The following is a 115,343-nucleotide window of genomic DNA, read 5'->3' as shown; positions in this document are numbered from 1 at the left end:
GCTTTTGCCGTGGAAAAAGGCGTCCACGCTGCCGGTGTCGGTCAGGTCGAGTTCGGCACGGGCGGGGGCGGTGATCTCGTAGCGGGAGGCGAGGGGGCTTTCGAGGATGTTTTTCCCGATAAAGCCGCTACCTCCGGTCAACAGGATGTTTTTCATAAGTCGTTCTTGGGGCGGGCGGTCAGGGGGAAATGTTTCCGCCTGGCGGGGCGCAGGCAATGAAAAAGCGGCTCATGTACGCGGATTGCGAGGCGGTTCATTTCTGTTCTCCAGACTTGCCCAGGGCGGGGGCTTGGGTCAAGATGAACGGCTTCACAGTGGCACCCTCCGGGGCTGCCGCCCACGCCATCGAAATACCCCCTCGGGGGACCAACACTAGCTTTTCTGATAAAAACACCTGCCCATGCGTGAACAGCCAGCCTCGTCGGGGCAGCGGGAATCGACTGCGAGATGAACAAGTACAAGCGCTATTTCAAATACATTCGGCAAAGCCTGCACCTGCTGATTATCGCGGTCGGGGCCGGGATTATCTTCGGCGCGTCCAGCGGTTTCGGGATGCCGGTCATTTTCGACAAGGTGCTGCGCAAGATATTCATGGAGCGAGCCGGTGAGCACGAGTACTCGGCCAATTACGTCATCGGGGTGGCGCTGCTGCTGCCGTTGATCTTCGGGGTGAGGGCCATCGCCGGTTATGTCAGCGGGTATTTCACGACCAAGGTCTCTCTGGAGGTCCTGAGAAACATCAAGCAGGACATTTTTTCGAAAATCCAGGACAGCCCGATCGCGTTTTTCGACAAGTACACGACGGGCGACCTGATCGTGCGGCTCAACAACGATACGAACGCCATTCAGGCCATCCTGACCTCGTTTTCCTCGGAAATCTTCCGCCAACCCTTGCAGGTGATCGGCGCGGTGTCGTTCCTGATCTACCTCTCGTTCACCAACGGCGAGATCGTCTTTCTGCTGGTCTTCATCGCGGCGGTGCCGTTCTGCATCCTGCCTGTGCAGATGATGCGCAAGAAGCTGAAGATGTACATGGCCCGCTCGCAGGGCGAATTGAGCCGTGTGGCCCAGCTTTTTAACGAGAACCTCGACGCCGCCCACGAAGTCCGGCTCTTTAACATGCAGGAGGCCCAGAAGGGGCTTTTCCGCGACCTCAACCGCTCGTTTCAGAACTTCTGCATGAAGATCGCCAAGTACGAGCTCATGCAGCAGCCGATCATGGAAATGCTTGCGGCGACCATGGTGGCGGTGACCTTTGTGTACGCCTACGAGACGAATATCGACTTCCCGACCTTCTCGGCGGTCGGCATCGCGCTGTACTTCACCATCGACCCGATCAAGCGCATCATGCGGATGTGCTCCGACCTGATCAAGGCGACCCCGATGTTCGAGCGGATCAACGAGATCCTGGAATACGAGTCAACCGTACCCGAGCCCGAAAATCCCGTCCCCATCGACCGCCTGAAGGGCGAAATCCGCTTCGAAGGCGTGAACTTCGCCTACAAGGACAAGCCGGTGCTGATGGATGCCAATATCGTTATCCCGGCCGGGACCGGCTGCGCGCTGGTCGGTGAGAGCGGCGCGGGCAAGAGCACCTTCGCCAAGCTTTCCATGCGCCTCTACGACCCGGTTTCGGGCGTGATCAAGGCCGACGGCATCCCGCTGCACGACATCGCCTCGCGCGACTACGCCGCCAATATCGGCTCGGTCCCGCAGTACCCCGTCCTCTTCAACGACACCGTTTACAATAACATCCTCATCGCCAAGCCCGACGCCACCCCGGAGGAGGTGTACGAGGCGACCCGCAGCGCCTATGCCCACGACTTCATTATGTCGCTGGAGGCCGGGTACGACACCATTGTCGGCGAGCGTGGGGACAAGCTTTCGGGCGGTCAGAAGCAGCGGATCGCGATCGCGCGAGTGTTCCTGAAAAATCCCCCCATCATCATCCTCGACGAGGCCACCAGCGCCCTCGACAGCAACAGCGAAGCCTTTATCCAGAAGGCGCTCGACAAACTGATGGACGACCGGACGGTGCTCATCATTGCGCACCGTTTCAGCACGATCAAGAACGTGCGCAAGATCATCGTGTTCGAGCAGGGGCGGATCATCGACTACGGCTCCCACGCCGAGCTAATGGAGCGCTGTCCGCACTACAAGCACCTTTACCAGAAGCAGGCCGTCGGACATCATTAGGCCCGAAAATGAAAGACGATATGGGTGTCTTTTGTTTTGCGCTTTCGTTTTGCCATATTATGTTCTGTTACGATTTTGTTACCCAGCCCCGGTAATACTTCTATGCCATCGACTAAAGACATTCTTGAGATCATCCTCATCACGTACAACCGGAGCGAAAAACTGGAGGCGACCTTCAGGCAGATTTTCGCGGAGGATAGCCCGATCCGCGACTTCGATATCAAGATCCTGAATAACCACTCGACGGACAATACCGCCCGTCTCGTCGAGCGTTACCAGGAGAGGTTTCCCAACCTCACGCACACCGTGCACAAGCGCAATATCGGGGGTAATGCCAATATCGCACGCGCCTTCGAGGTCTCGTCAAAGAAATACGTGTGGATTCTCAGTGACGATGACGAATACGACTGGACCCACTGGGACGAGATCGAGTACGGCCTGGAGCATGATTATGATGCGGTCCTGACCGAGCGGAAGATTGAGTTTCCGGCGGACAACCCCACTCCGTACATTCTCAACACGATGGCCTTCCTGCCCTCGACGATTTACAAGACCGAGATCCTGACCACAGAGGTGATGACCAGCATCTCGGCGAATATCATGTATTCGTTTCCCCATCTGGCGGTGGCCTGCGCGTTGATCAACAACAACAAACGCATTTATGTGCCCGAGCACAAGGTGGTGGAGCAGACGATTTTTTCGGGCATTTCCATCAAGTCCGACTCGCAGGACCTGCACCACCGCATCCGCAACGTGAATCTCCTGTCCGGCTACATCAACTCCTACCAGATGATCGCTGACAAGAAGCTGCGCAAGCAGTGCTGCGACGTGCTATGCCTGGGGAAGCCGTTCTGTTTCTCGATGAAGGCTTTTCTCAGTTCGGACGGCTACTACAGCTATAACCTCTGCGACGTTTTCCTCGGGCTGAGCCCCTCTCAGCGGCTCGTTTTGCTGCGGTTGCTCGCCTGCAAAACGATGGAGAACCTCGTCTCGTTCCGGAACGACGGAGACCGCAAGGTGCTCCGGATACTGAGGTGGAAAATCCCGTTGTGGCGGCGTTCCGGTTATCGCCGGCGCGAATTACAAGTAGAGTTGGGCGAGTCGTGCAAAGAAGCCGTCCGTCTCGCAGATTCGTCAAATCTGTCCGGACAAAAGGAAGTGTCGTCCTGAGGATTCTTGTGGTTGAGGGCTGAGCCGTACACCGTTTTGCCATGCCGGAACTGGCCGAAGTCGAATTTTACCGCAAGCAGTGGAACCCCGGTCTGGGCGAATCCGTCCGCGAGGTACGGCTGCATCCGCAGGCGCGGATTTTCCGCGAGTGCGATACCGGCGCGCTGGATAAGGCGCTGCGGGGCGCGGTGCTCGAGCGCTCATGGGCGCACGGCAAGCAGATGCTCTTTGGCTTCGGCGGCGGGGGCTGGCTCGGGGTACACCTCGGGATGACGGGCAAGCTGTTTTCCTCGCCGGTTCCCTATGTGCCCGACAGGCACGACCACCTCGTGCTGGTGCAGGCCGGACGGGTGCTGGTGTTTAACGACCCGCGCCTCTTCGGGCGGGTGCGATTCGAGACCGGGGCGGAACCACCGCCGTGGTGGCGGGAACTCCCGCCGCAGGTACTTTCGGAGGACTTTACGCTGTCGCTGATGCGGGCCTTTCTCCAGCGCCGCAAGCGTTCGCCGCTCAAGGCGGTGCTGCTCATGCAGGAGTGCTTCCCCGGCATCGGCAACTGGATGGCGGACGAAATCCTTTGGCGCGCCGCGCTGCATCCGGCCACCCCGGCCGGATCGCTCGACGCGCGGACGCAGAGCCGCCTTTACCGGACGGTGCGCGAAGTTTGCGCGGACGCGATGGAAGTCATCGGGACCGATTGGGGCGACCCGCCGCCGGACTGGCTTTTCCCGCACCGGTGGGAGGACGGCGGCACTTGCCCGAAAACCGGCCAGCCGCTCGTGCGCGAAACCATCGGAGGCCGCACGACCTGTTACAGCCCCGCCCGGCAGGTACTGCCGCCCGCTCCGCCCGCCTGATGCGGCCTTTATTCGGCGAAGAAGATGCCCTTCGGCAAGGAAGGTCAGACCACGCGGACAAAATGAGGATTGTTATCCCTCCGTGTTGAAGTCGGGTCGTTCTCCCCTGTAGTACTCGACACGATGGGGAATGAAATACAGGACAATTCTGACCTGATCCCGGCGGATACCGTATTTCTCTTCGAAATCGTCTTCATTGGCGGCGATTTCAGATTCATTCACGTTGAAGGTAATGGGGCTTGCCTCGAGAGTGGTGGCACTGATCAGGATGCGTTTGGTGGTTTCCTCCACTATGTAGAAGGTGCCGTCGGAAGGTGCTTGCGTGACAAAGAAATCACCCCCGCCAATCTGGTAGCTCGGGTCCGGGATTCCATCGGCGGTAAACTGGCGTTGGGTCACGCATCCGCCCAGAAGAGCGATGCAAACGAGCAGGATGGGGGGCAGCTTCATTGCTTGGTAGAGAGTGGGTTATTGTGCCTTGTGGGACACAATAATGGATGGCGGAGGGCTTTGTGATGTCAAGTGATTTGAGACAGACAAGGACTGCCTAATGAGCTTTATTTCGCGCCTCTTGGCGTGACTTCGCGGGCAACTCTGCTTCCCACACCTGTGTGTGGCTGGCAGGCCGGAACCCTCACTGGTACTGCCAGTAGCGGCGGCTCCACTTCTGGAAAAGCTTGGCGTCGGCCTCCCACTGGCGGATGAACTCGTCCACGCGGGCCTGGCTGCCGCGGGTGGAAATTTCCTTCCACCAGGCGTTCGAGCCGACGTGGATGTTGTAGAGGCGCTGCTTGCCGGAGGTGGCTTCGGCGAAGGGGTTGCCGTCGCCCCAGGCGCAGGTCAGGCGCATCATGTAAAAGCTGATCTCGGTCGGGCGGAGTTTGTCCCAGTCGGTCACGACGACGTAGCCGCCGGGTTGTTTGCCCTCGGGCATGAGCTGGATTTTCACGCCCGGGAGGTTGAGCGCGTTAAGGGCGCGGGCGACGTAGATCGGGTCTTTCTGGTAATAGTTGAGCAGGCGAAAGGGGTAGCCCTCGCCGTAGCCGTGCCGGAAGCCGCCGATCTGGCAGCCCAGCCCCGTCATGGCGTAGCCGACGGCGGCGGAAAAGTCCGGAATCGCCGGTGAGGTCGGAGTCCAGCGCAGCCCGGTGTCGGGCCAGAGCATGTCGCGCCGCCAGCCCCGCATCGGTACGACGTAGAGCGTGCCGTTCTGCTGGACTTCCGGGGAGACATCCATCCAGCCGGGGACGTTTTTGGCCATGAGGGCGAGTTCGCCAATGGTCAGGCCGTGCACGTAGGGCACGCGGAAAGAACCGACATAAGACATCAAGTCCTTGTCCAGTGGCGGACCGTCCACCTTGAGCCCGCCCAGCGGGTTCGGGCGGTCCAGCACCATGACCGGGATGCCCTGCTCGAAACACGCCTCCATCGCCAGGCGCATGGCGCTGACGTAGGTGTAGCTGCGCACGCCCACGTCCTGGAGATCAACCACGAGGATATCGATCCCGCTGAGCATGTCCGGGGAGGGCTTGCGGGTGGGGCCGTAGAGCGAGTAAGCGGGCAGGCCGGTCTCAGCATGCGTGGTGCTGGGGACGTAAACCTCGGCCTTGGCCTTGCCGTCGATCCCGTGTTCGGGGCCGTAGAGGGCGGTCAGGTTGACGTTCGGGTGGTCGTAGAGAACTTTCCAGGTCGGGATGCCCCGGCCGTTAACCCCGGCTCCGTGCGTGAGCAGGCCGACCCGCAGCCCGTTGAGAGGCGCGAAGTTCCGGGCCTCCAGCACGTCGATCCCGAGCATGACTTTCGGGGCCGCTTGCGTGCCAACGGCAGTCAGGAGGACAGAGCAGAGGAGGATGGAGAGTTTCGGGAAATACTTGGACACAGAGATCATGAGCCGGTGGAATCTTTCGGATCGGCGTTTTTTCCGGGGAGGTGGATTTTCAACTTGGCCTGACGGGCGAACTCCTCGAACTGCTGCCGGATGGCTCGTCCGCTACGCTCGTAATAGCGGGCCATGATCTGATAGACCAGGCTGATGACGAAGCCGATCAGATAGCCCATGATGGCCCCGCCGAGGATGGTGGCCTTGAGCGCGAGGGCGACGAGGGCGTGTCCACTCATGCCGGTGGACTGTACCAGCGCGGCCAGCGAGGCGCGGGGGGTGGAGGCCCCCATCAGGTCGGTGACCATTTCCTTGAGGTGCAGGGCGATGTTAGCGGAAAAGTCCCAGACCGACCCGCCGGGGATAGGCATGCCGAACAGGTACATGATCTCCAGCCCGATGAAGCAGGCGGCAGTGTAGAGTGGGACGAAGGTGACCGGATTGGTGATGAACTGCGTGGCCACCATAATCATGAGATTGCCACGGATAAGCAGGGCGACGGCAAAGGCGCAGGGTATCTGGATGCCGTAGATCGGCATCATCGAAAGAATGCAGCCGACATAAATCGCGGGCAGCACATGCTGGCGGCGAAACGACCACAGGTACGACCGCTTGCGGGCCGTCTGCGCGAACCATTTCAGGAACGGGTATCGGTGCACGGTGGCGCGGCGGGGCAGGGGGCGCATCAGGCGCTTTACCCGCCGGATGCGTTCATGCAGCTTGCGCTTGAGCTGTTCGTGCCGCTCCTCCGTTGTCATGGCAGTGATCTCCTACTTGGAGAAGATTTGGACCAGCTTGCGGGCCAGGAGTTTCTTTCCTTCTGCGATGGAGCGTTCGCGGGTGTAGCCCTCGGGGGCCATGCTGTCGGCGGTGGTTTTGGGTGGAAGCTCCAGGCGGCTTTCGACCAGGCCGGCCACGATCTTGGCGTGTTTGTGCTGGCGGGCGGCTTCGCGCAGGAGCGAGCCGGGGCCTTTGCCCTGGAGAGAACTGTGGTCGAACTTCCCCTCGCCGGTGATGATAAGGTCGGCGGCGGCGACTTTCTCCTTTAACTGGAGCCAGGACTCCACCAGGTCGAAGCCCTTGACCATGCGGGCTTCGCAGGCGGCCTGCAGGCCGAAGCCAATCCCCCCGGCGGCCCCGGCCCCCGGGGCGGACATGAGGGATTCGGACTGCTCGAAGTAGCTGCACACGCGTTTGGCCATAGTGGAGACGGTGCTTTCAAAAGCGGAATAATCATCGTAGCGCATACCCTTCTGGGGGCCGTAGGTGGCGGTCGCGCCGTGGGGGCCGAGCAGCGGGTTTTCCACGTCGCAGGCGATGTTGATGTGCGGGATGTTGGGCCAGATTTCACCGTCGAGCCGGGCCACGCGGGGCCAGTCGCGCGGGGTGGCGTGGTCGATGAGTTGGCCGTCCCGGTCCATGAGTTGCAAGCCGATGGCCTCCAGGGCTCCCAGCCCGAGGTCGTTAGTGGCGCTGCCGCCGATGCCCAGCAGGATTTCCTGAGCCCCGGCGTCGGCGGCCTCGGCGATGAGCTGGCCCGTACCGTAGGTGGAGGCGATCCAGGGGTCGCGCTTGTCGGTCGGGATGGATTGCAAGCCGCTGGCCTGGGCCATTTCGATCACGGCCAGGGTGCCCTCGGAGGGCAGGTGGAGGATTTCACGGACCCGGTGGCCGAGCCGCCCGATGTCCACGTAGCCGATTTGCGAAGTCTGCGGTGTTAGCTGCGGGCCAAGCACTGGCACGCGCTCGATTTTTCCGTAAGCCGAGCGGGTCAGTATCTCACAAAATCCTTCTCCGCCGTCGCTGAAGGGGGCGATGGTGACCTGCCAGTTCGGGTGGAGCTTGAGGATGACTTCCTGGGCGATTTGACAGGCCTCTGAGGCCGTCATACAGTCTTTGAACTTATCGAACGCGATCAGGATATGCATCTGGAGGAAAGCTGGGATTGGAGCTACCCGGCTATTGCGGGGAAGCGGGGGGCTGAGGTCAAACCGAAACGGGGTCAGTCTCTCATTCTTTATCCCCTCCGAAGAGGATATTCTCGCTTTCCTGCAGGAATTGTTCGCGGGCCTTGAGGAGTGACGCGGCCCGTCTGACGGCTTCCTCCCGCCGTGAGAGGTCGTCCTCGGCTTCCCGTAGCGCGTTCTCTTTGGCACCCAACTGGTTTTTGAGCGTTTCAATCTCCTGAAGTTCCTCCGGCGAAAGCCCCTTGGCCTGCTGGCGGCGGTCGAGGTCCTCACGCATCTGTTCCAGCTCCGCTTCAAGCTCACTCAGGCGCTGGCCTTTGGCCATGAGCGACTCCTCGCTCTCACGCAGAAACTGCTCCCGTTCCTCCATGCTGAGCTGGATTTCGGCCAGCTCGCTCTCGCGGGTCTGAAGCTCCTGGCGCAGTCGGTTGAGCGTCTCCTCGGCCTCGGGCGTCAGTTCGCCACCGGAACGGCGCTGTTGCTGCATCAGCTTGAGGGCCTGCATGCGCTCGCGCAGGGTGTCGTCCATCGTCTTGAGGGCGTCTTCACGCAGTTCGAGGTCTTGCTGCCGCTTGCGCAGAGAGTGCTGAGAAAGCTTTTGCTGTTCCAGTTCCTCTTCCCGGTGGCGGAGGCTTTTTTCCAGTTCCCCGGCCTTGCGGGCGAGGGCGGAAAGGGCGTTGTCCCGGGCCTGAATATCCTGACGCAACCGCTCAACCTCCCGGTGCAGAGCGGGATCGCCGGGACGGCTTTCGCGCTGCTCCAGGCGCTTGTGGCGGTGGCGCAGGGCGCGGTTGATGGTACGGGTGAGCGCGTCCTCGTCGTAGGGTTTTTCCACGTAGTCGAAAGCGCCCAGTCGCAGGGACTCAATGGCGTAGTTCTTGGAATCAATCGCCGTGGTCATGATGACGGTGACATCCTCGTCCAGCTCGCGCAGGGCGCGCAGCAGCTCCAGTCCGTCCATACCGGGCATTTGGATATCGGTAAAAACCACGTCAACCCCGCCCCGGCGATAGATGTCGAGAGCTTCTTTCCCCCGGAGGGCGTGCTCGACGAGGTACCCGGCATCGCCGAAAATGATGTCCAACATGTCGTGGACGCCCGGGATGTCATCAACTACGAGTACGGTCGGCCTGGCCATAGATAAGAGACTACAGGCGTAAAGACATCACCTGAGGTACTTAAGTGCAAGGCCGTTAAGCACTTGATGGCGGAACTCGGTTCAGATTCCGCGCCGCATAGGGGGATTAACCCTCCTTGAACGTGAAAGGCTCCGGAACGATTTCCCGGGCGGGATTGAGCCGGTTGGCGTGGATCTCGACTTCGATGAGCACGTCTGGCTGGTCTTCCTTGCTGGCGCGGTAGGTGATGGCGCCCAGCCAGGGGTTGCGGGTGCGGGTGAAGCCGAAGCCCTTGCTCTCCAGGTCACGGCCGAGCCGGGCGGGGTCGCCGCCCATGGGCAGCCTCAACATGAGGTGCCCATGAGCGCCCTTTTCATCGGCGAACTGGCAATCGACCTCCGGAAAGTACTTCTGCACGATGACGAGCAGTTTAGCGGCTTTTTCCAGACGGTGGCGCAAGTTGCGAGGTCGCATAATCGGTAATCCTTCCTAGCGTAATTCCTGTCCGGTGGCAGTGTCGAGGATGCGGAAGTTCTCGACATGGTAGCTGTAGTCGGACTTGAACGAAAGGCTGACATTATACGCCTGCTCGATGTCGATCAAGTGCTCTTCGTCCTCGTGGCGGAGGCGGTCGAGATTGGTCGGGTGGAGCAGGATGGTGATCTCAATGGTCTCGCCGCGCTTGTGGGTGGTATTGCGCTGGTGGCGGATGACGCTGACGAGCTTGCGCTGGATTTCCACGCTCATGGTGCGGGCACTCTTGACGATGCCCCGGCCCGAGCAGTACGGGCAGCCGGTGTAGATGCCGCTGGCATGGCTCTCGGCGTGGCGCTGGCGGGTCATTTGCATGATCCCCAGCTGGCTGATCGGCAGCACGTGGCTCTTGGCCTTGTCGGAGGCCATTTCCTTGCGCATGCGGTCAAACACGGCCTTGCGGTCGCGTTTGTTCTTCATGTCGATGAAGTCGAGGATGATCAGGCCGCCGATGTTGCGCAGGCGGATCTGGCGGGCTGCCTCGGAGGCGGCTTCGAGGTTGGCGTTGACGATGAAGTCCTTGCCGCCCTTGTCCTTGCCCTTGTGTGAGCCGGTGTTCACGTCGATGGCCACGAGGGCTTCGGTCTCGTCGATGACGATTTCGCCGCCGCTGGGCAGGGGAACGGTGCGCTGGAAAGTCTGCTCGATCTGGCGCTCGATGTTGAAGCGCTCGAAGATCGGGATGTCGTCCTTGAAGTGGACGATTTTCTTGCGCGAGCGGGGCGAGACCTCGGAGATGTTCTCAAGGATCGCGCTGTGGCGGTCTTCGCTGTCCACCAGCACGCGGTCGATGTCCTCGGTGAGAAAGTCGCGCACGGTGCGCTCGATGATGTCGGGCTCCTGATAGAGCAGGGCGGGCTTGCCGGCCTTCATGCCCTCCTCGATCTTCTGCCACTTTTTCAGGAGCATGTGGAGGTCGCGCACGAAGTAGCGGAGCTTTTTGCCCTCGCCGGCGGTGCGGATGATGATGCCCATGCCCTCGGGGATGGTGAGCTTGGCCAGGATGGCCTTGAGGCGGTCGCGCTCGGACTTGCTCTCGATCTTGCGGGAGATGCCGCACTGGCCGGAGAAGGGCATCAGCACGAGGAACCGACCCGGCAGGGCGAGGTTGGTCGTGGTGCGGGGGCCTTTGGTGCCGATCTGCGATTTGGTGATCTGGACCACGATATTGGTCCCGATCGGGTAAAGCTTGGGGATGTCCTTGAGGGTGGGCTTCTGCGAGCGACGCTTTTTCTGCTCGGCCGACTCGTTCTGGCGGACGATTTCGATCGCCTTGTCGTCGTTGGCGGCGGGGAGGATATCCCAATAGTGCAGGAACGCGTTCTTGGGCTGGCCAATATCGACGAAGGCGGCCTTCAGGCCGGGTTCCAGGTTCTGGATCTTCCCGGCGAAGACGGCGCCGACCATGCGTTTCTCGCCGGAGCGCTCGACCTCGAACTTCTCCAGCACGCCGTCAACGAGGAGGGCGACACGGGTTTCGAGAGGCTCGGCATTGATGATGAGCTCGCGGTACGGGCGTTCTTTCTGCCCGGAGAGGACGCGGACGATTTTTTGCAAAATGGGACGCTTTTTGGCGCGGGCGCTGGATTCTTTCTTTAACTGATCGCGGGGGATGGACTCGATGACCTCTTCTTTTGGGGGCGAGCGCAGTTCGTGATCAAGACTGTTTTTTTCGGTGGGTGATGAACTTTTCATTGGGCGTATGGCCTGAGGGTTGGCGGCGGCGCCCTTTGCTGAGCTGGAGTGCGGCCCGCGCGGATTCCGGTCCGGGGTTACGCAGCGGGTCTGGGGTCGTGCTTCTCATGAGAAGTCTTTGCGGAAGCGGTAAACGCTTTGGACAAAACCTTGGAGGACACAACAGCTTAAAACAAAGGAGCCACCATAACTAAGGAAGGGCAGGGGAAGGCCTGTAATCGGCATCAGGCCTATCGTCATGCCAATATTTACGAAGATGTGGACCATGAAAATAATGCTGACGCCGACGGCCAGCAACATGCCGAACCGGTCGCGCGCGATACCCGCGATGCGGATACCGTTGCACACCAGGATGGCAAAAAGGATGATGACAACCATCGAGCCGAGGAAACCGGATTCCTCGGCCAGGACGGAGAAAATGAAGTCGTTGGGCGCGACCGTCGGCGGCAGGTAGCCCAGTTTGGCCTGGGTGCCTTCGCCGAGACCTTTACCGGAAAGCCCGCCGCTGGATACGCCGATGAGCGACTGGTTCAGGTTCCAGGCCACGCCGTTGCCCTTGGGGTCCACGACCTGCGGGGCGGCAAAAGCCAGGATGCGGTTGCGCTGGTAGTCCCGGAGCGGGATGATGGAGTGGTCCTCGTAGGCCCCCTTGTCGTCCATGAACGACAACTCCTGGCTTTCCATAAACTGCTTATAACGAAACACGTCCACACTGATTACCAGGGTGGCTAGCAGAAAAACCCCAAAAACGGTCAGGAAAAACTTCTTGGAGAGATTGGAAACGTAAAGGAGAGCGAAGGCCATGGGTGGGAAGACCAACGAGGAGCCCAGATCCGGCTCCAGAAAAATCAGTAACACCGGGATAAAAAATGTAAAACCCACTTTTAGCAAGACCTTTATGGATTCTTTGAGGGTGCCGATCTCGGAGCGGGCCAGCACGCTGGCGGCCATCAGGAGGGTGCCGATCTTGGCCGTTTCGGAGGGTTGGAGCAGGAACGGCCCGAAGTCCAGCCACCGGGTCGAGCCGAACTGCGTCTTCACAAAGGGCAGCCGGAAGCCCTTCAGTGCGCGGATGTCGAGCTGCGATCCCAGCTCGATCAGCAGGGCCTGGATCGCCAGGGGCACCAGCAGCACCACGCACAGGAGGTAAAACAGGTGCGCGTTTTCGAGGAAAAATTTGTAATTGATCAGGGAGATCACCCCATAGACGCCAAGTCCCGCCACCAGCCAGACGATCTGCATCTTCCACGAACTGCCACCGCTGTAACTCTGTGCCGAGTAGATGAAGAACACCCCGATCATCCCCAGCAGCAGCAGGCACACCGGCGAAACCCAGTCGCTGCGGTGCTCGTCGCTGATCCGGACGAACCGGCGCAGCGGCAGGCGCTTGAGGATTTCGGTGAGCGTGGTCATGGGAGGCTTTTAGCAGGCCGGCGCCGCCTGACAAGGGCTGATTTACAGCATCGCCAGATGGGGCGCCCACAGGGCTGGAGGTGTTTTTCTAAAGTAGTACCGCGAAGGAAGGACTTGTGCCAGAGATTTTCTGGCTCATGCTACCCCTAACGCCAGCGGGCTGAGGGTGCGTTCCCCATTGACAGGGGCCGAAACTTCGCCTTGGATAGGGGTTTTACGAGTATAGGGGATTGAGCTGAGTTTATGTTCTCGTGGGAGATTTTTATCGCTCTGTTTGTCGGGGCACTTGTCGCTATGGCGTTCGACTGGATTGTCGCCAAACGCTGGCTCGGCGCAGTACGTGAAAAGGCTCGGGACATCGTCGAACACGCCCGCAAGGAGGCGGAGCTGAGTGCCCGCGAAATCCGTAACAACTCTCAGCTCCAGTTCGAGAAAGAGCGCGTCGAGCGTGAAACCGTGCTCCAGGAGCGCCGCCAGAAAATCCAGCGAGAGGAGGAGGAACTTCAGGAACGCCGCCGCGAGGTGGACCGCATGCGCCAGCGGCTCAGTCACAAGGAGGCCGAAATCGAGAAAATCCGCATCGAGGCCAGGGAGGAGCAGACCCGCTACGAGACGATGGCGGATAATTACCAGACCCTGCTCAAGCGTATTGCCGATATTTCCAACGAGGAAGCCCGTGAACTGCTCCGCGAGGAGGCCCGCGCCCAGTCGGCCGACGAGATCCGCCAGATCAAGCGCGAGATGATCCTCCGCAACGAGGAGGAAGCCCGCGACGAGGGCACCCGTATCCTGGTCGATGTCATGCAGCGCATGACCAGCACCCCGTCGCACGAGTTGAGCGCGACCATTGTGGACATTCCCAATGAGGAGATGAAGGGCCGCATCATCGGTCGCGAGGGTCGTAACATCAAGGCCTTCGAGCGCGCCACCGGCGTCACTCTGATGATTGACGAGACGCCCGGCTCGATCCTCGTCTCGTCTTTCGACCCGGTGCGCCGCGAAGTTGCCCGCCTGGCCCTGGAGCACCTGATCCGCGACGGGCGCATCCATCCGGTTTCCATCGAGGAGACGGTTGAGCGGGTCGAGCACGAGATGGCCGACCACGTGATCCAGCTCGGTGAGGATGCCCTGGTCAGGCTGCGTATGGGAGGCGTGCACCCGGAGATCGTCCGCCTGCTGGGCAAGCTCAACTACCGGCTTTCCAACAACCAGAACACGCTCGAACACTCCGTCGAGGTGGCTTTCCTGTGCTCGTTGCTGGCCTCTGAACTCGGGCTTGACCCGGACATTGCCAAGCGTTGCGGCCTTTTTCACGACCTTGGCAAAGCCATCGACCACGAGTACGAGGGCAGTCATGCCTCGTCGGCCTCGCGTCTGCTCCAGCGTCACGGCGAAGACCCGGTCGTGGTCAACGCGGTGGCCTGCTCCCACGACGAAGTCGATGCGACCAGCGTTTACGCCGGCCTGCTCAAGGTCGCCGATTCGCTTTCGGCCACCCGGCCCGGCGTGCGGACGGATTCGATGGACGGCTACGTCCAGCGCGTGAAAAGCCTGGAAGATATGGCCCTGTCCTTCGACGGCGTGGCGGAGGCCTACGCGGTCCAGGCCGGGCGCGAAATTCGCATCATTGTTAATCCTGACCAGGTGGACGATGTCGAAGCCCGCTCGCTGGTGCGCCGCATTCGTCAGCAGGTCGAGGACGACCTGCAATACCCCGGTTCGATCAAGATCACGCTCGTGCGCGAGCAGCGCTTCACCGAGACGGCCAAGTAGGGCCGTTGCCCAAAAATGCTCCGGCCCCGGCGATCCTTCGAGTCGCTGATCCGGCTTGGCATTTGCCGGTAAGTCGGTTATTATTACGGACCTTATGAAAAATCTCCGTACTTCATTTTTCTTTGCTCTCAGTCTTTTCGCCGCCACGGCGGCTGTCCGCGCGGACCAAAGCCTCAGCGACCTCAACGGCCTCATCAACAGCGCCAAGGGCTGGCTGCTCGACTACCAGTCGAACCCGAAAAAGGCTATACCGACCGATGTCTTTGAAAAGGCGCGGGGCATCTTTTTCTATCAGGTGGTGGGGGGCAGCTTCATCATCGGAGCGCAAGGCGGTGAGGGCTTCGCCATGATCCGCGAGGAGGGGGGCGATTGGTCCCCGCCGGTATTTTTCAATGTCGGCTCGGGCAGCTTCGGAGCCCAGATCGGCGGCGGGCAGACGACCGTGCTCATGTTTCTGATGAACGATGAGGGCCTGGACATCCTGAAGAAGGACCAGACGACCTGGAGCGGCACGGCCAAGGCGATCGGCGGCCCCAGCTCGGCCTCGGCCTCGTCCGACTGGTCGGGTGATGCGACCTCGAAGCAGAACAGCAAGTACGGCGCGGCGGACATTTTCTACTACGTGACCGCCTCCGGGCTCGAAGCCTCCGCCGCGGTCAAGGGTACCGAGTCCAACTACGACCAGGCCGCCACCGACCTGTATTACAACAAAAGCGGCCTGACCCGTGAGGCCGTCTTCGGCCACGCGGTGAAAATGCCCGAAAACGCGGGTTCGTTTGTCGCCCTGCTGAACCGCTTCGCCGCCGGTCAGTGATTGCTGTCGGGGGGATACCCCTTCCTGACCGTGCATCGTGAGCAAGACATTTAACAGGAAGGCCGGAAAGAGCGAAAAGAACGACCGAAGGTGTCCGTTCCCGCGCTTTCCGGCCTGCTCGTAATTTTGTTTGCCCGATGCGTGTTGCGCCTGTGATTGAAACAGAAAGGCTTGTCCTGCGTCCCTTTGCCCCGGTGGATGCGGCGGAGGTCGCGCGGTTGGCGGGGGCGGAGGAAGTGGCGGAAACGACCTTGAACGTCCCGTACCCCTACACGCTGGAGATGGCGCGGGACTGGATCGCGCGCCATGAGCCGGAGTTCCGCGCGGGTAACAGCCTTTGTCTGGCTCTGACCCTCAAGGCCGCCTCTGACGAGAAGAGCCAGAAGCTGCCAGAGGCGACGGAAAACGAGGTTCCGGGGGCGCATGGAAGCGCGATTATCGGGGCGATCAGCGTTGGCCGGAGGGCTGGGGGAGCCAGCGCCGAGCTGGGGTATTGGCTGGGCGTGGCGTATTGGAAACACGGATACATGACCGAGGCCGTGCGGGCTTTTCTGCCCTGCGTTTTTGAGTGCTGGACGGTGGAAAAAATCACCAGCCACCATCTCGCACGTAATCCCGCCTCGGGACGGGTGATGATAAAAGCCGGTATGACTCGGGTGGAGGCGCGCTCCGTGCCGTGGAAGTCCGGGCGAACCGAGGAGGCCGTTTTCTACGTCCTGCCCCGCGAAGTGGTTTCGATTACGGGCAAAAAGTGAGGCGGGGCAACATGCCCCGCCTTCCGTTTAACTCCCCTGTTTGGTTTTCCCCCTCGGGAGGGGGAAAGGTTCAAGGCTGGGCCGCTGGCGCCAGCGAAAGCAAGATCAGCAACAGGGTCGCTCCGAACGTGAGCAGGCCAATCAAGACCAGCTTCAGCCCTTCGCGCGGCGGCGGTTCCAGCAGGCTGGAAGAGGTTGGGCGGTCGTGGTGCATGGCTGGCGGCTGTCGGGCGGGGAGTGGAAAAGATTTACCAGGTTAAACCCGCCCCGCGCCCGTCAGTTGCAGTTGGGCGCGTCTTTCCATCTTTTTTGGCCGGCATCGTCCTGCCTGCGCAGCCATATCCCATCCCGGCAACGCCACGTACCGGGATAGTCGGACTCCTTGTTATGTCCGTCCAGGGCGGTCACGCATTGGGGTAGCCGCCTTTCTGACGGCGTAGGGGGCAGCGCCCCCTCAATGTCCTGTGCGGCCACGCACGTCCTGTGTGGCCACGCACTAATAGAAGTGCTGGCGCTTGGCGAGTTTCCAGCGGCCGAGGCGGAAGAACTTGCGACGTCGGGAGACGGGCGGGGCCGGGTCGTCAATGACGCGCTGGAGAAAGTCCAGGGCGTACGAGTCGCTATAGTACTGGTTGGGAGTGTTGTCGTTGAAGCAGGGTTCGCGCAGCATGGCTTCCCACTGGGCGTTGTCGGCGTCGATTTCGAGGATGCGCTCGATCATGGCCTCGTCGGAGGCGAACTGGCTACGGTCGAGGAAGCTTTTCGGGTTGAACTCCTCGGCCACGCGCGGGCTGCCCCAGTAGATGGGGATGCAGCGGGCCCACATGGCGTCAACCAGCTTTTCGGTGGTGTAGCCGGGCAGGGACTTGTTTTCCCAGCACAGATGAAATTTGCAGGGGGCGTTGAACTCGCGTTTGAATTCGCCGCCGCGCGGGATGACGCGCCCGATGTTGTTGCGGTAGGGGCCGCCGGAATCGACCTGGCGGTGGGCGGTCAGTTTTTCAAAGAAGTCGATCCGGGGGCCGGTACGGCGGCGGTTGCTGTTGGTGACGAGGAAGGAGCAAAAGCGGGTCTTGCTGCGCATGAGGGCGGCGATGTCCTCGTCGTCGCGGCGGACGAGGTCTTCGGCGGGCGCGGCAGATCCCCAGACGTAGAAAGGCATACGCAGGTGCCGGGCGTCATCGAGGTAGTGGCAGGTCATGGCGTAGTCCGTGCGGTCCCAGTCGGGCAGGACGGATTCGCCGGTCCAGAAGAGCTTCTTGCAGGTGTAGAGCCGGTTCATGTGCCCGCCTTCCTGGAAAATGAGCAGATCGGGCCGGTCGGAAATCTCGATCTCGTAGCGCTGGGAAAGTAGCCGCGTGAACGGGTTGTTGAGCTTGTCAACGCCGTTGAAGTCGCAGAAATCGAGTTTGAGCTTGGGCTTGGACATGGATGCTAGCTTTGAAAGGCGGGCGCGCCGCCGGTGGCGCGAGCATCTTTATGCGAGCAGCTGGAGCACTTCGGCAAGGTTTTCCTGCCAGCGGCCTTTATTAAAGCGTTGGTGGAGCGCGTCGGCGAAGCCGTCCGGTTCGGCCGGGCGCTGGTCGATGTGGCGCCAGGCGTCAATAAAGGCGTCCTGATCGCCGGTGGGACGTACGAAGCCCCGGAAGTCATCACCGAAAAGATGGGGGAGGGCACCGACAGGGTAGCAGAGCATGGGCAGGCGGGTCAGAGCGGCCTCCAGCATGGTCATCCCGAAGCTTTCGTTGACCGTGCCGGGAAACAACAGGCAATTCGCCCCGGCCATCAGCCGGGCAACATCGTCGCTGGGGCCGAGCCAGCGGCAACCGTTTCCGGCCTGGGCGACGAGCTTTTCCCAGGAGGGCGTTTCTTTGGGATCGGCGGGGCCGACGAAAAACAACCGCCAGTCACGGCGCAAATCGGGTGTTTCAATGAACTTGCGCAGCAGCCAGGGCTGGCCTTTGCCCTCGCCGATGCGGCCCACGCAGAGCGCGACGCGCTCGTTCTTCTCGACGCCCCACTCCTGGCGGACCTGCTCGCGCAAGGGCGAGTCGCGAAGCCCGAGAAAGGCTCCGGTCTCGACGCACGGGTTGAGTGGGCGCAGCGGGACGGCGAGCGGGCCTTGCGCGGTCAGGTGGGCCAGGACCGGTTCGCTGGCCAGCAGGCGGTCGGCGCGGAGCGCCCCGTGGCGGACCCACTTGCGCAGGCAGGAGTCGTCGCTGAAGCGGTATTCGCCCTGCCAGAGCCCGACGACCTTGTCCTGTTTGCGCCGCGCCCAGAGCGCGGCGGGCAGGGTGAGAAAGTCTCCGGCAACAAGCAATGCCGGGCGGGGACTCTGATTGAGTATGGCCCGCATCTTTAAAACGAATCCCGGTAAATGGCGCAGCGACAACGGGCTGCGGGGGAAGGGGAGGCGCAAATGGACGGGTGCGGTGCCGGTGGCCTCGGCGACGCGCGGGCCAAGGTGCCCGTCGCGGTCGTAAATCCAGGTCACGGGGCAGCCCTTTTCTCGGTAGGCGCGGGCGATCTGGAGCAGGGCGAGTTCGGCTCCACCCAGACCGAGGGATTTGTGGAGCAGGTAGATGCGCGGCATCGCACGGTTCTCCGGTGCGGTGGGGGCGGGGAGATTCGTCGGAGACATGGGGCGGTGTATTACGAACTTTCGTTGCGCGATAGTCAGCTCCGGGACGGGTAGCGAACGCAGTGAGCGTAGGGCAGAGCCCTCAAAGTCCCCTGTGGTCACACAGTGGCGGAGAGGGAGGGATTTGAACCCTCGGTACCCTTTTGGGGCACGCATCTTTAGCAAAGATGTGCATTCGGCCACTCTGCCACCTCTCCAACCGGAAATTTATTCGGTCAATAAAGCCGGTAAACAACCGGGTGATGCGGGGGCTGTCAATGCCTTTTCGACAACTTTGGGCATTATCCGCGGACGGTCGGGTTGATTTTCGCCCTGATTGGGGAATCGCTGGATGGCACGGTCGATTTAGCTTCTGCTCATCGACTGATAGATTCCCGGAAAGAGTCAAATGGGCTGTACTCGCTTGTTCGCCAGGATGTCTTCAAACGTCAGGTGGCGTACTTTATGAATTGCTTTGGGGGAACCTAGTTGATTCAACCATATTGGGATCTGACATGGAGTGTGCGACTACAGCGACCCCTATGACGAGCGCTTTGGAGATTTCCCGGCCTTCAATGCGTTGGCATTCGAGATGGCTGAAGACCGCACCCGGGTGCTTTGCGTCAATAAGCTTCCGTTTCTCGGCAAGCTGGATGTTCGTCCGGCCGGTTTCTGCCACCTGCAAAGCTATACGGACGCCGCCCTCTATACTGACGAATGGTATGCGCTGGATGAAGACCCTGATTTCCTCTACAATGCGGGTACGGGTGAGTTCTCCTTACCGCCATTCTCGATTAATGTTATTCCTTTGAATCCCGAATAACTTCTAACCCCATGAACCCCATCAAGACCGTTAAAGCCTCCTCATTTGCCCGGCGCGACTTCTTGAAGTCGCTTGCTGCCGGCTCAGCAGCACTGATGGCCCATCGCATCGGCTTGGCCGCCCCCTCATCACCAGCGTCCTCAGGTAAGCCCAATATCCTCGTCATTATGTCGGACGAATACAATGGCGACATCCTGAGCGCTGCCGGGAATCCGGTTGTCAAAACACCAAATCTCGATGCGCTGGCTCGAAACGGGGTGCTCTTTGAGAATGCGTACTGCAATTCCCCTCTGTGCGTGCCCAGTCGTCTTTCCTTTACCTCGGGCAAGTACATCTCCCGCACCGGGGCATGGAATAATTCTTCATGGCTACCTTCGGACGATTATCCCTCACTGCCTCGCCTGCTGGATGAGGCTGGTTACGAGACTGTGCTGTGCGGGAAGATGCACTATGACACGACTCGCCGTTACGGTTTCGAAAAAGATATCGGGCCGGGCAATGAATCCAACAAGGACGGTAAAGACCGGCGTTGTAACCCCGCGAAACTCGATGAAGTAAAACGCTACTCCAAGCGGTTTGACGAATTCCGAGTCGGCAACGAAGAGGATAATGGAGGTATGCGCTTCGACAAGCGTGTGACCAGAGCCGCTACCAGGTATCTGGAAAACCGCAAAGGTGCTGATAAGCCGTTTTTCATGCTAGTGGGGTTTCTTGCTCCCCACTATCCCTTGATCATTCCCGAACAGTATTGGAAGCCCTACGAGGGGAAGGTCCCCATGCCGGAAATACCTGAGGGGTACCTGGAGGCTCTGCCGACAAATTACCAGGTCATGCGGAATATGTTCAAGCTTGAGGGAGTGCCGGATGATCTGGTGAAAAAAGGCCGTGAATTATACTATGGTTATGTGACCTGGCATGACAAACAGGTCGGTAAAGTGCTCGATGCGTTGCGCAAGAACGATGAACTGAATAATACCGTAATCATCTACACCAGCGATCATGGCGAGAATATGGGAGAGCATGGCCTGTGGTGGAAGAATTCCGGCTACGATTCCTCTACGCGCGTTCCGTTGATTATCAGTTGGCCGGAGCGTTGGCGTGGAGACCAGCGCAGGCTTGAAGCGTGTTCGCTGGTCGATGTGGTGCAGACGATTGCCGAGCTGGCCGGAGTCGAGCCTCCCTCCGACTGGGACGGTGACAGCCTGGTGGACTGGCTCGATAATCCACAGGCCCCCTGGAAAGATATGGCAGTCAGCCAATACTACGCCCACTGTATCGCCAGCGGCATCAACATGATCCGTATGGGCAAATACAAGTACGTCTATCACAATACGGCCGATGCCGATCACCCTGCCGAGGAAGAGCTCTACGACCTGAGCACGGATCCGCAGGAACTGAATAACCTCGCCGGGCTACCCCAGTATAAACAGATCAAGGAGGACATGTTCGCTGCTTTGGTTGAGGAAGTCGGAGAAAACCCGGAAGTAACCGAGATGCGGTGCCGAGAGGAAATCGCAGTGGGCTATAATCGGAATGTCTGACCATACTATACCTTTCCAGATACGATAGATATTTATGCTGCGCGGTGATGGATACTGTGGCCGGTATAGTGTTTGCCTTTTTGGAGTGAGCCTGGTCCTGGAGTTGGGCTTATATATTAAAAATAGACATATAGTATCTGATTCTTTTTAAGTTGTAGTGATTGTTTGGTGAAAGTGTAAGTATATGAATGTACTGGAAGTTGCTTTGTTTCTCACAGCGGTGATTGGTGTCATCGCACTTGGTATTTGGATGAGTCGGGATGAGGATCTCGATGGCGACAAGGGGGCTTCAGATTATTTCCTGGCCGGGCGCGGATTGTCCTGGTGGCTGGTGGGATTTTCGCTCATTGCGGCGAACATCTCGACGGAGCAGTTCGTGGGGATGTCGGGGTCAGCAGCTGACTGGTTGGGCATGGCGATCGCCTCTTATGAATGGATGGCGGCGGTGACGCTCGTTTTAGTTGGCTTTTGGTTTTTGCCAAAATTCCTCAAAGCGGGGCTTTATACCATTCCGGAATTTTTGCAGTATCGTTTCGATGGGGTGGCGCGGTTGGCGATGGCGATCCCGGCTATCGTGACACTGGTTTTTGTCGCCACCTCTTCGGTTATTTTCTCCGGGGCGAAGTTTGTTTCGGAGTATTATAATACGGTCCCCGTGCTGAATAACCTGACGGCTATGTGCTGGCTGATTGCGTTTTTCGCGGCCGTGTATGTCTTTATTGGTGGCCTGAAGGCTTGTGCGTGGACGGATCTGGTCTGGGGTGGCGCGTTAATCCTGGGAGGAGCCATCGTGATGGTGCTCGCCTTTGAGCATTTGGCGAACAAACCGGCCGAAGAGCTTATCCAGACGAAAGTGGCTAACTCTAACGCGACAGTCGAGCAGTTGGAGGCCGCAGGGGCGTGGGAACGCTTTATGCTGCTGAATGACGGTGTCGAGGGAGAGGCTGTCGTACGCAACGGTGAAAATGGCAGTGGCGGAAAAGTACACATGGTGCGTCCGAAGGAAGACACGGACTTGCCCTGGACCGCTTTGCTGATCGGTCTGTGGATCCCGAATTTCTTCTATTGGGGCCTGAATCAATACATTGTCCAGCGGACGCTTGGCTCGAAGTCGCTCGCCGAAGGGCAGAAGGGGATCGTTTTTGCGGCATTTCTGAAGCTGTTGGTTCCATTTCTCGTGGTCATTCCGGGGGTGTTGGCGTACAATCTTTTCAGTGGTGATTTGTTCAACGCGCAAACCGGGAACTATGATTACGACAGGGCGTTCCCGGTCCTGGTACGGAACCTGGTCAAGCCGTACCCGATGATCTCGTGGTTTGTGTTGGCGGCCCTGTGCGGTGCGGTGATCAGTTCGCTGGCCTCCATGCTCAACTCGGCCTCAACTCTGGCCACGATGGATCTATATGCAAAGTTCACCAAGCAAGAAGACTCCGCCAAACTGGTTCGGGTTGGCCGCTTTTTCGTGGTTTTGTTTGTGATCCTGGCCGGGCTGGTTGCCCCGAAGCTGGATAACTTCAGCAGTATCTTCGCCTACATTCAGGAGTTTCAGGGCTTTATCTCGCCGGGGATTCTGGCGGTGTTTATCTTTGGCTTTTTCTCTCCTCGCACTCCCCGTTATTTCGGTGCCGTCGGCATTGGCTTGAACGTCGTTGCCTACGGCTCATTCAAATGGCTGATTGGCCCGTGGATGGTTGCACGTGGTTGGTGGTACGCTGACCAGATGGCCTTCCTTGACCGGATGGCGATTTGTTTCTTCATTGTGATTCTGGCTGGGCTCTTGCTCACTGTTTTCAGACCGATGAGGACGCCGATTGAGATGCCGGTTAATCACCAGATCAGCCTGGAATCCTCCAAGGGCGCTAAATTCCTCGGCGGATGCGTCATTCTTGCGACTATCGCTTTATACGTGGTCTTCTGGTAAGTAGGGGCCAACCGCCATTCTTAGGGAGAATGGCGGTTGATAGCCCGTCTTGGAGGGCTGGAGCCCGGAGTTCCTGTACCCACACTTGCCAGTGTCGCCTCAGGGATGTCCGGGAATAATCAGTCCCGCGGAAGCGTCTGCATGAAGGGGGTGCGGTCGCCGTTGCGGTGGAGAATGGCCTGCACGTTAAAGACCTCGGCCACGCGCTCCTCGGTCAGCACCTCGGCGGTGGGGCCGTCGGCGGAGACACCGCCCCCGCTGATGAGAATCGTCTCATCGGCGTAGGCCAGGGCGAGGTTGATGTCGTGGAGGATGGCGAGCACGCCGACGCCCTCGGAGGCCAGCTCACGGGCGATGCGGAGCGTGCCGTGCTGGTGGGCCAGGTCGAGCCCGGCGACGGGCTCATCCATCAGCAGGTAGCGGGATTGCTGCTCCAGTGGTTCCCAAATCTGGGCCAGCACGCGCGCCAGATGGACGCGCTGGCGTTCGCCGCCGGAGAGTTCGAGGTAGTAGCGGTGGGCAAAGTCCTGCAAGTCCACCCGGCGCAGGGCCAGGCGGCATATTTCGTGGTCGCGGGGCGTCTCGCCGCGGTGGATGTGCGGCGTGCGGCCCATCAGGACGACGTCGCGCACGGTAAAGTTAAAGGCCAGCCGCGGTTCCTGCGGGAGCACGGCTCGGGCCTGGGCAAGCTCGCGGGTGGGCCAGGCCGAGAGCGGTTTGTCCTCCAGCAACACCTGGCCCTGGTCGGGGTCGAGTTCGCCGGTGAGGATTTTCAGCAGGGTGGACTTGCCCGCGCCGTTGGTGCCCAGGAGGGCGACAAGCTTGCCGGGGGTGAGTTTGAGCGAGACTCCGCTGAGGACCGGGTGCCTGCCGTAGGAGAAACTGAGTTGCCGCGCTTCGAGCATGGTGCCGGTTCCCTAGATGGAGAGTTTGCGTTTGGCCGACAGGAGCAGGCCGAGGAAGAACGGACCGCCGATCAGCGCGGTGAGTATGCCGATCTGAAGCTCCGCCGGAGCAACGAGCGTGCGCGCACCGAGGTCGGCCAGGACCATGACCGCGCCGCCCAGGATGACCGATCCGGGCAGGAGCCAGCGGTGGTCCGGGCCGAGGCTGAGCCGGATCATGTGCGGGACGACCAGCCCGACAAAGCCGATGATCCCGCAGGCGGCCACGGTGATGCCCACCATTGCCGCCGTGACGAAGATCAGCCCGCTTTTGACACGCTGCACGGAAATGCCGAGCTGGAAGGCTTCGGCCTCGCCCAGCAGGAAGGCGTTCAGGGAGCGCCACTGGCTGAGCACCCAGATGGCCCCGAGCAGGGTCAGTCCGGAGACGAGCAGGGCGCTGTGCCAGTTGGCCCCGGCCAGGCTGCCGAGGGTCCAGAAGGTGATGGTGCGGATCTGCGTGTCGTCGGCGAAACGGGTCACGACAAAGCCGATGAGTGCCCCGGAAATGGCGTTCACAGCGATCCCGGTCAGCAGCATGGTGGCGATGTGGGTGCGCCCGCCGATGTTGGACAGCCGGTAGATGAGAAAGGTCGTGCCAACGCCTCCGGCCATGGCGCAGATGGGAAGGGCGTACTGGGTAAAGCCGGGCCAACTGGCGGCAAACAGCCCGCCAAAAAGGATGGCAATGACCCCGCCGGTGGCGGCCCCGCTGGAAACGCCGATAATGCCCGGATCAGCCAGCGGGTTTCGGAAAAGCCCCTGCATGGCCGCGCCTGCCAGTGAAATCCCCGCGCCCACGGCGAGGGCGAGCACGATGCGAGGCAGGCGCAGGTCCCAGACCACGGTGTCGGCCAGGATGCCCGGTTTTTCAGAGGAAAGCCCGAGACGGTAGGCGAGCACACTGGTGGTTTCGCTGGTGGTGAGTTCGACCGTTCCGGTGTTCAGGCTGACCAGCGAGATCGCCAGGGTACACAGGCCGATCAGCACGAGCAGAACTGTTTTAATCGAGTGGGAGCGGGCGGGATTCATCCTCGGTTGCGTGGCGGGCCGGTCGGCTTGCGGGTGCCTGCGGCCAGTAAATGCTAAAAAACTCAGTTAAGGCGTTTCGGGGGCACGGAACAAGAAAGGATTCCGCCCGAATCCCGAAAAACGCCTCATCTGCGACGGGTTACTTTTCGCCGGGGGCGATAATTTCCGACCAGCTCAGGGCGGCTTCCCCGAGGCGGGGGCCGAAGTTGAGGTTGTCCATCGGGACGGTGACCACGCGGCCGTTTTTGACGGCGGGCACCTGGCTCAGTTCGGGCAGGCCGAGCAGGAAATCGGCGTCGCCGGGACCGGCTCCGTGCCCGATGCTCGTGCCGAGCAGGATCACGTCCGGCTGGGCGGCGAGGATCGACTCCAGCGCGTAGGGCTGGTAGCGGGTCACGTCGGAGGCGGCGTTTTCCCCGCCGGCGAGCACGATCAGCTCATCGGCGCGGGTCTGGCTCCCGGCCACCATGCCGGCGCGGCTTTTGCTCGGCGGCTGCATGAAAAACAGGACGCGCGGCTTCGTTTCCCACTGCGCGGTGCGGGCGGAGACTTCCGCGAGCTGGCCCTGGATTTCCGTGATGAGGGCAGCGGCTTCGGCTTCCTTGTCCAGCTCCTTGCCGACAGTTTCCAGCGAGGCGTAAAGGGCTTCCGGGCTCTCGGGCTCGGGGCACCACACCACCGGGATGCTGACCTGCTTCATGGCCGCCTTGGCGGCGGGCGGGCCCATCGACTCGGAGGTCACGATGAGGCTCGGGTTCATGGAGAGCACTCCTTCGGGGGAAATCTGCCGGATGTAGCCGACCTTGGGCAGTTGGGCGGCCTCGGGCGGATAGGTGCTGGAAAGATCGACCGCGACGACCTCATCCCCCCGGCCCAGCGCGAAGACGATTTCGGTGGAGGCTCCTCCGATGCTGATGATGCGCGGGGCGGGCTCGTCGGCACGGAGCAGAGGAGCGGTTAGCAGGGCAGCCAGGGCGGTGGCGTGCGTAAAGAGGATCTGATAAGACTTTTTCACGGTTTTCCGATGTTGACCTGAAAGCTAAAGGCGCGTGTATTTGTGACTCAATCTCAAAGTTTACAAAAAAGATCTAATGAACACGACGATTACTGAAGCTACTTCAACGCCCGAGGAACTCAAAGCCCGCTGGGCGGAGCTGCTGGAGGCGAACCCGAAGCTGCGCATCCGTAACGCCGCCGAAGAGCTTGGCGTGAGCGAGGCCGCGCTGCTGGCCACCCAATGCGGGGAAACGGTCACGCGCCTGGCGGTGTCGGACTGGGAAGCTTTCATGCAGACATGGAAGAGCCTGGGCAAGGTCATGGTGCTGACCCGCAACGAGAATTGCGTCCATGAAAAGACCGGCGAATACGAGCAGATCCACCCGCTGATGCACGGCGGCAAGATCGGCCTGACCACGGGCAAGGACATCGACCTGCGCCTGTTCATGGGTGGCTGGAAGCATGCCTTCGCGGTTGAAGACCTCTCCATCCCCGGCGGCCACAGCCGTTCGATCCAGGTGTTTGACCCGACCGGCACGGCCATCCACAAGATTTACGTCAAGAGCGAAGCCGGGATCGAGCCCTTCCACAAGCTTGTGGAACAGCACCGCGCCGAAGACCAGTCCAAGGCTTTCGCCGCCGAAGCCCCCGAGCCCAAGCGCCCGGAAATGCCCGACGCGCAGGTGGACAAGGACGCGCTCCTGGCCGGTTGGAAAGCGCTCAAGGATACGCACGACTTCTTCCCTCTGCTGATGAAGTGCCGCACCGGCCGCGAGCAGGCGTTGCGCCTGGCCGAAGGCGTTTTCACCAAGAAAGTGAGCAACACCGCCGCCCGCAAGGTGCTCGACCTCGCCAGCGAACGCGGCACCTCGATCATGGTTTTTGTGGGCAACGACCACTGCATCCAGATCCACACCGGCCCGGTCAAGAAGGTGATGGAGTATCAGGACTGGTACAATGTCATGGACCCCGGCTTCAACCTGCACCTGAAGGAATCCGGCATTGTCTCCTGCTGGTTGGTTCGCAAGCCGACCACGGACGGCGAAGTCAACTCGCTCGAAGTCTTCGATAAGGACGGCGAGGTGATTGTGCAGTTCTTTGGCGAGCGCAAGCCCGGCAGCCCCGAGCTGGAGGACTGGCGCGAGCTTCTCAGTGCCATTGATTAAGCGAGACTCCGGGTTTTTGTTTTCCCCGGTGGTTTGAGCCGCGGTTCCGTTCTTCGGGCCGCGGCTTTTTGCTGGGCAGCAGGGCATGCAGGGCATGCCCTGCACCCTCGGTGCTTCGCACCGTGATGGGGCGCTGCCCCATCGGAGCCAGAAAGGCTCCTGCCCCGTAAGTGTACTGACCGCCCCGGTAGGGAGCGAGTGCCAGCTCATCCACGCTGGCACTCTCCCGGGAGGAGGAGGGGGTAGCGCCCTTTCCGGATCCGTAGCAAGGGGCAGAGCCTCTCAGTGCCCAGTGCGGCCCCGCACAGCACAAAAAGGCCGGTCGCGAACGACCGGCCTTCTGGTTTCTTATGAGGGATCTATGACTGTATGACTTTACTTCTGGGAAAGCTTGCGGCGCAGCAGCGCGAGTCCGAGGACACCCAGGCCAGCCAAGGCGGCGTAGGTGGAGGGCTCGGGGATGGCCTTGCCGTCAAAAGTGTCACCTTCGACAACGCTGATGGCGTATATCCCGGTATGGATCGGCGCATCAATCGTGATCGTGTAGTCGGTGACGGTGATGCCGGTCAGGTCCCACTGCAGGGCGAGCATGTCGCTGTCTCCGCCCATTTCAGAGGAGCTGCTGCCGGGGCCGCTGTATGTGTAGGTGGGAGCGAGGATCGTTCCGCCGTTATAAGTCAACGATACGGTTACGGGAGACGTCTCGCTGAAATCCATCTCAAAGATGAGGTTGTTCAGGTCAAGCGAGGGAGTCGCGCTGATTTCCAGGACGGTACCCGGGGCGCCAGGGTAGAATCCGGCGGTATAGAGCATGCCGTCTGTCCCCGCGGTGATGTAGCCGTCACCCGAAAGGCGGTTGAGGGAGGCGTTGATGTCGCTGCTGTACGGGGCGCTGGTGATGGGCGCCATCGCGCTCGGCCAAGCGGCTCCATAGGCATAGCCGGTGTAGTATGTGTCGTTGAAGACCCAAGTGCCTTGGGCTGTCGTACCGGGCAGGGTGATATTGAGCAGATCAGCGTGGGAGAACACCGGGGCCAGCAGAGCGGCGGCCAGTGCGATGCGTTGCATAGTTTTCATAGGTTCTTTATTGACTGTGGTAATGAGACTCGATAACAATAGACGCATAAAACTGAGACTGAGTTTCAAATGCAAGAGATTTTTTCAAAAAAAATGCAATTAAGAAAGCTGGCGAGCGTCGCGATTGCGCTGATGGGAGTGTCTGCGGCAGATTCTTATGCCCTGAGCGAGTTCTTCTGGCAGAATAGCTGTTGGCCGGGCTTTGAAGGGGAGCCTGACAGTGAAGTGGCGATATTTGACCGGGTGCAGCATGGCTACACCGAATGGGAAAATCCCTTTTTAACCCCTGTGCCCTCCGACGTTAATACGCCGACTCCGGCTGCCGACGGGGGGCAGAGCACGAATGAAGACGCGGTGCTGGCACAAATCGGTACGGATGCGGTCCGGGTTACCGGGCACCCGGGGATTTACAGCAATGAAGGCGTGCTGTCCTTTGTCGTGTACGACAACCCGTCCTACAATCCTGGCCAGGTTATTTTTCAGGTCAACACAGTGGGCCGTTTGCCCGCCACGGAGGCCGTGATCTACTACCGGGAAGTCGAAAACGGTGAACTGTTTGGTCCTGTGCCGTACACACACGTTGGATTCCTGATGGGCGGAGATTCCAACACCGGCGGTGGCGGACAGGGGATCATGGCCTGGGAATGGGACTTGAGCGCTTATAATGTCGCCGAGTATTACATCGCTTTCGAAGCTTCTGGCACGAGCATGAGCCTTTGGGGGGCCACGCTTGACACTTGGGTCGGTTATTCAGCCGAGTTGGCCAGTGCGCTCTTTGTTTCCACTAATACATCTTTTGGTAACCGCGGTAGTGTTGACCACCACCTCTCCGGTGAGACCTACGCCAGTCTGACCTATGAGGACGGCGACACGGTTGTGCTCGAAGCCGTGGCCGAACCTGGCTGGGCGTTCGTGCGGTGGGTGGGCAATGTGCCCGAGGCTGATGTCACCAATCCCACGCTGACCATGACGGTGGACGGCAGCATCACGGCCGAGGCGATTTTCGCCCCCATGACCTATGACGCGTGGGCGTCGGACATTATCCTGCCGGCCTTTACCGGTGGTAATCCAGTCGTCAATGGCGCGCGTGATGCCGACCCGAACCAGAACGGCCTGATCAATGTCCTGGAGTACGCCTTTGGCGGCCTGCCGGAAGAGTGGAGCAGCCCCGAAGCCCTTCCCGTGGCCGGAGTGAGCGAGGATGGCAAGCACCTGACGCTGACCTACCGCCGCCAGCCTGTCGCGACCGACCTGGAGTACACCGTCCTCGTCTCCAACGACATGACGGTGTGGAACCACAACACCGACGGCTCCGGCCAGATCTACACCACCAGTGAAATTTCCCCTACCATCAACGAAGATGGGACCCAGAACGTTATTGTTACCGATATGACCGACCTCAGCACCTTGCCGGCAGGAACCGTCCGGCAGATGCGCCTGCAAATTAGCCTCGATTAAGGAAGCAAACACAAACGAATCATGAGTAACAATACGCACTCGCGTAACCAGGCCCGCCGTGGCCTGACGCTTATCGAACTTCTGACCGCCATCGCGGTGGTCGGCGTGCTCAGCAGCATGGCCTTCGCCGTCAGTGTGAAGGTCAAGGACTACGCCGCCAAAACGAACGAATGCGCCACTGCCCGGCAGTTGGTCTCGACATTCCTGCTCTACCCGAATGACAACAACGGGACCTTCATGCGGGGCAGCGGCGAGGAGCCCAAAGGGGAGTTGAAGGGCTTCGGTGGGGCGACGATCTCTGCTGACAAAGAAGAAGCCATGCGCTGGCCCTGGAAGCTGGCCAACCTGATGACGGACGGAGCCAGCGGGCTCTTTACCTCCGAGCACCAGGACTACTACCAGTACCTGCAAAGCCGTCACGACAACTACAATCTCAGCCTGACGCCCTCGATGGCCATGAATCTCGTCTTCGTGGGCGGCAATTACCGCAGCAGCACGCTTGCCCCCGATGCGAAGACCCAGGGCCGTGGCAATCGGAAGGCGATCTATGCCTACGACTACTGTGTGACGCGCCCGGACATCGCCTACAAGCCGAGCGACATCATCGTTTTTGTCTCGGCCTTCAGCGATTACGCGGAGGGCTGGGAAGATGTCGGCTTCTACAGCGCGGTTCCCCCGATTTCCCCTGATGGTATGCGCTGGGGAAGCTATACCGAAAGCATCCCCTCCAGCATGGGGCACGTTCACCTGCGCCATAACAACGAGGCCGTGGTCGCCATGCTGGACGGAAGCGTGCGGATGATGGGCGAGGATGAGCTGCGCGACATGCGTCACTGGTCTAATCAGGCGATTATCGCCAATGACCCGAATTTTGCCGATTTTAAGCAAAACTAGGTGATACTACTAAGGTACCGGCTGAGGTCAGTGCCCTGGGTGTAATCCTGGTACGGGAGGCTAGAGTTCATTTTGCAAATGATAGTTTTTACGTTTTTAGAAAAAACTTTTTTTTAGTGGAACTTTCGCCGCACGTTCACGTCAAATCCTTCCAGAACAGCATTTTTAGCAAGGAGTTCCGGCCTATCCGGAACGTTTTGGGGTAGAAACAGATGCCGCCATCCTCGTAAGGGGATGGCGGTTATCATTGAGCTAGTAAGCAAAAAGCGCCGGACAGGGGTGTCCGGCGCTTCCTTTTTTCAAAAAATACTGTTGTGGAAAGGCTTATGCCTTTCATCCGTCTTCCGGAAATCAAGCATTTTCGAGGAAGGGCGGGCAGGACGAGGACGAAAAAAGCTGCCAGCAGGAGGCTTTAGTTCTTACCGGCTTTCCTGTTGAAAAAGAATCCGATCGGGCTTTGTCGATCAAGCCGACTGATGACTCTGCTTGAGGCGGGTGGAGGATGGCAGGGGCGTTGGGGGTTGCGGCCATAAAAAAAACGGCGCTCCGGGTGGGAGCGCCGTTGGAAAGGAAGGGAATAAACGGCCGCCAGGCGGCTGTTTCGTGCCGGACCGAGGGTTACTCGGTGGGGACTTCCGCGATGGTCTGAAGCACGCGGGAGCAGATCCGGTAGGGATCGCCCTGCGAGTTCGGACGACGGTCTTCCAGGTAGCCTTTGTAGTCGTTCTTGACGAAGCTGTGGGGGACGCGGATGGAAGCGCCACGGTCGGCCACACCCCAGGAGAACTTGTCGATCGACTGGGTTTCGTGCAGGCCGGTCAGACGCAGGTGGTTGTCCGGGCCGTAAGCGGCGATGTGCTCGTCCTTGTTCTTCTCGAAGGCGTCCATGAGCTTGAGGAAGTATTCCTTGCCGCCGACGGTGCGCAGGTACTCGGTCGAGAAGTTGCAGTGCATGCCGGAGCCGTTCCAGTCGCCCTTGAAGGGCTTGCAGTGCCATTCCACGTCGATGCAGTACTTTTCGCACAGGCGGGAGAGCAGGTAGCGGGCGACCCAGATGTCGTCAGCGCACTTCTTGGAGCCCTTGGCGAAGACCTGGAATTCCCACTGGCCCTTGGCCACTTCAGCGTTGATGCCTTCGTGGTTGATACCGGCGGCGAGGCAGAGGTCGAGGTGTTCGTCCACGATTTTACGGGCGATGTCACCGACATTCTGGTAGCCGACGCCGGTGTAGTACGGGCCCTGCGGGCTCGGGAAACCACCGTCCTTGGGCCAGCCCAGAGGGCGACCGTCGCGGAAAAGGAAGTACTCCTGCTCAAGACCGAACCATGCGTTTTCATCGTCGATGATGGTGGCGCGCATGTTGGAGGGATGCGGGGTGCCGTCCGGGAGCATGACTTCGCACATCACGATGAAGCCGTTGGGACGGCCGGCATCGGGATAGAGGGCGACCGGCTTGAGGATACAGTCGGAGCTGTGCCCTTCGGCCTGCTGCGTCGAACTTCCGTCAAAACCCCACTCAGGGCAGTCTTCAACGCTCTTGGGCGCTTCGCTGGCAATGCGAGTCTTTCCACGGAGATTCGGCACGGGCTGGTAGCCGTCGAGCCAAATGTATTCTAGCTTGTATTTTGTCATGGGTTGTTATGTGTTCGAAGCAGTTGTTGACCGGGACAGCCTTGCCGCCCCTTTCTCTGATAAGTCAGGGTCAGAATTCTTTTCAGCAGAAGCGGTGCCAGTTTGTCAATTTGGTAAAAAATTTCATGCACGATATTAAGGATACGAAGCAGGCGAGCGTCAGAATCGCATGGGATGGGAAAGTTCACAAGCGTTATCGTGGTCCGATGGCCCGCCAACGGTTCGAAAATGAGGTTCGCGTCCTGCGTTATCTGGAGGAAAAAGGCTGTGATTTTGTCCCGAAACTGCTTCACGCCGACCCGGAGGAGGGAGACGGCTACATCGTCACCACCAACTGCGGGAAAGTCGTGGACAAGATCGGTCGGGATAAGGCCGACGCTCTGTTCAAGGAACTGGAGGAGAAATACGGCGTCCGTCACGACGACGCGTTCCCCCGGAACATCACGTATAACGATTGGACGGGCCGGTTCAATGTCATTGATTTCGAATTCGCCACAATTCTGGAGACCGGCGAGGGGCTGACCCTGGGCGAAATCGAGGAAAACCGCCGCGAGACGGGCTGGGAAAACAAGCAATAAGATTGATTCATGAGCGAGAACGACGATCCCGCGCCACCAATAAAAGTCACCTGGTCCGGCATGACCCATCCGGGCCGGTTCCGCAAAAACAACGAGGACGCATTCCTGGCCCTGACCGTCGATGCAGAGGAAATGCGCCTGCTGGGCAAGGACGGCACTTCCCCGATGGAGGGCAGCGACTTTATTTTCGCGGTCAGCGACGGCATGGGCGGGGCCAATGCCGGGGAATACGCCAGCCGCATCGCCATCGACCGCATCTCGCATACGCTTCCGCGCAGTTTCTGGCTCGGGGCGATGGGAATGCGCCGCGGGGCAGGAGAGTGGCTGGAGCACCTTTTTGAGGAAATTCACACCGAGATGAGCCGTATGAGCCACTCCTACCCCGAGTGCAGCGGCATGGGGGCGACGCTGAGCCTGTGCTGGTTCGCTCCCGGGAAAATGAACTTCGCCCACATCGGCGACAGCCGTATCTACTACTGGCCCGGCGGGGGGGAGCTTCGGCAGATCAGCCACGACCACACGCACGTGGGCTGGCTGGTGCGCACCGGGCAGATTACCGAGTCGCAGGCCCGCTTCCACCCGGCCAAGAGCGGGCTGCAACAAGTGCTCGGCGGAAACGTCGGCAACATTGATCCGCAGATCGGCTCCGTCGAATACGAACCGGGCGACCGCTTTGTCCTGACCACCGACGGGATCACCGACGGGCTGTCTACACGTGGCATTCAGAGCGTGTTCGAGCGCTCGGCCAAGGACGAGCGGAGCATCTCCCGCCGCCTGATCGACGAGGCGATGTTCAACTCCGGACGCGACAACCTGACCGCGCTTGTGATCGAAATCTCCTGACCGGGGGCTTTCCCGCGAGGTTACGCGAAGGGGAGCAACGTTTTCGAGGCGTCGGCTCTGACACAAAAAAACAGGCCGACGGATAATTTCCGCCGGCCTGGTAAATGAATGGGGCTTGAGTTCCGTCCTCAGCCCTTGCGGGTGCGTTTGGTCGCCTTTCTGGTTGTCTTACGGGCGACTTTTTTCGCGGTCGTTTTTTTTACGGCTGCCTTGCGGGCGACTTTGCGGGCCGTTGCCTTCTTGGCCACACGCTTAGTGGCTTTTTTTGCGACGGTTTTCTTCGCCGCCTTGCGGGCTGTTTTCTTGGTCGCAGTCTTTTTGCTCACGGCCTTCTTGGCGGCGGTTTTATCGGTCGTCGCTTTTCTGGCGGTACGCTTGGCGGCCTTCTTGGCTACTGCCTTGCGAGCGGTCTTTTTGGCGGCCTTGCGGACGGTTTTCTTTTTCGCGCCCTGGCGACCGGGGAAGGTGAGCTCGGCTACGCCGGATTTGTCCAGCTCACCCAGGCCGTTTTTCACCATGAGGTCGTATTGCGCCTTGGTGGCGGTGGCGACGGGGAGTTTGAGACGTTTTTTGCTTCCGAGCTTGAGCGCGATGCCGGAGTCCTTGGCCGCATGCGCGGCTGAGAAGAAGCAGTCGTGGTCGCGCTTGATCATGTCCTCAGCGTCGGTCTCAAGCACGCGGCTGTTCGCGCCGGTCTGCGAGAAGACCTGGCAGAGCACCTTGAGGTCGAGGCCGAGCGCCTTGCCCAGGCCGAGACCTTCGGCCAGGCCGGCGGTGTTGATGTTCATGACCATGTTGACCAAGGCCTTGACTTCGGCGGCCTTGCCTGCCGCGCCGACATAGATGAGTTCCTTGCTCAGATCGGCGAGCAGGGGTTCGACTTTGGAAAAAATCTTCTTTTCGCCACCGATCATGAGGTAGAGCGTGCCATCGCGCGCCTGGGTGATCGACGAGGCCATGCAGCCCTCCAGCGAGTTGGCCCGGCGGCGGCGTGCGAGTGTGTGGATCTGGCGGTGAAGGTCGGGTGTGACCGTGGCGCAGTTGATAAAAATCTTTCCCGCGGCTTTTTCGAGCAGGTTGTCGCGCTTGGCGGTGAAGATCTTCCGCATGGCGGCATCGTTGGTGACGACGGTCACGATGATGTCGGCAGAGGCGGTGACTTCGCTCAGCTTCCGGGGGGCGGCGCAGCCGAGTTCGGCGGCGAGGGCCTCGGCGCCGGAGCGGTTGACATCGTAAACGGCGTTCACGGTGTAGCCGCAGTCGGCCAGTCGTCGCGCCATGTTGGCGCCCATGCGCCCGACGCCAACGAAGGCGACGGACGGTTTGGTATTACGGGTCTTTTTTCTAGGCATAATCAGGAGTACAACTATAACGCCGGAGCGCAACCGTATGGCTCACAAAAGCGGCTGTATCGGGAAAAGGGTTCAGTGGCGGTCGGTGTTTCGCCGTCGGAGAAGGAGCGTCCGGTTCAATCCGGCTGCTTCACTGTGCGGGGGCGAAGAACGGGTTGTGCACGCGCTCCTCGGCTACGGTGGTCATGGGGCCGTGGCCGGGGCAGAGGATAGTCTCCGGCGGCAGGGTGAGAATCTTTTCGTGGTTGTTGCGCAGAGCCTGCTCCCAGGCGTTGGCTGCGCCACCGGCCGAACCGGCGAAGAGCGAGTCGCCGACGATGGCGACAGTCTTTTTCAAGCCCTGGACGACAAAAGTCATGCCGCCGGGGGAGTGGCCGGAGGTATTCAGCGCAAGAATGGAAAGGGACGACAGGTTGAAGCTGGCCCCTTCCTCAATTGACTGGGCACCTTTGACCGAGGGTTCGTTGCACGAAATGTAGGTCGGCGGGTTGCCGGTTTCTTTTTGCAGGCGGGGCAGGGCCTTGATGTGATCCCCATGCGCGTGCGTGAGGAGGATCAGCTTGACGGACAGGCCGTGCTCGCGGACGGCCTCCAGAATGGGGGAGGCGTCGGCCCCGCTGTCGAAGACCACGGCGTCGCGGGATTGCGGATCGTAGGCGAGGTAGGCGTTGACGCGCATCCCTTCGTAGCCCTCGGGGTAGGGAGTCGAGAAGGCCAGCAGCCCCTCCAGTTCGACGTCGGCGGGCTGGTATTTGCCCTGCGCCAGATCGATCAGGGCGTTGGCGTTGAGGTGCAGCACGGGGGCGACGGCCCTCAGGGCGTCTTCATCGGCTTCACCATTTTTCAAAGCGTCAATACGCTCCTTGCCCAAGCCGGATTTTTCGGCTAGCTGTTCGTCCGTGAGACCAAGACCGCTTTGTGCCTTGCCAATGACGTCCTCCGAGTTGTCTTCGAGGTGTAGGCGCATGGTCACAGATCATGCAAATTCGCATAAAAAATGACAAGACTATTCCCCATTCTCGGCGTTGCGGCCGCACTTCTGGTGGCGGGCTGCGCAAGTCCCCATGTTTCCTATACGAGCATCGAGGTCCCGCCTACCGGGCCGCGCAAAATCGAACCGGCGGCGACCATGCGCTCCGCGCTGATTAATGAAGGTTCCGGTATCGCCAAGAGCACACGCTACGAGGGCGTGTATTGGACTCACAATGACAGCGGCGATCGTGCCCGGATTTTTCCCGTCACCCTGCAGGGCGAAACTGTGGCGATGGGCGACGGCCTGGGAATCCCGGTCAAGATGGCTGAGAACAAGGACTGGGAAGACATCGCTTCCGACCATAAGGGTAACCTGCTGATCGGTGATTTCGGGAACAACGCCAACCGCCGCAAGGACCTGCTCGTCTATGTCGTGCCCGAGCCCGACCCGAGCCATGCGGCACAGGCTATCGCCAAGCGCGCCATCCCTTTTCACTTCCCCGAGCAAAAGGAGTTCCCCCCGGCGGCGAGAAACTACGACGTCGAGGCGATCTTTGTGGCCAACGACACCTGGTATGTCCTGACCAAGCACCGGGCCGATGCCGACACCTGCCTGTACCGTTTTAACAGCTACCGTGAGGATATTTCCAACCCGCTGGAACTGGTGTGCAGCTTTGGCGCACGCGGAATGGTGACCGGGGCCGACTCGCTGGCAGATGGCAGTCGCGTCGCCGTGCTCGTCTATGACAATGTGTGGCTCTTTGAACCGCCCTCGGGCGATGTGAACCGGTTGACGGAGGGTAAAATCTACTGGCGCCCCTACCGGCTGGGCCAGTGTGAGGGCATCTGCTTTATCGACGCCGACACCCTGCTCGTGACGAACGAGGAGGGCTCCATGTACGTCATTCCCGTGACGGACTTGATTGAGGTTCAGTAGCGGAACCGGGGCGAACGCGCTGCCCATCTGCGGTGACAATACCTGTGGCGGGGACGATTTACCCGTTTACCGGGCGGAGCGTGAGGCTCAGCGTGTAGTTGCCCGGCGGATACACCTGTGGAGAATCAAGGGGCAGTTTTTGGAAATCAGGAACTTCCGTGTCTTTGGAGCGAATATGCTCTAGGTGGCGGGAGTTGTTTGCGTCGGGGCGAGAGACGGGTACTTATTGAGGAGGGAAGGTCTTGCTTTCGCTCACCGTCACCACGACTTTTTTGTCGTCGAGGTCAAAGGTCTTGGTCTGGCCGAGGGCGGCGGTGCCATTGAGCAGGAACTCGTCGGCTTCAAAGTAAAAGGCGTCTTTGGTGTAGCTGCTTTCTTCGAGTTTGCGGACGATGAGGTGGACGGCGTAGCTGGCCTGGCCGTTAGTGACCGTGAGTTGGCCCTTAAGCGTGTTACCGTTGATGAGCGGCCCCAGGGGCAGACCTTCTCCGACCTCTTGCCCGACTGTGGCGGCGAAATTCTCATTGGGCACGCAGGTGGCGGAAATCTGTGTCTCGCGGTCACCGTCATCGTCGAGGACGAGGACATCGATCAGGTAGCTGGTCGTGGCCGAGCCGGTGAGCGTGAAGAGAAAGAGTCCGACGATGAGCAGGCAAAGCTTTTGGGTCATGATAGCGGATGATATACCGGCTTTCGACCGTCGTCAAGCGAGGGCGACCAAGCGAATCTGTGGCATTTGGGTCAGGCCGAGGGAGATGGTTCGGAGCAAGACAAGGTGGTCAGTCGCTCACTGTCGAGGTCGTTGACTTGGTGTCCGCGCCGGGGGCGGCGCGTGGTTGAGCCCGCATGCCAGTAGCCGGGGTCCGTGGCGATGATCGGGAGCTCCGGCACGCCCAGGGCCTGGCGGTAGATCTGGCTGATCAGCATGTCGATGGCGATCTTGGCCTGAGCGGACATGTTCTGGTTGATACCAGTGACTTCTTCCGAGCCTTCGCCCCACTGGTGCAGGGTGGCGAAGCCAACGTCCTGCGGCACCCGCAGCCCGTGCTCGCGCAGGGCTGCGAGCACTTCGATCCCGGGGCTGACAACGACGTCGACACGGTAGCGTTTCACCCAGTCGGCCAGTTGGGCTCCGTCCAGGGTCTCGGGAAAGAGCATGGGCAAGTCGTCGGTCAGCCCGCGCATGGTTTTCCAGAGCAGGTAGGCGGCGGTCCAGCGGTGGTGGGTGCGCAGTTGGAGATCCGACATCATGTACAGGCCGATGCGTTTGTAGCGCAGCGCCTCCAGTTCGCTCAATGTCCGCAGCATGCCGCCGAAGTGATTGTGGCGAATGCCGTTGAGCTTGGGCTGGTGCAGCGTGTCGGCGATTTCCACGACGCAGAATTTTTCCCACAGGATTGGAAGCGTGCGCTGTTTTTGTTGATACTGGTCGGGGTGGATCATGGGGATGATGAGTCCCTCGATACCGCGGTTCCACATGGTGGCGTTGACCTTTTCCGGGGTGCTGCGCGGGTTGAAAAGCCAGAACGGCTCAAGGTTGTAGCCGTTAACGTCGGAGTGGTGCCGGAGTTCGTCGTAGAAGAACTTTTCGAGCGGGTCCCATTCGAGGGTGAGGCCGCTGCGGATGAAGCCCAGCGAGGCCCCCTTGATCTGTGGGGAGCTGATCGAGGCCATGAGCTTGGAGCGCTGCGGGTCCGGGCGGTAGCCGAGTTGTTCGGCCAGGGTCGATATCTGGTTGCGTGTGCTGGCGGAGATCTTCGGGTGACCGCGTAGCGCGAGCGAGACCGTGGCTTTGGAGAAGCCGGACTGGCGGGCGATTTCGCTGACCGTAGGGCGGGGCTGTGAACTCATCGGCAAGCCCACGTTATGCCGCTTTCCGGCCAGAGGTCAAGTGCTGGTAAACGTTTACCTCTGAAGTCATTTGTCGCGCTTGATCCGTCGGATAAAGCGGCGCATTTTAGAAGACATAGCAAGCGTTGCATCCCGTGGCTTTGCGCCCGGCCCAACCCCATTCATTCGCACACTGTGAAATTTCCCCACAAAACACTGCCCTGGCTGTTCTCGCTCGTTGGATTGGCGAGCCTGTCGGCGGCGGACCGGCCGAACGTTATCGTGCTCCTGCTCGACGACGTGGGCAAGGGCTGGATACCGCCTTATGCCGACCATCTGAGCGCGGACGATATCGAGCCGGAAATCTACGCCCGCTACGTGCAGGTGCACGGCCATCAGGGGGCGGTGGACAAGCAAAAGCACATCGAGGCCGCGCAGGCGTGCATGCCGACGCTGTCTCGCCTGGCCAGTGAGGGGACGGTATTTAACCAGGCTTACGCCACCGCCGCCTTGTGCTCGCCGAGCCGGGCCGGACTGCTCACCGGAAGCTTTCAGCAGGACTGGGGCGCCTACTGGAACAAGGATGTGGACGACTTCGGGATCCCGCCTGAGCGTACCGTGATCGCCGAGCCGCTGGCTCGGGCCGGTTACCGCACCGGCGTGGTCGGCAAGTGGCACGTGGCTCCGCACGACCCGGCTTATATTGAAAAAATCTGGGTCGAGGATCTCGGCCAGGAACTCCCGGTGGCCAGGTATTACAACGGTTTGTGGCCGGAAATTGACAAGCGTCTGCGCGACACCGCCTGGCGCTCGTCCTCGCAGCCGGGGTTTCATCCGTTGGACCGTGGGTTCGACTACTACTACGGCTACAACAGCCACGACGATGTGGACTACGGATCGGCCACGCTGTGGGAAAACCACGAACTCGTGCCGAAGCGCCCGGAGGGTGAGTTTTTGACCGATCTGTTCAACGAAAAAGCCTGCGCCTTTATCCGCGACTCGCTTCAGGCCGGTGACCCGTTTTTCCTCTACTACGCGCCGAAAACCCTTCATGGCCCGATCAGCGCGCCGCCCGGCCACTACACCGAACAATTCTCCAGCGGCAACCAGTTCACCGACGAATATGCCGGGCATCTGCTCGCGCTCGACCACGGGATCGAGATGATGCTGGCTGTGCTGGCCGAGTACGGACAGCTCGACAACACGCTGTTCATCTTCACCGCCGACAACGGATGCACGCTGTACTACGTGCCGCCCTACAACGCCCCAAACCGGGGCGGAAAAGGCACCGGCTGGAACGGCGGCCTGAACGTGCCCTTAATCGTCTGGCAGCCCGGTCTTACCACCGGCGGCGAAAGCGACGAACTGGTTAGTCTGGCCGACCTCATGCCCACCGTGTTGGACGCCGCGGGGGCGGACATCCCCGGCGATATCGACGGGCGCACCCTCTTGCCCTATCTGCGGGGGCAGGCCGCACGCGGTCCCCGCGAGTCACTGGGCTCCTCCGGCATCCACTCCTCGCGCTGGTCCTACTCCTATGAGGCCGACGGCGAGAACAACAAGCAGGACGCCACCGAGGCTCCGCTCTATGCCTGGCTGATCGACGGGGACTACCAACTCATGCTCGTCGCGCCGATCAAGCCCGGACTTTACCAGAAACTACCCGACGGCTATGCCGCCCAGACTCTGCTCTACGACATCAAGTCTGACCCGCGTCAGCTTCAGAACCTGGCCGAGGAGCACCCCGACCGGGTCCAGGCCATGAGCGCGGGCATCCACCAGTGGCTTTCCGCCCGGCAAGAACCCCTCACCAGCCAGCAAGCCGATTACGAGGCTATGCTCAAGCGCACCGGAACCGACACCCCCAAGTGAGCGTACCATGAAACTGCCCCTTTCCCCCACAAGACGCCTGAACGCCTACCGTGGCTTTTCCCTGATCGAGCTGCTCTCGGTCATCGCTGTGATCGGGCTGTTGGCGGCGATTATCGTTCCGGCTGTCAACCGCGTGCGCGACCGCGCCGCTATGGCTCACTCGGCCGGGAACCTGCGTCAGCTCGGGACAGCGGCCCTGCTCTACGCCAGCGACCACCAGGGCGATTACCCGCAAGGGGGCTGGCCCGCCAAGTGGCACGATCAGGTCTATGACTATGTGGACAACAAGACGGAGGTTTTCTCCGATGCCGCGAATCAGCACGAGTACAACAGTTGGGTGAACTTCTCCGATGGCGAGACGCTGCCCTTCGACTACGGCTACAACTCGCATGTCAACACGCTGCCGGAATGCCAGTTGGCGACCTGGCCCTACCTGACCGGCCCGGCCAACGTCTATGCCGATGTCGATAAGGAGAGCCTGCCACTGATCTACACCATCGCCCGGCAGAACAATTTCGTGTACTGGTGCTTCGACCTGGAGCCGGGCAGCGGTAACGACCAGGCATACGATCCGCGCTTCGACGGGCAGGGGCATGTTTTGTGGCTCGACGGGCATCTCACCTCGCCGACCTACGAAGAGCTGATGGCCAGTGTTGCCGCCCGGGGCGGCAGCGTGAATTTCGTCACGGGCAAACGCCAATAATCCGCGCTCACCGAGCTCACCTTCACGCCAACCCAATTTCCGGAGCAATGAAAAAAATCATACTGCCACTGACCAAGGGCGACGCGACTCCGCGTGTGCGCGAGTGCCTGAAGAAGTGTTCGCGTGACAGCGTGATCGTGCTGGAGTCGGGCGAGTACCATTTCTGGCCCGATGAGGCGTCCGAGCACTATTGCTTTATTTCGAACAACCAGCACGGGCTCAGGCGAATCGCCTTCCCGCTCTTCGACCAGCACAAGCTCACGATCGAGGGCAACGGAGCGCGACTGATCTTCCACGGGGAAATCATCCCGTTTTTCGCGGAGAACTGCGCGGATATTGTGATCCGGAATCTGGCGGTTGACTGGGTGCGGCCTTTCTATTCGCAGGGGCAGGTGGTCGCGGCGGATGCCGGTGGCGTGGATGTTCGGATCGACCGTGAGCGCTACCCGTACCGGGTCGATAACGGCAGGATTGTTTTTGTCGGGGAAGGGTGGGAGAGCCCGCTGACCGAGGGCGTGTTTGCCTTTGACGCCCAGACCCGCGCTCCGGCCTACCTGAGCGGAGATTCCCTCGGGCTCGGGTTCCCGCCTGCCATTGATGTCGAGGCGGTGGACGAGCACACGGTGCGTCTGTTGGCGTCCTTTCCGGTTTTGCCATCGTCGGGCGATTATCTCGTCTTCCGTCACTATAAACGCAACTGCCCCGCGATCGCGCTCTCGCGCAGCCAGCGGGTTCTGCTGGAGGACGTGACCCTGCACCATGCCGGGGCCATGGGCGTGATCGCGCAGTTCTGCGAGGATGTTATCCTGCGCCGATGCCGCGTGACTCCCTCGGGGCAGCGCGTGTTTTCCGTGGCTGCCGACGCCTCGCACTTCGTGAATTGCCGGGGCCGGATACGGCTGGAGGACTGCCTTTTCGAGAACCAGTTGGACGACGCGTGCAACGTCCACGGGATCAACAGCCGCATCCGGAAAGTCCTGGATGCTCGCACCGTGCTGACGGAGCGCGTGCACCACGAGCAGCACGGAGTCGAGATCGGTCTGCCCGGCGACCGCGTGGTCTTCGCGGATAACACCACCTTGCTGTCCTACGCGGACAACGAAATCGCGGCGGTCGAGGCGGTCAACGCCCGCTTCGCGCTCGTGCGCCTCTCCCGTGCCCTGCCGCTGAGCCTGGTTCCCGGCCACGTGATGGACAACACGAGCTGGACGGCGGACTTTACCGCCCGGGGATGCACGGCCCGCCGGAACCGTGCGCGGAGCTTTCTCATCTCCACGCCGGGCCGGGTGGTGCTTGAGGACAACGACATCGCTGCGCCCGGCTCCGCGATCAAGATCAGCGGCGATGCCAACTACTGGTTCGAGTCCGGCGCGGTGCGTGATGTGCTCATCCGCGGGAACCGTTTCGGCGACTGCTGCTTCGGGGCCGAGCCCTGGGGCCGCAGCGTGATCAGTATCGACCCGGAAATCGAGGAATGCCATCTGGGGCAGCCGCGCTTTCATCGCAACATCCGTATCGTGGACAACTCCTTCGCCACCTTTGACCCCTCGCTGTTGCTGGCGCGTTCGGTGGACGGGCTCACCTTCAGCGGGAACAGCATCGTCCGCACGACGACCTATCCAAGCGTCTCGCCCGATGCGCCGCCGGTACGCCTGCAAGGCTGCGACAACGTCGAGATCGCCAACAACACCCTCAATGGAACCCCGGTTGAAGTGACCGCCGACGCTTGCCTGCCCGTGGAAGCCATCCGCTCATGAACGCACTTTCCCACCATACGACAGCGGCCCGTGACCGCGTACCCATGCCGCGGAAGCTCGCCTACGGCACGGGCATGATCGGCTACGCGCTGCTGATCCAGGGCTATATGCAGTTTTACAACCCGGTCTTTAACGACACGCTCGGGCTCAGCCCGGTCATGATCGGGTGGGTGATCGCCATTACGCGCCTGTGGGATGCGGTGACGGACCCGTTTATGGGGAGCATTAGCGACAACACGCGCTCGAAGTGGGGTCGCCGCCGCCCGTGGATTGCCCTGGGGGCGGTGTTGTGCGGGCTGAGTTTCGTGCTGATCTGGTGGTTCCCGGAGGGGCGCAGTGAAAACTTTTACTTCGGGTGGCTGCTGGTGACTTCGCTCATTTTCTACGTGGCCTTTACGATCTATTCCGTGCCCTACATCGCGCTGGGGATGGAATTGTCACCAGACTACCACGAGCGCGGCAGCATCATGGCGATTCGCACCGTCTTGCAGCAAGGGGGCTTTTTCATCATCTCAAGCCTCTATTGGCTGACGAGTATGGACTGTTTCGACGACCGCGCCGAGGGCATGAAATGGAACAGCCTGTGGGTCGGCGCGTTGATCGTGGTGGTCATTCTGATCCCGGCGTTTTTCTCGCGCGAGCAGCAGACGTCCAACACGGCGGCTGCCAACGGGGTTCAGAAGAAAATCCCGCTGTGGCGCAGTATGAAAGAGACGCTTTCTTGCTGGCCTTTTCTACTGCTCTCGCTTATTACTATCGTGAGCCTGCTCGGGTTGATGATGGTCGGCTCGCTGGGCTACTACGTGACGATTTACCACATGTTCGATGGCGACAAGGGGCAGACTTCCGGCAGCCTGATGACACTTGTCAATTACACCATTCCGGTCTCGACGGTGGTGGCGGTGCCGCTGCTGCAACGCCTGTCCGTACGCCTGGGCAAGCGCAAGACAATGATCGCTGCCTTCGCGGTCGCGCTGGTGGGCACGCTGCTTAAGTGGCCCTGCTACACCCCGGTCAATCCCTACTTGTCGATCATTCCCTCCGTCCTGCTCGGGGTCGGCAGCGCGGCGGCCTATGTGTTCGTCAACGCGATGATCCCCGACGCGGTGGACGAGGACGAGCTCAGGACCGGCGAGCGCCGCGAGGGCATGTTCAGCGCGGTCTATAGCTGGATGTTCAAGATCGGCGCGGCGGTGGCCCTGCTGCTGGCCGGTTACGTGCTCTCGGGCACGGGCTTCGATGCCGCGCTGGAAGGCCCGCAGCCTGCCGATACGATTTTCTGGATGAGGGTCTGCTTCACCGGCATTCCCGCCATCGCCCTGGCCGCCACCATCGTGTTGGCCTACCTTTACCCCATAACCGAGGAAAAAGCTTATGCAATCCGCCAGCAACTGGAGGCCCGCCGGGGCGCTTCAATGGCCGACGCTTCGTAAGGCCGGTACCGGGATACTGGCGCTCGTCGCGGTGGCCGTCGGGCTGCCGCGGGCGTCCGCCGTGGATGCGGCGGAGCCTGCGCCTGCCGTTCGATCCGCCCAACCTGAGTCGCTGCCGGACTTCATCTACTGTCGGCTGGAGGCGGGGGAGAAGACAATTCGCATCCCGGCGGGCGAGTACCGCGTCGTGCCTGATAACGGCACGCACCTGCGGCTGGAGAACCTGCACGGCGTCACTCTGGACGGGACGGGTGTCACCTTTATCTGTACCGAGACGACACGCGCCATCCTGGCCGAGAACTGCACCGACCTCAAGCTCAAGGGCTTCACCATCGATTACGATCCGTTGCCCTTCACGCAGGGGACGATTGTGGAGATTTCCCCGGATAGGAAGAGCCACACGGTTGAGATTCAGGCGGGCTTCCCTCCGGCGGAGAGCGCGACGACTTTCAAGCACAGCATCTACACCCCCGAGGGTGAACTGCGCTACGGCGAATACCACAACCTGCAACTGGAAGTCCTGCCCGGCAACCGGCTGCGTATTTTTGACCTGCACCCGAACAAGGACGGGGGCGAACAGCTTGGCGACACGGTGGTCATTTCCAGCGAGCACCTGACCGGGCGCTACGACCCGCACGCGGTTCACCTCGATGGCTGTACCGGAACGGTGATCGAGGACGTCACGCTCTACGCCTCGCCGTGCTTCGGCTTTTACGAGGAGCGCAGCAGCGGGTCGGTTTACCGCCGCTGTGTGATCGACCGCAAACCGGGCCGACTGCACTCGCTCAACGCCGACGCCTTTCACAGTAAGTTCGCCCGCGTGGGACCGCAGATCCTGTCGTGCTCGGCGGGCTGGATGGGCGACGACGCGGTGAACATCTGCGGCAGCTACCACGTCGTCACCGGGGTAGAGGGAGACCGGGTGCGGGTGCTGGCCAAGCGCAGTCTCGACATCGAGGTCGGCGACACCGTGCAACTGCTCGACCGCGACGGCCGTCGTCTGCCCGAAGCGACCGTGCTTGCTATCGAGTCGGACGGCACGCGGACCGATGCTGACACGCGCGGCCTTGAGGAACTCAATATCCTGCCCCCGGTTCGCGAGCTCCTGAAAAGGTCCTACCTCATCACGCTCGATGTGGCTCCCGAGATGGCCTTCGGTGGCGTGATCGGCTCATCCAGCCGCATGGGGAATGGCTTTACCATCCGCGACTGCACCTTCGGGCACAACCGTTCGCGGGGCATTCTGGTCAAGGCCAGCGATGGGGAGATCAGCGGCAACCGGCTCACCGACAGTCGCATGCAGGCGATCAAGGTAGCCCCGGAATACATCTGGCTGGAGTCCGGATACAGCGAGGACCTGATTATCCGCGACAATATCATCGAGCGCCCCGGCGCCCAGGCGATTCTCATCGGTGCGTTCGGTCCGTGGCCGATTCACCGCGCGATCGACATTATTAACAACACCATCGTTTCCGACGTTTTCCCCTGCATCGAGATTCAGGGACTCGACGACGGCATCGTGGAGGGTAACTCCTTCCATCGGCTCGACGGATCACCCGTCGATAACCCTGTGTGGACACACTAGATCCTGTTTTTAACGCTCATTAACAAACAACAGAAATACCCATGAAAGGTCTTATCGTTACCATCTGCGCCGCGTGCGCCTGCTTCATCGCTCAGGCTGCCGAACAGCCCGGCTTGTTGCCCAACAGCTCATTTGAGAATGCGCCCGACGGGAATCGTCCAGTGGGCTGGGCTGTCTTCACCACGCCGGACAAGCTGCCGGGCGAGTTCTTCGTCAACGCCGGGACGGCGGACGCATCGGCCCGCACGGGCGAGAACGCCTTGCAGTTTTATTTCCCTGCCGGGCAGGAAGTGGTCCAGGCGGTCTGGATGTGCGACCCGAAGTACGCGGGCATGCCGGTGGAGCCGGGACTGTACCGCTGCACGTTCTGGATCAAGGTCAGCGGGGTGGAGCCGGGCTTTCACCTGTGGGTCTCGGCCGTAGGTTTCAGCGCCGATGGCAAGCGCAGCGACAAGGTCCAGCGCAGCGAGTATCTCAACGACAAAAAGCTCACCGACGGCGAGTGGATGGAGAGCACCTTTTACTTCGACATCCGCCCCGAGGACAATATCGCGACCATCGCCCCGACCATCGTTTTTAAGACTAACCCGGATGGCAAACCCCACTCGGTCTCCCCGGCCACGCGCATCCTGATCGACGACCTCGTGATCGAACGCGATCAGTCATAAGCACTGTTTCCCCCGGCTTATCTTTTCTATCCAACCCAAAAAACTCGATACCATGAAATCAACCCGACTCATCAACCGTCCGGCCTTCCTGGCTGGCCGTTCCATCGGCGCGGCCGCCCTGGCTGTGGCCTGTTTTGCCCTGGCCTCTGTTGCCTCCGCCCAGACGCTCTACATCGACTTCGGGCAAAACACTCTGCAAATGCCTTCCCCCAACGGCTCAACCTACTGGAACAACATCGACAACACGATGGCCAGTTCCGGCGGAGGTGCTTCCGTGGGGTACTCCACCGTCCTCGTGACTGATGACAACTCCAACTCGGGCATCACGCTGACCGTGACGGGCTTGTTCGCCAACGAGAACCATACGGGCACGAACAGCCCGACAACCAGTGTGGACGCGTTTAATTACACCAACCTCGGACTCGACTCGCTCTATATCTCCGGGGTCAGCGCGTCGGCTGGTTTTACGCTCACCGGTCTGGACCCGACGAAGCAGTACGTCTTCACCATGTTTGCATCACGTGATTCCGCTGGTGTGCGTACCGCCGACTATACGCTGACGGGTGCCAATACAGATACGGTCAAACTGGATGCCGCCCAGAATGCCACCAACGTGGCGACGACGGTTGCGATCACGCCGGACGGCTCGAATACGATTACCTTCGAGATGGTCCAGTCCGCCGACAATTCCGTCAACTTTGCTTACCTGGGCGGTATGCAGATCACGGTGATTCCCGAGCCCGCCACGACTGCCGGTATGCTCGGACTGAGCGTGTTGCTGATCGTGTACCTGCGCCGCCGTCACCGCCGCGCCGCGGCCTGAACTGTATAAATCAATCGAGTCGGTAACGCCGCTCCCGCAAACGACCTTGGTCGGGGCGCGGGAGCGGGGTGATTAGCCCCACGCTTATCCCTGCCACTGGTGAGGGACGGGCGCTTGGCGTGTCTTTTATTCGAGATTTTTTTTAGCATGAAAATAAACAAGATGTTCTTACGCGCACAGTTGGTTTCGCGGCTGCGTCACTCGGGATGGTGCCTGTTTGCGGGGCTGGTTGCGCTTGCCTGTAACGCCGGGGCGCAGACGCCTTATCGCAGCCCCGAACGCTGGGAAGGTTGGATCGCCAGCTACGAAAAACAGGACGCCGCGAACCCGCCGCCGAAGGGGGCTATCGTCTGTCTGGGAAGCTCCAGCATGGTCGGCTGGCATGAGCTGATCGGCTTTGACCTGGCGCCGTTGACTCTCGTCACGCGTGGCTTCGGAGGCAGCAACACGAACGACGCGCTCACTTACGCCGACCGTATCGTCCTGCCGCTGGCTCCCCGGGCGATTGTCTTCTACGAGGGCGAAAACGACATCGCCGAGGGCGTCTCCCCGCAACTGGTGGCGGAGACTTTCGACCGCTTCGTGGACAAGGTGCACGCGCAGTACCCGCAGTGCCGCTTCTACGTGCTTTCGCTCAAGCCGAGCCCGTTGCGTCAGGCACTCTGGCCCAAGATGGAGGCGACCAATGCGTTCCTTCAGGAACGCTGTGCCGCCGATCCGCTTTTGACCTATGTGGACGTATCTGCCGGGATGTTCAATGATGACGGTTCGTTGAAGGCCGACATCTTCCAGTCGGACCGTCTTCACATGAACCGCAAGGGCTATGTCGGCTGGCGAGAAACGCTTCTGCCGGTGCTCTTGGAGTCCGAGTTGGCCTACGAGTCGTCGGCGAACTGAGGGCTGCGATGTTTTGGGAGAAAGCCTGACCCATGAGCACTTCGTTCGTCCGTTTAGCCAGGATTTTGTTCGCCGCCGGAGTAGGCGCGCTTTGCCTGTCCGGGACCGTGGATGTCTTGCGCGCGGAGGAGAAGATTCTCTTTATCGGCAACAGCTACACGCTCGGCCTCGGCGGGACCGCTTCGGTGCCGGCGATCTTTGAGGCGATGGCCAAGGCGGGCGGGCAGGGGAGCCCGCTTGTGCAGATGCGGGCGGTCATGGGGCAGGATTTCAAGTACCACTACGAGAACAGCCTCGATGTCATCAGCCAGGAGCCGTGGACCCATGTCGTGCTCCAGAACTACTCTACCGAGCCGACCCATGTCGGGAATCTCAGCGAGCACTACCTCTACGGGGGATTGCTTTATGAGGCGGTCATGGCCAACCGGGCGGGCACGCGAATCCACCTCTACCAAACCTGGGCGCGGGCCTCCGAGCACGCGTTCTACGCGGACGGGAGCTTTGATTCGCCCGCGCAGATGCTGGATGAACTCAAGACGAACTATCAGGGGCTGGCGGACCGCTTGAACGTGGCGCACCCCTTCGCGCCCGCCGTAACCGTTAACCCGGTGGGCGAAGCCTGGTGGAATGCCGGAGGCAATCTGTCCGCCGGTGAACCCGGCTACATAGACTTATACTACACGGACGATTACCACGGCAATGACCGGGGCTATTACCTGTCGGCCTGTGTCCATTACGCGTGCATCTACGCGGGCAGCCCGGTCGGGCTGTTTGGCCAGCCGTCCGTGGCCGCGCTGGGACTGGACATCACGGCCGATGAGGCTTTCGCGCTCGAACAGGCCGCCTGGGATACGGTGCAGGGCCAACCGCAAGCGCCTGTGCTGACCGGCACTTTAGTACTCGGGGCCAATCAGCTCGCGCTCGTCTTCAGCAGGGAAATCGATGCGTCCGTCGTCGCGGCGAGCGAGGGCTTTCTGGTTGGTAACCGGGGGCGGCTGGTGGCTGTGACTGGCGCGCGGACGGACGTTAACGGACGCACGCTCATCCTGACGCTGGCGGAGGATCTGAGCGGGAATTTTCTGGTGGATTACTCCGGGCTGGGAACCGGCTACGGAAGCGGTCAGGTCGCGGGAAACGTGGGCGATGCCTACGACGTGTTCATCGACTTCAGCACCTACCGGACGGTCAGTGCGGGGGCCGTTACCTGGAACGGTGTGGGGATCTCCGACTCGATCCGCGACTCGGTGGGAAACGGGGAGCGGACGCCTTACCTTCTGGCCGGCGACCTCGCCGACGCCGACGGGCGGGCTACCGGAATCAGCCTGGTGATGACCGACGCGATGGGTGGCAACAACGTGAACGGCACCTCGGCGGGGACCCTTCCGGTGGAGGCGACTTCGGACTCCTTTTATGGGCAAACGGGCGATCACCTCGGCTTTTCCGATAATGGCCAGGGATGCTTTGAACTGCGCAACCTCGATCCGCAGAAACGCTACAGCTTTACCTTTTACGCCTCGCGCACCGGCGTCAGTGACAACCGGGAAACCCTTTACACTGTCGTCGGCACCACGAGCCACAGCGCCAGTCTCGACACGGCCAACAACGAGGACTCGGTCGCCTGCGTGGCAGGGATTGCCCCATCCGCCTCCGGGGTGATTACGCTCCAGGTCAGTGCCGGGAGTGCCAACACGAGCAATAAAGGTTACTACTATCTTGGAGCGGTTAAAATCTCCGTCAGCACCGCCGATGTGGCCCCGCAGGTATACCCGCCAGTCAGGATGGGCAATACCCTGATGATCGACTGGGCCGGGCCGGGCCTGCTAGAAACGGCTGATAAACTCGGCACCGTCTGGACCCGGGCTTCCGACTATTGCGCGCCGACAGTGGAGGTTTTAAGCGAGGGCGAACGGCGATTTTACCGGCTACATTTCTGAGCCGCCGTGGGGGCTTGAGCTGAGAACATGAGGCCAAAAACAATCTCGGCCCAGGCACGGCAATCGCATCCTGTCCAGTCGCAGAGGCACAGGCCCGGCATGACTATATTTCAGTCACCTTGATATTATCCCACCACATGAAAGTCCGGAATGTTCTCATCCCGATATATCCAGGGCCAAGCGGTTCTCTTTCATCCTCTGCACTTAAAATCTCAACCCCGTCTATATAGAAGCTGAGCGTCTTACCTTTTTTCTCAATCTTGCATCGATAGGTGACGCCAGCCTCGCACTTCCCATTGAATACTTCGCTCATCAGTTCAAATCCCGGACATCTTCTAAGCCGTATGCGAGCACTGGTGGAGCCGTCTTCGAGTCTTCCGTTTTCCGCCCTGTAGTCATTCAAAAAGGTAACGATATGTCCGTTGAGGTCATGGTATTTCGGGTAGGCGGCATCCTCCCTCGAGCTTCTTGTCTCGTATAGCGACAACCCGGACGGATCTGTGTAATTCAGAAAGAAGTTAATATTGTTTGCATCGATACTGGAAGAAACCACGTGCGCATCGAACTCGATACGTAGATCACCAGGCATTTCATGGCGGTACCAGACCGTAGCTACATACGGCCCCGCTTCAGGTGTTTCCGGATCGGCATCGACGTATAGCCTGCCGTCTTCGACCCACGTTTTGACACCGCCTTCTACCCACCAGTCATCCAGACCGTGGTCGAAAGACTCTTCGAGCAAGACTTTTTCCGATGGGTTTTTCGTCTCGGCGAGACATATGGTTGTCACGGCAAGAGAACTCAAAAACCACAATGAAGTGGCGACGATGTTATGCGTAGTTTGCATCGGCTAGCAGGCATTTAGAAGCGCGTTCTGGCAATGTCCGTTTGAGGGCACTCGTTTTAGTGTCGCAGGTCGTATATGCGGGCTGACTAGGGGCCGACGGTGATGTTGGCAAAGTCAGAGCTTTTCTTTTGATCCGGAGATCTTCCGGGGCGGGCAACGTTCAGGTTTATCGAGAAGAACTCCTTGGGCGAGAATTTGGGTAAACCAAGGTTGTCGCCTTCCCAGACTAGCTCCTGCTGGCCTGCGTTAAGCTTGTAGACTGAGAAGCTGGCCTTACCGGTCTCAGGAGTCAGGCGGATGACAAAACGGTACCAGGCATTGGGATCGACTTTGATTCCACCGGCCTTGGACTCGAGCCGATTGCCGTGGCCTAGCCGGACCAGAAAACCTTCTTTGGAGAGCCCGAAGGTCAACGAACTGGCGGCATCATACGTTCCGTCTTTTTGGGCCTGCAGTGTGATTGTACTGAGCGATTTTACATCGGATGGGGTGCCTGGACTGTCGTAGCGGATATCGGCGGAGATTTCATTGTTGGTCGTGGCTGAGACCGGGAGCGAGACCTTGCGGAAGGCTCGAGCGTTGATGCTGTTATCGCCGACGGCTACCAGAGATATGTAGCGAATGCCATCCTGCTCTCGAACGGTTGCGGTATTGGCGGCGGGCTGTTTAGTCTTGCCGCTTCCGAATTTTATCCACGGTCCATTGGACGAATAGAGGGAACTGCCGACTTTGTAGCTGCTGAGATTTTCCTGGTAGGAGCCGATCGCGGCGGTTGCGCAGGAGATAACGGATAGGGCTGCCAACAAAAGTTGTTTGGTTGTTTTAAGTGTCTTCATGGTTATTAGTTTTTAAATTGATTAAAGGAATGAGAAACGGATCGGTGCTTGTTTTAGCCGGTGTCCGATTAGTTAAAGAATTAAAAATATAATAATCAAGAGGTCAATTTGCCCATTGGAATCAAAACTGGACCGCTCGATTATTTATGTGAAATCGATGGAATGGCTGTTGGTGTGTTTGTAACTGATTGGTTTTTTTGTCTGGGTATTTGAAACGCATGGGTGGGGCGGTCGCTGCCAGGATTTCTGAGTGGGCGTTACGCTACAGTGCTGAGGCCGACTTGTTTCCAGCGTGTAGAGAGGTTGACTACATGGCCTGTGTCGAGGGCTTCGTCGACTCCGAAGCAGGAAACGGAGGCGCGGATGCCGTCGTCAAGTCCGGCGAGGGGAATCGTGTTTTCCAGGATAGTTTTGCTCAGGGCGGCCCCCATGATTGAGTCGCCGCCGTAGTGGCTGCCTGTGTTTTCGAGGTTGATTGTCTGGACTTCGGTCTCGTACCCGATCTTGCGGAATTCAATGATGTTGGTCACGGCATTGGCGCGAATGGTTCCGTGGGCGCCGATGATGTAGATGCGTCTTTCGTGGATGGCTGCGTTACAGTTCGTGTGGAAGCTGGCTCGTGTGCCATTCGCGTATTCGATGATCGCAACCTGATTATCTACGATGCTGGCTCCTTCGCTGAATGGATCGACTTGTGTGAGGTGGCCCCATTTGTGGTAGGCTTTTTGATTCTGGGCATTTCTGGGCAGGCTTTCGGCGAAGGCTTTGTTGGCCGGGGTGAAAAAGTCCCGGTCGCCGAAGCTGGCGACGCGGAGGGGGAGGCTGCCGGTCAGCCAGTTGGCGATGTCGATGTCGTGGCAGCATTTTTCCAGCAGGTGAGTGCCAGCCAGTGAGCGATTGCGACGCCAGTTGCCATGGATGCCCCCGCCGTGATTAAAGTCGAGCGTTTCGTTGAACTCGAAGGATAGGATGCGGCCCAGTTCGCCGCTGTCGATGATCTCCTTGATTTTCGCGTACAAGGGGGTGTAGCGCAGGACGAGGCCGAAAAAGAATGATCGATCGGGAGCTTGGGCCAGTGCCTGCTGGAGCTGTATGCAATCCTCAAGTGTCGTGGCCAGCGGCTTTTCGCAGAAGACGTGTTTGCCGCTTTGGAGGGCGGCTATGGCCTGGTTGGCGTGGTGGCAGTTGGGAGAGCCGATGAAGACCCAGTCGCACTTGCTGTGATCGAGTAGTTCCTTCTCGGTTGGGTAGGTGACGGCGTTGGGGGCGAGTGTTTTTTTTATCTCGTGGATGCTCTCCTGTGACGGATCCATGAGCGCGGTTATCTCAATCGCGTCTGGGTTCGCTTTGAAGAGATTGGTTAATACGCTTTGGCTGCGGTGGCCGCAGCCGATGACGGCTATTTTCTTCTTTGGGTTATCCATGCCGCTACTTTAATGGATTCGTTTCGGGCGTGGAATGGCATTACTGCTTCGATTCATGTCGAAACCGACGGAGGGCGCTCGTGGGGCATTGTTAGAGCTTGAAGGCGCGCGGGATTCAGCTGCTCTTGGGGTGAAAGGCCTTGGGCGGCCTGCCCCAATATCGATGAAAGGCTCGGCTGAAAGAGTAGGGGGAGTCCCATCCGCAGGCGCTGGCGACCTCGGTGACATTCATCTGGTGGCGGGTGAGCAGGCGAGCGGCGTGTTGAAGCCGTACGTTGCGCTGAAAGCGCCCAAGACTGCATCCGGCTCCTTTTTTGAAGAGGGCGCGCAGGTGGCTTTCGGATACGCCGATGTGTTCGGCTATTTGATGGGTGCTCAGGTGGCTGCTTATATTTTCGGTTATCAGGGTATGGATGCGCAGGAAGAGTTTTTCTTCCGCGCTGGAGCGACTTCGGTCCTCGGCTGGGACTTCCATGCCCTCGTCTGCCAGGGTCGTGAGCAAGATGGCCAGCTGCCAGATGAGAATGTCTGATCTCTCGGGCATGCTCAGTGCAAGCCGGAAGGCCCGGAGGAGTGTCTCTAGTTGGGATGGTAACTGCGGGGGAACTGTGCGCGCTATTCCTGTCCCGCGCAGGTTGGGGGGCAGTTTTTCGATTTCGAAGGTGATGAACAGCCACTCGAAGCCGTCTTCGGGTAGTTGCGAGTAGTAGTGCGCCTGGTAGGGAGGGACGAGTACGCATTGTCCCGGGTTAACGATGTGGGGGTTCCCTTCGACGATGATTCGGCCCTCTCCCCTGATGCTGATTATCAGGACGTAGAGGTAGTGGAAGCTGGGCTGTTTGCGCTCATTGTGGATCATCCATTGGCGGTGGCTGATGTCTCGGTGGAAGAGCAGAACATTTTCCGGTAGCGGGGTTCGGGCCCCCGGGATGCTTTTGAAGTAATCCTTCGGGGCGGGCAGTGATTTGATTGAGCGGCAGAGGGCGGGTAGTGGCTTGAACGCTTTCTTGCTCCGTGTGGCCATACTTTCTCATGACTCATATGTGCCTGCAGTTGGCAAGCTCCTTTGGTTGCCCGGTATGGTTATTCTTGTTTGGGGTTTTGTGAGCCAAGTAACTTTGTGGTGATTATTGGAGTTCTTTTGATTGGAAATGGTTTTAACAAGTGGATGATGCCTTGGTTATGCGGTTGCTGTAGATCTGTGGTAGTACGTGTAGTGCTATCAGGTTTTTATCTAAGACCCCTATCAAATGTGTCGGCCATGTTTGGGGCCTGGGTTTAAGACGGTGGTCTTCTTGAATTAATGATTTGAGGGAGAGTATTATTTGGAGATTTTGGCTTTTATGTCAGTTTATAAAAAGGATTAGGTGGTTTTTTGGGGGGGGGATTGAGCTTGAAAATAACCGGTCCAGTTTTGGGTGTTGGGGGAGCGGTCTCGACTTGAAGATGGCGATAGGGGGCGTAATGTTATTCCCGGTTTAAGACAGCTGATACTTGCCCATAGCTATTCATCGAGACAGCTAAATATAACATCATTAAAAGGATTGTGATAATTGGGAAACACAACTTCGGGATGTGAACATATGAAAATAAGTAACCATTTGAGGAGTAAATCTGATCACCCTAAAGCTATGAAAATGAAAAGAAAAACAAACATACTCACCTGCCGTTCGAAGTCGATCTTCGCCGGCCTGGCCGCCGGATGCTTGTTCGCCGGCAGTTCTCTGTTCGCTGCCAATGTGAACACCTATTGGACCGGAGGCGGCGCCGACAATGACTGGGCCAATCCCGATAACTGGGACAATGGGGCTCCGTCTGACCTTTCTGGCGATGGCAATGTCAGCCGCGCTTTCTTCAACAGTACGAGCGGCGCGGTCAATAATGTGGACATCACGGGAGCGAATGTCGGCAACTACATGAATATTGGCTTTGGTGGAGGCACGACCGTGAACCTGAACATGGCCAGTGGATCGTCGCTCTCCTTTCAGACTCCGGGGAGCCATCTGGTAGGCAGCAATTCGGGGGCGGCTTCTATCTTGAACGTTACCGGCCCGGTAAGCGGATCCGCCGATTATTCTTTCTCGGGCTTCCAGATTGGAACAAATGCGTCTGACACCGGAAGTGCGGCGAACTTTTCAGGCGCGCTCAACATCACGGACAGCGGTGCAAATACAGTCGTCGGCAGGCAGGGTAACGGCCACACCCTGACCGTTAGTGACGGTGCCATTTACAATGGCAAAGGCATGCTGCTGAGCGGAACCCAGGCCGTGACTTCCGGAGTTGGTAACGATAACAGCCTTGTGGTGACCGGTGCGGGCTCGGCGATGACGTTGAGCGGCTTGAGCGGCGAGTTTTCCACCCTCGCCCTTATCGTTGCGTCTCGCCCGACGACAGGGCTTAGTTCCTCCGTTATTCAGAGCGGAAATATCGTCACGGTATCGGATGGCGCGAGCTTGACTGTGATTGGCGATAATCCGGACGCGACGGTTTCGGTGTTGGTTGGGGCGAACCACTACCGGAGAGATAACGGCATCCTCGTGACCGGTAGCGGCTCCACGATGACGGTGTCGGGAGACGTGTACACTCAGGTCGGCTACAATAGCAGTGCCAGTGATGACAACTACCTGAAGGTGGAAAACGGCGCGACCTTTAAAACCGATGCGACGGTGGATGTGCTTGATGGTATAACGGCCACGACGGGGCGCAACTACCTGCTCATCGATAATGGCGGCACCTTCACATCGAGCAGCGTGCTGACCAATACCAACGGCCTGCTCCAACTCGCCGAAGGCGGTGTGCTCGCAGGCAAGACTCTGGCCGGGGATAGCACTGCGTTGACGGTTAACGTTGCTGGCAGCGGACGTTTTGAGGCGGCCGGGACAGGGCTGGGAAATACCGTTACTGTCAATTTTGAGGGCCAGGTTGTGGAGCGTCTAGTGGACAACGAGATCGTCTATGATACCTATACGGCGGTCTTCGCCGTCGGCCTGGACGGCGCTACCGGTCCGGCCACGGTGACGGTTGATTCCACGATCAACCTGAACGAAAACAGCATTCTCGAAATCGAGGTTTACGGCAACGGCGGCATTGATTCGATTATCCTCGGCAGCAATGCGGAGTTTAACATCGGCTCGAACGTCATGCTCTCGATCCTCATGGGGGATGCCGGCCCGATTCTGGAAGGTGACTACAATATCTTCACGGGCAACATCGCTAGCATCAGCGGTGATTTTACAGATATGCTGCTCCCCGAGTTGGACGGCGGCAAGTCCTGGGATACCTCCCGCTTTAACGCGGCTGACGGATGGGTGCTCTCGGTGGTGCCGGAGCCTTCGACCTACGCCGTTATCCTCGGTGCTGCGGTTGTTCTGCTGGCGCTTGTGCGCCGGAAACGGAAATAGTTGTCAAGGCGTGCGCGGCCTGCTGACCTGTTTGCGGCAGGCCGCGGCACCGCCGACATCACGACTCAAGTATTATGTAACCAAGGTAATTGTTGAGATGAACGTATTTAAAATCCTGACCATGCTTGTACCCGCTGCCCACAAACTATTACCGGCAGTGCAAAGTCAGGCAAGTACCCGGCGGAGCGAGCCGGTTGGCCATTTTGGCCGGGATTGGTCCGTTCGCGGGAGGGCAGGGTTTTCGCTGATTGAACTGCTGGTGGTGATCGCCGTGGTCGCGGTGCTGGCGGCACTCGTGGTTGCCGTGACGGGAAACGTCCGCCAGTCGGCCGACCAGGTAAAGAATGCAGAAAAGCTGCGCAACCTCGGGTTGGCTTCACTCGCGTATGCCAGCGATAATAACGGGCGACTGCCGTTGACAGTGATGGTCGGGACGGGAGCACGCATGACACAGGGCCCGGTGCTTTATAATACCCAGTCGATAAACGCCCTGAGTATGCTCACGAACCAATGGGATGATGCGGCAGAAGACCGGCCCGTATGGGGAATGAGTGATTACCTGGAGGGACCGGATGCGTTTTACGGGCCTTTGACGCCTAATCTGGAACGTGAAGCCAATCGCTTTCACTACTACAACGACTCGCCAATCGCCTACCTCATCAGCTACATCTACTACTCGCTTCCGGGGGGCGTTGACACGACGAACCCGCCCCGTTCCCCGCTGGCGCCCGGGCTTTCCAATGATAGTGTGAATTCGGCGGGTATCAGCACGACGCCTTTGTTTTCCGACCCGACCTCTACCTCATGGGCTGATAATCTGATGGGCGGTTTTACCGGAGATAAGATTACAGTGGTCCGAATGGACGGTAGCATTGCGAGTTTTGACAGGAGCTACATCTACTCCCTCGCAAGCAACGACAAGGTCCGGGCACTCGGAGACGTTCTGGAAGATTAACCAGTAACGTAACTTGAGGTTTTTTATTCTTTTTTTAATACTTTATCTGATTTTATGACTCTAAATCGCTTTACTCCACTGCCATTTTTCATGGTCTTTGTTTGCATGCTTGGCCTTTCGGAAAGCCATTCCGAGAGCACTACCACCACGACGCAGAATGCGGCGGGCACGGTGGTTCCTGTGATAGGCATGGCCTACACTCAGGCTGACATCGAAGAGGTTCGGAAACTGGTGCGAGAGCAGGGTGCGAACGAAGAACTCGTGGCGGATATTCTCACGGTAGCCGATGAGTGGGTTGCCCGCAGTGAGTCCGAAGTGGCGGGATTAGTACCGGGGCCGGAGGAGATCTACGCCTTCGGGGTTGCGGGAGATCCGCGTACAGATGCTCCCTGGCCGAGGTTTGCCCGCTCGGGGGACATGTGTAGCCTCGATCAGCCCGGTGCCATTCGCTCGCCCCATACCGGAGATGTGTACGGGATTCAGAAGCCCGGTGAGCTCTACTACGACGATGGGAGCGGCTGGGTACGGGAGTCGGACGGGAAAGTATTTTATTTCAAGGGTGTGTGGAACTCCTGGGTGATGGACCGTCTCCATGAGGCGGTGGACAATCTGGCCCTGGCGTACATGCTGACCGGTCAGCAAGCCTACGCCGAGCGGGCTTTGTTCATCCTCGACCAGTTGGCGAGCCTTCGTGTCCAGCAACCCAGCAATGGCAGCACGGTGGCGGATTATCCCTACGTCGGCAAAGACGGTAAAGGCTTCTTCCGCTACCTTGGAAACATCGCTAACCAGCGGGCGATCAACTCCGCCTTCGCCTTCGACTTGATCGGTAACGCGGATTTCGCCGGTACGCCGTCACCCACCGCTCCCGACCTGACGGTGCGCGAGAACATTGCCGACAACTATTTTGATTTTTACGAGTACAATTATTTCTCCGAGATGCGCTCGTTGACGAATCACGGCATCATCCTTGTGGCCAATCTGCTGGCTCAGGGAGTGCTCTTCGGTGACGAAGAACTGCTCGAGCAGGGGTTGGTCGGGTTGAACGGATTTTTCGACAACACCATCAACCGCGATGGCGATTACATGGAAAATTCCGGCAGCTATGGCCGGCTGGGGCGTGATTACGGCAGCCGTCTGATGGCACCCCTGGCGAACTACGATGCGGCGAATTATCCGGCCGAGGCCGGGATGCCGTCGCTGGAGTCCGTGGGTAACCCCGGGGACGATCCGCGCTGGTACGAGACGGCTGTACGGATGCTTTACCGGCTGCCTGTACTGGGGCGTTACCCGCAGTACGGAGACATGTCGATGGACCGAAATATTTATCTGGACGAAGATAATGTCTGGCTAAGCAAGCACCGGAACCTGTTCCTGCGCATCCTCTACGGGCAGACGACGCGACCCGAGTGGAAGCGCGAAATCGAAGTCCTCTACGCACGTCTGCCCGACGGTGAAGCCTTTACACCCAGTCTTGAGGAAATGCTTGTCTATGGCCCGAGCATCTGGAGCGAGCCACCGCCTCCGTCTGAAGGCGCCGAGACTGTTACCCTCGGGGAAGAGTCCGACCTGATGGCCGCCAAGGGGATTGCGGTGCTCCGCAGTGGCGAAAAGGAAAACGCACGCGCCTTGTTCATGCGCGGCGGGTTTAACAGTTGGCATGGTCATGATGACCAGATGACGATAGTTCCTTACGGGGACGGGATGGTGCTCTTCGGAGAGTACGGCTATCAATGGTCTGGTACGCCCGATAACCTGGGCTGGGGGACGCGCTCCGTCGCCCACAACGCCGTCATCGTGAACGAGGACCTGCCGGCCCCTTACAAGTACAAAGGCTCGTGGACGACGATTCCCGCTCCCGCAGCCAGTGTGACCGGCTTCCTCGCAGATGCCGATAGCCCGGCTCAGATGGTCGAGATGAGTAACCCTGAGCAGTATTCGCTGGCTTCGCTGACTGACTACCGGCGGGCAGCCTGGCTGATCGACGTGAACGCGAGCGATTACTATTTTGTGGACATTGTTTATGTGCTGGGAGGGAACACCCATGACTACGTCTGGAACGGCCCCTATGCGAATGCGGGGGTGGATCCCTTCCGTGTCGAGGGCGTCACTCCCGAAGCGGTCGAGGGCATATGGACGCTTGCCTCGGTGGGAAACCCGAAGCTGCGCTCAGAGTCTTGGAACCAGCCCGGCCAAAGCTGGGGCGAGCGCCTGAACGGCACTGGCGGCGGAATCGTGGAACCGCTTCCTGGCGAGAAAAAACTGCCCACGAACAAGTGGAACCCAGATCCGGGAAACGGTTATGGCATGATTTGGGATGTCAAGCTGGCATCGGCGGTTCAGGAGGACTGGACGGCGGAGTGGCCCTTACCGGATAACCGGAACCGGATGCGTGCCCACATGCTCAATTTTGACGGGATGGACGCGATGACGGCCAAGAGCCCGAGTATTAACCCGGACAACCACTTCGAGGTCATCGTTGCGCGTCGCAGCGGGCGTGGTCTGGAAAGCCGTTTCGTTAACGTCGTCGAAGTCGGAAACGATTCCTCCTGGCCCATTCGCGATATTCAGCGTCTCCCCTTTGAGGCGGACGAGGAAACGGATGCGGTGGCGTTCGAAGTCGGACTTGAGGGCGGACTGAGGGATTATCTGCTGGCCTCCCGTTTGCCCCAGAAGATGAGCACGTCGGTGGCGACAGTGGACGGCAGGCAGGCTTTTGTACGGATGGATGAGGCCGGCGAACTCGTGGCGGTGGCCATGCAGGAGGTAACCGGGCTTACTGCTGAGGGCTGGGAGATCAAGCTGGAGGCCCCAGCCATTCGCGCCCGGGTGCTGGAAGTTTCTCCCTACGAGGGCGAGTCCGTGTTGGTCCTCGATTGTCCGCTGCCGGAGGGCAATGTTCTGGAGGGGGCGCCGCTGCTGGTGGACAGTATTATCGGCGGAGATCTGGCGTATTCGAGCAACGAGTACTATGAAATCGAAGAGGTCGAGTCTTCGGCGGATGGACGGTCCACATTGCTGTTTCAGCGTCAATCACTGGTCAGCGCGTCGATGGAGATCGAGTCCGTCGATCCGGCAGCCAACAAAGTCAATCTCTTCTGGATGCACATGATGGCAGGCCGTGGAGGTGCACACGCCTACCGGGGTCACGGCGTGGTGAAGGCAGGGGATTACGCTTCGGCAGAGGAGCCTGTTCAGTCACTGGTGCGCAGGGTTTTTCGCCGCGAGGTCGAGTTGACCGAGGTCGAGGGGCTTTCCGCCGGAGACCGGATCGACATCCTGGCGGTCAAGCCCGGTGATGTTGTGAGTATTCCCGCCACATTAACGCTGGGTCGAGTGCCGGGGAAGGATGGTCTCTGGCGCCTGAAGACATCCATGCCCGGTAGTCTGACTTTCCCGACTGGCGAGGGAGCCAAGACCGTTTCTTTCGAAGCGGGCACGACCTTTTTCAATGCCACAGGTATTCAACCCAGACTCTGAACCCATTTAAAAAACTTACCATGAAAAAGACAGACAGTGTTTGTGAGATTGACGATTTATCCTCTGAAAACGGGGACATAACGGTGATTCAGGCGGTCGCCGGGAAAGGACTGGAACTGGCCCGGGGGGCCACCGTCGATATGAGCAAAAATGACGTGGAGATTGCTCCGCTTTATAGCTTTATCAGCGCCGGGACGGAGCTTCGCTCGCTGGAGGTGATTAAGGACGCCGAGCCGGGCAGCCACCCCAATGCCAAGATGGGCTACAGCCAGGCCGGGGTTGTCAAGCGTGTGGGCAAGGCGGTAAAGGGAATCGTTCCGGGTGATCGCGTCGTGGCGATTGGCGCGGGAGCCTATCACGCCACGCGCACAGTGGTAGCCCAGAATCTGGTCGTGCCTTTGCCCGTTGGGGTTTGCCCACAGGAGGCGTCGCTGGCCGCGATGTTTTGCTTTGCCCTGGAAAGCGTGTATAAATCGGATGTCAAAATCGGCGAGAACGTTGTTGTTTTCGGTGCGGGCATGATGGGGCAGATGGCGACCCGCCTCTACCAGATCGCGGGTGCACGTGTGTGCGTGATGGATTCGAATGAGTTTCGTCTGAACCTGTTGCCAGAAGGTACTGTGACCTTTCCCTTGAGCGACACGGGTTGGGATGGATTGGCAGAGTGGGCACGCCCCTATGGCGTGGAACACGCGAGCGTCTGCTTCGGCGGGGACGCGACGGAGGCGGTTGAAAAGCTCAAATCGTGCCTGGCCACCGCGCCTGACGGAGTTCCGCACGGGCGTATCGTGTTTCCGGGAGGAGCGAAGATTTCACTGTTGATGGCCTCGAACATGGGGAATGTGCAATTGCTCAGCTCGGCCAAGGCGGGCCCTGGCTATCGGGACCCGGCGTACGAGTCCGGAGTTGATTATCCCGCTGTGTATGTCCCCCATACCGTGCGCCGGAATGTCCACACCATGCTGCAACTGATGGAGAGCGGAACCCTCGACTTGTCTCGACTTGTCTCCAGGTGCGTTCCCTTTGCCGATGCGAAACTTGCCTACGAGGCGTTGAGTCAGCCGAATGCCGAACTGTTGGCAGTGCTGCTTGAGTATTGAGGATGGGTGTGAACCCGGATTCATGATGACAGGCTGAGCCGGCGGAGGCGGGGGCCTCCGTCGGACTCAGTTACCTTTACATGGGGGCTGGGCGCATGCTGTTGCGTCTCTGAAGCCTGCCGGGCTTTGCATGTCGATGCGCGAAGGATAACCCTCACAAACTTGTACATAAATGAGATTAGGAATTGTTGACCTGGACACGAGTCATCCGGCTGCGTGGCTACCGGTGGAGCGCGAACTGGGAGCGGAAATCGTCGGGCTGTGGGACGGCGGTGCCGTTCACCCGCGTGGCTATGCGGAAAATTTCGCCCGCGAGCACCGTATCGGGCGTGTTTTCAGCTCGCTCGAAGAGATGGTGCCCGCTGTCGATGCCGTTGTCATCCACGGTTGCGACTGGGACACACACCTGGCGAAAGCGAAGCCATTTATCGAGGCGGGGAAGTCCGTCCTCATCGACAAGCCGGTAGCCGGGAACCTGGCCGACCTGCGCCAGATCGGCCAGTGGGCGAAGGCGGGAGCCCGGATTTTCGGCGGGTCCTCACTGCGCTATGCTCCGGAACTGACGAAGTGGATGGCCTTGCCCGAGTCCGAGCGCGGCACCCCGCACACAGCGCTCAGCGGGTGTGCTGTGGATGAATTTAACTACGGGATTCACGCCTACACCTTTGCCTGCGCGGTCATGGGGCCGGGCCTTAGTAAGGTTCGCTGGCTGGGGGGCTCCGTGCAGGAGCGGGTGCAACTGAGCTGGAAAGATGGCCGCCTCGCATGGGTGGTTGTCGGTGAGCAGGCCGGAGGATGGATGCCGTTCTACGGGACGATTGTGACGGACCGGAGTTTTGTTCAGATGCAACCCAAAACGGACGACCTTTACCGGGCCTATCTCGAACGCGTCTGGCCGTGGCTGGCAGGTGATGCTCAGCAACCACCTTGTGCATTCGAGGAAATGATCGAGCCGGAATTGGCAGCAATCGCAGCCTTGCAGTCGCGACAGGCAGAAGGCGCTGAAGTGGCAATTGGTGAGATCGCAGAAGCTGTCTGCTATGACGGAGCTGGCTTCGCCAGGCGATACCGAGAGCAAAGATATAGTTAAAAGATAAAACGTTATTTATATGTCTAATGAAAGTGCAAAGCCCGTGCGGTTTGGCCTGATCGGGAGCGGCGGTATCGCCAAAGTACATGTGGATGCGCTGGCACGGATACCGCAGGCACAGTTGGCTGCAATTTATTCGGTGGATCCGGTGTCGGCGTGCCGTTTGCTCGACTCCGACTCGGCTGCCGCGGCGGCGAATGACGATGACGTCCTACTGTGCGATTCGGTGGAATCGTTGCTCGGGCAGGACGCTGCGGTGGATGCGGTACTCATTGCCACCCCGAGTGGGCTTCATGCCGAGGGGGCTATTCCAGCGTTGCGCGCGGGCAAACACGTGCTCTGTGAGAAACCGCTTGAGATTCAGTCGGGGCGCATACGCTCCATGATTGCCGAGGCCAGCCAGCAAAACCGGATTCTCGCCGGGTTGCTTCCGCTGCGTTGTGGGGTGGGGGCACAAGTGATCCGTCGAGCGGTTGAGCAAGGGCGGTTCGGTCGGCTTACCTTCCTGAGTGCGAGGATCAAGTGGTGGCGAGAGCCGTCCTACTACGAGGCATCCGCGTGGCGTGGCAAGTGGTCCCTGGATGGCGGCGGCGCTCTGATGAACCAGGGAATTCACGCGGTGGACCTGTTGCTTTGGCTGGGAGGGCAGGTGACTCAAGTCTCTGCTTTGTCCGGTCAGCTCGTGCATACGGGAATCGAGGTGGAAGATACGCTGGCAGCAAACCTGCGCTACGCCAGTGGCGCGCTCGGTACAATTACTGCGGCGACGAGTTGTTATCCGGGGCTGGACTTTATGTTGGAGATATCCGGGGATCGCGGGACGGCGGTTCTGGTTGATGATCGGATTCAGGATTGGCGTTTTGCGGACGAGAAGCCGGAGGACGAGGCGATCCGGGCGGGTAATCTCGGCGGGGAAATCCGGGGTGGATCCTCGGACCCGGCTGCCATTTCCTGCGAAGGACATCGGCAGCAAATTGCGGATTTCTGTGAGGCGGTGAGAGGCTCATCTAGAGACTCTATCATCGAAGGAGACGAAGCCGGGGCCGCCGTTGCCGTCGTGGAAGCTGCCTACCGCTCGGCCCGATCCGGCAAGGCGGAAAATGTGGAGGAATTATCATGAACGTTGATATGCAAGGCGGACGCTCTCAAGGTAGGGCGACCGAATACCGATTCGCTTTTGCCGGATTGAGGCACTCGCATATCTTTAGCCTCATTGAGCGCGTCAGCGCCCATCCGGCCTGCCAGATTGTGGCTGCCTGGGAAGCCGATGACACTGCCCGGGCGGCAGCTGAGCGAGTGTGCGGACTTCCATTCGAGTATTCGGATTTCGATACTCTGCTATCAGAGAGCGGCTGCAATGTGGTGGCTATCGGCGATACTTATGCCCGACGGGGAGCACTTGCGATCCGGGCTCTGAAGGCGGGCTGTCATGTGATTGCTGACAAGCCGCTATGTACCTCGCTGGAAGAGTTGGGGGAAATTAGCAGCCTGGCACGGGCGGGTGGGCTCTCCGTGGGCTGCATGCTCGACTTGACGGAGGCTCCGGCCATTCGCGGTCTGCGGGAAATCATCCGGGACGGCAAGATCGGATCGGTGCAGACCGTGACGATCCTGGCGCAGCATCCCCTGCTTTATGGGCAGCGCGCGGGCTGGTACTTCGCCGGTGATCAACACGGGGGAACGGTCAACGATATCGGTGTGCATGTGTTTGACCTGCTGCCCTGGCTGACGGGATCGGCGTGGGAGCGGATGATCAGCGTGCGTGAATGGAACGCGAAGGCCAAAGAGGCTCCGCACTTTTGCGATTGTGCGCAGATGTACGGAACGCTGGAGAACGGAGTTTCCTGTTTCGCTGACCTGTCCTATCTGGCTCCAGATCGGTGCGGATACTCACTCGCTCAATACTGGAGGCTGACGGTGCATGGGACGTCGGGTATGGCCGAGGCCAGCTACGGAGCAAAGACTCTCAGCTTGGCGACTGATTCCGACGAGGAGATACAGCGCGTCGCGCTGACGGAGATCCCGGCCTCCGGGCGTAACTACTTGCAGAACTTTCTCGATGAAATCTCGGCCAAGGACCAGACCTGTGAAGGCGCGTTGAGCACCGAGGATATTTTGAAGACCACACGCCTGGTGTTGCAGGCACAGCAAATAGCTTCTGAAAAAAATGAAGATTCGCATTCTTGAAGCGTCCGTCGAATTTATCGAGCAACCGTTCTTGCGGCCGCTACAAATAAGTTCCGGGACAATCACCCAAACGACTGAAGCCCGCGTGCGCGTACGTGTGTGCGTTGGTTCCGAAGAGGCGGAGGGACGAGGCTCAATTTACCTGAGTGACCTGTGGGCGTGGCCGGGCGGAACTGAAGCCCGTGGACAAAAGGAGCGCCGGATGCGGGAGCTCTGCGAGCATCTCGCTGCCGGCTTGTTTGATGCGTGCGGAGGGGAGCCTGAGCATCCGCTGGAGTTGGGCCTCAGATTGCACGAGAGGATATCGGCCCTCGATTTTTTTGAAGAAATGCCGCTACTGGCCAAAGCCGTTTGTGCCAGCCCCTTTGATGCCGCTATCCACGATGCGAGTGGGCAGGCGATGCGCAGGAGTGCGTTTGATTTTTACTGCGAACCTTGCGCGGTTCCGAGCGCCGACCACTGGTTTACGGAGGGAGTCTGCCAGGCCGTCCGACAGATACTCCGCCAGCCGTTAGCGGAGCTGGATGCCTGGTGGATCGTCAGTGCAAAAGACGATTTGGATGCCGTGATGCGGCAGGCTGTTGGCCGTCATGGTATCGGTTGCTTCAAAGTGAAGATATTGGGCACAGACAATGAAGCCGATGCGCTGCGTACCTCCCAGATCTATCAGGCCGCACGGCGGCAGGGTGTTGCTTCTCCCGTTCTCTCGATCGACAGTAACGAAGGTAATCCCGATGCGGACGCGGTGCTGGATTACCTGGAGCGGCTGAAGGCCACGGATGAGCACGCATACGCGGCACTTGATTATATTGAACAGCCTACGGCGCGGGACATCGTTAAGCACCCCTTTAACTGGCAAAAGGTGGGAGCGCGTAAACCGGTCTTTCTCGATGAGGGATTGACGAGCCTGGAGCTATTGCCGGTAGCCAGGGAACAAGGCTGGAGCGGATTGGCATTGAAGACCTGTAAAGGGCATAGTTTCGCCTTGGTGTCGGCAGCCTGGGCGCTGAATCATGGGATGAAGATCAGCTTACAGGATTTGACGAACCCTGGATTCTCGGCGATTCACGCCTACTTGTTTGGCGCTTATCTCCCGGTTCGCAAAGGAGTGGAGTTGAATTCACCGCAGTACACGCCGGGGGCCAATGAGCCGTGGCTACCCCGGCTGGATGGTCTGTTCTGTGTAAAAGGCGGCAAGCACCGATTAAACCCCGCCGGCTGCATCGGACTCGGTTCCACCTTGTAGCAAATGGCAAACAACAACTGGCCGACGGCATTTTTTCCTCGAAAACACACGTCGGCCAGCCGGGTTGCTTCTTGCGGGAAGCAGGTCAATTCGGGATCCAGGACTCGACGAGTGGATTGTTGCGAGCCATCCAGTCACGGGCAACATCATCGGGGTCGGTGCCCGCATCGGCGCTGTTGATCGCCTGCATCAGGTCCAGAAGCTGCTCTTCGGTCAGACTATAGTTAATGAAAAGTTGCGCCACGTCCGGGTAATCCGCGGTGAAGTTTTCGCGCGCGACGACTTTGACCGCGTCGATTGGATAGACACCTAGCGGGTCCTTGAGGACTTTGAGGTCAAAACGGGAAAACATCCAGTGCGGTTTCCAGCCAGTCACCACGATTGGTTCTTCATTGTCAATGGCCTGCTGGAGCGCGGCAGTCATGGCCGGGCCTGAGGAGGCGACTTGCTCAAGCTTCAAGTCGTAGGCATCGATCGCCTTGTTCGTACTTTTATAAATACCGGCGCCGGTCCCAATGCCAACAATCTTTCCGTCCAATTGGTCGGCAATATTGTTAAGGTCTTCGATGGAGTTAACATCCATATAGCTGGGTACGACAAGCCCGGTGACTCCGTATCCGAAGACCGGCCCCAGGTCCTCAAGGCTGTCGCCATACTTGTCCCAGTAGGACTTGTGTGTGTTGGGGAGCCAGGCGTCGATCATCACGTCCTGGCCGCTGTTGGCCAGCGCGGTATAAATCGTGCCGGGATCAGCCTGGGTCAGCTCCACATCGTAGCCGAGCTTATCCTCGATCACAGCCTTGGCGAGATGAGTCATGGCAATGCCTTCGGCCCAGTTGGGGTAGGCGATTTGGATCGTGTTACTCAAAGGAGCCCGCTGTGTGTTGGCGTCGTCTGTGGCATTGGCGCTCGTGGTTGTCTTTTCCTTGCAGCCACTCACGATGAGCGCTGCCGCTGCCAGCATGAAGGCGATGGCGGTGTTACGTCTGTTCGTTGTCATAAAATACAGAGGGTGGAATGTTAGCTCTTTTTCTTATTACCCATAGCCTGAGTGAGGCGGTCGAGATAGATCGCGAGAATAACGATGGAAAGCCCGCTCTCGAAGCCATACCCCATCTCCATCTGCTGGATGCCGCTCAAGACGGCTTCACCCAGCCCGCCAGCCCCGATCATACCGACGATGACCACCATCGACAGTGAGAGCATGATGGTCTGGTTGAGGCCTGCCATAATGGTCGGCATCGCAATCGGCAATTGGGCCTTGACCAGCATCTGCCAGTCGTTGGCGCCAAAGGCGTCCGCAGCTTCGACGACTTCCTCGGGTACTTGCCTGATGCCCAGCGTCGTAAAGCGTACCGCGGGCGGCATGGCGAAAATGAGCGTGGCAAAGGCGCCAGGGACGACCCCGAGACTGAAGAAGAATACGGCCGGAATCAAATACACGAAAGCTGGAAGCGTTTGCATAAAGTCCAGTACCGGGCGGATGACTTTTTCGGCAGATCTGCTGCGCGCGGCGAGTACACCTAGAGGAACTCCGAGGATGAGCGCAAACAGGGTTGCGGAAACGACCATGGCGAGTGTCAGCATCGTCAGGTCCCACATGCCCATTGACATGATGAGCAGAAAGCCGATCAGGCACATGACGAGCATGCCCAGGCCTGAGACCACATAGGCCAGCAAAGCGAGCAGGGCAAGGATCAGGGCCTTGGACAGCCATACCAGTCGGACCGGGTCCAGCGTCGCAAACGAGGACTGCGCCTTTTGAGTCGCTGCCCGCACCGCATCGTCAGGAAAGACATTGGCGGCGACTCGCATTTTTCCGGTGATGCGAGAGTAGGTGCGTGTATTTAAAATATCGATACACGCTTTAGGCTCATCCAGTGACGCCAGGATGCGTTGTGCGGGCTCGACATCTTTGATGAGGCTAAAGCTTTCGTAGTACTCGATGCTTTTGTCGAGGGGAGATAGTTGCTTTGCGCTCATCCCTTCCGCCTGGGCATGGGCTCTGAGCTTGCTGAGTGTTTCCAGAATGACCTGATAGTCGCCTGGTGATACGCCGCGCAGACTACGTTCGGCTACACGTGTTTGTCGGGCAAGCATGCTGCCGCGCTGGACCTGTGCTGAAAAGTCCTGAATCGCGTCGGTGGCTGGTTGAGTTGTTGCCGGAGCTGCGTTTTCTAAACTCTTCACCATTCCGGCGATGTCCTGCTGGATGGCTTCGCTTTGAGCGATTGTGAGTTGCTGATGGAGCGTGTTGAGCCGATAGGCCTCGATCCCGCCAATGCCGATGCAGGCACATATCCCCACGATGACGGCCGAGCGTGCCCGCAGCTTCTTGCGCAGGGCCAGGCCCATGAGAAGGCCAAAGAGCAGTGCTACAATAATGGACGGATAGAAAACATGCGACTCTAGCAGAAAGATATTCTCAAGGAACACGATGACGGCCTTAACCGCCGTGCTGATGGCATCGAAGAAGCCCTGCAGGTGGTGCTTGAGGAAATAAACGATGTTTTCGAAAAATTCACCTACTGGTATCTTCATGTCTCTGACTCTCCCCCGATAGCTCCGAGGATGGCGGCACGCGTCACAATCCCCTTAAAATGTTTGTTTTTCTCAATGACGGCGATGGGCAGGGACTGCGCTGAGGCATCTCCCAGCATGTCCGCGATCAGATCGTCAACATCCGCCGTGCGCATGTCTTCCTGAATGATTGCGCGCAAATTCCACTTGTCGCGGTCATCCTCCGCACTGGGAACTTTTTTGCACAAATGTATGACGTCGTCGATCTTGACGTAGCCCAGGAAGTGGCGGTCGCGGTTGACCACGACCATCGTAGATGAGCCGATCTGGCGCATGCGGCGGGCGCATTGATGCGGCCCGGCCGTGTCATAGATGACATCGGTGGGGCGCATGATGGAACTGGCCGTGAGGACCTTGGAGCGATCGACATTTTCCACAAACGCGGCGACGTAATCGTCGGCCGGATTTGATAAAATGTCCTCGGGCGTGCCGATCTGCACAACCGCTCCATCCTTCATGATTGCGATGCGCCCGCCAAGTTTGAGGGCCTCATCAAGGTCATGCGTGATAAAGACAATCGTCTTGTGCATGGAGGCCTGCAACTCCAGCAACTCGTCCTGGAGCTGAACCCGAATGAGGGGATCGAGGGCGGAGAACGCCTCGTCCATGAGCAGGATTTTCGGGTCGTTGGCCAAGGCGCGGGCCAGGCCGACGCGCTGCTGCATGCCGCCGCTGAGTTCGTCCGTCATCTGGTACTCGTAGCCCTTCAGACCGACGGTTTCGATGGCTTGAAGCGCGCTTTGGTAGCGTTCTTCACGGGGGACTTTCTGGATTTCCAGTCCGAAGGCGACATTATCGATAACGCTGCGATGCGGCAGCAACCCAAAGCGCTGGAAGACCATCCCGAGCTTCTTGCGGCGGACATGGCGCAGTCGGTCTTTCGACATGCCGACGATGTCCTCTCCATCAATTTTCACCTCACCGGAAGTAGGTTCGATCAAGCGATTCAGACAGCGAATGACGGTGGACTTGCCGCTCCCGGACAGGCCCATCACGACGAATATCTCACCCTCCTCAACGGTGAAAGACGCATTGTTGATCCCGACCGTACAGCCTGTTTTCTTTAAAATTTCCTTCTTGCCCTTACCCTCTTTGAGCATCGGCAAAGCCCGCTCGGCAGGGTGTGGGCCGAAGATTTTGTACAGGTTGTTAACCTCAATTAAACTCATGCTCTCCTTAAGTCGTACCGTGGTATGCCCGTGAAAGTCCAGAGTTTATCGGACTTTTAGGCTTTTGTGGCATTTTCTTGTGATTATAGATTAGAAATAATAACCGAAATTAATGTTAATTCTGTACTCCCACGTTTGGTTCTGGTTGGCACCAAAGTTGGTGTATGGATTGCCACCGACAAAGTAATTTCCGTCGGAGAAAGCTGTTTCGGTATAAATGTACCAGCGTCCCGCAGCCCAGGCTGCGCCTACCGTGGCGAGCGCACTGTTTTTAAAGGGCTGATTCGTGGCATCGTCGTGCCCGAACTTGATGATATTACTGTACTCGATATATGGCGTGACCGAATCCAGCCATTCGAGCTGATCGACCTCGTAAAAATAGCTCAGGCTAATGGCTGGCACAAGACCTTCGGTCGCGACACCTTCCTCGTAGGCATAGGCTCCCATCGGGATGAGTTCGTTGTCACCCAGGCCGTTTTTATCAATGCTGTAGTTGTAGTAACTGAGCTGGGCCTGAAGCGTCCAGTTCCCGAGACGATGCACGGCGAAGCCTGATAGCGCGTACATGCTGCCGTCCTCATAGCCGCCGGTGCCGTTGAGGTGCCCCAGCATGGCCGAGCCGCCGAGATCGGCCTCCAGCCCGAGATACTGCGTGTGGTAAATGCCACGCAGGTTCAGTTGCCCGTCCTTTTGGTAGCCGCGGCCATAAGCCGCCTTGACCGGGTCGTAGGAATATCGGGCGGAATCCGCGTATGCGTTGTTGGGGCCGTCGGGACCGAGCCAACTGCCTTCGCCGCAGGCATAGATACCGGCATCGAGCGACCAGTCCCCGACTTCGGTCGTGAGCTTTACGCCTGTATCCATATTGTCTGACAAACCGATGTAGTAGTGCTGGTCGAAGAACCAACTGTTGGAAATGCCATAAGGGCCGGGGCCGAATGGAATACGGTTGATGCCCGCCTGAATTTCCGTGCCGTCTTCGAAGCGGTAACCGAGCCAGAGCGTATGCATGAAGCTGTAGCCGTCATACCAGCGGTACTCCAGCTTGCCGATGAGCCAGTCCTCGTAATCGAGGTCCAGATTGATGCGGAAGGTGTCGAGTTCGAAGTTGCCTCCGTCGCTGCCACGGGAGGGCCCATTGGTGCCGACGTAGTCGCCGTAAATGTAATTCGCGCGAATGGCTCCGCCGACGGTCACCGGCCCGACTTTGAAATCATTGGGATCGAAGATGTAGAACACCTTTTCCGGGGCATCCTCCAGCGACTCCTGTACTTGCGCGGGGTTGCCCGTCTCATCCTGAAGGATGGCTGCTTCGTCAAGAGGAGCGACCGGTTTGGCATCGGCGGCTATCTGTTTTTGGGCAAGCTGCGCCTGAGCCTCCTGTAGCTGGATCTGTAGCTGGCGGATTTGCTCCTGCAATTCCTCAACGGTAGGTTCGGCCGCGAAAAGCGAATTGGCCAAGCCTACGCACGTTACCATGATAGTGAGTATGTGTCTGCGTAGATAGATCATTTGACTGTAGCGACGCTTAAGCAAAAGCGTCATTATCGGGTGGCATTGCCGGAGGTAATGCCAGAGCCCGATAGGTTTCTCGCCGTATAAACCGGCCCGGTTAGCCTGCATGGCTGAACAGCGAAAGTGGACGGCAACTTCCACACGAGGCTTAACGCGAGCCTCAGAAACTACCTATAGTGTGCGACTATGGTCAAAAGTTTAACTTATTATGTCAATGTAATTTATTATTTTTATGAATGACCCGGTCCCGATTCCCGTTGCCTGACTCGGATTAGAGGCTGCCCGGACAAGGCATTTGCGCGAGTACTCATGGGTTTTACGCAACGATTGATGCCGGTTGACAGTCGGCGGAGAATACGTAAAACTGGACCGGTTTTCACCCCTCAGCTTGCCTGCTGTTTCGATTCAGTTTGCAGGTAATGCGCAAGTGCTCGCAGTCGTGAATCTTGGCACGATGCCTGCAGTCTTTACCCCCATTTAGTTTCGTTCTGTTTACGCCATGAAAAAGCCCTCTTTGCCCGAACGATTAGCTATTGCTCTGCTGATAGAAATCGCCAGCGGGAATTACCATCCGGATACGCGTTTTCTCTCGCGCCGGGAAATCATGCACCACTGGAAGGTATCGAGTCCGACAGCGACTCAAAGTCTGTCGCTGTTGGCGGAGTGGGGGATTCTCAGTGCCTGTGGCCGTAGCGGACACTATCTGGAAAAGCATTTCATGCGTAAGGCCCTCCTGCGGATCAAGAAGTCCCATGCCGAGCCGCTACCGGGGCGACCACAGTGGGAAAATAAGGTCCGTGCTTCGATGCAGCCCGACAGCCGCTTGAGGCGTATCGCGGTCATTGTGGTGTCGGACTGTTCTGCTCCGGAAACGGATAACCCGGCTCCCGACGGTATCCCGGGGCACCTCCCGTCGGTGACCCGGGCCGTATGTGCGGGCATCTTTGAGGAAATGGAAGCGGAAGGGGCCACGGCGGATTTTTATTTCGATGATGGGCTGGATGAGACGCGTGAGCGCGTGGTACGGGACATCGAGCGTGCTCGACCGCAGGGGGTGATCGTCGTGCGCAGGCTGCTTTCGACTGCGGTCAGTCCGGTTGTTCAGCCCTTGCTCAAGGCGGGCCTTCCCGTTGTGACGGCTTTTGATGACTGCGAGCGGTTGCGTATGGTGTCGGTTAACTTTAACAATGTCGGCCTCGGTTACAGTGCCGCGCAGCACCTGATCGAAGCCGGGCATCGGCATATCGCCGTCCTCGTCCCGCCTGAAAAGGATGAGCCATACTATTTCCGCGGTCGACTGCACGGCTGCAAACTGGCTGCGCGAGAGATCGGGCAGGGGCGTGTTACGGTCACGCCACTCACGGTCTCGCTGGAAAGGCGAAAGCCTGCCAAGAGCGTGATGTCGCTGCTGGATAAACAAAATCCTGACCGGGTGACTGCTCTTTTCGCGACTACGGTCGATGGGCTCGCCGCATTGGAGCCAAGTCTGGATGCGACCGGGATTCGTGTGCCGGAGGATATGTCGGTTATCATGTGCTCCAGCAGACAGGGGCTGACTCCGGGGGGACGTCCGTTCGATATCATGAAACTGGATTTCAGGCGTATCGGCCAGCAGGCATTTCGCGCGCTGGAGCGGGTTCACGAAGGTAGCTTTGCTGAAAAAGTCTGGCTCGTGGATGCCGAGTACGAGCCCTGCGGCACTGTCGCACCCTTGCGCGGCGAGGGGCGACCTCACTCGTGACAGGACGACCGGTCAGGCCGCCATTTATTGGGCGAGCCTTCTTTCTGCTCCGAGAAAATACAGCCCTGAAAAGAGATTTTTTGTCAAACACAGCTAGCCGATGCGGTCTAGCTGTCGTTGAACGGATTGCCAGCCCAGAAGCATCATGCGCGGGACGTGAAAGGCCCCCTTGTAGGGGGTTCCTTTGACAGGAGTCGAGAGGCTGCCGTCGCGGTGGAGGTAGCCGAACCACTCGCCGTGCTGCTTGTCAGGGAAGTGATCGTAGGCCCATTCGTGGATGCGACTGTGCCAGTTGGCGTAGCGGGCCTCGCCGGTGAGTTCAGCCGCCAGGAGCGTGGCGATGATAGCTTCGTTGTGTGGCCACCAGAATTTCATGTCATGCCAGTATTCGGTGCACGGCAGGCCCTTCGCGTCGCGAAAGTAAAACAACCCCCCATGCTCGTTGTCCCAGCCGATTTCCAGCGACCAGTCGATGAGGCGGCAGCCCAGCTTGATCAGCTCGGAATCTCCCCCGCGCTGGCGGGCCTCTTCGAGGATGAACCATCCGGCCTCAATGGAGTGACCGGGGTTGACGCAGCGCCCGTCGAGGGTATCGATGAAACCGCCGTCGTCAGCGACGGTTTCGAGTACGCACTGAAACTCGGGCTTGAGGAAATCCGTACGAATTTCCTCAATACACTCGTCGATGATTTGCGTGTAGGCCGGGTCGGGGGAGTGCTTGCGCAGTTGCTGCGCGGTGGAGAGCAGAATCATGGGCATGGCAAGCCCTTTCATGGGGCGGGTCTCTGGGTCCACCTTTGGGGGGAGCAGGCCTGGCGTGCGGTGGCGATGGATGACATCGGCCAGCAGTTTCCGGGCGCGGTCCTGGTAGCGGCTTTGTCCTGACGCACGACTGTAGGCGGAAAAGGCGATAATGGCGAAGCACTCCGAGAACTGGTAGCGGCGTTTGCGCAAGGGGAGTCCGTCGCGGGTAACGGAGAAGAACATCCGCTGGTCAGTATCGAAGCAGTACCGCTCTATGAAATCGATCCCGGAGCGGGCCCACTCCAGCCATTCGGGGCGCTGTTCGACCTCCAGCCAGGCCGTGGCCAGCGTCCAGGCCATGCGTCCTTGAAACCAGACCGACTTGTCGTCCTGGAGGCGACTTCCATCGCGGTCGAAGCAGGTGAAATAGCCGCCAAATTCCGGGTCCACGGCACGAGGGAACCAAAACGGCAAGCTGTCATGGAGCAAGCCGTCTCGGTAAATTGACTTGAGCTCAATCAAGCGTGTTTTGGAAAAAGCGGAGGGGAGTTTGGTTGCCATTATAGACCTCTTTCGGTTGAAAAACAACTTAGGGCCAATGAGCCAAAACGGTTTGGACGTAAGCGCCCACAAGAAACATCAAGACCGGAGCGCGGTGGAGAAAATGCCCATTGTCGGTTTACCGTTTATCTTTGTTTTGCGAAGATACGTTTGGCAACACGGCGAAGATTTTCGGTATTGAAAACTGGACCGCTTTTAATGGGGCTCGAACTCTGTTGTTTACGGGCGGGAATGGTTGCGAGGCGATTAACCTGGAGATTACTTGCGCCATAAAGGTTGGTCTTCGGCGGATCGTTGCCTAGGTTTTGAGGTGTTTTCAATCTTTTGAGGCTTGCTGCCTTCGGCCCGGGAGCGATGCGATAGCTGCCCCGGCGGATACTTTAAACATCAGTCAGCGATGCGTGATAAATGTGAATCTCTTCGGGCCGCTTTTACGCGTCCCTCTTATCAAACCCCCGGAAAGGCTCACGGTTTGCGTAAGCTAGTGCCTGTGGGGGCTGATGCTCTTCGGTGGGAGACGACGTTGAGGCCGGCTCTTCTGGCGCAGTGGCGCGAACGACTCGGTCATCCTGCGCTCGGAAGTGCGGGCGATCTTGGCCAGGCCCGCCCGCTGGCAGAGTGTGAAACGATGGAGTTTCGTGGAGTTCTCTGGAGCCAGAAAACCGGCCCGTCGCAGGAGCAGCGCGTACTCATCCTGCACCCCCGCGAATCGAGTGAGGAAAGCACGCCATGCGCCGTGGTTCCGTACTATAATGTGGAACGTCCGGCGGGCCTCTGTGTCGATCCGCGCCGGGGGACGGCTTTGGTGCCGGATGCGGGCCTGCCGGAAGTCGCTCCGCTTGGGCTGCACCTGGTTCGCCAGGGCTTGACTGTAGCGTGCGTGGAAGCGTTTCCTTTCAATACCGTGCCGGAGCCCGACGCTGCCGAGCTGGAGGCGGACGACTTTGCCTGGTGGCGGGCGGGGGCCGCGCATTTATTGCGCGAGCATCCGGCATGGACTGGCCTTGGAAGACTGGTGAGGGATACTTCATTGGCGGTCGGGCTGTTGCTGGAGCAACCAGGTGTAGATACTTCTCGCGTGCTGGCTATGGGGCATTCGCTCGGCGGGAAGATGGCGTTTTTCACAGGAGCTCTGGACCCGAGGATTACCGCCGTGATTGGATCTGACTTTGGCTTGCCGTGGCGCAGCACGAACTGGAATGACCCTTGGTATCTGGGCCGTGCGGTACCGGAAGACGACCAGGGGGCTGCGCTCCACGAAGTTCTTGCGTTGCTGGCACCGCGGCCATTCTTTCTCGTCGCCGGGGAGACCGATGGACGCGAGAGCTGGCAATACATTCAGGCGGCGCAGGAGGTTTACTCGCTGCTGGGGGTAGGCACAGACGGACTGCCGGGCGCGATCGATCACGCCTCGGGGCATGCTCCTTCGCTGGCCGCACTGGAGGTAGCCTACGCCTGGTTGCGAGAGCACTTCCGTCTTGGATGGAAGTCGTGGCGTCGCTGAGTTGCGGCGTGCTACTCCCCAGGGTAATGTGTGGGGCTGCAGCGCTTGCCGCAGGGCCTGAAAGGCGGCCTTGGTGGATGTGTGCTCTAACGGGTTGGCGAGTCTTGCCGGGACTGTATATGGTCGATGACCTTTTGCTTCATGTAGGCGGTTGCCTCGGGGCTGTTGGCATGGCCGGTTGGCAGGTCATTGAAAATATCTTTCGGGCCGCCAAGATTGTTGTAGGCGGCGTAGACGCTGGTCGGAGGGCAGACCTTGTCGATGAAGCCGACCGTCATGGCCACGGGGATCTGGATGCGTGCCGCGAAGTTCATCATGTCGTAGTAGCGCATGGCTTCCAGGGCATCGCTGTCGGGGTGGCCCTCGGAATCTACGGGGACGGAGCGGGGCCATCCGGTGGCTCGTCCGGCGGTCATCCCGGAGTGGTCGCACATCGCCGGGACGCCTGCTACGGCGAAGCTTACCCGCGGGTCAAGTGCCGCCACGGATAGCGACTGCGCGCCTCCCTGACTAGTCCCGTAGGTGATGAGCGTGTGTCCGTCCCATTGCGGTTGTGCGGCGAGAATGTCGAGTGCGCACAGGTTGCGCAGGAACATTTTTCGGAAATAGACTTCATCGCGGTTGGGCCATGGTTTGCGACTGTAGTCTTTCAGCTCGCCCTGTTTCAGCTTGTCATAGAACTCTTTTGATTGGCCATTCGGAATGCCGTGAGCATTAACATTAACGACAATCATTCCCAGTGAAGCCCATTTTTCCACCCACGGCAAAGAGGCTCCGCCGACTCCGGCCCCGTGAAAAACGAGGATGCCCGGCAGCGTGCCCTCGGTGGCATCCTTGGGGTAGGCGAGATAGCCCGAGACGTGAATGTCGCCAGGCGCGTCCGCCTGGATGTCGAAAATCTTGAGATGCGAGTTTGACGCCGTCGTTTCCAGCGGAGTCATGCTCAGGTCGAATGGCTTCGAGCGCAGAAGGGCTATCTGGGCTTGCCAGTAGTCGTCGAAGTCATCGGGGGCGGGCAGGCTCGGCGCTATCTCAGTGGGGGAAACCGCTGCCCCGGCGACTGCTTTCAAGGGTGTGTCATTCGCGCCTGCCGGAAGGCTGACTTCGCACCGCAAGAAGCCCGGCTGCGCAAGCTGTCCTGTGACTGTCGCCTTGCCGTCCAGGAGGGTGGCTTCGCCTTCATGGAAGGGGGGCTGGCCATCGACACTGGTCCGCCAGTTTACTCTGACAGGCTCGACGCGGTTGTTTGAGGGCGGGCTTAATTCGATGATAAACATGACCGGCTCACCGACCGTGTAGATTGCGTCGGACTTATTGGTCCTGACGGAGAGCTCGCAGTTCTCGGTCGCGTGGACAAGGCCTCCTTGAGGCAAGAAGGCGAAAAATGTCAACGCGAGCATCACTGTCCGGTACCAGGGGGCGGTCAAAAAATGAATCGATGAAAGCTTGGTGTGGAGGGCGTTGTTCATGACTTGAGCTTTTGGTTGCAGGATGATTTTACGCAACGGAGTTATCGTTGGATTAAGTCTTGAATGGCGATATATAACCTACTGGTTACATTTTGGGTTGTGTCAAGAAAGTAGGTCGATGCCTTTTATTTAAAATGGATAATAGCCTGAGGTATTGTTGCCTGTATTCATGTTTTTGATTAAAATCGGTTGACATGCTATTGTATAACCATTTGGTTATTTTTAGTTCTGACGCCAGCCCGTGTCCTTGCCCCCTGTGGTCAGACGATGGCGGTGGTGTGAAAAGCTCAGTGAAAAACGAATCTTTGCCTGCCTCATGCGAATAGTATTTTTCCGAACTGTGCCGAGTTCATTAACGAAAGTGATCTGCCTGGGAGCTGGTCTGTTTTGCCTGTTTTTACTTCTGCCATTTTGTTCGACGACGATGGCGGGCGAGGGTGTCCGCACGTCGCTTTCCGGTACGGTGCTTTCTGTCGATGAGAAGGCGAAGACCTTTACCTGCAGGACTTCTTATGAGGGGAAGGCGATGAATGTGACGGTGGAAATTCCGCGTCCGAATTATATCTACTACCGTTGGGAAGGAACCGCTCAAGAGATCAGGCGGGGCGATACGGCGGAGATCGCCGGGACCATCTCGGCGGACGGCAGGACGATCGTTCCTGGTCGCGTTGGACTTTTTAAGGGCACGTACACGCGAGGGGGTGACTACCTGTCGATTGGGGATGGCGGTGCCATTCAACTGCGTGGCAAGTTGGGGTTTCGTGATGGTGTCTGGAGCGCCTATTCGGAGAATTCAATTTTTACAGTGGTCTTTCCCGATGATGTGCAGGTTTTGATCCACGATGATGTCAGTGCCAGCATCTTGAAAAAAGGTGACAAGGTTTCTTTCTCCGGGGTGCTGGATGACGGGCGTATGACGAGGGTTGCGCAACTCTATATCCGCGAAGTTAAACCTGGCTACGTTGCCGATGCCCCGATGGCGCGCGGCGGAAACCGGTTATTCGAGGGAAAGGTGCACCTTATTGACCGCGAGCTTAAGCTCTTTGTCGGCAGTGGTGAACTGGATGGAGAGACGGTGCCGATGACGGTGCGCTGGACGGGCGAGGAACCGACGGTTTATACGCTGAGTGCGGGTACAGTGGACGATCTCGAATCGGGACAGACGGTTGTCGTTCCGCGTGATAAGCTAAGCGGGGGCCTGAGTGCCATGTTCGTCCTCGCCGGATCGTCGAATGAGGATTCAGGCCTTCCCGAGTGGGCGTCTTATCCAGAGATTGTGGCAGGGGAAATTGTCGTTGAGGCGGGCGTGCCTGCGGTGAGCATCGCGGGCGTTGAGAAGCCCCGGAGTATTCCGGCCCACATGCAGGTCATGCTCACTACGAAAGCAGGACTGGGCGCGGTGAAGGTCGGCCAGACGTTTTTGGCACTTGGTGCGATCTCGGATGAGGGGCGATGGCTCCTGAACGACCCCGCGCTGATCCTATTGTTTCAATGATGACTAAACCTCTTGCTGTTATGAAGCCAACCTTTGCTTACCTGCCCCTTGTTGGAGGTCTTTTCGTTTTGACGCTGAGTGCCTGCGTGCTCGCTCCCGCTCTGCGGGCCGGGGACGCTGCTCCCGCGGCCAGTTCCCTAAGAGTCGCCGCTGCGGGGGAGCGTCCCGTTGCACCCTGCCGGGGGCTGACGTACACCCCGGAGGGGATCGAAACCGTCCGCGAAACCGCCCGCGACAGTACGCGGGGACAATTGCTGGCAGCGGAGATTTTTGAGAATGCGCAGCCGTGGCTTGCCATGAGCGACGAAGAAATCCGGGCACTGGTGCCAACCGCCGATTCGGTCCTGGCGGTCGGCTATGCCGGAGATCCGAAGACCGGACAAAGCTGGCCATCGTGGGCCCGGAGCGGGGGCATGTGCAGCCTGGATCGTCCGGGGACGGTGCGCTCCCCGTACACGGGGGATATTTACGGCGCGGCTGGACCCGGTGAAGAGTATTATGACGCGGGCGACGGTTGGGTGAGGCCATCGGACCAGAAGCGTTTTTATTTCAAGGGCGTTTGGAACAGCTGGATCATCGACCAGATGCATGACGCTGTCGATACACTGTCTTTGGCCTACATGCTCAGTGGCGATCCGGCGGTGGCTGACCGGGCCTTGTTAATCCTTGACGAGTTGGCGACATTGGTTGCTCAACGCTCCCCCGAGCAAGGGGCGATCGACGGCTTTTCCTACGGTAAGGAGAACAAGAACTTCCTGTGTTACTCGGGGAATCATGCTAACTCAAGGACGTTGAACACTGTCTTCGCGCTCGACTTGCTCGGGAACGTGAGCCGCGCGTCCCAGTCCGCCGGAGACGGTAGTGGGCGGACGGTGTTCGAGAAAATACGTGACCAGTACTTCGATGTCTACGAACTGAACTATAAGGAGACCCGTCACACGCTTTATAATCACACGACGATTCTCTACGCGAACGAATTGGCGCAGGGCGTTCTCTTCGGTAATCCCGAGATGATTCGCGAGGGGATCGATGTGCTTGTCGTCTGGCTCGAACAGACGCTCAACCGCGATGGACAGTACTATGAAAATGCCGGTGGCTACGAGCGCGTGGGGGTGAACTACGCGGCCACGCTGATGCTGCCGCTGTCGAATTACGATCCCTCCAACTACCCGGACCCGCAGCTCTACCCGAAGCCGGAGGATTACCCCTTCGCGCTCAAGTTTGGCAACGACCCGAGCTGGTACTCGGCCGCCTTCCTCATGAAGTACCGCATGATGGCCAGCGGGCGCATGATCGCCTTCGGCGACATGTGGGAAGACCGTCTCGTGCTCCCCGGCGAAGTGCGCGAGTGGGACCCCCGCCTGTGGTGTTCCTTCGCCCGGCTGTTGTATTGGCAGACGGACAACGAGGAGTGGAAGGAGCAGATTTCCGAGCGCTACTGGAGCCTGCCGGAAGAGGTGCGTAGCGAGCCGACCCTGGGCAATGTTTATGAGATGGGCATGAGCCAATGGATTGAGCCGGAGCGACCGCATGAGGAGCCGGAGATGAAGGACTCGCTCCTGCAGGATTCTTCCGACCTCTTGCCCGCCAAGATGATTGCCCTCGTGCGCAGTGGCGAAGGTGAGGACCACCGCGCGGCTTTTCTCTCCGGGAGCGTGCACTACAGCCACGGGCACGACGACCAGTTGGGCCTGATTCTCTACGCAAAGGGAATGAACCTGACCGGTATCTACGGCTACCCGGCGGCGGGCAGTCCCGCTCACCGCGGGTGGGCGATCAAGCCCGCCTCGCACTGGACGCTGGTGGTGAACGAAGATCTCCCGGCCCCGGACTATCCGGCCAAGAACGCCCCTCCGGCCAGCCTGCAAGGCTGGGTGACCAAGGACATGGGGCTGTCGGCACAATTGGTGGAAATGTCGAACCCGTATCTTTGGCAGGACCGCATTGCTCCCGATATGAGCGAGTACCGTCGCTTGCTGTGGATGGTGGATGTTTCCGACGAGGAGTTCTATTACCTGGATTTCTTCCGCGCCGAAGGTGGGCGCACCCATGATTATTTCTGGACGGGGCAGTGGCTGGACCAGGCGAGTCCGGGCGAGGGCTTTGCCGTAGATGGGATTGAGCCGGAGGAAATCCCTGGCGTATGGTCGCTGGCCGGGTTGAATCCGCGCTACCGCGATGCTGATTTCAACGTGCCCGGTCGCAGTTGGGGAGAACGTCTCGACCCTGGTAAACGTGGGACCATTCGGCCCATCGGCATTCCGGGCGAGGCCATTAACATCGACTCCGCCTGGAACCCGCCCCCGCAAAACGGCTACGGATTCATCTATGATGTCAAGGAGGATGTTACGGATGATAACTGGTCGGCGAGCTGGGACCTGATCGACGGCAGGAACACCATGCGCCTGACCTTCGTCAACAACGAGGAGCAGGAAGCCATCGTCGCGCGCAATCCTGCTGCTGAAGTGGACCGTTACCATAGCATGGTGGTGGCCCGCCGCTCGGGGGCGGAGCCGCTGAAGAGCCAGTTCGCCGCATTGGTGGAAGTCGCCGAAGACGGTCAATGGCCGGTGCTGGAGGCGGAGAGGATCGAGTTGGACCCCGCTGCGGGCATGGGCGTTCGGCTCACGCTGGACAATGGCTGTACGGACACCTTGTTGGCCGGGCAAAGCGAGCGCAGCAAGCTGGATGACGGTGAGGTTCGCCTGGTTGGGGCGCGCGGATTTGTCCGTACCGGACCGGATGGGGATGTGCGGGAAATGCTCTTGCATGAGGGAACCTTCCTTGAAGCGGGTGCTTTTCGTCTGACTTTTCCCGAGCCGAATTGGCGGGCAAAAGTGATCGAGGTGATTCCGGATGATCGCCATAATCGCGTGGTATTGGATGACTCGCTGCCCACCGGCCGTATCCTGGCGGGCCAGCCGGTTATGTTCTCAGGGGATAAGGGACGAGCCGGACCTGCCACGTTGCAGGATGTCACTTACATGATTGAGGCAGTCAGTGCTTCCCCGAAAGGAAGTGTACTCGATTTTGGCTCGCAACGGATGGTCAGCTCGACCGTGGTGGTTGACACGATTGAGGCGGATGGTGCGGTCACGAGCACCTGGCCGAACGAAATTCTCGGTGGGCGTTACCGCGATACGGGCTACTACACCGGGCGAAAAGTCGCCGCTGCTGGAGACCGCAGCCGCTCGACCGTGGTTGAATCTTACCCGAACCGGAAAAAATTCTATCCGCACGAAGGAGGGCTTTTCAAATCTGGCGAGAAGCTCGAATTTTATCTGGTACAGGACGGCGATCAGGCGCGTATTCCCCATGTGGCCACACTGAAGCAGATGGGTGAGGGCCAATGGCGACTCTCGTCTAACGCGGCTGTGGGTATCCGGATTCCGGTTGCGCAGAAGGCGGTTCTGTATGCTTCGGCGGGGGGCACCGAGAGGAAGCTGGCTGCCTCCGCGAACGGTTTTGTCGAGTGCGTTGTGCCCGTGGACTGGACGGTTGACGGAAATATGGTCCTGGACTTGCGCCCCGAATGAGTGTGACCGCATGGCTTGGACAAAAAGCCCGGCACAGGATGTCATGTGCCGGGCGGGAAGGTGTTACACTTGGGCGAGAGGTGTGACTCTTAGCGTTTGCCGGAAGTATCGGGTTTGATGAGCCCGTTAATCATCACGTTTTGGGCGAGTTGGAGCCCCTGGTTCAGGATGGAGGGACGATTAAGGTCGAGGTTAAAGGAGTGTCTGAGCGTGTGGCGGTTGGAAAAGTAGATGAAGCAGACTCCGATGAGCAGGATGAGCAGGTGGCGCGCATCCACACTTTTGTCGATCTCGCCTTGTTTGATGCCTTGCTGGATGATTTCGCCGAGCCTCTCGAGGATGGGGGCCTTGCTCAGAATGTTAGGGTGGGCGTCGATAAAACGTGCCTGGTTAAGGTTTTCCCAGAGTAGCAGGTTTACGAAATCGGGATTCTGCTGGAGGAAATCAAAGTACCGCGCAAGGATTTCCTTGATGGCCACTTTCGTGTCGGAGGCATTTTCGACGCTCTTTATCTCGCAGGCTTCGAGCTTGGCGAAGACATGTCGGAGCACCTCGACGTAGAGGCCGTCCTTGTTTTCAAAGTAGTGATATAGCATGCGCTTGTTGAAACCGGCGTGAGCGACTATTTCATCGACAGATACGCCGTCATAGCCTCGGCTTGAGAACAGCTCAATGCCGGCATTCAGCAAGGCGGTGCGGGTTCTTTCCGGATCGCGTTTGATTCTTTTCTGGGCCTTTTGTGTCATGGGTAACTCTTAGGTTACTAGGGTAAATGCTCTATTGTTGCTATTAGAACATTAATGACAGGCGTAGATTGCAGGCAAGCCGATAACTCGCCTTAAACCAATTGTTCACTGGTTGGTTCGACCTTGCGGCGTATGAGAATCCCTGAGGATGCCTCATTCTCCGCGGATAGGAGCCGTCTTGCACTCGCAAAGGGGCCCATTCCTTTGCGGACACCTGGATTGTACTTCTCTTTAGTTACAGAGGCGTTCCAGGAGTTCGATCTGTGTCATGGCCGCGCGGGGGAGGTGGAAGGGGTCTTTGACGGGCAGGGCGACAATCTCGTTGCTGGGTTTGCCCAGGCAATCCAGCCGCTGCGTCCATTCGCCATGCTGCTCGTTCGGGTAGTGGTTGAGCGTGTATTCAAAGACGCGCTGATACCATTCCAGGCACCAGTCCTGTCGGGTGTGCTCGTAGGCGGCCAAGAGTGCGACGAGCGCCTCGGTATGTGGCCACCACAGTTTGTAGTCGGCGTATGACCAGGCGATGTCTTTGTGGCCCCCGGCGTCGATGGCGAGGAAGATGCCTCCGTGCTGCTCGTCCCAGCCGGCTTCCAGGTGGCGCCGGATCGTCTGGCAGCAGAGGTCCAGACGCTCTTCGTGGTGGAAGAGCCTGCTGAGCTCCATCTGGAACCACATGTCTTCGATCACGTGACCCGGGACCACCGCGGTGCCGAGCGGGGGCGAGAGTGGCGTCTGGCTGGCAGATACGCGCTCCAGCATGAACCCGCTTTCCGGGACGTAGTAGTCGTTCCAGACTTCATCAGAAAGGGCCTGCGAGGCTTCGGCATAGTGTTGATGGCCGAGGTGGTGAGCGGCCAGCCCGAGCTTATAGGAAAACATCATGGGGATGCCGTGGACGCGGCTTCCCTCAGGGATTGGATAGGGGTAGTGCGGGATATGCTCATGAGGTTGTTCCAGGCGGAGAAGGACCCGTTCGGCGGTCCGGTGGAGCGGGGCGAGCAGGGACTCTTTACCGGTGGCCAGGTGCCACTCCGTAAGGGCATAAATGGCGAAGGCATCTACGTAAATGCTCTTGCAGCCTTCGATTTCGCGCCCATCGGCGTCAACGAGCAGCCGCCAGCCGCCGAAGTCTTCATCCCAGCCGTGGCGCAGGCTGAAGTTCCCGATATACTCGGCCAATTCCAGCCACTGGGGATCTTGGCCATGCAGGCGGTAGAGGCGGCTGAAAACCCAGACTGCGCGCCACTGGCTCCAGAGCCATTTGTCCCGGCTGATGAGCTTGCCGTCGTCGCGGATGCAGGTGTTGAGTCCACCGTCCGGGTCGATCGCGTGCTGCTTCCAGAACGGCAGAATATGTGTGTGCAGGTGCTCGCGCCAGAAGCTGAGCAGGAGCGGAAGACTGTCGGCGCTGACGGTCGGGATATTTATGCAGGGGGATGAAGATTGCATGGTATTGATGGCGGTGCCTGGTTGGCGATGTTGACTTGTGTTTTGGCGTTGAGGCCGATTCAGTGAGCCGGAACGGTGATGAGTTTTTCGAGGAACGAGGCGGCTTGTTCGATGGCGTCTATCTCAATGGATTCTGCGGCGGTGTGGGCCTCGGAAATCGAGCCGGGCCCGAACACGATGCTCGGGATACCCGCAGCGGAGTAAAAACCGGCGTTGGTAGCGTAGCGGACACGGGAAAATTTCCGGGCATTCAAATGCTCCTTCGCCAGTTGCCAGAGGGTCTCGGAAAATGCGCTGTCGGGCTGTGGGTGAAGGGCGGGGTAGTGCTGAGTCTGCTCCCAGCGGATCTCAATGCCGGGACGGCTTTGACGCGTCGAGTGTGCGGCCTGCGCCAGCAGTTCCCCGATGGCGGTTTCGGGGGCGCCAGGGGGGATGCGGAAGTCGATTTCGGCGTGCGCCGTCTGCGGCACGCGGTTCACCTGATCGCCGCCGCTGATAACACCTACGCTCATGGTGATGGGGCCGAGCGTGTCGTCGTCGGGCCTGCTGGTTGACGGGAAGCTCATGGCTTCGAGCCGACCGATAAAGTCCGCCAGCGCGCTGATCGCATTAAGCCCCAACTCGGGGTAGGCGCTGTGGGCGGCCTTGCCGGTGATTTCGACGCGGTAGCGTTCGACTCCTTTGTGCGCGTCAATGAGTTCCAGTTCGGTCGGTTCGGCCACGATGATGCCGTCGCAGCAGAAACCCTGTTCAATGAGAAAGCGCGCCCCGCGCGCCCCCAACTCTTCATCGCAGGTGGCGATAAAGGTCCAGTCTCCGTTGAGTTTGATGCCTTTGGCCTTGGCGCGGATCAGGGCCAGGAGCATCGCGGTCATGGGGCCTTTGGTATCGGCAGAGCCGCGGCCATAAAGGCGGCCCGCCTTAAGTTCAGGCTCGAAGGGTTCAATGCTCATGCCGTCGATGTCCACCGTATCGAGATGGGCCTCCAGCGCCCGCTTGGGGCCGTCGGCGCGACCCCGGAAAAGCGCTCGCAGGTTGGGGCGGCCGGGAACGACTTCGTCGATCTCGATTGAGTCGGCCCATGGCCGCAGCAGGTCTTGCAAGACCTGCGCGAGTCGTGCCTCGCCGTAAGGCGATTCCCAGTGCAGGCGCTCGCCGGGGTTTACGCTCGGGCAGGACACGAGCGTCGATAAGAGTTCGGTGATGCTGGGGATTTTATCGGACATGGGTGCTGCTTGTTATTTAGGCATGTAACTCTGGCCAGTGGGAGTCGTGGCCAGCCCACCCTGCGAGGTCTCCTTCAAGGCTCGCGGCATGCGGCGTCCGATGTCGCGCATGGCGATGACGACATCATCCAGTGGAACAAGGCAGCGGCAACCGGCCAGGGCCATGACGGCGGCTTGAATACTGTGCACGGCGAACATCCCGTTGCGGCTGACACAGGGGACCTCGACATAGCCGCCGATAGGGTCGCAAACGAGGCCGAGCGTGTTCATGAGGGCAAAGGAAGCTGCGCTTTGAGCGGTCCGGGGAGTGCCACCCCGGGCTTCCACGATGGCGGCAGCAGCCATGCAACTGGCGCTTCCGATCTCCGCCTGGCAGCCGCCCCTGGCCCCGGAGAAGCAGGCGTTGTTCGCGATGACGAGGCCGATCCCCGCCGCTGTGAACAAGGCGCTCACGGCGGTGTCTTCGTCCAGGCCCTGATCTTCGAGGTGAAGGAGGCAGGCGGGCACGACGCCGGCCGATCCGGCGGTGGGCGTGGCCACAATGCGTCCGAACTGAGCGTTGCTCTCCAGTACCGCGAATCCGTAGGCCATCGTGCGCGCGAAGTCCGCGCCCCCGAGTGGGGCGTCGCTTTCGGCGTAGGCCATCAGCCGGGCCGCGTCGCCGCCGGAAAGACGGCTGGCAGAGAGTTTGTCGATTTGGATTCCCCGGCGGATGCTGTCCTTCATCTTGCGGTAGCGCTCCCGCATGGTTTTTACGAGTTCATCCCGGCTCGAGCCGCTCTCAAAGGATTCCCGGCGCAAGACGACTTCCGCGATGCTCAGGGCTTCCTTCTCGCAGAGGATGAGCAACTCGGCGGCGGTATTGAAATCGTAACTGGAGGAATCGGTGTCCATTGTCTTGCTAGACTTTATCAATGAATCGGACGAGTTGGGTCTGCGGTGTTTGCTGAAGACTATGCTGAGTGCCTGCCGGAAGGGGGCCATCGAGCTCGACCGTCGTGAGCGCCTGCTGCCCGCGGACATGGCGGCTGGTGTGAATGGAGGCGATATTGGCCTGCGCGTTAGCCAGAGCCGTGGTGAGCGTGGCCAAGTAGCCGATCCGGTCCTGATGCCACAGGACAATGGTGGGTGAGTCCCCGTGGAGTCGTGTATCAAAGCGGTCCACCGACTGAACGCTGATGCTCCCGCCGCCGACCGATGCTCCAAGCAACAGGTGCCGTTCGCCGTTCGCGGATTCCAGGTCGATGCTGGCCCCGTTCGGGTGGAAATCTTCTCCGAGGTCTACCTCCTCGAAGGTGTAGTCCAGCCCGCGCGCGCGGGCGAGGGTGAAGCTCTCGACCAGGGTCTCGTCGTCGGGGGCCATCCCGAGCAGTCCCGCGATCAGTGCCAGCCGTGTGCCGTGTCCGTGCCCGGTGGCGGCAAACGAGCCATGCAACCCCAACGTGGCACGGGTCGGATCTGCTCCGCCCAACAGTGCGCGTGCGACCAGGCCGAGCCGTACGGCTCCGGCGGTGTGGCTGCTGGATGGACCGATCATGACGGGTCCGATGATGCCAAAAGCGGAGTTGGACATTTTTCTAGTCGCTGAGCCAGCGATGGAGGTTTTCTTTGACGAAAGCGTCGTCGGTGAGCCAGGGATAAGCCCGGCACACACGGTCAAGTTCCTCGGCCTGTCCGGGCGAGAGCTGTTCGTTCGGGTCGAGGCAATAGTTGGTTTCGAGCAGTCCCTGTCGGCGCAACACTTCGTGGATGCCACAGAGCACGCCGCGAAAGTTGTTTGCGGCGTCAAAGATGGCGGCGTTGGCGTCGGTCAGGGCGGCGTTGCGGCTCATCCACTCAGGGGAGAGTTGGCCTCGGGCGCGTTCGCGCTGAATTTCCCTGAGCATGGCAGTCGCCTTGCTGGTCCATACGCCGAATTGCCCGAGGAGCCCGCCACGGATGAAAACCTTCTGCCCGGCGAAGTCCCACGGCGTTACCAGGTCTGCGATAATATTGTCGTCGTTACCGGTGTACAGGGAGATGTCCGAGCGTCCGCTCTCGCAGACGGCACGAATCACGTCGATAGTCTGGTAGCGATTGAAGGGGGCCATCTTGATCGCTACCACGTTTTCGATCATCGCGAAACGCTTCCAGAAGGAATAAGGAAGCGGCGCGCCGCCGACGGCAGACTGAAGGTAAAAACCGATGATTGAAATGTGCTTCGAGACAGCTTCGCAGTGCGCGAGTAACTCGTCTTCCGAGGCGTGCTTCATGGCTGCCAGACTCAGCAATCCGGCGTGGTAGCCGCAGTCCGCGGCCAGCTTGGCCTCGCTGACAGCCTGCTCGGTTTGTCCGCACAGCCCGGCTATTTTGATAAAGCCGTTGCTGCTGTCTCGGGTATACGCGTCAATCTGTTCTGAGGCAAAGCGTAGCAGAGGCTCGAAAAGTCCGTACCTGGGCTCGCGGATTTCAAACTGCGTCGAGTGCACGCCGACAGCGATTCCACCGGTTCCCGATTCCAGATAGTAGCGGATGAGAGCCCGTTGGTGCTTCCGGCACCATTTACGTTCCGTGTTGAGGGCGAGGGGCAGGGCAGGGATTGCCTGCCCGGCCAGCAAGTGTCGGCGAATGTCCATGAGAGGGCGTTTAGAATTTGCCATCGCGTTTCTCAAAGCCGGTCGGCTTGTTGTAAATTTCTCCGCCTTGAAGAGCCCAGGAGGCCGTCCACTCCATCATGGTTTCGAGAGAGGTCGGCGGTTCTCCGAAAAGCTTGTGGGAGGTGCTGGCATTGTTGAGCCAGGCGACGTTGCCCTCGCTTCCTGAGAATGTAACCGGTTTGTTTAATAGTTTTCCAAAGCCGAGGGCTATGTCACGTACTGAGTGAATGCCGGACCCGGTTATATTAAGCGGCTTGGCGGATGTGTCAGCCACAGTGAAAGTCCGTAATATGTGATCAACTGCATCGCGTTGCCAGATGACATTGACCCAGCCCATGTCGAGCGAAACCGGTTCGCCGAGCAGGACCTTCTGGCAAATATCCACCAGCACCCCGTAACGAAACTCAGTGGAATAATTGAGCCGAACCAGACACACGCGACTTCCGAAGTCGCAGGCCGCGGCTGTGAATGCCTTTTCGCGGTCCAGGCACGATTGAGCGTAAATGCCGGGAGGTTCCGTCGGGTCGCTCTCGCGTGAGCCACCGCTTTCAGGAGTGACCATTGCATAGACGCATCCGGTCGAGAATACGATAATTTTAGCCCCTGGGAAGCGCTTGGATGCTTTGATCGGGAGATCTGCGTTCATGCGTTTGAGCAAGTCGGGCTGATCGCTGGTGCCGAATTTTGCCCCCGCCATGAATATGATGTTGGGTGAGTTTTCCAGTCCTGCCAGCGCGACTTCATCCTCAAGCTCACAGGGGGCCGTCTTTATGCCAGCCTGCTCGAAAACCTCGCGCCCACGTAGAGTGCGGAAGCGTGAGACGGCGGTGACTTCGATCTCCTTGCCGAGTAATTCTCCACTCCGCTTGAGCATGCGGCAGATGTGAAGGCCCATTTTTCCGCCCGCACCCAGTACGGTTACAGGGCCTTCCAGCTGTGAAAGGCTTTCGAGGAGTCCGGGGCTCGGTTCCGAAAGGAAAGCATCGGCCTCGGCCGACGTGGATGGTAGTGCATGGGTTTGGGATGATGACATAATAACCATATAGTTACTTAATGCGCGGAGTGTCAATTTTGAAAAGCAGAAAGTGAACTTTTCATCGTTGTGCTAAAGGGGAGGAGTAGTTGGCCCTTGGGGGCGTATGCGGTAGGGGATTCCTTTACAGAATCCGGCTGATTCTGTTTATGAGGAGTTGCCGGTGATTTGTTGTACTTTTTACGTGGATTGGCCGGCCTTCATGTGCGGAGGCGCGGGCAGAGTCACTCGACGAAGCGCTTGAGTGCGAACTTTCTGGTCTCTGGATCGTTGAAAAGAAAGGCAGTGATTTGCCGCTCGGGAATGAGCGCCCAGCGGGCACTGTACACGCGGCGCAGACTGCCATCTTCTTCCATTACCATTTGGACGGGGAAGCTCTTGCTGTCTTTTTCTGCGGCTTGTACCAGTCGGCTGCCGCCGCGGGGGATTTCGAACTGCTCGTCGCCGATTCTTATAAAAAAGCGTTCATTGGTTACGTTGATGACCCGGAACGAACCTTTGACGGGCGTCTGGTTTTCTTCGGGAATGGCGACCACCTTGTAGCTCCCATCGGGAGCGGGAATGAAGATCAGCAGGATCGGCTTGTCGGTCTGGGGGAGGGAGGCACTGGCGCGAGTGTCGAAATATTCGGTTCCGTCGGGGGCGGTTTTTGTCACGCCAAAGCGAGCGATGGACGGCCCCTTGTAGGGGGTGTTGTAAGTGGGGGAACCGTTCGGTATGATGACGGGTTCGCTGCCGCTGGATTGCATCATTTCCAGCTCAAAGATCGGGCCCTCCCAGGACAGGAATTTGAGTTCGCGGCGGACGTTCTCCTGCTGCTGCGCTGACGCAGGGTGCGACGCGCTGCCGAGAGAAAAAAGCAGGAAGGCGCACAGGGCGTGGTGGAACCAGCGGAAAGGTGTCATGGTGAGGGAGGGGACGCCGGGTGGCTTTGTTGCGGTTGATTTTAGAGGATTAAATGTCTGTGCTCGTGAGCCACTTGAAGGCGACGACCTTGAACCTCCGACCAAAGGCTTCCGGGCTCTGGATGGTCTGGGCGGTTAGTTCCTCCTCGGTGAGATCGCCGTCGGCGACGGGGGAGGGAGTTCGCTGGACAATTGCTTCCAGTGTGGCCGATGCCTCCACCCGGCCGGAGATCGGGTCGCGGCTGTCTCCGTAGGCGCGGATGATGAAGGTGTCAGAGCGGGCGGTCAGCACTGGCCCCAGGGCCTGGAGTAAATCACCTTGGGTCAGGAAGCCGGGCAGGCCGGCACCTTGGGGGCCATCCGGGGTATTGGCATAGAGTGAGCCATAGGTGTCCAGTGGAGCGTTACCGGATTCGGCGACCACTGACTGGTTGATGGACGTTGAGTCGATGGCAGCCTGGAGAGCTCCGGAATTTTTATGTTCCGGGAGGGCGGCCTCGCTCAGCGAGCGGTTAATGAAATCGCCCATTGAGCCGAAGGGCCCGCGGGCTTTGATCTGGGCGACGATGGCCTCGGCGAGTTCTTCGACTTGGGCTTCGCTCAGGCTGCGAAGTCCGGTGTACAGCTCGGTGTCGTCGCCGTAGGCGGTCGTCAGGCGTGAATAGAGGGCTCCGGGGATCGTCTGGGTGGACGTAACGCCGGTTTTGGGATTGTAGATGTCGATTTCCCGGTCGTGGACGCTCCACAGCAGAGCTTTCCAGGCTTCGACGGAGGTGGAGTTTACGTTGAAGGCGCCGTCAACGTAGAGCTGGCTGGCCACCGTGTTGAAGGGCAGGTCGCTTAATTCCGGAGTGGTCACGTTGAAGTTGGCGGCGGAACTGGAGATGTAGTCGGCGACAGCGGGGGAGGAGGTGGCTGCGAACTTCAGGCGGCTGTTGGGCAGGTAGCTTTCACCCCGGCGCAAGTCCTCCAGTTCGGTGTCATCCAGATCCTGGGGGATGGTAGAGAGAAAGTACCGGTCCCAGAGACCGTGGTTGAGGACGTAGGAAAGGTCGATGGCCGGGGCGTCGGTGTTGCCGCTGCCGTCGTAAGCCTCGAAGCTGTAGCTGCGCCAGGCGGTGTCGGGCTGGAGCAGCGGGGGCAGGTAGGACTGGCCGATGATGTAGTTGGGGTGAAAGGGGTAGCGGCCCATGTTGGCGTGCTGGAAGGCACCGAGAGAGATGGTTTCCTCGCGGGGGATGTCGAAGAGAATGACGTTGGTGGTGTTGTCTGAGCCGTCGATGCTCTTGCCCCAGAAGGCGCGGTATTTGCCGTTCGAGCTTTCGCCTGTCATTTCCCAGTCCGAGTTTAACACGCGCCCGTAGTTGTTGCCGTAGGTGGAGTAGGGGAGGGAGTTGGACAGGTCGGTGCCGGGAGAGGTTTCTTCGTCGCCCTCCCAATCACCCTGCGTGATGACGGCGCGGAAATTCGCGTCCATCATTCGGATGGGGTCGTCGCTCTCGGTAATCGTACGCAGGCCCTGACGCCAAGTGCCCAGCGAAGGCCTGAGCGCGGCCTGCTGGTAGTCCACGAAGAGCTCCGTGCTGGAAAGTGTGCTGCCGCTGGGCTCCAGGCCGTTGAGCATAATGCCGTGGCGTTCGAGGCTCTGGCTGGTTTCTATGGCAGGCCAGTAGCTGCTGCCGTTATCCTCGCGAATGATGATTTCGGAGACGGAGGGAACGTTACTAAAGACGATCGACACGGACAGGGAATCGGCTCCAACGACAGTGCCGTCCGGGGCCTGCTCGTAGCTGACGTAGAGGTTGTTCCGCTCGGTGGTGGTGAGCCCGAACTTGGGCCGCAGGCGTCCGGTTCCCAGGAAAAGGTCACCGTAGGTGTCCCGCCCGGAAAGGGTGTCGTCAGGGTCGTTGCCGTCCTGCAAGGCGATCGGGATGTAATCCGCGTTGAGGGGCATCCAGAAGGCTTTGTTGATGGTGGTGTCGTTGACCATGTCGAGGGCGCGCGGCCTTCTGACGTTGCCCCATCTCCAGCGGTTGCTGAAGACCGCTTCATACTCTTCGTACATGTAGCCGGAGTCGTTCAGGCTGAAGATGAGTGTCTCGCCCGGGTCGAAGGTAGTCGCGGGGATGCGGGGCTGGGTGTATGCGCTGGCGACCTGTCGGTTGCGGTAGTCCGAATCAATGGTACCGCTGCTGCTGCGCCAGTTCGGGGGCATGACCTCGGCGAGGTTGAAATTCACGGTGGGGTTCGTGCCGACCTTGATGCTGACTTCCGGGTTAATGAAACTGGTCAGGTATGCCCCGACTGATTCGATGGGGATATTGTACGGGTTGTAGAGGGCCACGATGGGGGTCAGCTTCATCCGGATCGCCTGGTAGTACTTGGTGTTGCCGTTGGGGAGGAGTTCCGGGGCGGGCGCGTTGTCGTTGATGAAGTCCATTGAGACGGACATTTGCGCGCGGGCGTCCACCAGTGTTACACTGGAGTTTTCGTGGTAGCTTTTGGCATAGGGGATGGTGCCGGCGACTTGTGGGTTGCTCTGCCCGGTTTCGGTCGTGTTGCGCATCCAGGTGCCGTCGCGCATCTGCGGGATCTCCGTGAGCTTGCCGTCTGAAATCTGCTCGGGCAGGAGGGCATAGTCGCGCAGGATGCGCATGTTCGGGAGGTGTATGTCCTCGGTAAAGCTGCTGGTGAGGAATTGGTCGAACGCGTCGTCCTGGCGAAATTGCGCAGCCCGACCGCGACTCGGGAAAAACTGGTCAAAAAGCGCGTCATGCTGAAAGATGTGGCTGAGGTCCTGCTTGAGCCGCCCCGTCGTGACATCCACAAGCAACCCCTTGCTGTGGGCCGAGATGTCGTGGAAGCGATTTTTCGGGAATGCTTTCCCTTCCACGGTGTTAAAGGCGGCTTTAAGGTTCTCCCGGTCAATCGTCCGGGAGAGGTCATCGACGTTTTCGCGTTGAGAAATAAAGGTGCTGGATGAGTCGTTGACGGTGATGATCCCGGTTCCGGGCTGCGCGGGGAGCCAGGTCGGGGCGTTGCCGGTTTTGACGGTTTCGCCGGGGAGAGGTTTCTCCAGATTGAACTTCGCCTTTACGCCCTCGTCACCGATCCACCATCCGATAGCTCCCTCGATCTGGCCGTCTCGTTTGACCGGGATCAGGCCGACGGCGATTTCCCCGTCGGGGCCTGCGCTGTTTTCCCCGACGAGCGTTTGCGTTTCCCACGAAGCGTCCACCGGATTTGCCCCGAGGATGTTCGCTGGCGCATTAATGCGGTTGCCTGTGGAGTTGCTGAGGGAGAGCAGCCAGGCTAGATGGTTGCCAGCCCCGGGTTTGACTTGTCGTCCACCGCTAGTACTGACCAATTCCTCGCTCGCTGACTCCCACACGCCCGTCCAGTAGCGTCGCCCGTCATCCAGGCTGTCTGCGCGGTCCATGATGTCCCCGGTGGCGGTCACGCGCTTGTCGGGGCCGGCGTAGAGCTGAAGCTCCCCGAGGGCGGTGTTCAGGGCCAGTATGGCATTCTGGCGAGCCTCTTCCTGTCGCGTCTTGATCTCGGTTGTCGAGGTCTCGACCATGACGAGAGAGGAGAGGGAGAGCATTAGCAGTAGAATGAAGGCCATCAGGCTGATCGATACGATCAGTGCAAAGCCCTTCCGCCTCGTCGTGTTGAGGAATGTCGTCGGCATTGTTCCGGATTATTATAGTAAGTAACCGGTTAGTCAATAACATATTTGGTTTGCCCTTACAAAGTCGTCGTCGAGTTCTCTGTCTGATAGTGCGCTCTGGAGAGTTGCTGTGTGATTTTGAACCAAACCGGCCGATGTAGTCAGTTGTTGATTCTCTTTTTGGAATTGGATTTCCTTATATAATATAACTATGAGATAAGGTGTAGGCTGTATGATGCATGAAATGGAACATGATGATGGGTAAGGGCGCGGAAAGGTGATTGGTAGCTGTTTGCCTTGCGTTTTTGTGGGGCATTATTTTCAAAAAATCCGTGAATAAATTTCTGTCCAAGCTTGACACCAGTGTGTAACTGTACGGTTATAAATGGAATGAATTCCTCGGGCCTCTACATCGAGATCGCTGTGATCGCAGTCTATATGCTCTACCTGCTTGGGATCGGTGCAGCGTTTAAGAATTTTAACCACGACATTAGCGATTTCTTCCGTGGTGGTGGTCGTGGTACCTGGTGGCTGGTCGGGGCCAGTGTCTTTATGGCCAATATCAGCGCCTACACGTTTACGGGGGCCTCGGGGGTAGCGTTCGAGGCGGGATGGAGCGTGGCGACTATCTATATAGCCAACTCCGTCGGGCTGTTTCTGGCATTTCTTTTTTTCGCGGCGTGGTTTCGGCAGTTGCGGGCGATCACGGGGCCGGAGGTCATCGAAATGCGTTTTGGGCGCACGACGCAGCAGTTGTATGCGTTCCTGATGGTGATCCTCGGAGTCGTTGGCAGTGGCCTGGTTCTTTGGGCGATGGCGATTTTTACCGCCGCGGTCTTCGGCTTCCCGATCTGGGTCATTATCCTGGTACTGGGGGCGGTCGTGATGGCGTATTCGACCAGTGGGGGAAGCTGGGCGGTGATGGCGACGGACTTTGTACAGAGCCTGATTATGGTGCCGACCACAATCATAGTAGGGGTGCTCGCGCTACTGGCGATGGGAGGTTTCACCGGAATGGGAGAGCTGGTCCGTAACGCTGGTCTGGAGTCTGATTTCAACCTGATTAATGGCACAGGCGAATTTTCGGGTGGGCAGTTTACGCTGACATGGGCGCTGGGGATTTTCATGACTCAGTCGATCCTGAGCAACTCAATGGTCTCGGGGCCGCGCTTCTTTTCGGTCAAGGACGGATGGGAGGCTCGCAAGGCGGCATTTCTGGCCTTTGTGCTAATGGCGATGGGGTGCGTTTTCTGGTTTCTTCCGCCAATGGCGGCGCGTCTGCTGTTCGAGAGCGATGTGCTCAGCGCCGGGGCCTCGCTGAACAAGCCCGCCGAAGCGGCCTACGCGGTGGCGAGCATCAAGCTGCTGCCGCTGGGCATGACCGGGGTAATCATGGTGGCGATGTTCTCGGCCACAATGAGTTCTCTGGACTCGGGTATCAACAGGAACGCAGCCATCGTGATCCGCGACATCCTCCCGATGCTGCGCAAGTCGATGGGGCTGGAGCCGATGGAGGCAGAGCGCGAACTGGTCTGGAGCCGATGGGTCTCGCTGGCGCTCGGCCTGGTCGTGATGGGGATCGCGCTGTACTACTCGCTCATGGGCAAGGCTGGGATGTTCGAGTTTATGTTGGCGCTGGCGTCGATGCTGGGGGCGCCCATGTCGGTGCCGATGCTACTGGGGATGTTCGTCAAACGCGTGCCTGCCTGGTCGGCCGTGTTTGCCGTCTTTTGCGGGTTGATGCCTTCGCTACTGGCATTTGCCTTTGGTCTGGAGTGGAGCTTTCAGCAGAAGGTGTTTATCAACGTCGGCTGTGGGACGGCGGGCTTCCTTTCCTCGATGCTGTTCTGGAAAAGCGCCAGCCAGGCGTACCGCACCAAGGTGGAGGAGTTTTTTACGAAAATGCACCTGCCGGTAGATTTCGAGAAAGAGGTGGGCAAGGCCAATGACCTGAGCCAGTTGAAAATTCTCGGCAATTTCGTGCTCGGCATCAGCAGCTTCTTCTTTCTCCTGCTGCTGGTTCCGAATCCGCTTGGCGGCCGGGTCGTCATCCTTTGTCTGGCTTCATCGGTGGCCCTGACGGGAGTGCTCATGCGCTGGGTAGGAGCCCGGCAGGCCCGTTTGTCCGCGGCGAAAGAGGCCGCTGTATCAACGATTTCCTAAACATTGAAATCCTATGGAACACATTCAAAAAGAATCACTGAGCGCGGCCTTATTGGCCGCTGCGGACTGGATGACCCGGACGCAGAATACGGATATCGAAAGCGCTGACCGGGGTCGCTTCAAGTACGCGGTTAACCTGAAAACCGGCCAGCAGTGGTCAAGCACCGGGTGGCAGACGTCCTTTGCCGTGTTCGCTCTTCTGGGGGCCTACCGGCTCGGCGGGCGGGAGAAGGACCGGGAAGCTGTCTCCCGGGCGATGGACTATCTGAAGTCTTTGCAGATACTGGATGCGCGGAAGCCCGCCTGCTTTGGTGCGATTCGAGAAGAAACCCCGCAGACGAACTGGTCCCATCCGCGCGATGCCTTGTCGGTGGCCTGGGCGTATTTGGGGTATTATCGCTTTAGCGGGATTCAGGATTACCTGGAGCGTGCTGTCCTTTACGCGGATTGGATGCTGAAGTATGCCTGCTTTGATGACTGGATCGCAGCAACGGTGCGACTCGGTGAAGGGGGTATCGCTTCGGACGAAACCACGGGCAGCTTTCAGTCGGGGGGAATCTTGTTCCTGATGGAGCTGTATGAAGCCACCAGCGACATGCGTTACTCGGATGCGGCCTACCGGATGGCGAACTACTACGTGAAGCATTTCATCGATGCGCAGGGAGAGATCACTATCATCATCGACCGGATCGGAAAAAATACTAGAGAATGGGGCAAGGACTGGCAGCAGATGCACCGCGTTAATGACGACTTCGGCGGCATTGCCCTGGTTGAAGCTTACCGCGTGCACAAGCGCGAGGAATACCTCGGGCGCGCCTCGGCCTACTTCCGGTGGCTGGAGAAGCATGTCAGCGCCGACGGATCGTTCTTTGATCCCGTGGTTGAGGTCGGCTCGGCGACAACAGCCATTTTCCTGATGGCCTATCGCGAAATAGCACCCGAGTCCGAACATCAGGCGATAGACAGCCTGGTGGATAAAAATTTCGCCTATCTGCTGAGTATACAGCAAAAGGGTATCGGCGAGAACGTTGACGGGGCTTTTCTCGGGATGGATAATCGGTGCCAGTTCGGGCACGGGGATTATGTCAATATCCGCTGCACCTCGTACGCGATGATCGCGCTGAGCCGCGCTCTGGGAAAAGCATGTTTCCCGTGCAGTTTGCTCGATATTGCTGACTTCCCGCGTTCGTAGGCTCGGGGATCTTGCGCATTTGTCATCCTGAGCGCGTTCGGGAGACACACCCTCGCCATTGGTATGGCGAGGGTGCCTTTTCCCCGGATGGCGTCCGGACGGGAAAGAGTTGTCGCCGTTGTCGTTGAATGAAGAACAGCCGGTTCGCTTTTTTGGTTTGGATCGGTCCCTTCTGACTCATAGGAAGTAGCCTCATGTTTCTTGCTTTCATTAGCGTCTGGATAAAATTCTTCCTGCTGCTGACGCCCTTTTTCGTCTTGTCTGTTTTCCTGACTTACACGGCGAACCTGACGGCTTCCGAGCGGCGCTCAATGGCTGTCCGCGTGACTCTCGCGGTGTTGGCTGTGGTCTCCGTGCTGTTGTTTTTTGGTGGCTACCTCTTTGACCTGTTTGGCATTACCTTGGATGCCTTTCGCGTGGGGGCGGGGACGCTGTTGTTTCTGAGTGGCATCGCCCTGGCACGGGAAAGTGCCCGCCCCTTGAATCAACAAAAGCCGGATATCGAGGACATGAAAACCGCTGCTGTTGTACCCCTGGCCATTCCCGTGACGGTGGGGCCGGCAACGACCGGCACACTGCTCGTGATGGGGGCGGATATGCGGGAGCATGGGCTGCATCTGCCCAGCATTGTGGGCGTCCTGCTCGCCGTCGTCGGGGTCGGGGTCTTGCTGTTTCTAAGCGCCAAGGTGGAGCGTGTCCTCGGTAAGCTGGGTATCACTATCCTGAGTCGCTTGACGGGACTGATGCTTACCGCTCTGGCCGCGCAGATATTGTTCGATGGTATCCGTGGCTTGATGGCCGTGGCAGAATAGCCAGGCGATGCCTGCTCAAAGACCGAATGGCTAAATAGTTAAATGGCTAATTGCTGTTTTCTACGTTTCTCATCCAACAATTAGCCATTTAGCGATTGTGGCTACAGTATTTCTTAAACCGCGTATTCCAACTTCTAAGGGATCATTATTGTGCTGGTTTGAGGTGGTCACTGGAGCAACTGCCTAGATTGGATGGTGATTCTGAATTGCTACACATAGTGCTACAGAAATCAGGCAGAGATGTGCAAAGTATGACAAATAATGACATAAATAGTCAAAAAAAGACAGGAGTGCAACCTGCTGTTGAACAGCGTTTTAACCGTATAGAGGGCTTACTTGAGGGGATTGCGGGAGAAATTCAACATGGTGGGCGCTGCAGGGCTCGAACCTGCGACCTACTGGGTGTAAACCAGTTGCTCTAGCCAACTGAGCTAAGCGCCCCGGGGAAAGGCCGGTATCATGGTTATGCCCTTCGAAGGTGCAAGACTTATTTGGGCCGGGCTTGGCTGGCGGATGGGCACTTAGTCTAATTCGTAAACTGCTGCGCTGGCGGCAGGGAGGGGAATGCTGCCATAGACACGGCTGCCACTGTTGGAACCCGAGGCATAGGCGAACTTCTTTTTCGGGAATGCCTTGGCCAAATCGAGGGGGTAGGGTTTGGAGGACGGGTTGATGAGGCAGATGCCATGCTCGAACAGGCGGTAGGCGATGACATCTTTATCTGCCCGGTGCAGGTTCTTGAGGATTAAAGGCGTGCTGCCGTGCCAGGTGAATTCCAGTTCAAACGGTGCGGATGGCGGGAGGTCGCTGAAGTAGAAGCTGATTTCCCCGGTGTTTGCGTTGACCGGGCTTTCAAGTAGTGAGCGGGGGAATGGGGAGAGTTCCCGGGAGGAATCGTCACTGGTTAGTTTCAGGTTGGAGAGAGAAGTCAGGGTGGCAGGAGGCTCACTCTCGGGGCCGTTTACGGTGAAGCGCAGGCGGATCATCTGCTCTGCGTACTCGGTCAGATCTATTTTCGAGAATATTTTTTTTGCGGGACCGTCGGGGATGAGTTCTTTTTGGAGGATGGGTTCGCCGGTTTCACCCGTTTCGGAGACGAGGGCGACGGTGCCTGTCGTCCCTTCCGCGCCTCGCCAGGCGAATACGAGGGAGGGCGTTTCCTGGGGCACGGCCAGGTAGAGATCGATGAAACTCCCCTGCTTTTTCGGATGAACCCGCCAGCTATAGGTGCGCAGGGTGCGGGCATTGTAAGCCGAAGTGGCGTTGTAGCTCTCATCGCCAGGGTAGAAGTATTTGGCTCCGTTTTCGGTTATCCAGCCAGTTGCGTAGGGCGTGGGGTGAAAGGGTTGTTGGCGTGGGGCGAGGGAAACGGTCAGGTAACCTTCTGCGGTCGTGTTGGCCGCGAGTGTGAGCAGCAGATCCGGGGTTTCCTGTGCGGGCAGGCTAAGGCGGAAGCTGGTCGGGCGCCCCTCGGTCCCCTCGATGGTCCACGCGTCGCCTTCACGGGTTGCGCTGACACCGGGGCCGACGGTGACAAACTCGGCGTCAAGCGGTTGGAGGGTGCCCAAGGGCTGAGCCAGATGCTCGACGGGGCCCTTCGGAAGGCCGAGCCAGTCAAACTTACTGTCTCCGGCGTGATAGAGAATTTCGTTTCTGGTCAGGGCGGCCTTGCCGTTGAGGACGATATCGTCCGCGAAGAAAACGCTCAGGGCTGAGCCAATCGAATCGGAGGGGGCAAACACACGAACCGATGTCTGCGGCCCCAGGTAGGCGAGGCTATTGAGCCATGACGAGAAATGGTGGGGATTTTTGGGGCCGTTGTTGTTATTGTTGTCGGAGAAGTAAATGCCGGTGGTGCCGCCTTCAAGTATTCCCTGGGCGGGGTGTTCGTCGAGGGTCGTCAGGACGGTGATGTTTTCTCCGCCTCGTGCCTCAAGTCCGCGGGCAATGCGTGCCAGCAAGTCTGCGGCCTTGGCCATGACAACCGGTCTGATGTCAGCTTCTCCGTCATTGTTCAAGTCAACAGCGAGGCCGTTGTTGATCGCATTGGCGACATTGGCCAGCGCATTATTGTGGTTGAGGATGACGTATTTCCAGATAATCTCTCCGGCGCGCCCGGTGATCAGTCTTTCGACACGCTGGACGGCGAAATCAACCGCTTCCTCGGAATCCGGATTTAGCAATAACAAGGGCCCGGTATTGCCGTTTCCAAAGTTGGGGACACGCATGATCCAGTCGCCATTTCTCCATTCGTAGTGTTGCGGGATGTTGCTGAAGCGCTCCACATCGACGCGGCCCAGAGCGGCGTTGACGGAGCGCACCTTCATCAGTTCGGTCCGGGCGAAGTTGGGGCTGTCGCTTTCGTTGGCGACAACGAGCAGCCAGCCCTCCGCCTCAATGCCGTCTGTGCTTTCGACGTAGAGCGGCATGTTACCGGTGGCGAAGAGGTAGTCTTCTTTCAGGCGGGTGCCTGGGGTGGTGACGATTAACTGTCCGTTAAGGCCGGCAATTTCGTCCGGGCTGACGAGGATGGCATTGAGTTGGCGGATGCCCATTCGGTCCGATCCGTATTTGAGCCAGCGTTCTCCGTAGGCGAGGGTCGCAGGAGTGATGTCTGTTTTGAATAACAGGCCGTCGGCCCAGTTCAGCCCGTTATCGAAATCACGAAAGGCGGCGTCCCCGGCATTGGGGCCGAGCACGGAAACGGTCTTGAGGGGGCCTCGCGCGTTGGCAGCGGGCGGCTGGGAGGAGGTGCCGGACGTGTTTTTTTCGCTGAGCCGGGTTTCGACGAAGGCACGGTCCTCCTCGGAAAGCCTGTCCAACGGTATCTGGAACTGCACCCCGTCGAGGGCGCGCTGAACCGTCACCGCGTAGGCGTCGGCACCGACATAGTCTGCTTCGAGCGTGCGTCCGTCGCTGGAGGTCCAAAGGCGGGCGAAGGCGGTTTGTCCCAAAAAGCAGAACGAAAAGGATGCGAGAATAAGTAACGGTCGATACATCAGCATGGTCATAGATACATGGACGGTGTGCGCAGAAGGTATACTAGACCCTTTTTTCAAGACATGGTTCCTGAACTTATGTTGGGGGCGCGGACGAAATAATAAACTGATAGTCCAGCCTTGATCGGACGGTTGGCAGGCTGGACCTGTGGCGCTTGAGTTGAAATGAGTGGTGGCCGTCCCCTGGAGCAGCACGATCTTTGCCGAAACGGTGCTTTTCCCTTTCCGCGGACGGGAAAATCCGTCTAAATCACCCGCTTCGTGGAACAGAAAAAACAGAGCAAACAGGTTATCCGGATCGGGCTGCTGGGCTTCGGTACGGTCGGTCAGGGCGTGTGGAAGCACCTTCAGGGGAACGACTCGGCGCTGGAGCGCCGGCTGGGCGTCAAGCTGGAGTTGGTGCGGGCGGCCGTCTCCGACCTGAAGAAGAAGCGCGAGGTGCGCGTCCCGGCTTCGCGTCTGACGGACGACCCCTACGCGGTGGTGGACGACCCCTCCATCGACATCGTCTGCGAACTGATCGGTGGCACCAAGCTGGCCCGCACCCTGACCCTGCGCGCGCTCAAGGCGGGCAAGATCGTGGTCTCCGCCAACAAGGCTCTCATCTGCAAACACGGGGAGGAGATTTTCAGCGCCGCCCGCCGGGCCGGGACGCATTACTTTTTCGAGGCCAGCGTGGCCGGTGGCATCCCGATTATCAAGACCCTGCGCGAGGGGCTCGTGGCCAACCGTTTTTCACTCATTTACGGAATCCTCAACGGCACTTCAAATTACATCCTTACGCGCATGGAACGTGAGGGACTGAGCTTCCCCGATATCCTCGACGATGCCCGCTCCCTTGGCTACGTCGAGGCGGACGAGTCGCTCGACCTCGATGGCTGGGACGCCGCCCACAAGGCCGTCATCCTGGCCTATCTGGCGCATGGACGTTGGGTCAAGCTGAAGGAAATGCTCGTCGAGGGCATCCGGGGGATCACCCAGTACGACATCGCTTACGCCCGTGAGCTGGGCTGCAAGATCAAGCTGCTGGCCGTCATCAGTCGTGACTTTTCAACCAACTGCCTGAGCGTGCGCCTCCACCCGGCGCTGATCTCGAAGCGCGAACTGATGGCCAGTGTGGACGAGGTCTACAACGGGGTCAGTTTGACCGGCGACGTGGTTGGCACGACGCTCCTCGTGGGGCGCGGAGCAGGGCAGGACGCTACCTCCAGCGCCGTCATCAGCGACATCGCTGACGCCGTTTATCTGCTCAAGGGCGTGCCAGCGCCGTTCATCTGCGAGGAGGACGAGGACGTTTACGCCGCGCTGGGCGCAGAGGTCGAGCTGGCCGGGCCGGAGGCGATCCGCTCGGCCTACTACCTGCGCCTGCGGGTGAAGGACCAGCCCGGCGTCCTGGCGCGGGTGACGGATGTCATCTCCCGCGAAGGGCTTTCCATCGCCACCATGACCCAGCATCAGGAGGCCGGGGAGGGCACGGCGACGCTGCTTTTCACGACCCACCAGTCCAACGAAAAAGTCGTCTCCGCCACCCTCAAGAGCCTGAAGCGGCTCGGTTCCGTGCTGGAGACGCCCTTCCTGCTGCGTATTTTCAACCCGTAAGCCCGCCGCCTGTGAAAGGGGAGATAGGATTTGTCTCCCTTCAAGGAAACCCTCAACGGAACCACCTCAGCCCCTCGCAATCGCGACCCATTTGTCTACGGTCTCGTATCCTGCCTGTGCGGGACGCAGCGAAGTTCGTTTGAGTTGGCATCAATCGTCGTTGCCCATGCCTCCGCCTTAACGGGGATATCTGTGATCCGCAGGATCACAGGTCAAGGACTGGTCCTTGCACAGGTCGAGGACTCTGACTTTGAGTTTCCGGTTGTCTTCGATGGCGCGGTTTGATGCCTTGGCTCTTCAGCCTGGAAAAATGTCTTCCGAAGAAAAGAAACGTCAGGAGAGCTTTCGCCGCGTCCGCCGCCTGAAACGCATCATGCGCCCGCTGCCACGGCGGACGAATATCCACCGCTACCCGGTGCTCAAGTGGTTCGCGAAAACGGCTCGTGCGCGTTCGTATCTGTGGTCGTTCCGGCGCAGGCAGGTGGTGCGGTCGATCTACATCGGGTGCATCCTGGCCATGCTGCCTCCGCCTACGCCGCAGACACCGCTGGCCAGCGTACTGGCGCTGATGATGCGCTCGAACCTGATGGTCGCCGCCGGGCTGACCCTGATTACGAATCCGTTCACAATTGTGCCGATCTACTACGCCGACTACAAGGTCGGGGCCTACGTTTTTGATGTTTTTGGCAAGCCCGATCTTTCCGAGGACATCACGCCCGAAATTGTGGAGCTGTACAGCGGCGACCTTGAACCCGAAGTCCAGCTCAGCATCATGCAGCGGATCTTTGACGGGTGGGTGCAGACGGCGGTCGGCGGGCTGATCCTGGGTATTCTCCTGAGCCTGATCCTCCACGCGGTCTACCTGATCTGCTTACGCTACTATGAAAAGCGGGCGAAGGGCCACTCGTTTCGGCTGCTGGGTAAGGCGCTCGAAAAGCCCGCCGACGGGCCGGAACCAGCCGACGGCGAACCCGAAGGCGATGCCACAAAAAGGCCAAATGGCTAAATGGTTAAAAATAGCTAATTGCTGTTTTCTCCGTTCTTTATCCAACAATTAACAATTGGCCATTTAACCATTTAACGATTGTGGCTATTATATTTCTGAAGATGCTCTAATTAGGAGCATAAATGCACGCCGCCGGTTCGCTTAGCGTTTCTGTTTGCGCAGAGGGGCCGGTCGCCGGGAGAATCCGGTTCCGGGGCAGCCGGTAATGACGTTCCGATCCAGTATTCATACGGTGTTGGGGGGACAAGGCGGCGCTCCCGTCTTTCACGCTTGAAGTGAGCGGGAAATTCGGCTTCCTTGACGGTTTTGTCATGGCCCTGATTGTACAGAAATACGGCGGCACGTCAGTCAAGGATGTTGACCGCATCCGCAACGTTGCCCAGCGCATCAAGAAGACGGTGGACGAAGGTCACCAGGTCGCAGTGGTGGTTTCCGCCCGCGGCGGCGTGACTAACGAGCTGGTCGCCCGAGCCAAGGAGCTTAATCCCCGTCCCGACGAGCGGGAGATGGATATGCTTCTGGCCTGTGGTGAGCAGGAAACCATCGCCCTGACCGCCATGGCGCTGCATGCGCTCGGTATCCCCGCCGTCTCACGGCTGGGCTATCAGGCCGGTTTCCGTACCGACGCCGCCCACACCCGCGCGCGCATCCGCGACATCACCGGCGGCGACATCCCCGACCGTCTGGCCGAGGGTAAGGTCGTGATCGTGGCCGGATTCCAGGGGCAGGACGAGGAGGGCGAGATCACCACGCTCGGGCGCGGGGGCAGCGACCTCTCCGCCGTGGCCCTGGCCGCCGGCCTCAAAGCCGACGTCTGCCAGATCTACACCGATGTGGAAGGGGTTTACACCGCCGACCCGCGTGTCGTCCCCAATGCCCGCAAGATCGAGGAAATCTCCTACGAGGAAATGCTCGAACTGGCCTCGATGGGCAGCAAGGTCATGCAGGCCCGCGCGGTCGAGTTTTCCCAGAAGCACAACGTCGTATTTGAAGTCCGCAGCAGTTTTAACCACAACCCCGGAACCATTGTGAAAGCCGAAGTCCCTTCCATGGAAGACGTCGTCGTCAGCGGCGTCGCTCTCGACAAGAATCAGGCGAAGATCGCCGTCAGCGACCTGCCGGACACGCCGGGAACCGCCGCCAAGGTCTTCAAGGCCCTCGGCGATGCCAACGTGCTGGTTGACATGATCGTGCAGAACATCGGCCGCGGCGGCGCCGCCAACCTCACCTTTACCGTGAGCAAGGACGATGTGCATCGCGCGGTCGAGGCGGTGGAAAAGTCGCTCACCGAAATGGGCGGGGGCACCGTAAACTACGTGGGCGACGTGGCCAAGGTCTCCGTGGTCGGCGTCGGTATGCGCAGCCACGCCGGGGTGGCCGCCACGCTCTTCAGCATCCTGGCCGACAACGGCGTCAATATCCAGATGATCTCCACCTCCGAAATCCGCATCTCGGTGGCGATCGAGCTGGAGGATGCCGTCAAGGCCTGCCAGGCGGTCCACGACGGTTTCGGTCTGGATAAATAAATTTCTTCCTTGGGGGCGGGAAGGGCGAAACCTTCCCGCCGCGACCCGAACACCTATGTCAGAGCCGGTCACCTTGTTCATCTCCCGTCGCGTCAAGGCGGGCTGCGAGGACCGGATGGAGGCATGGACGCAGGGTATTCGCGCCGCTGCGGCCGGGTTCCCCGGCTACCTGGGCAGCCAGACGCTGGAGCGTCACGGCGAGCGCCGGGACACCTTTGACGTGATCGTGCACTTCGACAGTGTCAAAGCGCTGGTCGCCTGGCAGGAGTCCGAAACCTGCCGCCAGTGGTACCGCGAACTGGAGCCGATGATTGAGGACGAGCGCATGTCCCGCCTCCAGGGTTACGAGCCGTGGTTCCCGCCGCCCGAGCGCCTGAGCTGCGCCCCCCGGCCCAACAAGTGGAAAATGTGGGTCGTGACTTTCCTGTGCGTTTACCCGCTGGTCAACCTGACGCTCTTTGCTCTGGGGCCGCTGATGGGCGGGCTTCCGGTCTGGGCGCGCCTGTTGGTGTCGGTCCCCATCGTGAGTTACCTGATGGCCTTCTTTGTCATGCCGTTCCTCAGCCGTGTTTTTGCCAACTGGCTCTATCCGCGACAGGACTGAATTTTTCCAAGAGGGAGCTCACACGGAGGCACAGAGGCACGGAGGGTTTTTTTATGGAAATCTTGGGGCGCTTCGCGCGTTGGCGGATGTTTTTGGGAAAGGTTTAAATAAAGTCGTAGCTGCCTGCTAAAAGCCCGAATGGGCGTGACGCCTAAATGGCTGCAATTTGCTCTCCGTGCCTCTGTGCCTCCGTGTGAGCAATAAAAAAAGCCGCGAGCATCGTGATGCGTCGCGGCTTTGAAAAATCAGCCGGTTAATTGTCTGCGGGTACCGTCCGTCAGGCGCGGGCGAGGGCTTGTTCGAGGTCGGCCTGGATGTCCTCGAAGTCCTCGATCCCGATACTCAGGCGGATGAAGTCGGGGGTGACCCCGGCGGAGATCAGTTCGTCCTCGCTGAGCTGGCTGTGGGTGGTGGTGGCCGGGTGGATGGCCAGGCTCTTGGCGTCGCCGATGTTGGCCAGGTGGCTGAAGAGTTTGAGGCTCTCGATGAACTTGCGGCCCGCCTCGGCCCCGCCCTTGATCCCGAAGCCCAGCAGCGCGCCAAAGCCACCCTTGAGGTACTTCTTGGCCCTTTCGTGGTCGGGGTGGTCCTTGAGGCCGGGGTAGTTGACCCAACTGACCTTGTCGTGCGCGGCCAGGAACTCGGCTACCTTGAGCGCGTTCTCGCAGTGGCGCTGCATGCGCAGGTGGACGGTTTCGACGCCGAGCAGGGTGAGCCAGCTGTTGTGCGGCGAGGGGCAGTTGCCGGTGTCGCGCAGCAGTTGCAGGCGCATCTTGAAGGCGTAGGCGACATTGGCCCCGCCCACGGGCGCGAAGGCCTTGAAGGCGTCCCAGTGGACGAGGCCGTGATAGCTGTTGTCCGGCTCGGTGAAGCCGGGGTGGCGGCCCTGGCCCCAGTCGAAGTTGCCCCCGTCCACGATCATCCCGCCGATGGCCACACCGTGGCCGCCGAGGAACTTCGTGGTGCTGTAGGCGACGACGTTGCAGCCGTGCTCGATGGGGCGGCAGATCAGCGGGGTGACGGTGTTGTCAATGATGAGCGGGATGCCCATTTCCTTGCCGATGGCGGCGACTTCATCGAAGGGGAAGACGTTCAGGCGGGGGTTGCCGAGGCTTTCCCCGAAATAGGCCTTGGTGTTGGCTTTGGTGGCCTTGCGGAAGTTCTCGGGGTCGTCCCCGTCCACGAAGCTGACCTCGATCCCGAGCTTGGGCAGGGTGTAGTGGAAAAGGTTGTAGGTGCCGCCGTAGAGCTGGGCGACCGAGACGATGTGGTCGCCGCTGCCGGCCAGGTTGAGGATGGCGTTGGTGATGGCGGCGGAGCCGCTGCTGTGGGCCAGGCCGGCGCTGCCGCCGTCGAGCGCGGCCACACGGGCTTCGAGGGCGTCGGTGGTCGGGTTGCCCAGGCGGGTGTAGATCGGGCCAAGCTCCTTCAGGCCGAAGCGGTTGGCCGCCTGGTCGGTGTCTTTAAAGACAAAACTGGTCGTCTGGTAAATGGGAAGCGCGCGCGAGCCTGTGTCGCTGTCAACCGGTTGCCCGGCGTGGACGGCACGCGTGCCGAGACCTTTCATGGGGATTGAGTTGTCGCTCATAGGGAGCCTATCCCAAATACTGCCCGGCCAAAGGCAAGCGCGATTTTGTGTCGTCGGAGGCCGGGGGCAGATGCGCGGGGCAGGGGGGCGGTAGCGCCCTGAGAATTTGAGATTGCTAAGGGTGGGGCGGTGAGACTATTGAGAAAGTGAAGTTATACCCCGTGCGTCGTCGGTATTTCGCTCCCGGCGACGCTTTGACACGCATCACGAACCCGAGCCGATCTCTCTTCCCATGTCACTGCGTTTTGCCGAAGAAATCCTGTTGCTGGCCCTGGATGACTCCAGCGGCAAGCTGCATCCCTTGCCCGACCGGGCGCTTGACCTGGCCCTTGTCGGAGCCTTGCTGATGGAGCTGGCGTTCGCGGGCAAGATCGACACCGACGAAAAGGAACTGGCCGTCCTCGACCGGGAACCGACCGGCGACGATCTGCTCGACCTGGTGCTCGGTGCCATGCCGAAGGACCGTGACCGGCTGCCCATCCAGAACGCGCTGTCGGCCGGGCTGCGCAATATCGGCGAGGTGCGCAAGAAGCTTTTTGAAGGGCTGATTGCCAAGGGGATTCTTAAACAGGAGAAATGCCGCTTCCTCTGGGTCATGCCCGAGCGGCGCTACCCGGTGATCGACGGCTCGCAGGAGGCCGAGGTCAAGTCCCGCATCCGCGAGGTGATTCTGAGCGGGGCCATCCCGGACCCCAAGGACGTGGTCATCATCTGCCTGATGAAGGCCTGCGACCTAAGCCCCTATGTCTTCACCGAACAGGAGCTGGAGAAGGCCCGCCCCCGCATCGCCGAGGTGGCCAAAATGGACTTCATCGGGCAGGCGCTCGCCCGTGCCATCCAGCATATCCAAGCCGCCATTCTGGAGACCATTGCCTACATCGGCATGTAGTTACCCCAGCGAATACTCGGCGGCATTTTAAACAGGAAGGCCGGGAAGAGCGTAAAAAGCCGTCAAGCGACGACATTTACAGTTCTTCCCGGCCTTCTGTGAGAAATCGTTATCCTATTTGCAGGCGAGGGTGCGGCTAGGATCTTTTTCGTTTGCCTGAACAGGCGCTAGAAAAGCACGCTCATATTGAGCGAGCCAAACCACTGACCGCCGCTTTCACCGTCGAACTCATTCGAGCGCCAGTTCATGGTGAAGTTGCACATGAACGGCCCGGTGGTGGCGCCAATGCCCATGCTGAAGTCACCGACCCAGTTTTTCATGCCGATGCTGGCGCTATTGGCGAACGTGTTGCCCTGGAGAAAGATATTGCGCCCCATGATGTACTGCTGGGTACCGGCGAAGCCATAGATGCTGAAATCGAGCGAATCGGCCAGGCGGGGATCGCTGTTATTGACGGGGTTGCCGTACGTGCCCGCCGGGCGGATGAGCGAAGTGCCGTAGTCGTGAGGGATGTTGTACCCGGCGCGGAACATGAACCCGGCGTTACCATAGACATAGACGTTCCCTGCGGTGAACCCGGCGTTCCCGACAAAGTCGGCCCCGAAGGTCTTGCTGATTTCGTCCGTGAGCTGGTATCTCCAGTAGCGCTGCCAGGAGAGGTTGAAGGCGAACTCGTTGGCGAGTTGATTGCTCCAGCCCATCGGTTGAGTGGTGTGCAGGATGTCGTCGTGGATGAACTTCTGGGTGGCCTCGGCCCCGGACCAGGAACCGACCACACCGAAAGACAGCTCAAAAACGTCCATGCGGTTCTCGCCCTGGACAATGAAAGAGGGAGCCAGATAAAGCCAGCCTGCCCACGGGCGATCATTGGGCTGGGGGGCGGCGATGCGGATGTTCGCCGGGGTGTACATGTTCTGGCCGAAACTGAAGCCTACCCGGTACTGGTTGTTGTCGTAATCCTCGGAAAAGGGCAGGGTGGAGACCAGAAACTGCGCCCAGTCCGGCAGCTTGGAGGAGAAATTGCCCTGAGCCCAGGCTTCGCTGTCGGTGGGGGTGTCCCAAGTGCGTACATCGGCAAGCGTCCAATTGAACTCCAGCCCGTTCGTGTACCATTTGTCGGTCCCGGCAAAGGTGTCATTCTCCCATTTGAAGGAGAAGTTGTCCATGGAAGCGGCCTTGCCATTCACGATGGTGGCTTGTTGGCCAAAAGCGGGGAGAGCGAGCAGCAGGGTTACGAAGGCAGCACACAGTTTTTTCATAGTCAGCAGTCAAAAGAAAATGCGATATTGCTAAAACCCTAGATGGCAATTACCTAGCTTGCTGGCAAATGTTTTTTGCCTCACTCAAATATCCGGGTATTTATGCTTGAAGTATCTAGTGGATCGCGAGCGAGCCACACGGATGACCAGCCTCGATATCCCGGCATCTATGTTTTATTATTCAAATATAAATTTCATTAATGGGTGGGTCTGTCAAGTAATTAAAGACCGATGGATTTGAATGATTCTGTCCAAACCTCACAACCGGCAACTGTGTCTTGAGCGGGAACGAGCAAGAGGTTTTCACTCAATGAGCTGTGTCCGTTTCCAAAAACACGCGCCTATACGTATTTCGATGTTGAATCCTGCCCGGATACCCCTATTGGTTACCCCCTTACGCTGGAGAGGTGGCAGAGTGGCCGATTGTGCCTGACTCGAAATCAGGTGTACCGCAAGGTACCGGGGGTTCGAATCCCTCCCTCTCCGCCACTTTGTTTCTTATTGCGAACTTCCGGTTCCGGTTCGCACTTTTCCAGTAAGTCCCTCATGTTGAAGGACTTTGAGAACATCCTCAAATCGACTCGATACCATGCAGTTCGCATTTTGGTAACGAAAACGTCTGGATCGTAGGAATGTTCGTCCTTTTCAGGGTCGAAACGTGTTGCCCAGAGGCGGTGTAAAGCGGGGCTCTTTTTAGGGGTTAGGAAAACGTATCATTTCTGCAGATTTTTCTTGTGGTATCACGGTATAATCATAGCATCCCAGACATGAGGCATATGCCTCACCTGTATCCCTCCCTGAAATCGACCAAATAAGCTATGAAAAACACACCGCTGCCGAGATCCACAAAACTGCTGGCTACGCTTCCCGCCTTGGTGGGAGTGGGCCAACTTCATGGTGAAATCATCTACACCGGAACCGGTCCGGGGGGCTACTTCTCAGACGGAGGTATTTGGTTTAACTTTATTAACCAAGACTTTACGGACAGCCCGAGCTCGGAATACGACTGGAGTTTTGCTATCTATGAAAAGGGCTTCCCTTACACATATGGCAATATAACAGAGGGGACTTATGAGGCCGCTGTCACGGAAAATGCGCCTTACGATCTTGACACTATACAATTTGCCGAAGGCGCACTGATTGACGATACGTCGGACTATGATGGTAACTTATCGGATTTAGGGGCGAACTGGGACACGGTTACCGGAACGCCGGGGTATGCCGGATATCGATTCGAAAGTGGCGGTGAAACTTATTATGGCTGGGCGTATTTCAGCGTCGAGCAGGTCAGTGATTTTGACTACACGCTCACTCTCTACGGCTTCGCCTATGACGACACGGGCGCTGCTATCAAAGCCGGCGACGGTACCCCTGTGCCCGAGCCCGGCGAGACCGCCGCGCTGCTTGGTCTTGCAGCCGCAGGTTCCGCCGCGGCCTTCGCGGCCCGCCGTCGCCGTAAGGCCGCCAAGTCCGCCTGAGGGGGGAGCTTTTGAGAGATTTCACTCGATGAGCCGGAGTTCTGCTCCGGCTCATGTTATTTTGCATGGCTGCCCCTGTGAAAACCGTCTTGCTCTTCTGGGAAGGGGCCGACTGGCCGCTGCTTTCTTCCGGGATAGCGGATGGTCGCCTGCCGGTGATGCAGGCATTTTCCAAACGGGGGGCGATGGGAAATGTGGTCAGTCTGCCGCCTTTTTCTCCTTCGATGCTTTACGCCAGCGCTGTGACCGGCCAGCGGGCCTGGCGCCACGGCGTATGGGGTGAGCCGGCGGTCGGCGAAAATACCCCGCTTCCCTCGTCCAAAAACGGCGCTCCGCAGACGCCGACTCTCTGGGACATTTTGAGCGCGGAAGGACGGCCGACCCTCGTGGTAGGCGGTCCGGATGGCAGCACCGCTCGGGTGGTCGAGGGCGTGTATGTCGGCAGGTCTTTTTTTCAGGGTGACCAAGCGGATGTTCAACCGGCTGGGCTGGCGGGGGAATTGCAAGGATTGCGGGTGTCTGTGGAGAGCCTTGATCCGAAAATCATGCGCTTGCTCTGCCCCCGGCTGGACGCGAGGATCGCCGCTGAAGATCCCTTGGCGAGGATTCTGGCCGGGTGTTTGGCCGACCTTTACTCCATCCACAACGTGGCTGTCAGTTTGATGGAAACGGAGCCTTGGGAACTGGCCGTTGTCTATTTCCCATTTCTGGAAAATATCCTTCGTCATTTTGCACCCTATTCGGCGGGAGAGAACTCTACAGCACCCCGTGCCGCGGTCGAACGTTACGCGGACGTGGTCGAGGGAGCCTGTCGCTTGCAGGATCTGTTGCTGGCGGATTTGTTGCATACGGTGGGGGCGGACGTGCGTACGATTCTCGTTTCAACCCGAGGCCGTCCCGTTCTCGATTCCGCCGGGGCAAACGCACACCCGCTGCGCCCGGCGGGCTTCGGACTGTTCGCCGCATCCGGACCGGGCTTGCGCGAAGGCGTGCAGCTCGGCACGCTCAGTCTGCTCGATATCGCGCCGACCGTGCTTCACAGCCTGGGGCTTCCGGCCAGCGCGGATCAGGATGGCCATGTTTTGACAGAATTGTTCGCTGGCTCAGAGCCGTCGCCATCAATTCCGTCGTGGAGTAAACGCATGAGCGGCGGCCAGGTACCTTCGGCCAGCTCTCTTCCGTCGCTGCCGCAGGACGTGCCGTATTGCTTCAACCTCGGGGTGGATTTGTATGAAGCCGGACGTCATCAGCAGGCTTTGCCATTTCTGGAGCATGCCCTTTGGCAGCATCCCGAATCAACCCGTTACGCCTTCTGGCTGGCTTGTTGCCAAGCCCGGTTGGGACTGGGCAGGTTGGCGGAGGAAACGGTTGAGGTTCTTCGTGATCATGAGCGGGACGAAGAGCCCCGGACGTGCTGGCGGCGTGCCCTGATTGCCGGCCTGATGCGACGTCACGAAGAGTTGTTGGGGCTCATCCCCATTCCGCAGCAGGCGGGTCTGTTGCCGCCCATCCTTGTCTCATCCCTCGCTCGGGCCCTGAGGGCGACGGACAGGTGGGACGAGGCTGCGGAGTTGCTCAGCGGGGAACTCATGGTGCGCCCCGCCAACGACGTCTGGCTCGGCCTGGCCCGCTGTTATCTGCACTTTCATCGCTATGAGGATGCCGAAGAGGCTTCCCGCCATGTCCTGGCCGGCAATCCCCGCCTCGGGCATGCACATCTGCTGTTGGCGCGGTCGCTTCACGGGCAGCAGCGGAGTGAGGAATGCTGGAGCGCATTGGTCGAGGCTCATCGCCTTGCGCCAGCCTGGCCGGAAGTCCGCACCGCCGTCGAACAGCTTCACCCCCGTCGTGTCGATGAACTGGTGTGGCCTGACTCCGTTGCGCCTGAGGAAGACGAGCACACATTGCGCGAGGCATCCGCCGCCCGCCTTCGGGCATCGGAGAGGGAGCGGCTAAAGCCCGAGTACATCCCGGTGATTCCGAGGCAGGGGCAGCGGGTACAAGGGATGGTTCCGGATCTTACAGAGAGAATCGAGAACCTGCTGCACGGGGAAGAGGTCATCTATCGTTCTCCCAGTCTTCACGAGTGGAAACGCCTACAGGCCATGCTTCAGGCTCCCGGGCAGCTTGAGCCCGGCTGGCGTCCGCGGGTTTGGGAGGCGACTGGCTCTCCGGGCCGATTCATCGCGGCGGCTTCGTGGAAATGTGTGGAGGGGAAGACCTCGGCTTGGCTGCTGCTTCGGTTTACTCCCCGTTATTTGGAAAAAAAACAGGCAGTGGCCCTCTTGCAGCCGCTTGTGGCCGAAATGGACGCCGCCGGGATCAAAGAGATCATTGCTACCGCTCCCGAGGCTGCTTCATGGGAAGGTGTTTTTCGGTACTATGCTGAGAGTGTCGAGCACTGGACCGATGAGGACTGGCTTGGCGATTGCGTGCACTTGCGCGAGCGGCTTCGCAGGTACGATCCAGTGGTCAAGGTGGCGACGGACAAGGGATGGCGGGTACGCCCGCTGCGTCCCGACGACTGGCAACGGGTCGAGGAATGGGGGCTGCGGGCGCAATACTTCAACCGCGGACACTTCGATGCTATGCGCCGACATTACCGCCCGGAACTTTCCGGGGTGGCGGAAAATGCCGAGGGCATAGGAGGTTTGCTGGTGGCGACTCAGCAGGCCCGTACCGCGACTTTGGAATTCATCACCGGTCATCCCGGCCATCCTGAACGCTGGCCTCTTGCCACCACACTTCTCTTACGCCGCCTGGTCGCAGTGGATCAGCCGCTCGTTCCCTTCGACCAATTCACTTTGACGACAAACCTTCATCGTGGCCGGGCCATGCACACACTCTCCCGCCGCCTCGGACTACGACGAACCCGTGAGCATCATCATTACCAAGTGTCTCTTGCATTGAGCTGAACCAACGACTGCGCACGGAGAGTATTTCGGCTTAATCCGTCGCTTGATCAGGCAACTGGTTGAGGACTTCCTTCACCCGTCGTCGGCTGACGGTGCAGCGTGGATAGTCACCACGAAGAGTGACGGCAAATTCTCCTTCGGATTGGGAGGTCGTTGTCACGTGCCCGATATTAATAATATGAGCGCGGTGAATGCGCAAGAAATCCCCTGGAGGAAGTATGCTTTCCCAGGCTTTCATCGTCTGGCGTACCATGTCGCACCCACCAGAGGCGTAGTACACCCTGCTGTAGTCGCCGTCTGCGTTGATGC

The 115,343-nt window shown here is 59.2% G+C and carries 90 protein-coding genes and 3 tRNA genes (1 of these 93 running past the window's edge); 47 read left to right on the top strand and 46 right to left on the bottom strand.

All coding sequences use genetic code 11. From position 1 onward, the window contains the following. On the bottom strand, window positions 1–156 hold the 5' end (the start) of the coding sequence (locus H5P28_RS16050) for an NAD-dependent epimerase/dehydratase family protein (RefSeq protein WP_185676711.1). The gene continues 726 nt to the left of window position 1, outside the view; the window shows 156 of its 882 coding nt (coding positions 1–156); its start codon is at window positions 154–156; the stop codon falls past the left edge of the window. Between the two features lie 291 nt (window positions 157–447). Between H5P28_RS16050 and H5P28_RS16045 the strand changes: the two genes are divergently transcribed. The 3 genes from H5P28_RS16045 to H5P28_RS16035 all read left to right on the top strand — a co-directional run bounded on the left by H5P28_RS16045 (window position 448) and on the right by H5P28_RS16035 (window position 4,223). After that, window positions 448–2,196, top strand: a complete 1,749-nt coding sequence (locus H5P28_RS16045; protein ID WP_185676710.1) for an ABC transporter ATP-binding protein — start codon at window positions 448–450, stop codon at window positions 2,194–2,196. Between the two features lie 102 nt (window positions 2,197–2,298). Next, a complete protein-coding gene (locus H5P28_RS16040; protein ID WP_185676709.1) occupies window positions 2,299–3,366 on the top strand; it encodes a glycosyltransferase family 2 protein in 1,068 nt (355 codons plus the stop codon). Between the two features lie 41 nt (window positions 3,367–3,407). Further along, window positions 3,408–4,223 (top strand): Fpg/Nei family DNA glycosylase, encoded by an 816-nt coding sequence (locus H5P28_RS16035; protein WP_185676708.1) that lies wholly within the window; start codon window positions 3,408–3,410, stop codon window positions 4,221–4,223. Window positions 4,224–4,295: 72 nt separating this feature from the next. Here H5P28_RS16035 and H5P28_RS16030 read toward each other — a convergent pair whose 3' ends face one another. From H5P28_RS16030 to H5P28_RS15995, 8 genes are all read right to left on the bottom strand, one after another. Continuing rightward, the gene (locus tag H5P28_RS16030; RefSeq protein ID WP_185676707.1) at window positions 4,296–4,673 is read right to left on the bottom strand and encodes a hypothetical protein; all 378 of its coding nucleotides are present in this window, start codon (window positions 4,671–4,673) and stop codon (window positions 4,296–4,298) included. 184 nt (window positions 4,674–4,857) lie between these two features. Then, entirely contained in the window at window positions 4,858–6,111 is a 1,254-nt protein-coding gene (locus tag H5P28_RS16025) for a DUF1343 domain-containing protein (RefSeq protein WP_185676706.1), read from the bottom strand. Then, entirely contained in the window at window positions 6,108–6,860 is a 753-nt protein-coding gene (locus H5P28_RS16020; RefSeq protein ID WP_185676705.1) for a DUF2062 domain-containing protein, read from the bottom strand. Before H5P28_RS16020 ends, H5P28_RS16025 begins: the two co-directional genes overlap by 4 nt. A 12-nt stretch (window positions 6,861–6,872) precedes the next feature. Next, complete coding sequence (locus H5P28_RS16015) at window positions 6,873–8,030, bottom strand: glycerate kinase family protein (RefSeq protein WP_185676704.1); 1,158 nt, start codon at window positions 8,028–8,030, stop codon at window positions 6,873–6,875. An 82-nt stretch (window positions 8,031–8,112) separates the two neighbouring features. After that, window positions 8,113–9,207: a response regulator gene (locus H5P28_RS16010; protein WP_185676703.1), complete on the bottom strand. Its 1,095-nt coding sequence runs from the start codon at window positions 9,205–9,207 to the stop codon at window positions 8,113–8,115. A 106-nt stretch (window positions 9,208–9,313) separates the two neighbouring features. Continuing rightward, window positions 9,314–9,661 (bottom strand): hypothetical protein, encoded by a 348-nt coding sequence (locus tag H5P28_RS16005; RefSeq protein WP_185676702.1) that lies wholly within the window; start codon window positions 9,659–9,661, stop codon window positions 9,314–9,316. Between the two features lie 15 nt (window positions 9,662–9,676). Then, a complete protein-coding gene (locus H5P28_RS16000) occupies window positions 9,677–11,416 on the bottom strand; it encodes an Rne/Rng family ribonuclease (protein WP_185676701.1) in 1,740 nt (579 codons plus the stop codon). Between the two features lie 105 nt (window positions 11,417–11,521). Further along, entirely contained in the window at window positions 11,522–12,829 is a 1,308-nt protein-coding gene (locus H5P28_RS15995; protein ID WP_185676700.1) for an FtsW/RodA/SpoVE family cell cycle protein, read from the bottom strand. 243 nt (window positions 12,830–13,072) lie between these two features. Between H5P28_RS15995 and rny the strand changes: the two genes are divergently transcribed. The 3 genes from rny (at window position 13,073) to H5P28_RS15980 (ending at window position 16,171) form a co-directional block, all read left to right on the top strand. Next, entirely contained in the window at window positions 13,073–14,602 is a 1,530-nt protein-coding gene (rny, locus tag H5P28_RS15990) for a ribonuclease Y (protein ID WP_185676699.1), read from the top strand. A 94-nt stretch (window positions 14,603–14,696) separates the two neighbouring features. Then, complete coding sequence (locus H5P28_RS15985) at window positions 14,697–15,416, top strand: lipid-binding SYLF domain-containing protein (protein ID WP_185676698.1); 720 nt, start codon at window positions 14,697–14,699, stop codon at window positions 15,414–15,416. A gap of 152 nt (window positions 15,417–15,568) precedes the next feature. Next, the gene (locus H5P28_RS15980) at window positions 15,569–16,171 is read left to right on the top strand and encodes a GNAT family N-acetyltransferase (RefSeq protein WP_185676697.1); all 603 of its coding nucleotides are present in this window, start codon (window positions 15,569–15,571) and stop codon (window positions 16,169–16,171) included. 70 nt (window positions 16,172–16,241) lie between these two features. On the opposite strand, the gene H5P28_RS15975 is transcribed toward H5P28_RS15980, so the two are convergent. From H5P28_RS15975 to H5P28_RS15960, 4 genes are all read right to left on the bottom strand, one after another. Further along, on the bottom strand, window positions 16,242–16,385 hold the full coding sequence (locus H5P28_RS15975; protein WP_185676696.1) for a hypothetical protein: 144 nt from the start codon (window positions 16,383–16,385) through the stop codon (window positions 16,242–16,244). Between the two features lie 282 nt (window positions 16,386–16,667). Next, window positions 16,668–17,600 carry a glycosyltransferase family 10 domain-containing protein gene (locus H5P28_RS15970; RefSeq protein WP_185676695.1) on the bottom strand — a complete coding sequence of 311 codons (933 nt, stop codon included), beginning with the start codon at window positions 17,598–17,600 and terminating at the stop codon, window positions 16,668–16,670. Between the two features lie 48 nt (window positions 17,601–17,648). Continuing rightward, window positions 17,649–18,812, bottom strand: coding sequence for a glycosyltransferase family 4 protein (locus tag H5P28_RS15965; protein ID WP_185676694.1), 1,164 nt, complete (start codon window positions 18,810–18,812; stop codon window positions 17,649–17,651). 106 nt (window positions 18,813–18,918) lie between these two features. Beyond that, a tRNA-Ser gene (locus tag H5P28_RS15960) sits at window positions 18,919–19,009 on the bottom strand. Between the two features lie 302 nt (window positions 19,010–19,311). On the opposite strand from H5P28_RS15960, the gene H5P28_RS15955 reads away from it, so the two are divergent. The 3 genes from H5P28_RS15955 (at window position 19,312) to H5P28_RS15945 (ending at window position 23,076) form a co-directional block, all read left to right on the top strand. Next, entirely contained in the window at window positions 19,312–19,614 is a 303-nt protein-coding gene (locus H5P28_RS15955) for a hypothetical protein (RefSeq protein ID WP_185676693.1), read from the top strand. 11 nt (window positions 19,615–19,625) lie between these two features. Beyond that, window positions 19,626–21,155: a sulfatase family protein gene (locus tag H5P28_RS15950; RefSeq protein ID WP_221773458.1), complete on the top strand. Its 1,530-nt coding sequence runs from the start codon at window positions 19,626–19,628 to the stop codon at window positions 21,153–21,155. A gap of 184 nt (window positions 21,156–21,339) precedes the next feature. Then, entirely contained in the window at window positions 21,340–23,076 is a 1,737-nt protein-coding gene (locus tag H5P28_RS15945) for a sodium:solute symporter family transporter (RefSeq protein WP_185676692.1), read from the top strand. A gap of 119 nt (window positions 23,077–23,195) precedes the next feature. Here the strand turns inward: H5P28_RS15945 and H5P28_RS15940 are convergent, their stop codons facing one another. From H5P28_RS15940 to H5P28_RS15930, 3 genes are all read right to left on the bottom strand, one after another. Next, window positions 23,196–23,981 carry a heme ABC transporter ATP-binding protein gene (locus tag H5P28_RS15940; RefSeq protein WP_185676691.1) on the bottom strand — a complete coding sequence of 262 codons (786 nt, stop codon included), beginning with the start codon at window positions 23,979–23,981 and terminating at the stop codon, window positions 23,196–23,198. Between the two features lie 12 nt (window positions 23,982–23,993). Continuing rightward, entirely contained in the window at window positions 23,994–25,052 is a 1,059-nt protein-coding gene (locus H5P28_RS15935) for a FecCD family ABC transporter permease (RefSeq protein ID WP_185676690.1), read from the bottom strand. A 139-nt stretch (window positions 25,053–25,191) separates the two neighbouring features. Beyond that, entirely contained in the window at window positions 25,192–26,067 is an 876-nt protein-coding gene (locus H5P28_RS15930; protein WP_185676689.1) for an ABC transporter substrate-binding protein, read from the bottom strand. Window positions 26,068–26,143: 76 nt separating this feature from the next. On the opposite strand from H5P28_RS15930, the gene H5P28_RS15925 reads away from it, so the two are divergent. After that, window positions 26,144–27,214 (top strand): hemin-degrading factor, encoded by a 1,071-nt coding sequence (locus H5P28_RS15925; protein WP_185676688.1) that lies wholly within the window; start codon window positions 26,144–26,146, stop codon window positions 27,212–27,214. Between the two features lie 375 nt (window positions 27,215–27,589). Here H5P28_RS15925 and H5P28_RS15920 read toward each other — a convergent pair whose 3' ends face one another. Next, window positions 27,590–28,291 carry a PEP-CTERM sorting domain-containing protein gene (locus H5P28_RS15920; RefSeq protein ID WP_221773457.1) on the bottom strand — a complete coding sequence of 234 codons (702 nt, stop codon included), beginning with the start codon at window positions 28,289–28,291 and terminating at the stop codon, window positions 27,590–27,592. 93 nt (window positions 28,292–28,384) lie between these two features. Between H5P28_RS15920 and H5P28_RS15915 the strand changes: the two genes are divergently transcribed. After that, window positions 28,385–29,749: an InlB B-repeat-containing protein gene (locus tag H5P28_RS15915; RefSeq protein WP_185676687.1), complete on the top strand. Its 1,365-nt coding sequence runs from the start codon at window positions 28,385–28,387 to the stop codon at window positions 29,747–29,749. Window positions 29,750–29,770: 21 nt separating this feature from the next. Then, a complete protein-coding gene (locus H5P28_RS15910) occupies window positions 29,771–30,643 on the top strand; it encodes a type II secretion system protein (protein ID WP_185676686.1) in 873 nt (290 codons plus the stop codon). Window positions 30,644–31,261: 618 nt separating this feature from the next. On the opposite strand, the gene H5P28_RS15905 is transcribed toward H5P28_RS15910, so the two are convergent. Continuing rightward, a complete protein-coding gene (locus tag H5P28_RS15905) occupies window positions 31,262–32,275 on the bottom strand; it encodes a glutamine synthetase beta-grasp domain-containing protein (protein WP_185676685.1) in 1,014 nt (337 codons plus the stop codon). A 125-nt stretch (window positions 32,276–32,400) separates the two neighbouring features. Here H5P28_RS15905 and H5P28_RS15900 point away from each other — a divergent pair, with 125 nt between their 5' ends. Continuing rightward, a complete protein-coding gene (locus tag H5P28_RS15900) occupies window positions 32,401–32,853 on the top strand; it encodes a protein kinase family protein (RefSeq protein ID WP_185676684.1) in 453 nt (150 codons plus the stop codon). A 9-nt stretch (window positions 32,854–32,862) separates the two neighbouring features. Further along, the gene (locus H5P28_RS15895; protein ID WP_185676683.1) at window positions 32,863–33,696 is read left to right on the top strand and encodes a PP2C family protein-serine/threonine phosphatase; all 834 of its coding nucleotides are present in this window, start codon (window positions 32,863–32,865) and stop codon (window positions 33,694–33,696) included. A 128-nt stretch (window positions 33,697–33,824) separates the two neighbouring features. On the opposite strand, the gene H5P28_RS15890 is transcribed toward H5P28_RS15895, so the two are convergent. Together H5P28_RS15890 and H5P28_RS15885 are read right to left on the bottom strand one after the other, a co-directional pair. Beyond that, the gene (locus tag H5P28_RS15890) at window positions 33,825–35,048 is read right to left on the bottom strand and encodes an NAD(P)-dependent oxidoreductase (protein ID WP_185676682.1); all 1,224 of its coding nucleotides are present in this window, start codon (window positions 35,046–35,048) and stop codon (window positions 33,825–33,827) included. 130 nt (window positions 35,049–35,178) lie between these two features. Continuing rightward, window positions 35,179–36,015 carry an MBL fold metallo-hydrolase gene (locus H5P28_RS15885; protein WP_185676681.1) on the bottom strand — a complete coding sequence of 279 codons (837 nt, stop codon included), beginning with the start codon at window positions 36,013–36,015 and terminating at the stop codon, window positions 35,179–35,181. 30 nt (window positions 36,016–36,045) lie between these two features. Here H5P28_RS15885 and H5P28_RS15880 point away from each other — a divergent pair, with 30 nt between their 5' ends. Beyond that, complete coding sequence (locus H5P28_RS15880) at window positions 36,046–36,957, top strand: hypothetical protein (RefSeq protein WP_185676680.1); 912 nt, start codon at window positions 36,046–36,048, stop codon at window positions 36,955–36,957. A 223-nt stretch (window positions 36,958–37,180) separates the two neighbouring features. On the opposite strand, the gene H5P28_RS15875 is transcribed toward H5P28_RS15880, so the two are convergent. Both H5P28_RS15875 and H5P28_RS15870 read right to left on the bottom strand, forming a co-directional pair. Beyond that, window positions 37,181–37,627 (bottom strand): hypothetical protein, encoded by a 447-nt coding sequence (locus H5P28_RS15875; protein WP_185676679.1) that lies wholly within the window; start codon window positions 37,625–37,627, stop codon window positions 37,181–37,183. A gap of 71 nt (window positions 37,628–37,698) precedes the next feature. Then, on the bottom strand, window positions 37,699–38,808 hold the full coding sequence (locus tag H5P28_RS15870) for a LacI family DNA-binding transcriptional regulator (RefSeq protein ID WP_185676678.1): 1,110 nt from the start codon (window positions 38,806–38,808) through the stop codon (window positions 37,699–37,701). A gap of 174 nt (window positions 38,809–38,982) precedes the next feature. Here H5P28_RS15870 and H5P28_RS15865 point away from each other — a divergent pair, with 174 nt between their 5' ends. The 9 genes from H5P28_RS15865 to H5P28_RS15825 all read left to right on the top strand — a co-directional run bounded on the left by H5P28_RS15865 (window position 38,983) and on the right by H5P28_RS15825 (window position 50,459). Further along, complete coding sequence (locus tag H5P28_RS15865; RefSeq protein WP_185676677.1) at window positions 38,983–40,659, top strand: sulfatase-like hydrolase/transferase; 1,677 nt, start codon at window positions 38,983–38,985, stop codon at window positions 40,657–40,659. Between the two features lie 7 nt (window positions 40,660–40,666). After that, a complete protein-coding gene (locus tag H5P28_RS15860; protein ID WP_185676676.1) occupies window positions 40,667–41,362 on the top strand; it encodes a type II secretion system protein in 696 nt (231 codons plus the stop codon). A gap of 47 nt (window positions 41,363–41,409) precedes the next feature. Beyond that, complete coding sequence (locus H5P28_RS15855) at window positions 41,410–43,119, top strand: alpha-1,3-galactosidase-related protein (RefSeq protein ID WP_185676675.1); 1,710 nt, start codon at window positions 41,410–41,412, stop codon at window positions 43,117–43,119. Continuing rightward, entirely contained in the window at window positions 43,116–44,552 is a 1,437-nt protein-coding gene (locus H5P28_RS15850) for an MFS transporter (RefSeq protein WP_185676674.1), read from the top strand. The genes H5P28_RS15855 and H5P28_RS15850 overlap by 4 nt, the downstream gene beginning before the upstream one ends. After that, window positions 44,494–46,137: a right-handed parallel beta-helix repeat-containing protein gene (locus H5P28_RS15845; RefSeq protein ID WP_185676673.1), complete on the top strand. Its 1,644-nt coding sequence runs from the start codon at window positions 44,494–44,496 to the stop codon at window positions 46,135–46,137. The genes H5P28_RS15850 and H5P28_RS15845 overlap by 59 nt, the downstream gene beginning before the upstream one ends. A gap of 41 nt (window positions 46,138–46,178) precedes the next feature. Next, window positions 46,179–46,805: a hypothetical protein gene (locus H5P28_RS15840; protein WP_185676672.1), complete on the top strand. Its 627-nt coding sequence runs from the start codon at window positions 46,179–46,181 to the stop codon at window positions 46,803–46,805. A 52-nt stretch (window positions 46,806–46,857) separates the two neighbouring features. Beyond that, window positions 46,858–47,628 (top strand): PEP-CTERM sorting domain-containing protein, encoded by a 771-nt coding sequence (locus H5P28_RS15835; protein WP_185676671.1) that lies wholly within the window; start codon window positions 46,858–46,860, stop codon window positions 47,626–47,628. A gap of 147 nt (window positions 47,629–47,775) precedes the next feature. Continuing rightward, a complete protein-coding gene (locus tag H5P28_RS15830) occupies window positions 47,776–48,525 on the top strand; it encodes a GDSL-type esterase/lipase family protein (protein ID WP_185676670.1) in 750 nt (249 codons plus the stop codon). 32 nt (window positions 48,526–48,557) lie between these two features. After that, complete coding sequence (locus tag H5P28_RS15825) at window positions 48,558–50,459, top strand: hypothetical protein (RefSeq protein WP_185676669.1); 1,902 nt, start codon at window positions 48,558–48,560, stop codon at window positions 50,457–50,459. A gap of 103 nt (window positions 50,460–50,562) precedes the next feature. Here the strand turns inward: H5P28_RS15825 and H5P28_RS15820 are convergent, their stop codons facing one another. The 4 genes from H5P28_RS15820 to H5P28_RS15805 form a co-directional block, all read right to left on the bottom strand. Then, window positions 50,563–51,201: a DUF1961 family protein gene (locus tag H5P28_RS15820; RefSeq protein ID WP_185676668.1), complete on the bottom strand. Its 639-nt coding sequence runs from the start codon at window positions 51,199–51,201 to the stop codon at window positions 50,563–50,565. A gap of 191 nt (window positions 51,202–51,392) precedes the next feature. Next, window positions 51,393–52,142: a hypothetical protein gene (locus tag H5P28_RS15815; protein WP_185676667.1), complete on the bottom strand. Its 750-nt coding sequence runs from the start codon at window positions 52,140–52,142 to the stop codon at window positions 51,393–51,395. A gap of 257 nt (window positions 52,143–52,399) precedes the next feature. Continuing rightward, window positions 52,400–53,566 carry a Gfo/Idh/MocA family protein gene (locus H5P28_RS15810; RefSeq protein WP_185676666.1) on the bottom strand — a complete coding sequence of 389 codons (1,167 nt, stop codon included), beginning with the start codon at window positions 53,564–53,566 and terminating at the stop codon, window positions 52,400–52,402. A gap of 115 nt (window positions 53,567–53,681) precedes the next feature. Next, complete coding sequence (locus H5P28_RS15805; protein ID WP_185676665.1) at window positions 53,682–54,590, bottom strand: helix-turn-helix transcriptional regulator; 909 nt, start codon at window positions 54,588–54,590, stop codon at window positions 53,682–53,684. 613 nt (window positions 54,591–55,203) lie between these two features. Between H5P28_RS15805 and H5P28_RS15800 the strand changes: the two genes are divergently transcribed. The 8 genes from H5P28_RS15800 to H5P28_RS15765 all read left to right on the top strand — a co-directional run bounded on the left by H5P28_RS15800 (window position 55,204) and on the right by H5P28_RS15765 (window position 67,025). Then, complete coding sequence (locus tag H5P28_RS15800) at window positions 55,204–56,967, top strand: beta strand repeat-containing protein (protein WP_185676664.1); 1,764 nt, start codon at window positions 55,204–55,206, stop codon at window positions 56,965–56,967. Between the two features lie 10 nt (window positions 56,968–56,977). Next, complete coding sequence (locus tag H5P28_RS15795; RefSeq protein ID WP_185676663.1) at window positions 56,978–57,922, top strand: prepilin-type N-terminal cleavage/methylation domain-containing protein; 945 nt, start codon at window positions 56,978–56,980, stop codon at window positions 57,920–57,922. 105 nt (window positions 57,923–58,027) lie between these two features. Then, complete coding sequence (locus H5P28_RS15790) at window positions 58,028–61,402, top strand: heparinase II/III family protein (protein WP_221773456.1); 3,375 nt, start codon at window positions 58,028–58,030, stop codon at window positions 61,400–61,402. A 20-nt stretch (window positions 61,403–61,422) separates the two neighbouring features. Further along, window positions 61,423–62,502, top strand: a complete 1,080-nt coding sequence (locus H5P28_RS15785) for a zinc-dependent alcohol dehydrogenase (protein ID WP_185676662.1) — start codon at window positions 61,423–61,425, stop codon at window positions 62,500–62,502. 172 nt (window positions 62,503–62,674) lie between these two features. Then, the gene (locus tag H5P28_RS15780) at window positions 62,675–63,592 is read left to right on the top strand and encodes a Gfo/Idh/MocA family protein (RefSeq protein WP_185676661.1); all 918 of its coding nucleotides are present in this window, start codon (window positions 62,675–62,677) and stop codon (window positions 63,590–63,592) included. Window positions 63,593–63,611: 19 nt separating this feature from the next. Then, window positions 63,612–64,712 (top strand): Gfo/Idh/MocA family protein, encoded by a 1,101-nt coding sequence (locus tag H5P28_RS15775; protein ID WP_185676660.1) that lies wholly within the window; start codon window positions 63,612–63,614, stop codon window positions 64,710–64,712. Next, window positions 64,709–65,779 carry a Gfo/Idh/MocA family protein gene (locus H5P28_RS15770; RefSeq protein ID WP_221773455.1) on the top strand — a complete coding sequence of 357 codons (1,071 nt, stop codon included), beginning with the start codon at window positions 64,709–64,711 and terminating at the stop codon, window positions 65,777–65,779. The genes H5P28_RS15775 and H5P28_RS15770 overlap by 4 nt, the downstream gene beginning before the upstream one ends. After that, window positions 65,760–67,025 carry an enolase-like domain-containing protein gene (locus tag H5P28_RS15765; protein WP_185676659.1) on the top strand — a complete coding sequence of 422 codons (1,266 nt, stop codon included), beginning with the start codon at window positions 65,760–65,762 and terminating at the stop codon, window positions 67,023–67,025. Before H5P28_RS15770 ends, H5P28_RS15765 begins: the two co-directional genes overlap by 20 nt. 85 nt (window positions 67,026–67,110) lie before the next feature. Here the strand turns inward: H5P28_RS15765 and H5P28_RS15760 are convergent, their stop codons facing one another. From H5P28_RS15760 to H5P28_RS15745, 4 genes are all read right to left on the bottom strand, one after another. Continuing rightward, a complete protein-coding gene (locus tag H5P28_RS15760) occupies window positions 67,111–68,025 on the bottom strand; it encodes a glycine betaine ABC transporter substrate-binding protein (protein WP_221773454.1) in 915 nt (304 codons plus the stop codon). A gap of 20 nt (window positions 68,026–68,045) precedes the next feature. After that, a complete protein-coding gene (locus H5P28_RS20035; RefSeq protein ID WP_185676773.1) occupies window positions 68,046–68,840 on the bottom strand; it encodes an ABC transporter permease in 795 nt (264 codons plus the stop codon). A 722-nt stretch (window positions 68,841–69,562) separates the two neighbouring features. Continuing rightward, on the bottom strand, window positions 69,563–70,774 hold the full coding sequence (locus tag H5P28_RS15750) for a quaternary amine ABC transporter ATP-binding protein (RefSeq protein WP_185676658.1): 1,212 nt from the start codon (window positions 70,772–70,774) through the stop codon (window positions 69,563–69,565). Between the two features lie 90 nt (window positions 70,775–70,864). Beyond that, window positions 70,865–72,253 carry a hypothetical protein gene (locus H5P28_RS15745; protein WP_221773452.1) on the bottom strand — a complete coding sequence of 463 codons (1,389 nt, stop codon included), beginning with the start codon at window positions 72,251–72,253 and terminating at the stop codon, window positions 70,865–70,867. Between the two features lie 535 nt (window positions 72,254–72,788). On the opposite strand from H5P28_RS15745, the gene H5P28_RS15740 reads away from it, so the two are divergent. Continuing rightward, entirely contained in the window at window positions 72,789–74,030 is a 1,242-nt protein-coding gene (locus H5P28_RS15740) for a substrate-binding domain-containing protein (protein WP_185676656.1), read from the top strand. Between the two features lie 93 nt (window positions 74,031–74,123). On the opposite strand, the gene H5P28_RS15735 is transcribed toward H5P28_RS15740, so the two are convergent. Next, window positions 74,124–75,335, bottom strand: coding sequence for an AGE family epimerase/isomerase (locus H5P28_RS15735; protein WP_185676655.1), 1,212 nt, complete (start codon window positions 75,333–75,335; stop codon window positions 74,124–74,126). A 523-nt stretch (window positions 75,336–75,858) separates the two neighbouring features. Between H5P28_RS15735 and H5P28_RS15730 the strand changes: the two genes are divergently transcribed. Then, complete coding sequence (locus H5P28_RS15730) at window positions 75,859–76,839, top strand: alpha/beta hydrolase family protein (RefSeq protein WP_221773451.1); 981 nt, start codon at window positions 75,859–75,861, stop codon at window positions 76,837–76,839. Window positions 76,840–76,925: 86 nt separating this feature from the next. On the opposite strand, the gene H5P28_RS15725 is transcribed toward H5P28_RS15730, so the two are convergent. After that, a complete protein-coding gene (locus H5P28_RS15725) occupies window positions 76,926–78,308 on the bottom strand; it encodes an acetylxylan esterase (protein ID WP_185676653.1) in 1,383 nt (460 codons plus the stop codon). Window positions 78,309–78,624: 316 nt separating this feature from the next. Here H5P28_RS15725 and H5P28_RS15720 point away from each other — a divergent pair, with 316 nt between their 5' ends. Next, complete coding sequence (locus H5P28_RS15720; RefSeq protein WP_185676652.1) at window positions 78,625–79,803, top strand: hypothetical protein; 1,179 nt, start codon at window positions 78,625–78,627, stop codon at window positions 79,801–79,803. A gap of 20 nt (window positions 79,804–79,823) precedes the next feature. Beyond that, window positions 79,824–83,339 (top strand): heparinase II/III domain-containing protein, encoded by a 3,516-nt coding sequence (locus H5P28_RS15715; RefSeq protein WP_185676651.1) that lies wholly within the window; start codon window positions 79,824–79,826, stop codon window positions 83,337–83,339. An 89-nt stretch (window positions 83,340–83,428) separates the two neighbouring features. Here the strand turns inward: H5P28_RS15715 and H5P28_RS15710 are convergent, their stop codons facing one another. The 9 genes from H5P28_RS15710 to H5P28_RS15670 all read right to left on the bottom strand — a co-directional run bounded on the left by H5P28_RS15710 (window position 83,429) and on the right by H5P28_RS15670 (window position 95,025). Beyond that, window positions 83,429–84,085, bottom strand: a complete 657-nt coding sequence (locus tag H5P28_RS15710; protein ID WP_185676650.1) for a TetR/AcrR family transcriptional regulator — start codon at window positions 84,083–84,085, stop codon at window positions 83,429–83,431. Window positions 84,086–84,316: 231 nt separating this feature from the next. Then, entirely contained in the window at window positions 84,317–85,534 is a 1,218-nt protein-coding gene (locus tag H5P28_RS15705) for an AGE family epimerase/isomerase (RefSeq protein WP_185676649.1), read from the bottom strand. A 59-nt stretch (window positions 85,535–85,593) separates the two neighbouring features. After that, window positions 85,594–86,760 carry a M20 family metallopeptidase gene (locus tag H5P28_RS15700; protein ID WP_185676648.1) on the bottom strand — a complete coding sequence of 389 codons (1,167 nt, stop codon included), beginning with the start codon at window positions 86,758–86,760 and terminating at the stop codon, window positions 85,594–85,596. Between the two features lie 12 nt (window positions 86,761–86,772). Beyond that, window positions 86,773–87,654 carry an L-serine ammonia-lyase, iron-sulfur-dependent, subunit alpha gene (sdaAA, locus tag H5P28_RS15695; RefSeq protein ID WP_185676647.1) on the bottom strand — a complete coding sequence of 294 codons (882 nt, stop codon included), beginning with the start codon at window positions 87,652–87,654 and terminating at the stop codon, window positions 86,773–86,775. A 7-nt stretch (window positions 87,655–87,661) separates the two neighbouring features. After that, the gene (sdaAB, locus tag H5P28_RS15690) at window positions 87,662–88,333 is read right to left on the bottom strand and encodes an L-serine ammonia-lyase, iron-sulfur-dependent subunit beta (RefSeq protein WP_185676646.1); all 672 of its coding nucleotides are present in this window, start codon (window positions 88,331–88,333) and stop codon (window positions 87,662–87,664) included. 4 nt (window positions 88,334–88,337) lie between these two features. After that, window positions 88,338–89,375: a dihydrodipicolinate synthase family protein gene (locus H5P28_RS15685; RefSeq protein ID WP_221773450.1), complete on the bottom strand. Its 1,038-nt coding sequence runs from the start codon at window positions 89,373–89,375 to the stop codon at window positions 88,338–88,340. Between the two features lie 10 nt (window positions 89,376–89,385). After that, a complete protein-coding gene (locus H5P28_RS15680) occupies window positions 89,386–90,429 on the bottom strand; it encodes an NAD-dependent epimerase/dehydratase family protein (RefSeq protein WP_281398253.1) in 1,044 nt (347 codons plus the stop codon). Window positions 90,430–90,653: 224 nt separating this feature from the next. Further along, on the bottom strand, window positions 90,654–91,334 hold the full coding sequence (locus tag H5P28_RS15675; RefSeq protein WP_185676644.1) for a hypothetical protein: 681 nt from the start codon (window positions 91,332–91,334) through the stop codon (window positions 90,654–90,656). A gap of 49 nt (window positions 91,335–91,383) precedes the next feature. Continuing rightward, on the bottom strand, window positions 91,384–95,025 hold the full coding sequence (locus H5P28_RS15670; RefSeq protein WP_185676643.1) for a hypothetical protein: 3,642 nt from the start codon (window positions 95,023–95,025) through the stop codon (window positions 91,384–91,386). Window positions 95,026–95,394: 369 nt separating this feature from the next. Here H5P28_RS15670 and H5P28_RS15665 point away from each other — a divergent pair, with 369 nt between their 5' ends. The 3 genes from H5P28_RS15665 (at window position 95,395) to H5P28_RS15655 (ending at window position 99,171) form a co-directional block, all read left to right on the top strand. Beyond that, window positions 95,395–97,167: a sodium:solute symporter family transporter gene (locus tag H5P28_RS15665; RefSeq protein ID WP_185676642.1), complete on the top strand. Its 1,773-nt coding sequence runs from the start codon at window positions 95,395–95,397 to the stop codon at window positions 97,165–97,167. A 13-nt stretch (window positions 97,168–97,180) separates the two neighbouring features. Then, window positions 97,181–98,359 (top strand): hypothetical protein, encoded by a 1,179-nt coding sequence (locus tag H5P28_RS15660; protein WP_185676641.1) that lies wholly within the window; start codon window positions 97,181–97,183, stop codon window positions 98,357–98,359. 194 nt (window positions 98,360–98,553) lie between these two features. Next, window positions 98,554–99,171 (top strand): MarC family protein, encoded by a 618-nt coding sequence (locus tag H5P28_RS15655; RefSeq protein ID WP_185676640.1) that lies wholly within the window; start codon window positions 98,554–98,556, stop codon window positions 99,169–99,171. 364 nt (window positions 99,172–99,535) lie between these two features. On the opposite strand, the gene H5P28_RS15650 is transcribed toward H5P28_RS15655, so the two are convergent. After that, a tRNA-Val gene (locus H5P28_RS15650) sits at window positions 99,536–99,612 on the bottom strand. Between the two features lie 80 nt (window positions 99,613–99,692). After that, entirely contained in the window at window positions 99,693–102,125 is a 2,433-nt protein-coding gene (locus H5P28_RS15645) for a hypothetical protein (protein WP_185676639.1), read from the bottom strand. Between the two features lie 306 nt (window positions 102,126–102,431). On the opposite strand from H5P28_RS15645, the gene H5P28_RS15640 reads away from it, so the two are divergent. The 4 genes from H5P28_RS15640 (at window position 102,432) to H5P28_RS15625 (ending at window position 106,905) form a co-directional block, all read left to right on the top strand. Then, window positions 102,432–103,769 carry a homoserine dehydrogenase gene (locus H5P28_RS15640; RefSeq protein ID WP_185676638.1) on the top strand — a complete coding sequence of 446 codons (1,338 nt, stop codon included), beginning with the start codon at window positions 102,432–102,434 and terminating at the stop codon, window positions 103,767–103,769. Between the two features lie 310 nt (window positions 103,770–104,079). Further along, window positions 104,080–104,775, top strand: coding sequence for a DUF2062 domain-containing protein (locus H5P28_RS15635; RefSeq protein ID WP_185676637.1), 696 nt, complete (start codon window positions 104,080–104,082; stop codon window positions 104,773–104,775). Window positions 104,776–105,086: 311 nt separating this feature from the next. After that, window positions 105,087–106,301 carry an aspartate kinase gene (locus tag H5P28_RS15630; RefSeq protein ID WP_185676636.1) on the top strand — a complete coding sequence of 405 codons (1,215 nt, stop codon included), beginning with the start codon at window positions 105,087–105,089 and terminating at the stop codon, window positions 106,299–106,301. A 55-nt stretch (window positions 106,302–106,356) separates the two neighbouring features. After that, window positions 106,357–106,905, top strand: a complete 549-nt coding sequence (locus H5P28_RS15625) for a putative antibiotic biosynthesis monooxygenase (RefSeq protein WP_185676635.1) — start codon at window positions 106,357–106,359, stop codon at window positions 106,903–106,905. A 277-nt stretch (window positions 106,906–107,182) separates the two neighbouring features. On the opposite strand, the gene H5P28_RS15620 is transcribed toward H5P28_RS15625, so the two are convergent. After that, a complete protein-coding gene (locus H5P28_RS15620; RefSeq protein WP_185676634.1) occupies window positions 107,183–108,493 on the bottom strand; it encodes an O-acetylhomoserine aminocarboxypropyltransferase/cysteine synthase family protein in 1,311 nt (436 codons plus the stop codon). Window positions 108,494–108,725: 232 nt separating this feature from the next. Here H5P28_RS15620 and H5P28_RS15615 point away from each other — a divergent pair, with 232 nt between their 5' ends. Then, window positions 108,726–109,382, top strand: a complete 657-nt coding sequence (locus tag H5P28_RS15615) for a GOLPH3/VPS74 family protein (RefSeq protein ID WP_185676633.1) — start codon at window positions 108,726–108,728, stop codon at window positions 109,380–109,382. A 167-nt stretch (window positions 109,383–109,549) separates the two neighbouring features. Here H5P28_RS15615 and H5P28_RS15610 read toward each other — a convergent pair whose 3' ends face one another. Continuing rightward, window positions 109,550–110,641: a lipid A deacylase LpxR family protein gene (locus H5P28_RS15610; RefSeq protein ID WP_185676632.1), complete on the bottom strand. Its 1,092-nt coding sequence runs from the start codon at window positions 110,639–110,641 to the stop codon at window positions 109,550–109,552. Window positions 110,642–111,042: 401 nt separating this feature from the next. On the opposite strand from H5P28_RS15610, the gene H5P28_RS15605 reads away from it, so the two are divergent. The 3 genes from H5P28_RS15605 (at window position 111,043) to H5P28_RS15595 (ending at window position 115,034) form a co-directional block, all read left to right on the top strand. Next, a tRNA-Ser gene (locus H5P28_RS15605) sits at window positions 111,043–111,130 on the top strand. A gap of 329 nt (window positions 111,131–111,459) precedes the next feature. Continuing rightward, complete coding sequence (locus tag H5P28_RS15600) at window positions 111,460–112,119, top strand: PEP-CTERM sorting domain-containing protein (RefSeq protein WP_185676631.1); 660 nt, start codon at window positions 111,460–111,462, stop codon at window positions 112,117–112,119. 65 nt (window positions 112,120–112,184) lie between these two features. After that, a complete protein-coding gene (locus H5P28_RS15595) occupies window positions 112,185–115,034 on the top strand; it encodes a hypothetical protein (RefSeq protein WP_185676630.1) in 2,850 nt (949 codons plus the stop codon). Window positions 115,035–115,065: 31 nt separating this feature from the next. Here H5P28_RS15595 and H5P28_RS15590 read toward each other — a convergent pair. Then, window positions 115,066–115,343: LytTR family DNA-binding domain-containing protein (locus H5P28_RS15590; protein ID WP_185674859.1), on the bottom strand; the 278-nt coding region annotated here is incomplete at its 5' end.

This window comes from Ruficoccus amylovorans, from assembly GCF_014230085.1.
Taxonomy (GTDB): domain Bacteria; phylum Verrucomicrobiota; class Verrucomicrobiia; order Opitutales; family Cerasicoccaceae; genus Ruficoccus; species Ruficoccus amylovorans.
The sequence above is the reverse complement of the archived record's forward strand: the minus strand, read 5'-3'. Positions and strand labels throughout refer to the sequence as shown.

Coding starts and splice junctions, on each gene's coding strand:
- H5P28_RS16045 (WP_185676710.1), top strand. CDS start 448: ATGAACAAGTACAAGCGCTATTTCAAATACATTCGGCAAAGCCTGCAC.
- H5P28_RS16040 (WP_185676709.1), top strand. CDS start 2,299: ATGCCATCGACTAAAGACATTCTTGAGATCATCCTCATCACGTACAAC.
- H5P28_RS16035 (WP_185676708.1), top strand. CDS start 3,408: ATGCCGGAACTGGCCGAAGTCGAATTTTACCGCAAGCAGTGGAACCCC.
- H5P28_RS16030 (WP_185676707.1), bottom strand. CDS start 4,673: ATGAAGCTGCCCCCCATCCTGCTCGTTTGCATCGCTCTTCTGGGCGGA.
- H5P28_RS16025 (WP_185676706.1), bottom strand. CDS start 6,111: ATGATCTCTGTGTCCAAGTATTTCCCGAAACTCTCCATCCTCCTCTGC.
- H5P28_RS16020 (WP_185676705.1), bottom strand. CDS start 6,860: ATGACAACGGAGGAGCGGCACGAACAGCTCAAGCGCAAGCTGCATGAA.
- H5P28_RS16015 (WP_185676704.1), bottom strand. CDS start 8,030: ATGCATATCCTGATCGCGTTCGATAAGTTCAAAGACTGTATGACGGCC.
- H5P28_RS16010 (WP_185676703.1), bottom strand. CDS start 9,207: ATGGCCAGGCCGACCGTACTCGTAGTTGATGACATCCCGGGCGTCCAC.
- H5P28_RS16005 (WP_185676702.1), bottom strand. CDS start 9,661: ATGCGACCTCGCAACTTGCGCCACCGTCTGGAAAAAGCCGCTAAACTG.
- H5P28_RS16000 (WP_185676701.1), bottom strand. CDS start 11,416: ATGAAAAGTTCATCACCCACCGAAAAAAACAGTCTTGATCACGAACTG.
- H5P28_RS15995 (WP_185676700.1), bottom strand. CDS start 12,829: ATGACCACGCTCACCGAAATCCTCAAGCGCCTGCCGCTGCGCCGGTTC.
- rny (WP_185676699.1), top strand. CDS start 13,073: ATGTTCTCGTGGGAGATTTTTATCGCTCTGTTTGTCGGGGCACTTGTC.
- H5P28_RS15985 (WP_185676698.1), top strand. CDS start 14,697: ATGAAAAATCTCCGTACTTCATTTTTCTTTGCTCTCAGTCTTTTCGCC.
- H5P28_RS15975 (WP_185676696.1), bottom strand. CDS start 16,385: ATGCACCACGACCGCCCAACCTCTTCCAGCCTGCTGGAACCGCCGCCG.
- H5P28_RS15970 (WP_185676695.1), bottom strand. CDS start 17,600: ATGTCCAAGCCCAAGCTCAAACTCGATTTCTGCGACTTCAACGGCGTT.
- H5P28_RS15965 (WP_185676694.1), bottom strand. CDS start 18,812: ATGTCTCCGACGAATCTCCCCGCCCCCACCGCACCGGAGAACCGTGCG.
- H5P28_RS15950 (WP_221773458.1), top strand. CDS start 19,626: ATGAACCCCATCAAGACCGTTAAAGCCTCCTCATTTGCCCGGCGCGAC.
- H5P28_RS15945 (WP_185676692.1), top strand. CDS start 21,340: ATGAATGTACTGGAAGTTGCTTTGTTTCTCACAGCGGTGATTGGTGTC.
- H5P28_RS15940 (WP_185676691.1), bottom strand. CDS start 23,981: ATGCTCGAAGCGCGGCAACTCAGTTTCTCCTACGGCAGGCACCCGGTC.
- H5P28_RS15935 (WP_185676690.1), bottom strand. CDS start 25,052: ATGAATCCCGCCCGCTCCCACTCGATTAAAACAGTTCTGCTCGTGCTG.
- H5P28_RS15925 (WP_185676688.1), top strand. CDS start 26,144: ATGAACACGACGATTACTGAAGCTACTTCAACGCCCGAGGAACTCAAA.
- H5P28_RS15920 (WP_221773457.1), bottom strand. CDS start 28,291: ATGAAAACTATGCAACGCATCGCACTGGCCGCCGCTCTGCTGGCCCCG.
- H5P28_RS15915 (WP_185676687.1), top strand. CDS start 28,385: ATGCAATTAAGAAAGCTGGCGAGCGTCGCGATTGCGCTGATGGGAGTG.
- H5P28_RS15910 (WP_185676686.1), top strand. CDS start 29,771: ATGAGTAACAATACGCACTCGCGTAACCAGGCCCGCCGTGGCCTGACG.
- H5P28_RS15905 (WP_185676685.1), bottom strand. CDS start 32,275: ATGACAAAATACAAGCTAGAATACATTTGGCTCGACGGCTACCAGCCC.
- H5P28_RS15900 (WP_185676684.1), top strand. CDS start 32,401: ATGCACGATATTAAGGATACGAAGCAGGCGAGCGTCAGAATCGCATGG.
- H5P28_RS15895 (WP_185676683.1), top strand. CDS start 32,863: ATGAGCGAGAACGACGATCCCGCGCCACCAATAAAAGTCACCTGGTCC.
- H5P28_RS15890 (WP_185676682.1), bottom strand. CDS start 35,048: ATGCCTAGAAAAAAGACCCGTAATACCAAACCGTCCGTCGCCTTCGTT.
- H5P28_RS15885 (WP_185676681.1), bottom strand. CDS start 36,015: ATGCGCCTACACCTCGAAGACAACTCGGAGGACGTCATTGGCAAGGCA.
- H5P28_RS15880 (WP_185676680.1), top strand. CDS start 36,046: ATGACAAGACTATTCCCCATTCTCGGCGTTGCGGCCGCACTTCTGGTG.
- H5P28_RS15875 (WP_185676679.1), bottom strand. CDS start 37,627: ATGACCCAAAAGCTTTGCCTGCTCATCGTCGGACTCTTTCTCTTCACG.
- H5P28_RS15870 (WP_185676678.1), bottom strand. CDS start 38,808: ATGAGTTCACAGCCCCGCCCTACGGTCAGCGAAATCGCCCGCCAGTCC.
- H5P28_RS15860 (WP_185676676.1), top strand. CDS start 40,667: ATGAAACTGCCCCTTTCCCCCACAAGACGCCTGAACGCCTACCGTGGC.
- H5P28_RS15855 (WP_185676675.1), top strand. CDS start 41,410: ATGAAAAAAATCATACTGCCACTGACCAAGGGCGACGCGACTCCGCGT.
- H5P28_RS15850 (WP_185676674.1), top strand. CDS start 43,116: ATGAACGCACTTTCCCACCATACGACAGCGGCCCGTGACCGCGTACCC.
- H5P28_RS15845 (WP_185676673.1), top strand. CDS start 44,494: ATGCAATCCGCCAGCAACTGGAGGCCCGCCGGGGCGCTTCAATGGCCG.
- H5P28_RS15840 (WP_185676672.1), top strand. CDS start 46,179: ATGAAAGGTCTTATCGTTACCATCTGCGCCGCGTGCGCCTGCTTCATC.
- H5P28_RS15835 (WP_185676671.1), top strand. CDS start 46,858: ATGAAATCAACCCGACTCATCAACCGTCCGGCCTTCCTGGCTGGCCGT.
- H5P28_RS15830 (WP_185676670.1), top strand. CDS start 47,776: ATGAAAATAAACAAGATGTTCTTACGCGCACAGTTGGTTTCGCGGCTG.
- H5P28_RS15825 (WP_185676669.1), top strand. CDS start 48,558: ATGAGCACTTCGTTCGTCCGTTTAGCCAGGATTTTGTTCGCCGCCGGA.
- H5P28_RS15815 (WP_185676667.1), bottom strand. CDS start 52,142: ATGAAGACACTTAAAACAACCAAACAACTTTTGTTGGCAGCCCTATCC.
- H5P28_RS15810 (WP_185676666.1), bottom strand. CDS start 53,566: ATGGATAACCCAAAGAAGAAAATAGCCGTCATCGGCTGCGGCCACCGC.
- H5P28_RS15805 (WP_185676665.1), bottom strand. CDS start 54,590: ATGGCCACACGGAGCAAGAAAGCGTTCAAGCCACTACCCGCCCTCTGC.
- H5P28_RS15800 (WP_185676664.1), top strand. CDS start 55,204: ATGAAAAGAAAAACAAACATACTCACCTGCCGTTCGAAGTCGATCTTC.
- H5P28_RS15790 (WP_221773456.1), top strand. CDS start 58,028: ATGCTTGGCCTTTCGGAAAGCCATTCCGAGAGCACTACCACCACGACG.
- H5P28_RS15785 (WP_185676662.1), top strand. CDS start 61,423: ATGAAAAAGACAGACAGTGTTTGTGAGATTGACGATTTATCCTCTGAA.
- H5P28_RS15780 (WP_185676661.1), top strand. CDS start 62,675: ATGAGATTAGGAATTGTTGACCTGGACACGAGTCATCCGGCTGCGTGG.
- H5P28_RS15775 (WP_185676660.1), top strand. CDS start 63,612: ATGTCTAATGAAAGTGCAAAGCCCGTGCGGTTTGGCCTGATCGGGAGC.
- H5P28_RS15770 (WP_221773455.1), top strand. CDS start 64,709: ATGAACGTTGATATGCAAGGCGGACGCTCTCAAGGTAGGGCGACCGAA.
- H5P28_RS15765 (WP_185676659.1), top strand. CDS start 65,760: ATGAAGATTCGCATTCTTGAAGCGTCCGTCGAATTTATCGAGCAACCG.
- H5P28_RS15760 (WP_221773454.1), bottom strand. CDS start 68,025: ATGACAACGAACAGACGTAACACCGCCATCGCCTTCATGCTGGCAGCG.
- H5P28_RS20035 (WP_185676773.1), bottom strand. CDS start 68,840: ATGCGAGTCGCCGCCAATGTCTTTCCTGACGATGCGGTGCGGGCAGCG.
- H5P28_RS15750 (WP_185676658.1), bottom strand. CDS start 70,774: ATGAGTTTAATTGAGGTTAACAACCTGTACAAAATCTTCGGCCCACAC.
- H5P28_RS15745 (WP_221773452.1), bottom strand. CDS start 72,253: ATGGTAACGTGCGTAGGCTTGGCCAATTCGCTTTTCGCGGCCGAACCT.
- H5P28_RS15740 (WP_185676656.1), top strand. CDS start 72,789: ATGAAAAAGCCCTCTTTGCCCGAACGATTAGCTATTGCTCTGCTGATA.
- H5P28_RS15735 (WP_185676655.1), bottom strand. CDS start 75,335: ATGGCAACCAAACTCCCCTCCGCTTTTTCCAAAACACGCTTGATTGAG.
- H5P28_RS15725 (WP_185676653.1), bottom strand. CDS start 78,308: ATGAACAACGCCCTCCACACCAAGCTTTCATCGATTCATTTTTTGACC.
- H5P28_RS15720 (WP_185676652.1), top strand. CDS start 78,625: ATGCGAATAGTATTTTTCCGAACTGTGCCGAGTTCATTAACGAAAGTG.
- H5P28_RS15715 (WP_185676651.1), top strand. CDS start 79,824: ATGAAGCCAACCTTTGCTTACCTGCCCCTTGTTGGAGGTCTTTTCGTT.
- H5P28_RS15710 (WP_185676650.1), bottom strand. CDS start 84,085: ATGACACAAAAGGCCCAGAAAAGAATCAAACGCGATCCGGAAAGAACC.
- H5P28_RS15705 (WP_185676649.1), bottom strand. CDS start 85,534: ATGCAATCTTCATCCCCCTGCATAAATATCCCGACCGTCAGCGCCGAC.
- H5P28_RS15700 (WP_185676648.1), bottom strand. CDS start 86,760: ATGTCCGATAAAATCCCCAGCATCACCGAACTCTTATCGACGCTCGTG.
- sdaAA (WP_185676647.1), bottom strand. CDS start 87,654: ATGGACACCGATTCCTCCAGTTACGATTTCAATACCGCCGCCGAGTTG.
- sdaAB (WP_185676646.1), bottom strand. CDS start 88,333: ATGTCCAACTCCGCTTTTGGCATCATCGGACCCGTCATGATCGGTCCA.
- H5P28_RS15685 (WP_221773450.1), bottom strand. CDS start 89,375: ATGGACATTCGCCGACACTTGCTGGCCGGGCAGGCAATCCCTGCCCTG.
- H5P28_RS15680 (WP_281398253.1), bottom strand. CDS start 90,429: ATGTCATCATCCCAAACCCATGCACTACCATCCACGTCGGCCGAGGCC.
- H5P28_RS15675 (WP_185676644.1), bottom strand. CDS start 91,334: ATGACACCTTTCCGCTGGTTCCACCACGCCCTGTGCGCCTTCCTGCTT.
- H5P28_RS15670 (WP_185676643.1), bottom strand. CDS start 95,025: ATGCCGACGACATTCCTCAACACGACGAGGCGGAAGGGCTTTGCACTG.
- H5P28_RS15665 (WP_185676642.1), top strand. CDS start 95,395: ATGAATTCCTCGGGCCTCTACATCGAGATCGCTGTGATCGCAGTCTAT.
- H5P28_RS15660 (WP_185676641.1), top strand. CDS start 97,181: ATGGAACACATTCAAAAAGAATCACTGAGCGCGGCCTTATTGGCCGCT.
- H5P28_RS15655 (WP_185676640.1), top strand. CDS start 98,554: ATGTTTCTTGCTTTCATTAGCGTCTGGATAAAATTCTTCCTGCTGCTG.
- H5P28_RS15635 (WP_185676637.1), top strand. CDS start 104,080: ATGTCTTCCGAAGAAAAGAAACGTCAGGAGAGCTTTCGCCGCGTCCGC.
- H5P28_RS15630 (WP_185676636.1), top strand. CDS start 105,087: ATGGCCCTGATTGTACAGAAATACGGCGGCACGTCAGTCAAGGATGTT.
- H5P28_RS15625 (WP_185676635.1), top strand. CDS start 106,357: ATGTCAGAGCCGGTCACCTTGTTCATCTCCCGTCGCGTCAAGGCGGGC.
- H5P28_RS15620 (WP_185676634.1), bottom strand. CDS start 108,493: ATGAGCGACAACTCAATCCCCATGAAAGGTCTCGGCACGCGTGCCGTC.
- H5P28_RS15615 (WP_185676633.1), top strand. CDS start 108,726: ATGTCACTGCGTTTTGCCGAAGAAATCCTGTTGCTGGCCCTGGATGAC.
- H5P28_RS15610 (WP_185676632.1), bottom strand. CDS start 110,641: ATGAAAAAACTGTGTGCTGCCTTCGTAACCCTGCTGCTCGCTCTCCCC.
- H5P28_RS15600 (WP_185676631.1), top strand. CDS start 111,460: ATGAAAAACACACCGCTGCCGAGATCCACAAAACTGCTGGCTACGCTT.
- H5P28_RS15595 (WP_185676630.1), top strand. CDS start 112,185: ATGGCTGCCCCTGTGAAAACCGTCTTGCTCTTCTGGGAAGGGGCCGAC.